Source organism: Finegoldia sp. BIOML-A2, from assembly GCF_009678315.1.
Taxonomy (GTDB): Bacteria; Bacillota; Clostridia; order Tissierellales; family Peptoniphilaceae; genus Finegoldia; species Finegoldia magna.
Genome location: NZ_WKZE01000003.1, coordinates 1 through 115,343 on the forward strand (window position 1 = coordinate 1; position 115,343 = coordinate 115,343).

A 115,343-nucleotide genomic window follows, 5' to 3' on the forward strand; every position below is an offset into this window, starting at 1 on the left:
AGTTTAATGAATAATAGACCTAGGAAATGTATAAAATATAAAACACCTAAAGAAGAACTTTTTGGTTTCTTACCATAAGTGTTGCATTTGATTTGACAATTCGTTGATGCAAAAAAATAGGCGAAACACTCGCCTATTAAAAGAACAAATAATTCAAAATATACATCGTAACGACCGACAACAAAAATCCAAGCTCCGTAATTCTCGTCTTCGTTTTCTTATAAAAATCGGACGAAATCACAAACGTTGGGCCAATCGCAGTGTACATAATTATAGATTTAATCAACAGCTGATTGTTCGTCACAGCACTCACTACGACGTATGTAAACACTGGAATTATCAGCAAATTCACAACAGCAAGCATGATGGATGTCAAATCCAATAAGCTTTTCAAATCAATACTTGAAATTGCAAGTGCAAATGCGATTATAATCACAACTGAACTTGTTGATTGAATAATTTTCAGAGGAGTTAGTACGTATGAGAACTTGTAAATCGCACAAATACAAAAAGCTACAGAAAAACCCATCGCCATCAAAAAGTCTGTCACATTGAAAATTCTCTTGTAAAGCATGTACACAAGATAAATCACGCAAGAAATTATAACCAGATTGTTCAGAATATTCTTGTCCATAACATTTTGCAAAAAAGGCCTCATCACGATAATATTTGAGAAAATAAACGCAGGTTCCAACGAATCCTTGTCCTTCGTGTTGATTTGGAAAATCATCATCATAATCTTAGACAATATCCACAAATACACAAAAAACACACCCAGTTTGATGTTGAAATTCTTGTACGTAAGTTCACTCAAACTAATCGCAATATTTGCCGGAATAATTACAACGTAGATTAATTTCGAAAAAAACGCGACAATTTGCTTTTCATTTGAAATCGTTCTGGCGAACAAAAATATAATTGCAAACACCACTAGAACGCTTGTCCAGTAATTAAAATAATTCATACTATCCTCCAACTTTATTATACCATAGCAAAATAGAAATCTTGAAATAAGCACGCGTATTATTTATAAATAAACTTGTTGTAATTTGTTTGACACATCGTTGACATTTTGTAAACATTTTCCACGTTACAAATCAATAAAAGGGGTATAATAGATTTAAGGAGGATAATATCATGAAGAGGAAATTATTGGTAGTATTGTTGGCATGTGTAATGCTAAGTTCTTGTGGAGTGAAAAACGTTGGAAATACTGGCGTGAAAACTTCTGGAGAAAATGGCATACATATCAAAAACGGTGACTCAGAAGTAAGTATCGGAAAAGACGGAATCGACGCTAAGAATGGCGACTCCGAAGCAAAAATCGGAAAAGATGGAATAGTCGCAAAAAACGGCGACTCCGAAGCTAATGTCAGCAAAGATGGAGTAAAAGTGCAAAACGGACTCGACCTTGAAGGAGAAGACCCAGAAACAAAAGAAAAAAGAAAGAATAATGTATTCTTGGACGAAGACAAAATAAAAGAAATGGAACTAAAAGAAAATTATCTTGAAAAAGATGACATAAAAGATTGGGAAATCAAATTGGACAAACAATCCCAAACATACACAATAAAATACAACGCACTACATCAAAAACACGAAAATGAAAGAGACGCCGTCACAGGTCAATTGTTAAAAGGAATGACAGCAGCTGTTTCAAGATAGCGCATAAATAGTAAAACAGGGATCGACTGATTCCTGTTTTTTTAACTTAGATAATCAAGTGCAAATTGCACACAAATTGCAACAGTTTTGTACAATTCACCTTCATCAATATCAAATTTTGGGTGATGATTTGGGTAAGTTTTTCCGTTTTTATCCATTTTTAAGTTACTTAACATAAAGTATGCTCCAGGAACTTTTTCAAGATAATATGCCATATCATCTCCAGCCATAGTTTCAGATTCAATATCGTATATTATATCTTCCGAAAATATCTTTTTGGTTGATTTTTTTAATAACTTAATAATATTATCATTGTTTGAAAGATGTGGATACTTCCATGCATAATCATAACTTACACTACATCTATTACCTTGTGAATAATATTCAGAAATTTCCCCTATTCTCTTTCTTATATATTTTCTAACATCATCATTAAATGTTCTTACTGTTCCTTCAATTTCAGCATCTGAAGGTATTATATTTTGATTAATTCCAGAATTTACTTTACATACAGAAATTACACATTTTTCAGAAGAACTAATTTCTCTTGATTTAATTCTGTTTATAGCTTGAACAATATCTACTAAACATACAATAGGGTCAACTGTATCTTCTGGCATAGATCCGTGTCCACCGCTTCCTTCAATTCGAATTACAAATTTATCCATAGAAGCCATAAGATTACCACTTTTAAAACCAATGCTTCCATGAGGTACACTCGCAAAAAGCCCGCCAACATGATGTCCTATTATGCAGTCTACTTTAGGATTATCTAATGCACCTTCTTTTATCATCAACTCAGCTCCACCAGGATACTCTTCTCCAGGTTGAAAAATAAATTTCACAACTCCTGAAAATTCTTTTTTAATAGAATTCAAAACTAATAATGTAGTAAGAGCATCTGCCATGTGACAATCATGTCCACATGCATGCATAAATCCATTGTGTGATTTGAAATCCAAATCAGTTTCTTCCTTTATTTCAAGTGCATCCATATCTGCTCTTATAGCTAGGCATTTTCCAGGCTTACCTGAATCAACCAATGCTATAATTCCTCTTGATCCAAGAACTTTTCTGTAGGGTATTTTGTGCTCAATTAATACTTTCTCCAGTTCTTCACAAGTTTGATAAGTATCTAATCCTATTTCTGGTATCTGATGAAGAATTCTTCTTTCTTTAATCAGAAAACTTTCATACTCTTTAACTTTTTCAATAATATTCATACTAATCTCTCATAAGGTATTCCAACAATACCTCAGCTGCTATTTTCATTTCGTCAACCTCAAGATACTCATCAGTAGTATGAACTTTTTGCATTCCTACACCGATAATAATTGCATTGAAGCCTTGTTCAGCATAAAAATTCGCATCAGATCCTCCGCCAATTACTTGTAACTCGCTATCTACTCCTATTTTCTTGTAACAGTCTTGGAATAACTTTGCAAATTTTAAATCATCTGTTGATCTTAATAGTGGATAAGCTTGAATGTAATCAAAGTCATAAGATGCATCAAATCTTTCACAGACCTCTTTACATATACTTTCGTATGAATTCAAAACGCTTTGAATTTTTTCATATGAGTGAGATCTTAGTTCACCTTTACAAATTGTTTTATCCGGAACTACGTTAGTTGGAAAATCTGAGTTAATGTAAGAAATATTTGCGGTAGTAAGCTCATCTATTCTCAAAATATCCATTTTGGAGATAATTTCAGAAATTACCTGTATAGAGCTTATTCCCTTTTCAGGCTCTATTCCTGCATGTGCTTTCTTGCCATGGACTGTTATTTCAAAGTTATTGCACGCTGGCGCTTGATAAGCAATATATTTGGATTTTCCTGCATTATCTAGCACAATTGTATTCTTTGCAGGATTAATATGCTTATAAACTTCTTCCCAATCAATATTTCTCGCTCCTAACATTCCAGCTTCTTCTCCCGGAGTTATCATACAATAAATATCTTCATGCTCTATTTTATTTTTTACTAGATATTCTAATGCATAAAGTATGACAGCGACTCCAGCCTTGTCATCTCCACCTAATGTTGTGCTACCATCTGTTTTTATAATATTTCCCTCTTCTATTATCTTGACACCTTTGTTAGGTTCCACGACGTCAATGTGAGCAGAAAGTGTCACAGCACCATTTTTGTTTCCTCTTAGTACAGAAAATATCGTAGGACAATTACCACCATATTTATGTTGTGATTCGTCAAGATAAATCTCACAACCTAAATTTTTCAAGTAATTTACAACATAATCGCATGCTTCTTTTTCATTTTTTGATGGAGAGTATATGTTAACTAACTCCTTGAATATATTCTTTAGTTTTTCTAAGTCTACCATAAATCGCTCCTAACTGTTCTTCTTTATAGTTTCAAGTTGAGTTTTGGCAAATGCAATTGATGAAAATACTGTTGTCAACGTGATTACGAATGATAAGTTTTTCAAGTTTAAAAATGCCATTAAATTTGTCATAATAAATGAAACAACTAGAGCAAATATTCCAGTTTTATAGGATTTTACCGAAAATTGAGCAAATATACCACCATATAAGGCAGGAATTATTAATGTCAAAACATTTTTAATTGAGTCTGGAATGTTTGATATAACTCCTTGACCTAACGCTGTTGCTAATATAACGAAGAATACTGCTACATAAACTGAAACCGCTACTCCCATAGTTCCCATTAATTGACCTTCTTCTGTACCCGCTTTATATCCTGATGCTTCAATTGATGTTGCTGCAGCTGGAATTTTCATATTAACGCTGTTTCCAGACAATGTTGAAACGTATAAACCTGTAGATCCAAGGATTGGATAATAGCTTATAGGCTCACTGATGTAGAATGCCCCTGAAACTGAAATTTGACTTATTGTTCCCGCAATAATAGCCGTTGCAGGTGGCAAAATTTTAAAGTAAAAAGCCATAAACAAAGCTGGCAATAAAACAGCTATCATTCCTAGAATCATAGTCATTCTTCCAAACTTTTGTACATCTTTTGTGTATTTTTCATAAGTATTCATAATTTACCTCCTACATAAAAAAGCTTGCAACAATTGCGCCACCAAACATAGCAAATGTTAGTGACCATTGTTTAACCCAGTTCGCTTTTTTGCCAATCAATTGACAAATAACCATAATTATAAACCCTGTTATTGTAGAAATTGCTAGTTGAGGTTTAACTGTAATTTTCATTAAGTTGTCAATATTAAAATATGCAAATGCTCCTAGCATTGCTCCAACACTTACTGCTGGTAGAAGAGCTTCTCTTCCACCTGTTAATAAATTATTTATTTTATCCATTCTATGACCAAAAATGAACATAATAATCAACCAACCCATTACACCTAGAGCTGGAACCCATAAAGCGTTTGCAAAAACAACTGGATCCATTTTTGTAGAAAGTTCTGAACCTAACGCTTTAGCTCCAAAATTAGCTGCCATTGTTTCGTAATTTGTTCCACCAATTACACTCATCCTAAGAGCAGTAACAGGTGCACCTAATGAAACAATTAAGGCCAAGATACTTCCGACAATTCCTAGAGCAGGTCCTATACTAGATATTGCACTAGTAGTAATTCCTTTTTTTATCTTCTTTTCATCCATGCCTTTTTCTTTAGCACATTTTATAGTTTTTTTCAAAACTACAGTTGCTTGAAATAATACCAACAATATTCCCACTGAACACGCTATGTACATTAGTGGGTGATTTGCATAAAAAAATTGATTGTCCATAAAATACTTCCTTTCTTTTTCATTTTTGTTTTATGTCTTTTTTATGTCTTTAATTATATTATTATGTCTTTTTATATTTTTGTCAAGTGTTTTTGCAATTTATTTTAAAATTTTTTTATTTTGATATAATATACATAAGATGAATTTTATTGAGGAGAGTAAAATGGTGAAATTAGCAATTATAGGCACTCAGGAAAGTGTTAGTTTAATAAATAAAATTATTGATAAAGACTTTGAAGATATCTCCTATTGTAATTTAGTTTTGGACAAAGTTAAAAAAATAAAAGACATAATAGTTAATATTACCGAAGATATTGATGGTATTTTTGTAACTGGAATGGGCGTTTACTTTGAATTATTAAAATACGACATTAATGTTCCTATTTCATTCGCAAAACATGGTTCAATATCTTTGATAAAATGCTTGGAAAAAATGAAAGCTGATAATTGCTTGAAATCTCAAACAAGATTATCATTTGATATTATTTCTGACACAACTATTGAAGATATTATCAACGATTTCAACTATTCAATCAGTAACTTCTACATAGAAGAATCGAAACCTGAAAAAAACGAAGATTATTATATAACAAAACACTTAAAACTATTTCATGATAAAAAAATAGATTATGTAGTTACCTCATATGGATATATTTATTCTCTTTTCAAAAGCTTAGATCTTCCAGTCTATAGAATGTTTCCCTCAATTATAGATTTAAAAAATAATATTGAAGACTTGTTGCTTGAAATAAAAATATCAAAATTAGATAAATCGAAAATTATGGTTTATAGGTTTCAACCGATTAATCAGATTAATGTCTTAGATTATAAAAAGCCGTTTGTAAAATTTTCAAAATCCATAGATGCTTTTGTTGATTTTAATGAGGATAATAGCATCACGATAATTTCAACAAAAAATTACTATAATAACAGATTCAACATGGCACTAGTTTCAAATTTTTTACAAGAATATGAATTAACTAATTTTATAGCAGGTATTGGATCTGATATCTCAGTAAAAAAGGCATTAAAAAATTCCCAAAAAGCTCTTAATGATGATTCTAATAATATCACTTATTTTGATGGAATAGCATTTCATTATTATAATGATAATGAAAAACTACATCCTATAAATTTAATCACCGATGAGGAAATTTTAGAAATATCAGAAGATACCGGTGTTATTCCAAAAAGAATTCATCAGTTGTATGATGCTATGATCAATTTAAATAAGTATGAATTTTCCAGTTATGAAATATCGGAAATATTAGAACTCAGCGTTAGAAGTGCTAATAGAATAATCAACAGCTTAGTAGAAAATGGTTACGGCGAATTTATCGATAAAAATACACAGAATAATATTGGGAGGCCAAAAAGATTCGTAAAGATAAACTTTTTCAATTAGTTTATTAATTCCTTATTCTTTCACACAGCACCCCACTAAAAAAGACGTATCACACGATACGCCTTTATTGTTGTCTATTATTTTTTGCTTTTTACTGCTTTTAATATTTCTCCTGCTGCGAATGGCAACAATGCACATGGAAGGATTACTTTGTAGTGTTCAAGGTGAAGTGGTATTGTTTCGAATACATCATTTACTCCAGGAATGTAGATTACTGCTAGCATTAAGAATAGTGATAGTGATGTTCCCATTACTAATGCTTTGTTAGAGAATAATCCGATTTGGAATACTGATTTGTGTTCACTTCTTACTGAATAACTTCTTAGTAATTCTGATAATATCAATGTTGCAAATGCAACTGTTCTTGCAGATTCGATGTGGCCATCGAAGTGGTTCAATCCGTAGTTGTACGCAAATAATGTCGCAACTGTGATTGCCAATGATTGAACGATGATGCTTAGTCTCATGTTCTTGTCGATGATTGGTTCTTTTGGTGAACGAGGAGCTCTGTTCATGATGTCAGCTTCTCCTTTTTCAACTCCAAGAGCCATTGCTGGGAATGAGTCTGTCACTAAGTTTAACCATAATAATTGAATTGGGATAAATGGTGTGTCCCATTTAAACATTATCGCCAAGAATACGATAAGAATTTCTGCGATGTTACAGCTTAGTAAGAACGATACGAATTTTTTGATATTCGAGTAAATTATTCTTCCTTCTTCTACTGCATGAACAATTGTCGCAAAGTTGTCGTCTGTAAGGATAACTTCTGAAGTGTTCTTCGCAACGTCTGTTCCAGTGATTCCCATCGCAATTCCGATGTCTGCTTTTTTGATTGCAGGTGCATCGTTGACTCCGTCACCTGTCATTGCTGCAATGTGTCCGTTTTCTTTCAATGCTGTTACGATTTGTACTTTGTTTTGTGGAGAAACTCTCGCATAAACTCTCTTTTCTTTGACGATTTCACGGATTTCATCGTCTGTCATGTTGTTAAGTTCAGCTCCCATGATTGCTTGTGAGTCGTCTGTACAAATCCCCAAATCTTTCGCGATTGCTACTGCTGTTTCCAAATAGTCCCCAGTAATCATAACTGGTGTGATTCCCGCTGTTTTACATTCTTCGATTGCATCTTTTACTTCTAGTCTTGGTGGGTCTATCATTCCTGATAATCCTACAAATACCATGTTTTTTTCGATGTTTTCAGATGTAATTTCATTTGGCAAATCATCGTGTTCACGAAGTGCATAAGCCAGTACACGAAGTGCTTGTTTTGCGTATTCGCTGTTTTTATTCAACAATTTTTGTTTTAATTCTTCTGTTAGTGGTTTTATTTCGTTGTCGATTAAAATCTTGCTACATTTTTCAATAATTATATCTGGTGCACCTTTTGTGAAGGAAATAATCTTGTCAGATAAGAATTTATCGTGGAATGTAGTCATCATCTTTCTTTCGGAATCGAATGGAATTTCTTCTATTCTAGGATAATTTTGATTGGATTCTTCTTTTGTGATGTTTTGTTTTCCGGCTGCTGTGTGAAGCGCTCCTTCTGTAGGATCTCCCACAATCTTGTACGTTCCGTCTTCTTCGATTAATTTCGAATCATTTGTAAGACTCATTATGTGAAGCAAAGTGTTAAGAGATTTGATGTCATCTTCTTGCATTTTACGGTCTTCAATCAAATAATCGCCTTCAGGTTTGTATCCTGTTCCTGTGACATCGACATCAGTTCCATCGACGTAGATTTTCTTCACAGTCATTTCGTTTTGAGTCAATGTACCAGTCTTGTCGGAACAAATTACAGTAGTTGTTCCCAATGTTTCAACAGCCAAAAGTTTCTTTACGATGGCGTTTTTCTCTGCCATTCTTCCCATTCCCAAACTAAGCACGATTGTAACGATAGCTGGAAGTCCTTCTGGAATCGCTGCAACTGCAAGTGATACCGCAGTCATCAACATGTTCAACGCACCAAAATCATACAAGAAATATCCAACTGCAAATACAATTGCACACACAACAACAGTTATGATACCCAATTGCTTAGATAATTGTGCCAATTTTCTTTGAAGAGGAGTTTCTTCGTCTTCAACTTGTGACAAACTCGTTGCAATTTTACCGATTTCTGTATTTTGTGCAGTTTCTACAACGACACCCTTCGCTCTACCGTAGCTTACGATAGAAGAACTGTATGCCATGTTTGTTCTGTCGCCAATTCCTGCATCTGTTGTGATTTCATCCTTTGCATTTTTTTCTACAGCAACTGATTCACCAGTCAACGATGACTCGTCGATTTTCAAGTTAGTAGATTCCAACAATCTCAAATCCGCAGGAATAATATCTCCCGTTTCCAATTCAACGATATCTCCTGGAACCAAGTTTTGTGAATCCACTTCCATAATCTTGCCATTTCTGATGACCTTGGCTTTAGGACTTGCCATTTTTTGCAAAGCTTCTATTGCTTGTTCCGCTTTACCTTCTTGATAAATCGAAAGCACCGCATTCACAATAACGATAGCGATGATAATAATACTATCTGTGACTTCCCCAATAGCCATGGATAAAATAGATGCCAATAGCAAAATAATTATCATCGGATCCAAAAATTGATCCTTTAATTTGGCTGCCATGGACTTTTTCTTCTTTTCTTTTAATACGTTCTTGCCGTATTTTTCTAATAAACTAGCTACCTTACTGTCGGATAGACCATTGTTTTCGTCAGTATCCAAACTTTTGATAACACTGTCATTAGATTCCTTGTACCAATCCAATCTCTTACCTCCTGTTAATTTACATAATAAAAAAAACTTTCACCATTTCTGGCAAAAGTCTTGCTAACCAAAGTGGCCTTGTGCCGGGTTTCAACCGTAATGACGACACAATATTTTTAAGCTACTCCCTTTTGTAATATTAATTTTACCAAAAATATTATATTAAATCAATTATTTTATTATAACTTGAAACGTATCGTGTTCTTTTTTCATATTCACAATCTTGCAATCCTCGTAATCGTGAGTGTCGATAAATTTGTCCACAATCGTTGGATCTTTTGTGAAATGCATTGGGAACAAAACTTTCGGATTGCATTTGTCGACAAATTCATTCACACCCAAATCGTATCTTTCCTTTAATCTAGGATCCACCGGGAAAAATCCAATGTCAACGTGTCCAATCTTGTCGATTTCCTTGGAGAAATCTTGTTGCATCTTTTGTTTTTCTTCTTCGGTGTCTTCTTCCCACACCCAATTGTTCAAATCTCCTGCGAAGAAAAATTTCAAATGGTTCGCTTCAAAATACACGCTAATTCCCATATCAGTCGAACCAAGCGCTGTAAAATCAACTCCGTAGACAGATGTCGATTCACCAACTTCAAGTTTGATAACCTTCTTGTCGAAATGCTTCTTCAATTCTTCGATATTATCTTGTCCCAAAAACACAACATTGTCTTTCGTATCATAATCAAAAACCTCTTCGTAAACATCCTCTGAGACAATGTATGTAATGTCACTCGCATTTTCATAATCAAAAATACTCTCGTTGTAGTGATCCGCATGTGAATGAGTCACCACGAAAATCACCTTCTTATCGTTCACATTTTTTGGCAAAGTTCCTTGAAAATAATCGAAAATAATAATCTTGTCTTCAAATTCCAAAGAAAATGAACTGTGGTATATATATCTAATGTTTAATTTGTGTTCCATTAAAATTCCTCCTCGTATATATTTACCCATAAACAGACAATTTACGCAAGTAAATATTCGATAAATTTTATAAAACAACAAATATTTTCACTTGTAGTATAATATTAATAATGAAAGGATGAGTTTATGAAAAAAACTAACGCAATGAGAATACTCGACAAACAAAAAATTGGGTATAAATATATAGAATACTCCGTAGGAGACGATGTGAGTGGCGAAAATGTCGCAAGCAAATTAAACGAAGATGAAGCTTACGTGTTCAAAACACTTGTCACAATTTCCAATACGAACGAAAATTTCGTGTTCGTTGTAGCTGTAAAAGACGAGCTTGATCTGAAAAAGTGTGCGAAAATAGCCGGAGTGAAAAAACTCGAAATGATTCATGTAAAAGATTTATTAAAAACTACCGGCTACATTAGAGGTGGTTGTTCTCCCATCGGAATGAAAACAAAATTTAAGACTTTTATCGACGAGAGTTGTGAAAATAAAGAATATATCTATGTGTCTGGCGGCAAAATCGGAGCACAAATCAAAATCGCTCCCGAAGATTTGATAAAAATTTGCGATATTATTGTGGCGGACCTTAAAAAGGAGTAAAAATGGATTACGAAAAACAGCTTGAAGCTGTAATTAACTACATCAAAAGCGGAGAAAAACTAAAAGAAGATTTCACTATTGGAATGGAAATGGAACATTTCATCATAGACAAGGATAGTTTGAAAACTGTGTCGTACTGGGGAGAAAAAGGCGTCGGCGAAACTCTCAGAGAACTTCACAATCATGGATGTGCAGCTTACAAAGAAGGAGATTACATTCTTGGACTTGAAAATGATGATTTGGCAGTGTCGACAGAACCTGGAAGTCAGTTTGAGGTTGCATTGTCATCGAAGTGGAACATTGATGAGTTAAAAGATATTTACATCAAAAATATGAGAAATCTTGTTGAAATTTTCGATAAGAAAAACCAAGCCATGGTGACTTTGGGATATCATCCTGTGACTAAAATCGACGAGATTAAAATCTTGCCTAAAAAAAGATACGATTTTATGTACAAATATTTCAACGAAAGAGGAGATATGGCTCACAACATGATGAAGGGAACTTGTTCGTTGCAAGCAAGCATCGACTATTCATCAGAAAAAGATTTCTGTAAGAAATACAAAATCGCAAACTGTTTGTCGCCTGTTTTCTACACATTGTTCGACAATGCATATATTTTCGAAGGGAAACCAGCAAAAAGTCGTAACATGAGAGAAATCATTTGGGAAAACACAGACACTGACAGATCTGGTATGTATAAGTTTAGCTTCGATGATGATTTGAGCTACAAAAAATACGCCGAACATATTTTGAACACGCCATTAATTTTCTCAATTGATGAAAACCACGAACCTTATTATGTCGGAAAGACAACTTTCAAGGAAGTATTTGAAGATGTGAAGGACACTGGTTTGATTTTCCACGCATTATCAATAGTATTTCCAGATGTAAGGGCGAAACGATACATCGAAATCAGAATGATGGACGAAATCAAATATCCACTTAATTTCTCAGCAGTCGCTCTAATCAAAGGATTGTTCTACGACGAGACTAATTTGGACAAATTATCAGAGCTTTTCAAAAACATGACGTATGAAAATTGCATGAAAGCAAAACTAGATGCACGCAGAAAAGGACTGGATGCTACATTCATGAATGTAAACATGTTAGAGTTTTGCAAAATGCTTGTGGATATGGCAAAAAACGGACTTCCTGCAAATGAAATCGGATATTTAATTCCACTAGAAGAAATGTTGGAAAAAGGAATGAATCCAAGAGATCAGTTCGAGAAAATTTACAAGGAAAAAGGGCTTCGTGAAGCTGTAGTTGCAAATGAATTAAAATTGGAGGATTTAGATGTATAATGACGAATATTCATTAGAATTATATAAAATAGTAAGAGAAGACGAGGACATGTATTACAGGGATTTCGTGGATTTTATCGCCAAAACAAAAGTGTCAAAGGCGATTTATCACGGAGAACCAATCCCTATGACCTACCAAGGACTTTTCTACAACAAAAAGAACCGCTCAGATTTTGTATACATTTCAAATATTTTGATGAGCATTACAGACAAAATCACAAAAGAATTTGTGAAAAATCCTGAATATCGTAAACTGTTCCAATTAGATCCAACAATTGAAGAGCTAGTGCTTCACGATCCAGGATACGATGTTCCAGTTCCGATTTGTCGCTACGACGTGTTCTACGACGGAGTAAACTACATGCTTTGTGAACTCAACACAGACGGATCATCTGCGATGAACGAAGACAACACACTAGGACAACTTCTTCTTCAAACAAAAGCTATGCAAAAATTTATGGAAAAACACTCAGTCGAAAACATCGACATGTTCAATCCATGGGTTTGGGAAACAGCTGATATGTACAAGAAATACGTATCCGATAAGAAACCAAACATTGCAATCGTGGATAATTTGGAAGTGGGAACTCCAAACGAATTTGACGAATTCAAAAGAGTCTACGAAGAAAATGGATTCAACTGCGAAATCATCGACATCAGAGATTTGGAATACAAAAACGGCAAATTGTGCCACGGAGATTATGTGATAGATTTGGTTTACAGAAGAATCGTGACATTAGAATTGTTGAAAATAAAAGATCAAATCAAACCATTCTTGGATGCGTACATGGACAATGCATTCTTCATGGTAGGATCATTCAGATCACAATTGATGCACTCCAAGCTAATATTCGAAATCTTCAGAGACGAACAAACACAAGCGCTACTTAACACTGAAGAAAAGAAATTCATCGACGAACACGTTCCATTTACGAAAAAAATCGAAGAACGTGATGCCTACGAAATCATAATGAACAAGGATAAATACATCTTCAAGCCAATCGACGGCTACGCTTCACTTGGAATATACGTTGGCCGTGAAATGAGAGAAGATGATTTGAAAGAAAAACTTCCAGAATTTATCCGCACAGGCTACGTATTCCAAGAATATTACGATATGAATAAGTGCGAGTTCTTGGAATTCGAAGAAAAATCTCCCGTACTCAACAAATTCACACAAGTCGTGGGACTGTTCATCTACAACAAACACTTGATCGCCCCTTACACACGAATCGGAAAAGATAACGTCGTAAGTGGCGCCAGAAAATATTATACAGCACCAAACTTGTTCATAAATGAGTAATTAAAAGCCACATTGTGTGGCTTTTTTTGGTGTGTGTAAAAGTTTTGAGATTTGCAAATAAAAAAGTTATTTGTAGAATTAAAGCTCGTACTACAAATAACTTTTTTCAACATTTATATATATTTTTCCTATGATCGACTTCTACAACGCAGATTATTAATTTATCGTCATCAATCTCGCAAATAATTCTGTAGTTCGACACTCTGTATCGCCAAAATCCTCTCAAATTGGCTGACAATGCCTTACCTCTTGCACGTGGCTCTTCTAATTGACCTACTTTCTCCATATAATGAATAATCATTTTTTGAATAGGCTTATCGAGTTTTTTCAAGGATTTTAGTGATTTTTCTGAATAAATAACCCTCATATACCCAACTCTTTTTTTACCTCATCATTACTGTAAAATTTCATTTGGTCTTTGTTTAACAGATACTCATTAATTATTTTTTCATCATACTCTTGTTCGATTTTTTCCAATAATGATTCTCTTGCCCAGTCGGATAAAGTTTTGTTTTTTTCTTTTGAAACATTTGTGAAAAGTTCCTTATCCGATTCGCTCAATCTAATCGTTATAGTAGCCATAAAATCACTCCTTTTATTGTGTTACATCGTAACATAATTGTATTATAAATTCTTTACTTAGTCAAGCATACAACTTACGACACCATAATTTTTAGTTGTAACTTTTAGGTGTTCATTTGATTTTATTAATTCATCAATCATTTCGGATAAATTATCTCTGAAATTTTCTGCAGTTGTACTTTTCATTGCCTCAACTCTTTCTATTTTTTATTATATCCTATATTATTCTAATACAGTGCTGGACTTTTATGCGCATTATGCGTATTATTAAAGCATAAGGAGGTTAGACGATGTTAAAATCATATCCTGCTATTTTTCATAAAGAAGAAGATTCATATTGGGTAGAGTTCCCAGAGTTTGGCGGTGGAACTGAAGGAGATAATATCGAAGAAGCAATGGTAAACGCACATCAAATGTTAGAAAGCGTGCTGGCTACTTTCATTGATGAAGATATTCCACTTCCTAAACCAAGTGATATTACTAAAATAAAAGTCGAAGATGGATTTACTTCTATGATTCAAGTTGATCCCACACCATTTATCAAAAACAACAAAACCATCAGAAAAAATGTTACAGTTCCTGAATGGTTGGTTAGACTTTGTGATCGTCAAAATATCAATTATTCTGAAGTTTTGACCACAGCTCTTGAAAAGAAAATCAACGCATAATTTTGTAAATATTTTTATTTCACTAAGCCACATTGTGTGGCTTTTTTTGTGTGTGCTTTTGTAGCTTTTCAGTTTTTCTTTTTTTGCTTTTATGATAATATTAAAGGTAAAGAAATTTTTTAATGATGATGAGAGGTCAATATGAGAAAATCTTGGAATGAATATTTTATGGATTTGGCATTGAATGTTGCGACACGAAGCACTTGTGACAGGGCGTTTGTTGGTTGTGTGTTGGTGAATTCTGACAACAGGATTGTATCGACAGGTTACAATGGTGCTATTAGTGGCAATCCTCACTGTGACGAGGTTGGTCACACTTTGCGTGACGGACATTGTATTGCTACGATTCACGCGGAGATGAATGCTTTGTTGTATTGTGCGAAAGAAGGAATTGCTGTGAAGGGTTGTATTTGTTATGTGACTCATTTTCCTTGTTTGAACTGCACGAAATCTTTAATTCAAGCTGGAATTAGCAAGATTTATTATCACGAGGCTTATCGTGTGGATGAGTATGCGATTGAATTGTTAGACCGAAATAATATTGAATATGTCCAAATTTAAAGAGGTGTAATATGGATAAAATAAAAAAACTTCTAGTGGCAAACCGTGGCGAGATTGCTATTAGAATTTTCAGAGCTTGTAGTGAGCTTGGAATAAGAAGCGTTGCGATTTATAGCGAAGAGGACAAGACTTCCCTTTTCAGAACAAAGGCTGACGAATCGTATTTGATAAAAGATGCGGCATCTCCTTTGTCGAGTTATTTAGATATCGAAAAAATCATTGCGATTGCAAAATCCAAACACTGCGATGCCATTCATCCTGGTTATGGATTTTTGAGTGAAAATGCAGAATTTGCTAGACGTTGCAAGGAAAACGGAATAATTTTCGTGGGTCCTGACGAATCAGTTCTACATAGTTTAGGTGACAAGGTCCAATCGAAGTTAGTTGCCAAAAAAGCTGGCGTACAAACTATTGAAGGCGTGGAAACTCCTATCAGAAATAAAAATGAAGCATTGGAAATCGCAAACCAAATCGGCTATCCAGTTATGGTAAAAGCATGTGCTGGTGGTGGCGGACGTGGAATGAGAATTGTCGAAAAAGAATCCGATTTGATGAGTTCTTTCGTCAGCGCACAAAACGAATCCAAGAAAGCTTTCGGATCAGACGATATGTTTATCGAAAAATACATCCGCAATCCAAAACACATTGAAGTGCAAATTATAGCCGACAATCACGGAAATATTCTTCACTTATACGAGAGAGATTGTTCCATTCAAAGACGTCACCAAAAGGTTGTGGAATTTGCTCCTGCATTTTCGATTTCAGACAAAACGAAGGACGAACTTCACAACGATGCCATCAAAATCTGCAAGGAAGTTGGCTACACAAATGCCGGTACTGTGGAGTTTTTGGTTGACGAAGACGAAAACCACTATTTTATCGAAGTAAACCCAAGAGTTCAAGTAGAACACACAGTTAGTGAACTTATCACTGGAATAGATATCGTTCAAACTCAAATTCTGATAGCAGACGGCAAAAGTTTTGATTCAGATGAGATAGGAATTTATTCACAAGACGATGTTCACTGCAACGGTTATGCAATTCAATGCCGTATCACGACAGAAGATCCTGCGAATAATTTCATGCCTGATACTGGTAAGATTGATTTGTATCGTACAAGTTCCGGATTCGGCGTGAGACTTGACGGTGGAAATGGATTCACAGGCTCAGTAATCACACCATATTACGATTCGCTTTTGGTTAAAATCACTGCTTTCTCCAGAACATTCAACGACACAATAAACAAAGCAATCCGTGCTTTGAGAGAAACTAAAATCAGCGGCGTGAAGACAAATATCGGCTTCATCATCAACGTTCTAAACACAGAAGAATTCCACAAGGGAGTGTGTGACACTGGATTTATTTCCAAAAACCCTGAACTTTTCGACATCAAACCATCAACTGATAAGGAATTAAAGGTGTTGAATTTCATCAGCGAACGCTCCATTCGAGGTGAGAAAAAAGAATACAACATTCCACAAATTCCAGAATTTACCAAGACAAATTCTACAGGAACCAAAGATATTTTCGAAGAAAAAGGCACTAAGGGACTTAGCGATTGGATTTTGAACCAAGATAAACTTCTAATTACAGACACAACACTAAGAGATGCGCACCAATCATTGATGGCGACACGAATGAGAACAAGAGATATGCTTCCTATCGCAGAAGCTACCAATGAATTGATGAAGGACTTGTTCAGTTTGGAAATGTGGGGTGGCGCAACATTTGATGTAAGCTACAGATTTTTGAAGGAAGATCCTTGGATTAGACTACAAGAACTTCGCAAAAGAATTCCGAACATTTTATTCCAAATGCTACTTCGTGGAAACAACACCGTAGGATACAAAAATTATCCAGATAATGTCGTGGTAAAATTCGTACAAAAAGCCGCTGAAAATGGAATCGACGTGTTCAGAGTGTTCGACTCATTAAACTACATCGACGGAATTAGACTTGCGTGTGACAGCGTACTTGAACAAGGAAAAATCTTGGAAGCAACGCTTTGCTACACAGGTGACATCTTGGACGAAACAAGAGACAAATACTCACTAGAATATTACGTAAAAAAAGCGAAGGAACTAGAATCAATCGGCGCAAATATTATAGCAATCAAAGACATGAGCGCACTGTTAAAACCATACGCAGCAACGAAGCTAATCTCAGCATTGAAAAACGAAGTCTCTGTTCCAATTCATTTGCACACACACGACACCACAGGAAACGGAGTCGCTACGATAATAAACGCTTGTGAATCCGGAGTTGACATAGTGGACACTTGCTTCAACTCAATGAGTTCACTCACAAGCCAACCTGCACTCAACTCAGTCGTAGCAGCTCTTGAAAACACTCCACGTCAAACAGGAATCAGCCTTTCAAACTGCGACAAAATCAGCAACTACTACAAAGACGTTCGCTCATACTACTCACAATTTGAGAGCGATTTGAAAAGTGGTACAACAGAAATTTATCGCTACGAAATTCCTGGAGGACAATATTCCAACCTCAAACCACAAGTAGAATCGTTCGGACTTGGAGAAAAATTCGACGAAGTAAAATTAATGTACAAAAAAGTCAACGACATGCTAGGTGACATCATCAAAGTTACACCATCATCCAAAATGGTCGGAGACATGGCTATATTCATGGTGGCCAATGGGCTCACTCCTGAAAATATCTACGAAAAAGGCAAAAATCTGGACTACCCAGACTCAGTAATATCATTCTTCAAAGGAATGATGGGACAACCTGAAGGTGGATTTAACGAAAAATTACAAAAAATCGTATTAAAAGATGAAAAGCCAATCACAAAAAGAGCGGGACTTTACATCGACCCATTTGATTTCGACAAAGACACAAAAGATTTAGAAGACAAATACAAAATGGAATTCGACGAAAAAGACATCGTATCACACGCACTTTATCCAAAAGTATTTGAAGATTACCTAGACTACAGAAAAACAAAGGGCAACTTCACTTACATGGACACCCCAACATTCTTCCAAGGAATAAATGAAAAAGAAACAGTCGAAGTTCCAATAGAAGAAGGCAAAATCCTTATCATCAAACTAATAGAAAAAGGAAGATTGGAAAAAGACGGCTATCGTAACTTCACTTATGAAGTCAACGGAAACAGACGTGAAGTAAAAGTGTTCGATGAATCTGCAAAAATCACAGAACGTGAAGAAGACAACCTATCAGTAGCAGATCCTAACAACGACAAAGAAATCGGGGCATCAATTCCAGGAAGAGTCGTAAAAGTCCTAGTCAAAGAAAACGACAAAGTATCAGTCAACGACCCATTGGTAGTAGTGGAAGCCATGAAAATGGAAACCAACATACTATCCAAATCAGAAGGAATTGTAAAATCAATCCTAATCAAAGAAAATGACACCATCGACACAGACCAACTTTTAATAGTTTTGGAATAAAAAAATGGATTGTAGAGTTAAATCTACAATCCATTTTTATTTTTTGAAATTAATTTAATTACATCTTACTTTTTATTATATTCATAATTTTATTTGGAGTATCAAATTCTTCTCTTGTATATTCTGAAGGTTCTATTTTTACTCCAAATTCATCTTCTATTGCTACAATAAGTTCAATAAAGTCTAATGAGTCAATCAGACCCTCTTCAACCATATTAATATCCAAGTCTTCTCTTACTACTTCATCTCCGCAAATATCTTCTAAAATATCTAAAAATTTTTCTTCCATATTCTCTCCTAAAACTCAAATAATTAAATAATTCTTCCTGAAAAAATTAAAAATCCTAACATTACTAAATTAAATGTTATTCCCCAACTTACAAACTTATACCATACATTTGATTTGTATTTCTTGTGAAATTTGGATTTTTTTTGGTAAACTTCCGTAACTGCTAAAAGCATTCCATGATACAATCCATAGATTATATAATTTAGGCTAAGCCCATGCCACAATCCCATTATAAGCATATTAATAACAAATGCAATAGACGCTCTTGTCAATTTATTTTTTATTCTTTTATTTCTTATCATTCTTCTGATAACTCTTGAAAAAACAAAATCTCTAAACCAATATGACAACGAAATATGCCACCTATCCCAGAATTCTTTGATATCCTTGCTTATAAAAGGTTTATTAAAGTTGTCTGGTAGTCTAACTCCGAAAATATTACCTGTTCCTATTGCCATTAATGAATATCCCGCAAAATCAAAGAAAAGATAAAACCCATATAAGTACATATAAGCTACAATAGTTTTGATTCCATTTCCTTGACTATAATTTTGCATGTATGGATAAATTAATTGAGAAACTACAAATTTATAGACTGCACCTATCAGGATTTTTTGCAACCCTGATGTTAATAACTCAATATATTCCGATTTGCTTTTTAATTTATTTACATCATCATCAAATCTCCTAGATCTATCAATTGGTCCAGAAATTAATGAGGGAAAAAACAAATTCAAATAAAAGAAGTTACTAGCAGAAACCTCTTTTATAAGACCATCTTTGATTTCCATGACATATTGTATACACTTAAATGTCATGTACGATATACCAATAAATCCAAATATAGAATAACCCACTAATGAAGAAAACTTGTATATTAATAATGGCAATATTGATAGTATCAAGAAAACAAAATAAACAGACTCAGATTGTTCTTTGATTCTCGTAAGTTTTAAAAATAAATTTACTATAATATACTCAAATATTAAAAAACTCACAATATACAAAAGCTGTTTTGGTTTATCATATAATGCTGCAATTACAAAAAATAGAGTTGCTAAAATTCCGTATCCTTTAATTTTTTTGCCCATTAAACCTAAGCAAATAGCAGGGATACTTGAAATGGCAAGCGCTACAAAAAATACCGAATTCTCAAAAAGTTCCATTAAACCATCTCCATTAGTTTTCTTCTATCTATTTTACCATTATTTGTAATCGGCATTTTTTCGATAAATTGAATTTTCTTAGGCACCATATAATCTGGTAAAAGTTCTTTGAGTTGATTACGCAAACTCTTCCTAGTTTCGTAGTCATTGTCTAGTTTGTTAGATACCACAAAAGCTATTAGATATTTAACAACATCTTGTTTGCTATAAGGTAAAACACAGACATTATCAACTCCGTCTAGTTTGAGCATGTTTTTTTCTATATCTCCTAACTCAATCCTGTACCCATGCATTTTTATCTGAAAATCTATTCTTCCATTGTAATACAACATTTCTGAATGAAGATATCCAGCATCTCCTGTTCGATAAAATCTCTTTCCGTCTTTTTGTCCAAAAACTTCATCTGTTTTGGATTTATCTTGGAAATATCCACTACTTACAGTATCTCCTAAAATTACTATTTCACCAATTTCATCATCATTTAATACTTTACCATCTTCATTCCATATTTCGATTTCAGTTCCTTCTTTTGCAATACCTATAGGTAAGTAATCTGAATTTTGAGCAATATCTTTTGTTATTTCAACACCTGTAACGGCTACAGTAGATTCAGTAGGCCCATAAGTATTGATTACAGATGCTTTTGGAAATCTGTTTTTTAAACTCAAAGCTGTTTTCGGACTAAGTTTTTCTCCACAGAACAAGAAAATTTCCATATTAGGGATTAGGTCTTCATTGAATTTACTATCAGCAAGACATAATTCGACAAATGATGGTGTAGATACCCAGATATCAACATTATAATCTTCTAATCTTTTCATAAGTAGTGTTGAATCTTTTTGTACTTCTTTATTTAATATGCAAAGCCTTCCTCCTGAAGCTAAAGAAGTATATAAATCCATAACTGAAAGATCAAAAGAAAAAGGAGCTTGATTCAAGAAACTTTTCTTCTTCTTAAAATTTTCTTCAGAACCTAAATTCATAGACCAATTTACAAAATTAGTTAAATTTTCTGAACTTATTTGAACGCCTTTTGGTTTGCCAGTACTTCCAGATGTAAAAATTATATAAAAAGTGTCATTTGGATTTACCCAATTATCCTCTGTTACTTCTACTGTATTGGTCTCTATATTAAAATCGTCATAAAACAAATCTTCACCAGAAAAAATATCAGTTTTAACCGTTGATAAGATGAAATCATTATCGACTAAATCTTTTATTTCCTGTACACGGTCATTCGCCATGGATATGTCCAACGGAACATACGCATGGCCGCTTTTAACACAAGCTAAGAAGCATACAATCATATTTACAGATTTATGACCATAAACTCTATAATAGGCTTTTTGTTTTCCATATTTTCTGAAATAAATCCTGCAAGTCTATCAGATTTATCCCATAATTCTTTATAAGTTATAGAGCTATCACCAGATAACAATGCTACTTGTTCTGGCAATTCATCAACTCTTTCTTTTATTAAATCTAAAATCATATATTCTCCTAAAACTGACTATAAATAAATTCAGGTGCTTGAATTTTAACACTATAAACTCTCATAGCAAATAACGCAAGCATTAAAATATAAAACACAAGCATCCATACTAAAAAGTATAAAAATGGATTACTATTAATTTTCTTTATAAAATTTGTAAACAGCTTCATCCAGATAAACCCATCCTTTCCATCCTAAATGCATTTTATCTTTTAAGAAATATTTTTCATATTCTTTATCTGAAAAATCAGCTACCTTTTGATCATATTTCTTTACTAAATTATTGATACTAGCATAACATTTTTCTCGTTCTTCTTTTGGAAAACCTGCATAATCATACCATGCACCATTAACAGGAACATTTACAACCATTGCATCGATTTTCAAATCTTTACAAAGTTTCAAAAATAATACTAACTCTTCAAATTCATCGATATTGTCAAGTTTTTTATTATTATCAGCGTTTTTAAATGCCTTAAAATCCTTCTTTATATATTTTTCAAAATATTTATTTTCTATTCCAAACTCATTATTGTTGGATTCTTTTGCCCCAGATGTTTGAGCAACATTTAATAATTCATCAAAATCAATATTTTCTACTTTTACTTTTTCACCATTTGGCGATTTTTTAATCTTATTTGCTTTGTAAAAATCAACTTCGCTTCTTAAGTTTAGTAAATATGATTCAAAGAATCCATTTACCTTGTCAAATAAGCTTTTGTTCATTAAAGATTTATATTCATTCTCAATGTACTTTCTACATCCACTTCCGTCTTTTGTTTTGTTTAATGATTGTTTTATAATTTCATCCTTTAATTCCGGTGAAATATTCTTATTTTCTAAAAAAGCTTTAAAAAGTGGTTGAGAAAACACACTTTCGAATGATGCTTTATCATCTGATGAAGATTGAAACCATTGTGGAGAAACTATGAGAACGACTTTATTATTTTTAATCAAATCGGAATATGCCCCAAGTTTAATTGTTTGGATTAAAGATTGCATATGACCTTTTCCCGATAAAATCATATTAAAATCCGACTTTCCGCTTTTCAAAAGATGTGTAGGATAAGCTATCTTGTCATAAGAAAAAAGCTCAGAAGATCCCAATACTAGAACACTATTTTTTTGAAGTTTTTGGTCCATCGCCAATAGGGAATCATTAACTTCATCTTGATTTATGTACATATACCCCATTGCAATCTCTGGATTTTTTATTTTTTTCTTTAAGTATGCGTTAAATCCAAAAACACTAACTAGTAACAATAAAAATGCTACTACGAAAGCTATTAATTTAATCTTATATTTTTTTGTTTTATTTTCCATTAAAATACCTTCCATTCTGATATGAATCATCAATAAATAAAGTATATCATTTGAAGCTCTCTTGTCAAGAAAAATAGACTTAAATTTATGATTTTATGCTGTTTTTTCGTACCAAAATATTTTAATATTATTATTAAAAATTGTAGTTGAAAAAATCACAAAAATCCGTATACTATATATTAATAATTTAACGTTTGGGGGGAATTATGAAAACCAAATTATATAGGTGTGAAGATTCTCATTTGTTGCAAATTCCAAGGTCGATTTTGGATGTTTTAAATTGGAAAGATGATGATATTTTGAATTTAAAAATTAAGGATAACAAACTAATAATCGAAAATTCATCTGATGATGAGATAAATATTGAAGATTTGTTTGAAGATTTTAATGGCAAATATTCAAAAGAAGAAATTGATTGGGGAGAAATGACAGGAAAAGAAGTATGGTAGTAACCGTACTGATAAATACAACAAGCCATAACTAACGTTATGGCTTTGACTTATTTCTTATCAAAAAACTTTTGTAGTTCTTCTGATGTAGTCCCCACTTTGTCGTCGATGTTCATTCTGTCGGTGATTTTTCCGTCTTTAACTCGAAACACTGCTGGGACTGTTTTGAGATCGTTGTCAGTTCTGAATTTCTTCAAATCTTCTGGAGATTTCTTGATTCCAGCGACGCTATCTATGTAGTAGATTTCATATTTGGATACGAATGGTTTGAATATTTTTGAAAATTTTTGGCAATCTGGGCATGTTTTTCTTCCGAGATACACTGTGATTTCCTTGCCATCACTCGCTTCATCAAGTTCAGCTACTTTGATTTCCTTGACGCCTTTGATGTTGTGTTCGTATTCTTCGATGGCTTTTTGTTTGTCTTCTTCTGTGGTTACGTTTTTGGATTCAACTCCTGTGGGTTTTTTTGCTTGTTGGTCTTGCTTTTGGTTGCAATTTGCAAATAATACCAACATAAGAGTTAAGCAAACGATTAATTTGAATTTGTTTTTCATATATTCCCTCCTGTTTTTTATTTTATAAAAAATGAAAGCAGAAGATTTATTAATCAATCTTCTACTTTCATTCTATTTCAAATATTCTAGTATATCTGAAGGTAATACAGAATCATTTATGTCCATTTTGCTTGTTACTTGATTGTCCTTACACTTAAATAAAGATGGTACAGTTTTCAAATTATTCTTTTCTCTAAATTTCTTTAAATCATTAGGAGAATCATTTAAATTTGTAATACTATCTATATAATATATAGTGTAGGATTTCGAAAATAATTTTAGCTTTTCTGTAAATAAAATACAATGTGGACATGTTTTTCTTCCCATATATACTATAATTTCTTCATTTCTACTAATTTTTGACAAATCAGATAATTCTATTTTTTTAAATTCTTTTATGTTTTCGTCATACTTTGAATAAGTTACTGAATCATCATATCCAATAACATAATTTTTATTATATGTTCTTCTACTAAAAATTAAGCTCACAAGAATAAGAGTAACAAAAATCACTGATATTATCAATAAATTATCTCTTTTTTTCATTTCTTATACTTAAGATATATACTTAAGATAATAGAAATCAAAGTGATAATCATTAATAAAAATGTTCCAATTAATAGTAAATTACTTAGAAATTCATTTCCTTCAAAGGTTCCATCTCGAAGTATAGTTATCGTAATGTTCATCATTATACTTGCATAAATCATAGCAACGCTAAGTACAATTAAATTTAATATTGATTTTTTATTATTATTTTTTGTCATAAAAATCAGATTTATTACGCTAGCTATTAAAAAAAAACCTATTGCACTAACGTAATTTCTAGTTAATTCATAAAATCTAAATTCGCTCATAAAAGTTTACCCCTAGTTACATGTGAAAGAGTTTATTGAAGTTTTCCATGGTTCTAAGTTCCATTCATCTTCATATGCCGCATATCCTAACCTAGCATGACAATAAAATTGTTTCTTCATCATACTAGTATTGCGCCAATAAGAGCTTCCATGAAACATTGCATATGTTGCATTCCATCCGTTATTTTTGTCATCTGCTGTCCAGTAACTCTTTTTATTTTTTAATGCTAATGAAATTCCATCACTTCTATTTTTCCAGTAACCAGTATAGAAGAATCTGTTAAACATAGCCTTATATTTATCTCCAATTGTATCACCATAAATACCAGCACTATGATGATAAGGAATCATAGTTTCCGGTTGTTTACTGTTATAGAGTATTTCATCTTCTAGCTGTTTATCTGCTATCTTTTCTAATCTTTTCATCTCTTTTGTATCACCTTTTTCTATAGCTTCTTCATAGGCTATCTTTAATTGATTAAAATTATCAAACTCACCATAGTTAGAAGCTGCAAAGCTAGGCTTTCCAAATAATGCAACCATTAAACAACATATTATTAAAAAACGTTTTTTCATAAAATCCCTCCATTTATCTGATTTGTTATATTTATTATATCATGTTTCTATATTTATTACAATTAATTATTATTTATCAATTATGTTGTTATATTATTATAAGTAAATTAAAAAAATATCAGAGATTATCTTTGATAGAAACTCTGATATTTTTTATTATACACACAACTTAAAACATATTGTCGTAGTTGTTCATTTGAACCATTGCTAGTCTGTATATTGTTTCGTTGACTGGAGCTTCTAGTCCAAGTTTTTTCGCTTGTCTTACGATGGCTCCGTTCAAGAATTCTGCTTCTGTTTTTCTGTGTTTTTGTGTATCTTGTGCTGCAGATGGTAGTATGTCTCCGTATTCTTCGACTGCATCTGTGACGTATTTTCTGAAAAGTTTGTCGCCGTCGAAGTTGTAGCCTAATTTGTCGGTAACGGCTATGAATTCGTCTGAGATTTTCTTCAAAATGGCTACGGAATTTTCGTCAGTTCTAGTGTATTTTGTGGACAAATGCATTACTGCGCAAGGTAGGTTGTAGATTGCGTTGATGTATAATTTTCTCCACATAATTCTGTCTACATCTGGGTTTAGTTCTGTTTTGATGTCGTTCATGCTGAATGTTTTTTCGATTTCGTGGAACAATTCATCGTCGTGGTTTTCATTGATAGCGCCAAATATTACGTTGGTTTTGTCGCTGTCGTATCCTGCACTGATAACTCCTGGTTCTTCGATAGATGCAGAGATGAACATAATTCCTTGTGCGATGTTTTCTTCTTTGATGTACTTTTTCAAAATATCGACATTGCCGATGCCATTTTGAAGTGTCATTACGACTGTTTTGTCGCCTACGATGTTCATATTTTCAGTCAAAATCTTTTCTGTGTCGTATCCTTTTACAAGAATTACAACGACATCTTGAACTTCCAAATTTTCTGAAGATGTGTTTGCAGATGTTACTTTTACTGTGCTTTCGCCGCCAGTTCTGTCGATAATTCTGATTCCATCTTTTCTAATTTTTTCCATGTGAGCTTCGTATGGATCTACTAAATTGACTTCGTTACCAGGAGATTCGATTGCTTTTGCAAGCATACAACCCATTGCTCCTGCCCCTAAAATTGTAATTTTCAATTTATCTCTCCCTTTCAAATTAATTCTCTTGGATATATTTTAACACAGCTTGGTTAAGTTTTGGGATCATTTGTTTTTTTCTTGAAAGAAGTCCCTTAGCCAAGAATGAATTGTTGTCGATTTTAGTATCGAAGGCCCCTGCTAATTGTTCTTGGAACATTCCAGAAACCAAAACTTCGCTTTCTTCTCTGAAGATATCTGTAAGAATTAGTACAAATGTAGCTTCTTTCTTGTCGTTTCTGATTTTGTTCATTTCTTCAAGTAAACTGTCTTTGATTTTGCCAAGATTATCCAAATCCATTGAGAAGATTTGTGCGACTCTACAAGTGTATGATTCGATGTTGAATGTCTTCACATCAGTGTTTAACAAATCTGCTGGTGATTTTCCTTCTAAAGATGTTCCAGCTTTGAACATTTCCATCGCAAATTCTTCTGGGTTGATGTTGGCGATTTTTGCCATTCTATCCAAAATCATTCTATCTGTTTCAGTTGCAGTTGGTGATCTGAACAATAACGTGTCGGAAATTATCGCTGAACACAACAATCCCGCAGTTTGTCTTGTAGGAACAATTCCTTTTTCCAAGAACATCTTGGAAAGAATTGTACAAGTTGATCCAACAGGTTCATTTCTGAAATAAACTGGGTTTTGTGTAGCTACATTTGCAACTCTGTGGTGGTCGATGATTTCTGTGATGTCGCAGCATTCCATATCATCAACTGATTGGTTTCTTTCGTTGTGATCCACCAAGATTAGCTTCTTCTTTTCTTCATTGATAACGTGATATCTGGAAATATTTCCCACGACTTTGTTTTGATTGTCAACTACTGGATATGATCTGTATCTTGTCTTGGACATTGTGTTTTTAACATCTTCAACAGTGTCAGTCAATGTGAAGTTAACCACATCATCTCTTGTCATAACGTAGTTTACAGGCACAGATTGCGGTAGAAGACGTGCTGCCATGTATGTTTGAAATTCCGTAGAAATTACTATTATGTCCTTTTGTTTTGCTTTTTCTATCAATTCATCTGATAATTTGTTGCCACCAGTAAGTATAATCATGGACACATTTTTTTCTATCGCATCTATTTGTGAGTCTTCTCTGTTACCTAAAATCACGATGTCATCTTCTTCCAAATATTTTGCCATTTGTTTTGGGTCCATCGCTCCTACGACCATTTTCCCGGATAACGCTCTGTCTTCTGCAGGAATATTCAAAACATTCGCACTCAAAACATCGATGATGTTTTCCACAGGAGTTTCTGAATGGTGAAGGATTTGATCGTCCCACACTTCCATGTAACATTTTGTGATGTCGGAAATTGACACAACCCCAAGAAGTCTTTCTTCGATGTCGATTACTGGCAAACTAGCGACCTTTTTTTCTTGCATAATATTAGTCGCTTTGTAAAGGCTCGCGTTTTGTGACACGCATGTTGCCACATCAATGCTCAAATCTTTGACTTGTGGCTTCATTGAGTCCTTGAATGTCGGTGCATCCACTCCAAAATAATCCAACACGAATTGAGTTTCCCTGTTGACATCGCCAAGTCTTATCGCTTCGACGTTCTCTTCTCCAGTTCTTTTCTTCAATTCTTGATAAGATAACGCCGCACAGATAGAATCTGTATCAGGGTTTTTGTGACCAGTTATATATATTTTATCCATATTTTCTCCTTCATAAAAATCAACCAAACATTATTTTTCTGCCGATTGGCTGTTTAATTTTATTTTCCTAACCTTTATGATTATATACCAATCTTTTGATAATTTAAACACTTATTGTAAAAAATTTTGTATTTGAGATATAATGATTTAAAGGAGTGACATAAATGGATAAACTTTTAATCGTAGTAGATTTTCAAAATGATTTCGTAGATGGAGCTTTGGGATTCGACGATGCAAACAAACTTGAAGATGGAATCTGTGACAGAATCAAAAAAGCAAGAGAAGACAATGAACAAATCATCTTCACATTCGATACTCACGAAGAAAATTATTTGAACACACAAGAAGGCAAATTTCTTCCAGTAGAACACTGTATCAAAGGAAGTAACGGACACAAATTGTACGGAAAAGTTGCAGAATTAGTAGAAAAAGACGACATATTAATCGAAAAACCAACATTTGGTAGCATTGAACTTTGTGATTACTTAAAAGAACACCAATTCTCAGAAATAGAATTGTGCGGACTCGTATCCAACATTTGCGTACTTTCAAACGCAATACTCGCCAAAACATTCAACCCAGAAGCAACTGTAATAGTCGACAAAAACTTGACTGATAGCTTCGATGAAAAACTAAACAAAGAAACATTCGACATACTCAAAGGAGTACAAGTCGTAGTAAAGTAAAATAGCAGCCGTGAGCTGCTATTTTTGTTTGTTATTCTAATAACTCATTTTTCTTTTGTTCGAATTCTTCTTTTGTTATAATATCCATATCTAATAATTCTTTAAATTTTTTTATTTCTTCAAATTTGTCTTCAGAAGTATGTATAGTTTCATAATTACCACTATTGTTCTTACTTATTAACTCTCTTATTCTTTTTACAACTTCTGATGCAAGACTTATATCGCCGAAAGATACCATATTTTCCATCCTTGAAGGATTCTTATCTTTATCAGATGACCAATATGATAAGTCTTTTTGATTCTGCATTCCAATACCTACTATTTCAATATATCCTGTTCCACCAAAATTTTTATGTAATTGAACAGAAGAAATATTGGCATGATCTAACTGAAATAAGGAATATCCAAAAGTTCGTCCAGTCATAAATCCTTTTTTATAAATATATATACTCCTATCTGTTACAAAAATGTACTCTTTAAATGCTCCTTTAATTGCTAAAAATACAGTTTCATCAGATTGAAAATTCTCTTGTGCTATAGAAAATAAAACATTTTGAATTTTTGGATCAGCCATTATATATATATTTTCACTAAAAACCATGATTTTCCTCCTTAATTATGCTATTCTTTTATATTATTATATCATTTTATATCATTCTGTTGTATTTATTTTTATCAAAGATAAGTCGTAGTAAAGTAAAATAGCAGCCGTAGCTGCTATTTTTGTTTGTTATTTTATATTGTCATCTGAATAACCGATTGATATGTTTTCATTGAGGACGTATTCTTTGGCTGCTTTGTAGTCTTGGTTTTTGTTGAATTCCAACAGCTTATCTTCGTGTTTTTTGGTTACGTCTTTGCCATCTTGAGTCAATACCAAATGTTCTTCGTCCTTGGCAAACTTTTCTAATGTAGCTTTAATTAAGGTATCGTCTTCTTTTTCGGGATTTTCCTTAACGTATCTTTCAATTATTCTATGAGTGTCAGCATCGTCAGCCTTTGTCATGTTAGTTAGAAAATACGCATTGCACACAAGTGATATTGCAAAAAGTATTGCCACAATTGTAAATTTTTTATCATTTTTCATGATACTCCTCCTTTTCGTGAAAACCTTTTTATAAACTGTTACGATAGCTTTATCGTTAACTTAATTATATATTTTTTTTTTTTTGAAAAATCAACAATAAAACCAAACTTTGACATTTTGTAACTATCAATCATAACCCGATGAGCATCGTTATCATACATTTCTTCTTTTACAATTTATTGTATTCTTTTGTTAAGCTATCTCTCAACATTTCAATATTTTCCAAATATTCATACGTTGAATCATACACTTGGTTGATTTCTTTTCTAATTCTCCAATCTGTAAATGGGTTGTCGAACACAATGTCTAGCATAAAATCTCTCATTGAATACAAATCCCCGAAGTCTTCCAACTCCATGTGAATATCCGACAATTCTTTTTGCAATCTAAGTGAAAGATTTTCGATTAAGTGAAGTTTGCTTTGCGCTTTTTCCATTTTGCTTCTCTTGAAAAAACCAATCATACCATCGCCAAATATAAAATCTGCCATCGCCCAGTTTTTCGCCGATTTCAAATCGTTAAGTACATCTTCAAGTTTTATCACCAAATCATCGCACACATCAATAGCTTCTTTTATTTCTTCTTTTTGCATAGTCTACTCTCCTTCTTATACAATATTTACCACAAATATCGTCAATTTATTCACTATTTGACATTTTGTAATAATTGGAGGTTATTTGTCACGATAATGCGACCCACATTGAACTATTTTTACCACATCATTCTCAATTCTATTACAATCATCGATTCTTCTACTCCAGTATTTTGATAAATCTCCAGTTAATGGTTCAGGTTTTCCGATTCCATCATATCCATTGCGGTCAATATCTTTTAGAAGTTTCAGTATTCTTTTCAAAGTTTTCTTGTCTTGCTTCATCCAGTATTCAAAATCTTCCCATGCTGCGTCACTCCATGCCTTAATCATCCAAATTTACCTCATGAATAGTCCCGACTGTTTTTTCCATTTGTTCTATAGATTTTTTTAATCTTTCAATGTTTTCAGCGCTGTAAAATGGATCTTTTTCTGTAGATATTTCAAAAGGAATTTTTCTTTGTCTGACAACTGTTCTTGCGAAGATATTAAAAGCTGTGGACATACTCATTCCAACTTCTGAACAAAATGAATCAAATTGTTTTTTTAGATTTTCATCCATTCTTATATTAATATTTGTTTGTGCCATAATACCATCTCCTTCAACATTATTTTATCATAAATAACATACAAATAACATACATTTTAAATATTTTCGTTCAAAAAAATCCACCAGATTTTACAACCTAGTGGACTGTTTTAAACCATTAATTTTTATTTTCAATTTAATTTGAATTTGTTTTTATTCTATATAGAACTATTAACGAAATGATGAACATACTTACGCCGATAAATGACGTGATAGAACTTAATTGAAACTTTTCAGTCACTATTCCTGCACTAAGCAAACCCAAAGGCACAGCTATATTTGAAACCAACATAATAGTAGACATGCTTCGTCCTAAAACTTCCAGTGAAACAACTCTTTGAATATATGTCTGAAGATTAATTCCAATGACACCCATGCTAAAGCCTAGAAGTATAATACATATCAAGTTATATACATAATTTGAAAATTTTGCAAACATAAACATAGTTATAGCTTCTCCGAAAAACCCTAAGACTATAATCTTTTTTTCATCTACTTCCTTCTTAAAATTACTTAAAAACAAAGAAGAAAGTAGTGTTCCTAGTGCGATTGCCGATGTTAGCATACCAAATAATATACCTTGACTAATATTTTGATTTAATATATATTTTGATATATATATTGTTGTAGGTGATATAAAAAAATTAATTATTCCTCCTCCAAAAATACAAAAAGTTCTTAAATTTGAATCTCTAAATATTTCTTTAAATCCTTGTAAATAATCAGACTTTTGTTTAGATAATCCTTCCACTCCCAAACTTTCGTTTTTTTTGTTAATAAAAGTATACTTTATCATCTTCATAAAAATGCAAGCAACAAAAAAAGAAACTCCATTAAACAAAAATAAATATTTAGCACCCATTAGTGCGTATAATAACCCTGCTAATCCAGGTCCAACTATAGATACCATACTTTCAGTACCATTCATGAATGAATTAGCTCTTAGAAGATTATCTTCATTAATCAATTCAGGCAAGAAAGACATTTCAGAAGTTTGAGTGATAATATCCAAGCTACTCATTATAAAAGTAATTATGAGTATATATGGTATCGCTAAGTTTTCTATTACACTAATCATCAATAATATACAAAAGATCCCATTTAGTATATCTGCTTTAATTATAATATTCTTTTTGTTTTTGCTATCTGCTAATACTCCAGCATATGTACCAAAAATTATCTTAGGCAAAAAATTCAAAACTAAACTCAATGATGCCCAAATTGTGCTATTTGTTCTGTTTAATACATACCACATTATCGCAAAATCTTGAAACACATCTCCTGCACTTGATATTATATTTGCTATAAATAGATTTTTAAAATTTTTATCCTTTATCATATTTCTCTCCAGCACTGACTATCTCTCATGTTAACTGCATTACATGTCGCACAACAACCTCTACATATTAAAAACAACTTGCATGATTTACACCCTTCGTAATATTCTCTTTTTAATACCCCACTATCTTCTTGATTAATAAGAATATCATGCAAGCTATCTCTGTAAATATTCCCCAATAAAATATTTCTGACTTTTGCACATTTATATACATTAGCATCGTAATTAATAACAAAGCAGTATGGATTCAGCATGCTACAACCAGAAATCGTATGAATATCATTTATTATCCCCATTTCGTAGAATAAAAGATTCCACAAGTGATCTCTAAATAATAATCTCATTTTACTACCTGTTTTTAATAATTGTATGTAATAACTTAAAATATTTGATAGTAGGTTTTTATATTCTGTTGGCGATATATAAAATTCACTACTTTGATCTAATGGAGCAAGTCTAGCAAAATCAAAATATTCAACACCCTTTTCACTCATTAATTTCATAGAATTAAATATATCTACATAATTTTTTTTACTGAGTGTATATTTAATTAAGACTGGAATATTTTCCTGATGTAATGTATCTATTGCATTTAGTGTTGTCTTGAAACTTCCGTTACTTCTTATTGAGTCATGTATATTTTCCAATCCATCTAGGCTTAAATGGTATTTAGCAATATTTAATTTTTTTAGATTTTTTACTAGATTACCGTTAATTAATGTTGGATTTCCTTTAATCGAAACATTTATACCTTTCGCTGAATATTCACTAATAATTGACTCAAATTTAGGATAAAGTAATGGGTCCCCGCCTGTAAACGAAATATATAGTTTCCTATTATTTTTTTGTGATATTTTCACAAATTGATTAATAAAATTTGAAATTTCTGTATATTTAATATCTAGGTTTCTATATTTATCCTTTAAGTAACAATGCTCGCATGATTCTTCACATCTAGATGTTAAATGAACTTGCAAGTACGATATTGTTTTAAATGCTTCTGATTGGTTAATAAACTGATTTTTTATTTCGTCAATTAATTTCATATATTAATACCCCTTTGTAAAACAAATAGAATAATAAACATACCATACTATCATTAATATGTTTGTTTTGATTTATCCTATGTATAAGTTCTAATATACTAATTTTAAAATGAGCAATTAATCCATCTTCATTATCAAAAATTTTATATGTACCATTTACTTTCTCTTCTTTTATACCTTCATTCAATTTTATTGTGCCGTGTTTCAATTTTATATTGAAATTATTTTGCCAACTGCTAAGTAGCTCATAACAATCATTTATATCTTCATATGATGAATCTTCTAATGGACACTTTTTGCACCTATTAGAGAAGATACAAGATGAACAGTAGCAATTCTTGTAATTTTTTATTGGTTTACTTTCTAATAATTTAAGTCTATATTTATCTAAACTCTCACTTAAAATTTCCATATTTTTCTCTTTAAATAATTTATCTAGTTTCTCCCAATCAGTACACAAAAATGACTTCCCATCATTTCTAATATAGAGTATGTCTCTGTTTTCATATATAGGACAAATAGAAACGTATTTATTCATATTGATATTATATTTATTGTTTAAATAGTCTATTATTAATGGGGTAGTATTTATTTGAATATTAATGTGTTCATATTTTAATGATTCTTCGGAAATTTTGTAAATACTTTCTATCCATTGCTTATTACTTAATGAATAATCTTTATCATTTCCGCTTACTCTATTAAACGTAACTGACGTTAACTTAAGTTTATTGTAGGTACTGAATAGCGACCTAATCTCATTATAATTATAATTTGATATAACTGTATTCACTATTATTTTTGTTCCATAACAATAAGTGTTCAACTTCTTAATATTTTCATAATATTTATCTGTATTTCTTATGTTTCTTAGTAAACGATTAGAAGTAGAATCAAAACCATCAATACTTACAATTACGTAGTTAACATTATTTCCTTTTAATAATTCTAATAACTTGTCATTAATATTTGTTGCATTAGTTACCAAAGAAATCTCGTTTCTGTTTTGATTCAACTTAGTTAATATGTAATCAAAATTGTTAGCAAGAGTGGGCTCTCCACCTAAAAGATGTACATGTGAATTAGGTTTTATATTTTCTATTATTTTATTAATACTATCGATAGAGTCTGACGCATTTTTAAAATGCTTTATTTTAATGTTATAACAATATTTACAGTTTAAATTGCATTTATTTGTTAAATCCCAGAAATAAATCATTTTCACACCTCAAAAAGTCAGTGGAAAGTTTTAACACTATCCACTGACTATCTTCTTTAACACAAAACATTTATAATAGTTCCACCTGGTCCATTTACCTCATTAGATACTTGAGGATCAATAGATTCATTCATTATTTCTCCAAAAATATCTTCATAATCAAGTTCTGAAAAATTCAAAATATTTTTTTCGTTTACAGTAACTTCCATAATTGCCTCCTTGTTAATTTGTAATTAAATTATAACACACTAAAACGTTTTTGTAAATTTTTTCTTCTGAATTAAAATTGAAATTAAACTGTCTTCAATTTTTTAATATAATTTCCCTTCAAAATTTTATAAATCTTGAACTATTAAATAAAATTTTTTCCACAAAAAAATCCACCAGATTTTACAACCTAGTGGACTTGCTTATACCATTAATTTTTTATCTCCATTGTACACTTCATCTATTATCGCAGAGCCGATGCACACTTCGCCGTCGTAGAACACTGCTGCTTGTCCTGGTGTTACGGCTTTCGTGTCATCATAAGTGACTTCCACATGAGTGTCGTCGATGAATTTTACGTGCGCTTTGATGTCTTTTTGTCTGTATCTGAATTTGGCTGTACAGTCGAACTCATTTCTGTCCAAATGATTAAGCGATGTTTCAAATTGACTGGCGTATAATTTGTTGGAGTACAATAGCGGATTGTCTTCTCCTTGGCATACGATTAGTTCATTTTTCTCCAAATTTTTCCCGCACACAAACCACGCTGCTCCGTCTCCGCCAATTCCAAGCCCTCTTCGTTGACCGATTGTGTGATACATCAGCCCATTGTGTTTGCCCATTATATTTCCATCGACATCTACGATGTTTCCTTGTTTCGCTGGTAAATAATGCGACAAAAATTCATTGAAGTTTCTCTCTCCGATGAAGCAAATTCCCGTAGAATCTTTCTTGTCAGCCGTAGCCAAGTTATATTTCTTCGCTATCTCACGCACTTCTTTTTTTTGAAGTTCTCCAACTGGAAACATTACGTTTTTGATTTGGTCTTGCGTAAGTTGGCTTAGAAAATACGTCTGATCCTTGTTATTATCAAGCCCACGAAGTAGCTTCACTCCGTCATCACATCGTTCAATTCTAGCATAGTGACCCGTCGCCACATAATCTGCGCCTAGCTTCATCGCAAAATCCAAGAACGCTTTGAATTTGATTTCCTTGTTGCACATTATGTCGGGATTGGGAGTTCTTCCTTTTTTGTATTCGTCCAAGAAATAAGTGAACACTCTGTCGTAGTATTCCTTCTCGAAATTAATCGAATAATAATCTATGCCGATTTCATTCGCAACAGCGACCGCATCCTTGTAATCTTCTTCTGCCGTGCAGACGCCATCATCATCTGTCTCGTCCCAATTTTTCATGAAAATTCCCACGACATCATAGCCTTGTTGTTTCAACAAAAGTGCCGCCACTGACGAATCCACGCCCCCACTTATTCCTACTACTACTTTTATTTTCGAATTATCCATTGTATTTTCCTTTTTCGTACAAATCATTTAACACATTCACTGCCTTCAATATTTCTTCTTCTGTATTTTTAAACCCAAAGCTAAACCTCACCGAATGTTCTGCCCTTTGTCCGTCGTACATATTTTCAATCACATGTGAATTCGTGATGCTACCCGCAGAACAAGCAGACCCTGCTGACACGCACACCCCATGCATATCCAAATAAGTCAACAAGAAATCATTCTTCTCAAACGGAATGTACAAGTTCAAAATATGAGATGCAGAATTATCCACGTTACCATTAATTTCGTATTTGAATTTGATGTTTTCAATGAAAATCTTCTTCAAATTTGCAATATACTCACGTTCTTCGACAGATTTTAAAAGAGATTTCTCCAAAGTAAATGCCCCCATCACAAAAGAAGTGCCACCTCTTCTGTAATTTTCTTGCTCACCTGCATAAATCAGATTATCCAAATCCTTCCTTATATACAACACCCCGAATCCGTTGAGTCCTCCTAGTTTGTGTCCCGAAAACGACAACGAATCGCAGTGCAAATCCTCAACATCGACATCAACATGACCCACCGATTGAGTCGCATCGATATGATACCAAATGTCCGTATCCTTCAAATATTCTCCAAGTTTTTTCACAGGTTGAATAACTCCCGTTTCATTGTTTACATGTTGAAGAATAATTAGCTTTGTATTAGGTGTGATGTTTCGAATAATTTCATCGCAATCAACCACACCGTTTTGTTGTGCATCTATCAAAATTACATTAGATTTGTTGTGATCTAGTGGATTCAAAATAGATGGATGTTCAATTTGTGATGTGATAATATCGTAATTCTCATCAGAAAAATTATTGATAATATAATTGTTGGATTCGCTCGCACCACTTGTGAACACAATCCTATCATCCGTAGTATTCAAAAACTTCGCAATCTCATGACGGGAATTCTCCAAAGTCTTCTTCGCAAGTCTTCCCATTTTGTGAATACTATCAGCATTCGCATCAAAATCCATCATATTATTCATAATATATTCAATAAGCTCCACCCTTTTCAAAGATGTCGCCGCATAATCCAAATAAATCATAATCTAACCTCTCTTACATGCTATTATACTATAGTTTTTCAACAAAAAAATCAACATCTGATTACAATAAACAAAAAACCTCAATGCGTATTTACACATCGAGGTCTGTCGATAATTTCAAATTTATTCTTTTAAATCTTCGTAATTCAAATGTCTGAGTTCTCTCTTCTTTTTGAAATCCTTTAAGAAAACAAACATCAAAATCATGCACACAAGCATTACAATTCCAAAAATCGAAGCAAAACTTTGAACCACAGCCTCATTCGAAGAAATAACCACGCTGAAAGTGTTGTTAATCATGTGAAGAAGAATGGAAGCGTAAATGCTTTCTGTGTAATAATACACCGCACAAATCACAATTCCTCCGATTAATGCATACGCTCCTTGGAACAAATTAAAATGGAACACTCCGAACACAATCCCATTCAGAATAATCGCCCATTTATAAGGAAGAAGTCGTTCGTTTTCTGTGAACAAAGTCCCACGCAACATCAACTCCTCTGAAATCGGAGCGAAAATCGTAATAGCAAGAACCGACAACATCATATTGCCCTTCATCAATTGTTCAGATGCCTTGTTATAAACTTCAAGGCTTGACACAATTTGTGGGAAGAATTTGCCCAAATACATCATCAAAGCAACAGTAATATTGATAAGACCCATAAGACCAATTCCCACCACGAAAAGCTTCAAAACTTCTGAAAAAGTAATCTTTCTTTTCTTTAAGTAATCCCTATTGTATTTCGTTTGAAAAATCTTCGTTCTAAATTTAATGATTAAAAGGAAAATAATAATCCTTAGGATTTGTCCACATAGAAGAAAAGCCGCCCCGTTTTTCGCATAAAAATCTTGGAAATTACCATCAAATCCTACAAATTGGGCAACAATTCCTCCAATCACTCCAACAATAAGCTCTGGAATTACGAACAAAAGCAAAAGGATAACTCCTTGTAAAATCGCAATCAAAAGATTAGAAAATTTTAGTTTTTTTGTATTCTCCATAAATACCTCCAGTTAATTATATATACCCAAGTTTTCTTGCAATTAAAAATCAAGCACAAGGCTTGATTCAAAATTATTCTTCATTTTTGTGAAACTTTCCATCTTCCAGTTCATATTCCGCAAAATCTTGTTTTTTCAAATTATCAGTCAAATACTTGTCGTGACTGACAACTACGATAGTTTTTGATTTTCTTTTCAGAACTTCGATATATTCTATCAGCTTGTCCTTCATTCTAAGATTAAGTGTGTTCGAGGGCTCATCCATTAGAATAACTGAAGGGTCATTCACCAAAGCTCTTGCAATGGTCACTTTTTGTCTTTCCCCTCCTGATAGATACTTCACTTTTTTGTTCAAAATCTCCGTTATTTCAAATTCTTCGCTAATCTCTTGAATTCTTTGTTTCCTGTCAGCTCTCTTGTATTTCGATGAATAGATTAATGGTATGAGAACATTATCGTAGGTAGTCTCTGATTCTATCAAATTGTATTCCTGAAAAATAAACCCAAACACTTCATTCCTATATTTAGACATATCTTTTTCGGTAAAATCCCCAACTGATTTGGAATCCAGAATATAATCTCCTGAATATTTCTTATCCAATAAACCCACAATCTTCAAAAAAGTAGTCTTACCTGCTCCGTTTTCTCCTGAGATAATGATATTGTCCCCATCATTTATATTCATTTCAGCATTATCTAATACAAGGAGTTCTTCGCCATTTGTGTTGAATTTTTTGGTCAAATTTTTTATTTCTATCATAATCAATCACCTATCAAATCAATCAGATCGCTTTTTTTCAAAATCAAATACATAATTATTTCTAATATCAATATACATAAAATCATGTAAATAAACGCCACTACCGAAAAAGTATTAATTGCAAATCCATTTAATACGAAAAGCAAACAAAATGCTGCAACATTTACTAAAACTACAAAAACGGAGTTTCGTGTCATAATATCCTTGGTTCTAGCTCCTGATAAAATGTGGATTTTGTACTCTTTTTGTAGGCTTTTTAGCATATATTTGAAGAAAATCACAAAACTCAATATCGTTATACCCATCGTAATCAGACAATATGGAACAATGTATTTGAAGATGTATGTATTTTCATCGTCGTCGTATTTTTTATTTGTGTTATTAATGACCATTAGCTTGTTGCCATCGAAAATCTTCTCAAATTCTCTGTCAACACCTTTATTTATCTCATCTTCTGAAAACTTTGCATTCTCAATTAAATCAAGTATATCTGCATCACGAAACTTGTAGCCACTAACATTTTTATATTTATCAGATTTTATTTCCAATAATACTCTTTTATCGTAATCAATATAGCTTTTGATTTCTTGATTCATCATATCATAGTTCATCGCATCATGAGAAACCACTTCAAATTCCGCCTCATTCTTCAAATCAGTCACATTTTTATTACCAACTAACCAAAAAACTCTGCTCTTAGTGTTTTTGTTGAATTTTCCATACAACACAATTATATCTGTATCGCAATTTCTACAAAGTGATGAATTCGTGGTATAAGTGTGCCCGTTTTTTGAAAATATATCGTCCAGTTTTTTTCCATAAGTATTCGAATAATCGTATCCCTTGTCATCAGTTGTCTGTAACACAACAGCGCTATATGAAGGCTGTTCACTTAATTGAAACTCCTTAAACTTATTTCTCAAATAAGAATCTGTTGCAGATTCCACAATTGTTCCCAATGAGAAAATTAAAAGCAACATCAAACAAAACACAACTTTATTTCTGAAAACATCTATTAGCCCTAGTTTAATATTATCTTTTATCATACAAGACCTCTTTTTCAAACTCATCGTAGCTGAGTTTAGCTCTTAAAGCACTCAAAATCACAGTCAATATTATTAAAATAATCTGCAATTGCAATATAAGAAAAATCGTGATTTTGTTTTCATTAATAATTGCAAGATATCCATACGTCAACACTGTTGATATTGCACATGTTATAAAACTATATCCCAAGGCTTTTTCAATGAACATCTTCATGATGTCTTTTCGTTTTGCACCAAAATTCGCGCTAATAATTACGAATTTCTTGTATTTGTTCAAAAACATCCACAATGCAATTGCATACATTGCCAAAGCCATAACTGTGCTATTAGTAATAAACTGAGCATACACCTTGTATTCTGGATATGATTTTATTAAATCCCTTAGAGTAAGCTTGTCGTACATTTTGATTTCTTTTCTCTTGTATCCGATTTTTTCAAGAGATTCTGCAACCGATTTCAATGACTTATCATCACTAGAGTCTATGTAAAGTGTTGAAATGTTTTCTGGTTTAATTGTGAATAGATTTCTCACTACATCGACTTTTCCATCATTAGCAATGAAAGATTGAACATCAAACATATTAATTATCTCAGTATGATAATTATCTTCTACTTCTTTTTTATCGTAATATGATATTTTCCCTTCTACAAAATAAGTCACTGGATATATCAAAATAGACACGTTGTTTTTGTTTTTGTAATCTTCTTTTGAGAAATATCTAAATGTAGTTGGATCAATTATTTTTGTAGAACCCATATAGTATTTCATCACTGGATCATATATTGCAACATCTTTGGAGTTTTTTATTTCAGCTACAACTGATATGTTTTCATTCATATTAAGAAAGTCAAGGCTATGATTATTATTGTTTGATTCAAAAGCTATAAATTTGTCACTCATAAAATAAGGAGAAGGTTTTCTGTTGTTACCATATAAATAATTAAATCCAAATATCAGTATCGAACTAGTCAGAAATATCAATAGGATTATTATTTTATTGTCTTTAAGTCTCATATCTCCCTCCTTTGATTTTGCGCACCGTTTTCTTAACCCGATTATATATCTTATTATTGTATTTGTAAATCATTTGATATATTATTTTAAAATTTGGGGTAATAATCTATTAACAGAAAAATAAATTGAGGAGATTATTATGAAACAAAAATACGAATACAAATACGTTGAAGTGAGAACTTGTGGATTAGCATCAGATGATTATAAAAAAATCATAGATGATTATGCCAAGGAAGGTTTTAGGTTTGTGACTACTATCAATAAAACTAAAATCGGTATTGGAAACAATCCTAAAATTGATTTGGTGTTTGAAAGAGAATGTAAGCAATAAAAAAATCAAGCACAAGGCTTGATTGATTTAAGCTTTTGATACGGCTTGATTTGCCATTTTGATTTCTGAATTTGGAAGTTCCACTTCGAATTGTCCTATCAAAAATGATGATATTACAGTTGTCAAAAGTGAGAACATAATTCTGTCGACTGGAATGTATAAAAGTGACAGTGCCAACACTGTTATATCCGAGAACAAATACGCTAATGATATTTTGAGTCCCGATTTAGTGGATATCGTCATTGCTAAGGCGTCATCGCCACCTGCTGCTCCACCTTCACTTACTACAAGTCCGCATCCTAATCCGATACAGATTCCTCCGACAATACTTGCTAACAATGGCATATCGTACATACTTGGCAACACCGGCCCTATAATATTGAAAAATTTCGCAAATACGGCAAATGATATTGTGGCTACGAAAGCTTTCTTCACAAAATCAAATCCCATTATTGAAAATCCAAGAACGTAGCAGCTCACATCCAATACTACTGATGTTATTGATTGGTCAAATCCGAAGATTTTGTTCAAGAACAACATCATTCCAAGCACTCCGCCCTCAGTTACGCCTGATTGTTTATGTACGTTCACTACTGCGAACGCCATTATTGCACATCCTAAGATTATTTTTAATAATCCTTTTTTACTTAATCCGAAAAATTTTAGCATTCTACTAAGCATATTATCTTCCCCCGTTTAGAAATTAGGAAGTTAAAATTGACCACGAAAAAAAGACTGCGGTTCAAGTTTAACTTGCCTTTGCAATCTCTGGTTTTGATGCTTTTTTGTTTGCTGATTTTTTCTTGTAAAAACTCTGAACCTTATTGTTCTTTTTAGCCTATAAGAGTATCACATCAGATGCTTTCCAGGCTCTTTATCGAGCAATAGTCATCAGATAAAAACTACCAAATAATTGTATTTGGTACCCATAGATAAATAATTACAATGAAATTATATACTATTTTTAGCTAATTGTCAATGTTTTGGGTAAAATGTTGGAAAATTGTGTGTAAAATTTTGGTATGATTTGTGTGTTGTTTACACTTTCGCTTTAATATTGTATAATTAAAGCGAAAGTGACGGTGAGATATATGAATGCATTGAAAAATCATCTAGAAAATAATTCAATAATTACAAATGAAGATGCGATGAAACTTGGCTATCACAGACAATTTTTGTCAGATTTATCAAATGTTGGCAAATTGGAAAGGCTACGACCTGGAGTTTACCAAGTTAATGGAGAATTGACTGATGATTTCGTTCTGATTTCTTCTAAAAGCAAGAGGATCGTTTTTTCACATCAAACAGCGTTATATCTTCATGATTTATCAGACAGGACGACAAATATTTTTCATATATCCGTTCCACAGGGTTATAATGCCAGTCATATTAAAAAAAGATATAAGAATTTGAAGTTGCATTATATTCAAAAAGAATTTTTTGATGTGGGAATTTCAGAAATTGAAACTCCATTGGGAAATAACGTTGCTGTCTACGATATAGATAGGACGATTTGCGATATTGTAATGAACAGGAAAAAAATTGATACTCAAATTTTCACGGATGGAATTACAAGATATTTTAAATCAAATAACAAAAATCTTAGAAGACTTATTAAATACAGTAGGATGTTTAATATTGAAGAGGATGTAAGAAAATATATAGAGGTATTATCGTGATTAATATAGAAAGCATCAAAGCAAAGATAAGAAATTTAGCGAAGAATATTATTTGCGAAAAAACTAGTAATATTTAAGACAAAAAGTCCTCAGAGGTTTAAAAGTAACCTTTGAGGACTTTGATTTTACTAATATTGTCTGATTTTAATAAGTTTCTTTGAAGATTTCAAAGAATCCTTGTGGGTGATCACATGCTGGGCATTTCTTAGGTGCTGTTTTACCTTCGTGAATGTAGCCACAGTTATTGCATTTCCATAAGTATACTTCTTCTCTTTCGAATACTCTATCTTTTTCGATGTTTTCTAATAATTTTCTGTATCTTTTTTCGTGAGCTTCTTCAACTTCTCCGATTTCAGTGAATACGCGTGCGATTTCCTTGAATCCTTCTTCTTCAGCGATTTTTGAGAATTCTGGATACATTTCAGAATTTTCGAAGTGTTCTCCTTCTGCTGCTGATTTTAGGTTACTCTTAGTGTCTCCTAAGTGAACTGGGAATCCTGCTTCGATTTCTATTTCAGCGTCTTGTAAATCTTCAGCCAAGAATTTCATGAATCTTTTTGCGTGAGCCATTTCATTTCTTGCTGTTTCTTCAAAAATCATAGAAATTTGAACGTAGCCTTCTTTTTTTGCTGTGTTAGCAAAATATGTATAACGCATATTTGCTTGACTTTCCCCTGCAAATGCTGCCATTAAATTAGTAGCTGTTTTTGTACCTTTTAAGCTTGCCATAATATTTCCCCCTTGTAAATTTGAATGAATTCAACAATTCATTTCTACTATAACTATACCACAAACCAAGAATTTTATCACATTATATATCTGATTTTGTGACATCCAAATCGTTGACTATCCCTTTTGTTCCGACTTTTATCACAGTTGGAGAGCCTTCTTCGATTATTTCTTCTTTTTTAATTGTAGGTTGTCCGTTGATATTTTCGTAGTACAATTTCTTGATCGTAGGCGTTCCTTTTTTTATTACGATTTCCTCTCCTTGACGCATATTATTGTCGTAAATTTTCGTAGGTTTGGGATTTTCCTCTACAATTGCCACGTCTTCTCCGTATTTTTTCACAAATATCACCTCTTTCATTATTATACCGTAGATTTCATTTATTTACTCAGCTTATAAATAGTATGTTATTTATTAGATTTTGCAATAAATGAAGTGATGAAACTATGATAAAATATAGATATAATATTAATGAGGAAACAAATAACAATAAACAATTTTTAAGAAAAGAGATGACTTTAATGAAGAAATTCAAAATTTTGGCATTATTATTAATGGCAAGTTTAATGTTCGCAGGATGTTCTAAGGAAGATAATAAACAAACTTCTTCTACAGAACAAAAGACAGAAGAAAAAACTGAACAAAAGAAAGAAGAAAAAACTGAAGAAAAGACTGAAGAAAAGAAGGAAGAAGCACAAGAACCAACTGCTGATAATCCTATGATTGTTGACGAAGCTAACAAACAAATCAAAGTTTACGCTGAAGTTAACGATAAATTCAAAAAAGAAAGCACAATGCATGCTATTGTAGCAAAATCAGGTAAGAACAACGAACAATCAATGTTTGTATCTTATTCTAACCAAAATGATTTGTACGATGCATTAGAAAAAATCGGTGCAAAACCAGGCAACAACGTTACAATGGATAACATGGGAAAAGAAGCCGTTAAAGGTGACAAGATCGATATTTCATTCAAATTCCAAGGTTCTGATAACGAATTAGGAATCAACGATGTAATCAAAGATTCTTCAGGAAAAGAAATCGACATCAGATTTGGTGGTAACCAAAAACCAGCAAAAGATATGAATACAGGTTGCATGACATGCTTACAAAGTTGTCCTTTGGGAATAACTTCAAACGCATCACAATTAATTGGCGCTGACGAAAAAGACGGAGTAAAATACACTTTGGCTGATTCAGTTCCAGCTGATAAAACACCTGTTGTTATCACTTATAAATTAGCTAACTAACCATTTCATTTAAAATTCTCTATTTAAAAAGGTAGGCTTTGAGGCTTACCTTTTTAATTTTTGTATGTATTTGCATTCAAAAAACGCCCACAGTTGTGAGCGCTTGTGTTATAAGAAAACAATGTTTGTAGTTTCTATCCAATTTATCACTATGTTGTAAATGAAAAGTCTAACAAATCTCAACCCAATATACAAAGACATGAATGTGATAATGACGTAAGGTATTTTCTCAAATTTGAAGTTTTTGATGTTAAGTCCCAAGAAAAACAACAATATAACGAAAGCTTCTGCAATAACAATGTAAACTCCCAGTGGATAAAGTGCCATTGACATCGCTGCTTGAAACATAACTAATAGCAATATGCTGTAGTTTTCGTCTTCTCGCCAATCATCTTTTACGAAAAACTTGTTAGCTACTCTGTAAATTATTTTGAATTTAAAAATAGCAAACGCAAATATGAACACGCATCTTAGCGCAAAATAAATGTATCCTACAAGATAGTTTCTTCTGATAAATGCAATTGTGTCAAAGCTTGAATAATATTCCAAAATAGCTGTGATGATAAAAGCTAATAATCCCATTTTAAACAAGCCGTGTTTTTTATTTTTGAATCGATTTTTCGGAAGTTCCAGTGTTTCTCCCATGAACTCGAAAATCTCGTATACATTATCGTAAAGCTCAGATTGTTTGCTATTCATTTCACCTATTTTTTTAAACTTATTCATAAGCAAACCCTCCCTTTTTCGCTTATCATATATATATTATACATCATTTCAAAGTAGAGTTTCAATCATTCCATCGATTATTTGTAATAACTACCCGCAAACTCGTATTTTTTACTCGTGTATATTGTTTTGTCTTCTGTAAATTTTATGTCGACCTCTTTCGTTGATAAATACTCTCCATTTACTTTGTAGTTATCTTCGTTGGAATTTTTGAGTATCAATATTCCATTAACCGTAATTTCAGGAGTTTTTTGAACTTTTTCATTTTTCACATAATAAACATTACACTTATCGATGAACACTCCATCTATTGTAACATCGTTAAGTATCGTGATATCTTCTGAATCAATTAGAATGTTTTTCTCTTTTCTGGAAAATTGTACTAATTTAGTCAGAAATTCATCATCTATTTCTATTTTTTTATCTCCTTCATTTTCTTCAGAGCCATTTTCCTTTTCATCTTCCGAAACTTCTTCGTTGTTTTGATTTGTCTTTTCGGCTACGAATTCATTGTATTTTTCATCAGCAATCTTTTTGTCCACGAAATACGTTTCATCATTCAATGAAAATATTAAACAATCTTTTATTCCGATGCTTTTCTTTCCTTCAATGATTTCCGGCAACAGTTCATTGATTTTTTCTTCTGATATAATTCTTTTTTCAAAAGGATTTTTCCTATTATACACCATTCTAGTCGTTACTCTGGATCCTTTATTGTCTGGATATTTGCTTGTAAATGAGAAGATTTTTGTTGCTCCATCTTTCTCTTCGTAATAATCGACCTTAGTCTTACTACTTAGTTCTGGGATATCTGTGATTTGAATGTAAAATGTGTCACTTTTAGAATTTTTCTTCAATTCTTCATCAAAAAGTTTCCTTTGATTGATGATTCGAACCTTTGAATAAGCAATCGCCTTGGCTTGAATGTAGTTGTATTTGTAGGCGTTCACAGTTCTGATGTTTTTCACTTGAACTATCAAAAACGCAATGACAATCATCAACACGAATATCATGTAGAGAGCGTAAATTGTGATGTAGCCTTTGGATTTTCGTTTCATTTTACCTTATCTCCGATGTAGACTACCAGTTTCTTCCCATTTTCTTTTAAATAAATATAGTTGTCGTCATGACTAAATGTGAAATCATCGGCGTTGTCCTTGAGTTTGTTCTGAGTTATCCTACCGTTGGGCCCGTGTTCTTTTAAATCATCAAAGCTACTGGGATCTGTAAAAGCGTATCGTATGATTTTGCCGTTTTCTTTTGTAAAATACACATAGTTTTGCTTATCATCAATATATTTTACTAGTACAAATCCCATTGATTGGTCGAAATGAGTCCAATTAGGCTTTTCTGTAATTACAGACCTCGACCTTTCGATTTCGTTTTTTATGTAATATGCGCAGTGGTCGACATCGTCCACGTTGTTTTTCAGATTTGCACTTGACTGCATAATTTTAAAATTAGTCTTAAACGATAGGAAAATCACACCCAACACTACGGAGAATATGAACAAACTCACCATAACTTCAAGCAACGTAAATCCCCTACTTTTCTTTGTAAAATGACACATCTTTCGTGATATCTCCATTAGTTACACTGACATTTACCTTAACCAAATCTCCCACATCATCCTTTGTTACAACGACTTTTGAATTCTCATCAACAATTGAATCATCCACATCATCGTGCGCTTTCAAATATTCTACAGAATTGTCCAAATCACGTAGCACAACATTTTCAGTGTAGGATTTATCCTGCATCGTAATCACATTTTTAAGCTGTGGATAGTACACTACGACACAAAGACTCACCAAAAACAACGCAAACAAAACCTCAAGCAGTGTAAATCCCTTATTTTTTCGTCTCATCCACATCCACTCTCCCTGTCGCTATGTAACAATTAATCTTGTATGTTTTGTTTTTGTTTTTGGTTTCGTAATAAATAGTCGGAAAATGTGTCGCTGCAGATGATTTGGATATATTTGCGCCAATATTTCCAAGGTCTATAGTATTTGCTCCATCTTTATTTAATCGAAATGTCCCATTTTTCAATTCTCTTTCAAAAAGATTCTTCATTTTATTAGAATCGTAAAAATAATAGTAATTTGTGTCGAATCGAAATTGAATACTTCTTCCCGAATTCATCGCAACACTTCTGGCACTTTTCAAATCGCTAACAAGCGTATTAATCTCTTTTCTACTTGCAACATCAGTTTTGAAGTCGTATTTTAAAACGCAAGTCATAATCACAACAGAAATAATGAACAGACTCACCATCACCTCTATTAAACTGAATGCCTTAGCTTTCATTTTTAATCTAGAAAACATTTCCCATCACCACATACAACAAAAAAGAAGACCAAATCACAGGAATGAATGCAATCTCCTCATTCTCTTCTTTTCTTAGAATATAAATCAAAGCCCTGATTCCACTAATAATCCCAAGATAAAACACAAAACTCACCAAATCAGTGAAACTTTTGCTCATGCCAAGTCCTAGAATAATCAAACAATCCACATTACCCATAAACTTTTCCTTAGTGAAAAAATTAAGCATCAAAATAACCAATAATAGCAGAAAACTCGTCAGGAAAAATCTCGAAAACACAGAAACAATAATACTACAAATGATGAAAAACAAAGCATTAATCCAGTACACCTCATTAGTTTTGAAATCATCAACCATCATGTCGCTACAGCCAAGTAATAAAGCAAAGTCGTAGTTTGATGTAGTATTCGTAATGCGGAAAATCGCATACAAAAACACCGAAATCAACGCAAACACTCCAACGTTTTTGATGGACAATCTCTTCAAATATAAATCCATCAAACACTTAGCTATCAACATCAAAACTATTATGGTTTCCATATTTTCCTCCATAACAATATTATATTATATTTTTAGCTAAAATAAACATTTTTTGTAAAGTATTGGTTGATTTCAGTCGATAAAGCTAGTCAATCATTTTTCGTAAATAATCGCGCTCTATCACAATTATATCCATCCCTTCAATATAAATCGCCTTGTCTTCAGCGAACTTCTTCAATTCTTGATTCAAGCTTGGTCTGTTGACGCGAAGAATATCTGCAAGCATAGTTTGTGAGGTTGGAAGTTTCAAATAATCCACTTCTTGCAAATGGAGTATCCAATAAGCTAGCCTCTGTGATACTTTTGAATATTGAGTCGCTCTGATTACAAGCTTGTTAAAACAAGTGTATTCGGCTACAAATTTCAGTATATTTTTCGTTAGGACGATGTCTGTATCCATGATTTTCTCAAACTCTTTTAGTGGCAAGAAGTACACTTTTGTTTTCTTGGTAGCATATACATCGTATGGAAACTTTTTAGTGTGTCCAAAATACAAGTAAAAGGGAAAAGCGTCCCCAGCAAAATAGTATGAAGACACTATTTCCTTTCCATTTATGGTGTATTCACACGCTTTTAAGCAACCTTTGTCAATAAACATTGCATGCTTCAAATCTTCTTCCTTGCTAAGAACCTTTTCACCAGATTCATAGTTTTTCGAAAAAACATCTAATTTAAGTAGCTCTCTCTTTGATCTGTCCGATATATTATTGAATAGTTTAAAGTCTAATATTTTCATTTAAAACCCTCTTCTCTTACTTAAATTCTAACAAAAAAATTTTTTAGTGTAAATCATTTAACTAATATTTTACACATCAAAATACCAGAATTAGAATGATATCTAACTCTGGTATTTTATATAAGAGATATGAAATTGTTTTACTAGAATATTCCTAGTCCTTTAAGGAATATTATTATCAATACAAATGGTAAAACATATGATACGTATTTCATAAACTTAGGCACTTTTATAGAATTTGCTCCGTTATTTACATCTTCTCTAAATACATCGAATTTCCATTTGAATAAAGTGTAAAGTATCAACGCTATAGCGCCAAGTGGCATTAATATATTTCCTGATAAGAAGTCTGCAAAGTCAAACAAGTTTTTGTCCATTATTGTGACTGACTTTAGTATGTTTTGTCCAAATATAGTTAACAATCCCACAACAAATATTGATGTTAGTGCGTAGATTACGCCTTTTTTCCTGTCAATATTAAGTAATTCAGTAAATGATGAACTTACAGGTTCCAAATATCCTAATGCGGATGATAACGCTGCAAAGAACATCAATAAGAAGAACAATACTCCGAAAAATCTTCCGAATGGCAAATTCATAAACACGTTACTCATAGTTACGAATAATAGGTTTGATCCTGAATCTGGTTGTAATCCTAGTGCAAATACTGCTGGAAATATTGCAAATCCAGCGATAAGAGCTGCTAGTGTGTCAAATCCTATAACCATTAATCCATCTGTTGGTATGTCTGAGTCTTTGTTAAGATAAGATCCGTATACAAATGCACCACCACTTGCGATTCCTACTGAGAAGAAGCATTGTCCTAGTGCTGCGAGTATAGATTCTGCATTTATTTTCGAGAAATCAACGTTCATATACCATTTAACACCTTCCACTGCATTTGGAAGAGTTATTGATCTAATTACAACTGCTATTAGCATTATAAATAATGCTGGCATCATAAATTTACAAGCTTTTTCCAATCCGTCGTTTAAGTTTTTAGCTGAAATGACACCAATTATGATTGTACAAATCAATGTAAATATTAGAAGCGTCATTGGAGAATCCAACATTTTACCAAAGTTTTCAGTGTACTGTGCTGCTGTAAATCCTGTCATTTCACCTGTAAGCATCTTTACAAGATAGTTTAATATCCAACCCATTATTTGAATGTAGTAAGTTAGAATGAAAAACGCACTCAATACTCCAAGCCAACCGAAACTTACCCAAGGGCTGCCTTTTTTAGTTAGATTTCTCATTCCTGCAATTGGACTCGCTTGCGCTTTTCTACCAAGTGTAACTTCCATATAGAATAGAGGTATCCCTATGAACACACATATTAGAATATAAACTAATACGAACGCTCCCCCTCCATTTGTACCAACTAGATATGGAAATCTCCACACATTTCCCAATCCAATGGAAAATCCAGCTGCCGCCATGATATAACCAAATCTACTATTCCAATTACCTCTATTGTCGCTCATAATTACACCCCCATTAAGACTTAAATATAGTCGGTTTGTCGACTTTTGTTTCTAATGCCTTGATTGCACTTTCGACCAATTCTTCTCTTAAACCATCTTCACGAGATTTCAATTCTGGATTACCGACTGGGTATGGAATTGCGACTGTAGGTACAATTCTGTTTGCTCCTACTGATTGTGAAATTGTAGTTATAGTAGCCATATGAACTATAGGGATACCATATCTTTCGATTTCTTTTACCATCGTTGCACCGCAACGCGTACAAGTACCTCAGGTACTAGTCATTATAACGCCGTCAACTTTAGCATCTTTCAATTCTTGTCCAATTTCCTTACCAAATCTCTTAGCATTGGCAACAGATGTTCCTGTTCCTGTTGTAGTGTAGAAATATTTGAACACATTTCCTATTACGCCTTCTTTTTTGAGTCTTGTAAGCTGATCCAAAGGTGCAACTCTGTCTGCTTTTGCATTACAATATACAGGGTCAAATCCACCGTGGATTGTTATGAATTTACCTTTTAATTCATCCAAATCACTTACATCGTATTTTGCCCATTTTTGAGCTGATGCTGATTGAACTTTGTCAGGGTTTCCTTCAGGAACAACACCACCTGTTGTGATAAGTGCTATAGTAGCCTTACTCATGTCAGCTATTGGAGCTGCTGGTTCAACTTCGTCAAATTCTGGCATTGGAAGTTCTGTTTCAAATTCTTCATCGTTAAATCTCTTAAGAAGCATTTCCACTGCACGACGTGCACCGATTTTGTCAGAAAATTCTGTCAAACGTCTACCTTGTGAAAGGTAATTATCTTCTTTTGGAGAAAGTTTCTTTCCTTCAATAATTTTATTTGTCAAAGTAACCATTTCTTTTATGGCTTGTCTCATTTTTGCTGCAGAATCCGCAGTTTCAATGATGTAGCTGTGAAGTCTACACATATCTACAGCTGGGTTTTCAATGTACATTCCAGTTACAAGTGGGATGTCTTTGTCTTTTAATAAATTGATAACTCCAGAACACGCCATACCATATCTACCAGCGTTAAATGCAGGTCCTGCTACGACAATATCAGGTTTTATTTTTTCAAATACATCCAATATAAATTTGTCTGATTCTTCTTTATGTTCGTTGTAATAGTTGTCACCACAAACGATAGTTCCAACAACTTGACCATCTACCAAAGCCTTATCAAAAGCTTGCGCACAACCGATCGGTTTGTCTTCAAAATGAGGCTTATAATCAGCTTTGTCTTCTCCTCCTATTTGTCCAAAAAACTGATTTACATAATATAATATTTTTTTCATAAAAACCTCCTAGTAAAGCTTAACTGTAAGATTGTGGAATCCTATTTCAGATGTAGAACCAGTAACGGCGTTAAGTTCGCATACGATAGTTCCTTTTTCCTCATCCAAGCATCCATCCCATCCACCAGCCAAGTTCTTAATGGCTTCTACATTACCAATAATTTTATCCGGCTTATCCAAATGAACAAGATGAGATACATTTCCCGTAGATACTACAGCACACGCTTCCTTCTTAGCATCTGCCAAAGGTTGAGAATCTCCTGCCCATCCAGCACATTCATCAGTAATAAGTACCGATTTTATTCCGGCTTTTTCTAATCCTGAAGATATCATAACCAAGTCAGAGTCTGGATTACCATAACCTTCTTCAGAAATTACTACACCATCTGCTGCTAACATCTTGCAAAGCTTAACAGTGTAATCGCAAGTTCTAAATTTACCATCCAATGTAGTAAGTTCTGGAACCATAATTTCTCCTACAAAATTAATATTTTTGCCATGTTCCTTGTACAATTCCTTAATTACTGAGTTGTTTTGGTGTTGATAAGTTGTGATTTTATCGCAAGCAGCTACACAGTTACCGCTTACAACTGCACCGTCTAGCTCTTCATTAGGATGAAGAAGTGTAGGTAAAATCTTCTTAACATCTACTCCGTAAATGTACACATCGTGAAGTAAACCTTGTGCAATCATCATTTGTGCATACACGACTCTTGGAAGATCTTTAAGTCTTTCTGCTTCTGTTTTAATATCTTGAATTTCGAAGACTTCTGAATTATCACACTCTACATTTTCAAGAGCATATCCCAAGTATTCGGCTGACTTCAAACCTACAAGTCTAGCACAAGTTTCGTGTTCGTGAGGTTCGATATCTTTTTGAACTTTAATATCCACAACCACATTCAAAGTCTTGGAAAATGGAGTGTAGTCTGCTCCTTCTCCCCACATATCTATAATTCCTTCTTGGAAACCAACCACATCTCCTACAGTAACCACAGCGACATTTTTCATGATTTTAGTAATACCGTCCCCAAGTTGTTCGATTTCACCTGTAACACCTGGGAACTTATTAGTTCTACCAACTCTAAATCTAGGTTCAATACAGTCTTTAACTGGAATAATCCTAGTTTTTTCGCCAGGTTTAGCCAAGTCAATGCTAATTTCTGTTACAAAATCGACATCCTTTAAAAAATCGATCATTTCATCTTTGTTGATAAAAAGAGTCTTATTTTCTACCTTGGTAGTATCAGAAAATTTAACATCTTCAATCAGACAGTTTTGATATTCTAATTTCATAACCCCAACTCCTTCATTAATTCTCTATACCTTCTTTTAGAAGAACCGCATCGAGAGTACAATAATCTTCACCATTTCTGTAATCTGGCTTTCGAACTCCCATAGTGTTGATATATTTTTCGATAGAGTTTTCAATAATTTCAATTGACCTTTCCGAAAAACCTTTTCTCATAACTACACTTCTAACCGGCGAATAAAACATCCTAATCGATGCAGCTAGAGGATGAGTAACCAAAGAATACCCCAAATGTGTGAGATCTCTTACCTTATAAAGCACATCCAAATATTCCCCGTCGATATTAATAGTGTTGTCGTATTCGTTAATTACATAACTATTATTAGTAACAATTACTATATCCTTTTCCATAACCATCCTCCTTGTACTATTATTAAACCATATTTCTTGATAAAAAAAAGTTAGCACACTAACACTAATTAAAGTAATTGTTAGTGTGCTAACACAAAACAAAAAAATTTAGTTATAAATTTCATTTTTTAAATTTTAAGTATCAGGTAACGGTTAAAATATTTTATCCTATACTCTCAAATCAATATTTTAAATTAACTATTTTTAACTTTTTCAATTAATTTCAAAAATTTCTTTTCATTCTGTTGATCATTGGTAATCCATTTTCCATCATAAAACAACGCATAAGTTGTGCATGGAGTGGGAGCTATTTGTGCTTGTTCTTTGGAATGGATGTGAATTGTTTTGAAGGAAATGTTGTTTTCTTGTGCAATTTTCTCTATAATAGGCACGTATTTGGCATTAAATGGGCATTGATTGGTATAATACAAGACAAATCCTTTTTCTTCGATGTGTGGATTTTTGGCTTGTGTTTTAAATTTCGGGATTGAATTATTTTCATCAAATGGCAAATACATTAGATTTATTCCACAGTCAGACTCATCAGCTACACGAAATCCTTTTTTTGATAAATATTTTGGATCAGATAGGAATGGCTTTTTCTTTTTAGAAGAAAGTATACACAGGCCAATTTTACCTTGTGATTTTGCGTCTTGGATACATTGATTGAGCAAATCATTTGAATATCCGTGGCCTTTTAAAGCTCCTGAAACCCAAAAACAATCAATATACATATAATCATCTGCTTCAATTGGTATCCACGCATTTTCAGCTGGTATGTATTCAATGAAACATTTACCCCTTTTTTCTGATTTGATGAATACAAGACCATCGTCAAAGCAGCTTTTCATCCATTCTTTCTTCGAACAAACTTGAATATCTTTGTTGTTTGATAATGCACAACATATATGTTCATTTTCTATATTGTCTTTTGTTACGCGTATATATTCCATGAATTTTCACCCCATTTTTATTTTATTATATACTATTTTAAAGGTTATATACTCTTTGTTGTGTATGTATAATTTATCGATTTAGTTATTCTCTTAATTTCTATAAATGAAAATATTGCAAATTTGTTCAAATTATTATATCATACAGTATACTCAAAATTTAAGGAGGACAAATGGACATAAATAAAAGATTTGAACACGATAAATTAAAAAAATTTCAGATATTTAACGCAGCTCAGCTAAAATACATTGCGTTTACATCGATGCTGATAGATCATGTTAACAACTCGATTGTAACGCATTTTTTAAATGGAAAAGGAGCATTGTTGTATATCTCTAACTTTTTATCGATATTAGGAAGAATTGCATTTCCTATTTTTATATTTTTCATTGTGGAAGGATTTTTCAAGACGCACAACAGAGCAAAATATCTTCGAAACTTGTTGGTTTTTGGGATAATTTCAGAAGTTCCATTCGATATTTTCACATCGAAGGTATTATTCGATCCGTACTGGAACAATATGATGTTCACGTTGGCATTGTGTCTTGTAACTGTGTGGATAATCGATCATATTAAAGATAAGTTTAAAAACAGGATACTTTGGTATATCGCATCTGTTGCAATCGTCGCTGTTTTCGGATTCTTGGCAATGTATTTAAGCTTGGACTACGATTATCACGCGATAATTCTAGCTTACTTGTTCTACATTTTCTACGACAAGCCTGTTATTTCCGCGGGTCTTAGATATTTGTCGATTATCAAAGAATTGTATTCCTTCTTGGGATTCGCCTTTACTGTGACATACAACGGAGAACGCGGAAAACAAAACAAATTGGTAAATTATCTATTCTATCCAGTTCATATATTGATACTTGGACTTATTAGAATGTATTTTAATTTTTAATTGAGAACTTGCGATTTGCAAGTCCTTTTTTTACTGAAAATACCCTCATTACTGGTTATTCCAATAATGAGGGTACATTTTTTTACATCTATCAACAATTTTTAATATTCACCTTCTGATATCTACGCTCTATTCTCATATCCTATAGAGAAAAATAGAATTGATATAGCTACTAATACAATTGATAACGGTAGCGCTTTGGCTGCTATGAATTCTGCAATATAATCACTAAATATACATATTTTTATTACATATAAAGTGATTAATGCAAAACTTACTCCCAAACACCATTTACAAATATATTCAATATTTTTCATAGTCACACATCTCCTTTTGATTAATTTAATTTTATCATAATATTTTCTTTTTATCACTAGTTTTAGTTAGATTTTTGTATTATTGAACACCCTATTACCTATATAATCAGCCAAAAAATTTCCACTAATTTATTTCCAACACCTTTTACAAACGCACTAAAAGGTGTATAATTAGTACCTTGGAGGCCAAAATGTTCGTAGCAAATACTTATGAAGAACTTATAAATATGGAAAATATAATATTTGTCGATGTTAGAAGCGAGTACGAGTTTCAGAAAGAAACCATACCAGGATCTATTAATATTCCGATACTAAATAACGAGGAAAGAGTGGAAATCTCAACGATTTATGATGCAGGAGATCACGAATGTGCAAAGAAATTGGCGATAAGATATGCATCTGTAAAACTAGAAGACATTTACGTGAAGTTGTTGGATTTGAGCGAAAATCACAACGTGTGCTTGTTTTGCTACAGAGGTTCCATGAGAAGTACTGTGCTTTTTAACATAATGAAATCAATGGGACTTGACATTTACAGGCTAAAAGGAGGATACAAAGCGTATCGTAAATATATTATTGAAAACTTAGATAAGCTTATTAATTCACACGAATACGTAAATATCAAAGGCTACACTGGTGTTGGCAAGACAGAAATTCTGAATATTTTAGAAAATTCTCGCAAAAACGTCCTCAACTTGGAACAACTTGCAAACCACAGAGGCTCCATCCTTGGAAATGCCGGATTGAAAAATCAACCATCGCAAAAAATGTTCGAAAGTTTGTTGTTTGATAAGCTCAAAAGTTTTGATAATGAACCTGTTTTTGTGGAATGTGAAAGTAGCAAAATAGGAAGAATTAATGTTCCCAAATCTTTGAGACAAAAATACAACGGTTCACATCATCAAGTTATGATAAATTCAAGCCTTCAAGATAGAATAGATAGAATAAAAACAGATTATTTGAAAAATTCTAATGCTTTGGAGGATATCAAAAAAGGGATAAATCATTTGTCCAAATACATTGGCAAGAATAACTCCTCCATTTTGATTAATAAACTAGAGGACGAAGACTACGATTATGTGATAGAAAGCTTAATTACAAAGTACTACGACATCAATTACGCAGTCAAATCAAAAGATTTTGAGCTGGAAATAAATAATGAAAATAGCGAAAAGTGTGCTGAAGAAATAATGAAATTTTATGCAAAATAATTCTGTATAAATATGTGTTTTGGATACAGCAAAAGCAGATGCCGTATAAGACATCTGCTTATTTTTATTTTTTGTAAGTTATATCGTTTCTCTTTGCAACTCTTTGTATGTTTTTTTGGTGAGTTTGTAATCTTTTAAGCCTTTTATCGTAAACTTTGTCGATTCTATCGTGGATTAGATCGATCTTTTCAGCGCTTTCAACTCTTTCATCCAACAAAGTTTTTAGCTTTTCTTTGAGGTTGGTTTCTCTTTCAATTCTGTCTTCTAATATTTTGGCGCTGTTTTCGATGAAGGATTTCTTGATTTCCACTTGTTCTATCCTGTCACGAAGTGCACTTTTAAGTCCCGACAAATCAGCTTCAAGCGTTTGTGATCCTTCCAACGCTTTGAGCTTGACATCTTTTCTGATTTCTTTCAAGTAGGATTCCATTTTTTCTTGATATTCAATTATATATCTAAATCCATAAGCTTGTTTTACTGAAATCACAACATCTACAGCAAATATCGCGATAAGAATGTAAATCACGAAGTTGTAGTTGCTGTTTTTGATTTTTTCAGTGAGTTCAAGTATGTATTTGTTGGAATAATTCATCATGAATATGGACATTACTCCGAAAAACAGTGATGATCTGAGGCATATTAGCCCTTTGATGTTCATAAATCTTTCTGTGTAATCCCAATATCTTACTTTGAATATTTTTTCAATCAAATATCCTGTTACGAACTCCAGTGCCGTAGCGATTATAAGTCCTGAGAAAAATATTACGATGTAGGAGTCGTTGAATCTTGCTATTGCGTGGTCCACAAAAAGCGTGATGAACACTGCTCCAAATCCATATATCGGAAGTAATGGTCCGTACAAGAACCCCCTGTTTGTGAGTTTCTTTTGTCCAGCGCTTACCCAGATTACTTCCCAAATATATCCGATTACTGCATAAAAGAAGAACATATATATGAAATTAATTAACTCCATTTTATCTCCTTATAGACAAAGATAGGCTTTCACCTATCTTTGTGTTTTTGATTTATTTTTGTATATTATTGTATAAACTAGATGTATGATTATTGCAAACGCAAATGGCATATATATTCTACTCAATGAAAATTCTTTCAAATATTTGACTATTGCCATTATGGAAACCACTGCACTTGCAACCAAATACAATCTCAATTCCTTCAAAGATGATATGTCCTCATCTCTTCTGTCGTAAATCATTTTAGTCACGACTAATAACGATGCTACGAAAACTACTAGCATAATTCTTGTGAAATTCTTACCTGATACTGCGATTTCTACTAAAAATCCAGAAAACAGCAAGAATATGACATATGTTATTAGCGTGAACAGTCTATTATTTTTCACTTTATAATGCTTGAGCAGCTGTTATTATAGCTAGCTTGTACACGTCTTCTTCGTTGCAACCACGAGACAAATCGTTAACTGGTTTTGCCATTCCTTGCAAGATTGGTCCTATTGCTTCAAATTTTCCTAATCTTTGAGCAATTTTGTATCCGATGTTACCTGCTTGTAAATCTGGGAATACGAACACATTTGCATTACCTGCTACGTTTGAACCTGGAGCTTTTTGTTTTCCTACAGATTCAACGATACTAGCGTCAAATTGTAATTCTCCATCGATTGGAAGTTCTGGTGCCATTTCTTGGGCAAGTTTAGTAGCGTTGGCAACTTTTTCTGCAAATGGGTGTTTTGCAGAACCTTTTGTAGAGAATGAAAGGAATGCAACTTTTGGATCGATATCGTATAGTTTTGCAGTTTCAGCACTTACAACCCCAACTTCTGCTAATTGTTCTTCGGACAATTCGATGTTGATGGCGATGTCTGAGAATACGTATCTTTCGCCGTTTGGTCCAATCATAACCATTGCTCCTGATACAAGTTTTGTACCTGGTTTTGTTTTGATGATTTGAAGTGCTGGTTTTACAGTGTCTCCAGTTGAGTGAACTGCGCCTGATACAAGTCCGTCTACTTCGTCACAATAAAGCATCATTGTTCCGTAGTAGTTTACATCTTTAAGCATAGTTCTTGCTTGTTCTTCAGTGTTTTTGCCTTTACGTCTTTCAACAAATTTGTCTACTTTTTCATCGAAATCAGAAGCATTTAGTGGATTGATGATTTTAACCCCTTCAATGTTCAAGTTTTCTTGGTTTGCTAATTCTTTGATTTTTTCTTCATCACCTAAAATTACAGGAGTAATGATTTTTTCTTCGTTCAATCTCGCTACTGCTTTTAAAATTCTTAATTCTTCTCCTTCAGGAAATACTATCTTTAAGTTTTTGCCTGAGATTTTTGATTTCAATGATTCAAATATATCCATTTTCTTCTCCTTTATAATAATGTTCTATTTTAAAGCTTTCTTCAAAGCTTCATTTTCTTCTTCGCTTAGTTTTTCGCTACATTTAGCGTTTGTTATGATTTTGATGTAGCTTGTAGATTGTTCTCTTCCGAAAATCGATGTGATTATAAGCCCGTTGTCATTGGCATCCAACAAACATAGTGAATATGAAAGTTTGTTAGTCAAATACTCAAACGCATCATAGTTAACAAGTCCGATTTTTTGAAGTGATATTGCTTGTAAAGTTTCCACAGATTCCAATGTTTTGGACAATTCTTCGATTCTTTTTTGATTTGCCACGATATCTGTAGAATTTTGATTCAAAATATCTTCAATGTCACCATCTTGTGCTCTGAAAAGCGCATCGTATCTTCTTTTGACCCTGTTGACTTTTTTGTTGACGATGTTGATTTTACGGAAATTTATCACGGAAACTAATACCACAAACACCATAAGAATTATCAATATTGTGTTCATAGCACTAGATAGCCCCATCTTTGTCTCCTCTGTTGATTTCTTTCAACGCTTCAATCGCCTTGTCCACTTCTTCTTCAGTGTTGAAATGGCCAAATGAGAACCTAACTGCACCGATGTCTTGTGTATGAATCGTCTTGTGTGCAAGTGGCGCACAGTGAATTCCAGCTCTTGTTGCGATATCGTATTTGTCATCTAGGATGTATGCCAATTGGCTAGAGCCTATTCCTTCAACATTCACAGGCACTACTGGTCCTTGGTGTTCATCCAAACTTCCGTATAATGTGATACCTTTTTCGTCTTTCAAACCATTTATAAATCTGTCTTTAAGACTATTTTCATGATCTCTAATGTTTTTCAAACCTTCTTGTTTGATGAAATCAACTCCTGCAGAAAGTGCATAAATCGCAGGTCCGTTGATAGTTCCAGCTTCTAATCTGTCAGGATATTCGTCAGGTTGTTCCAAATCTTGTGAATGCGAGCCAGTTCCGCCTTGTTTTAAGCTTTTGACATCAATTCCTTCTTTTATATACATAGCTCCCGTTCCCATTGGTCCAAACAACGATTTGTGTCCAGGAAAACACAACACATCTATCGGCATATTTTTCATATCAAAATCCAAATATCCCATAGCTTGTGCAGCATCCACAATGTACAAAATATCGTGAGCGTGCATAATTTCGCCGATCTTGCAGAAATCAACGATGGTTCCTGTCAAGTTACTCATAGCAGTTGTCACGCAAACTCTGGTCTTGTCAGTGATTGCTTCTTCGATTTTGTTGACATCCAAAATCCCACGTTCGTCCGCATAAACAACCGTCAAATCGATAAATCCATCTTCTTGCATTTTGTGAAGAGGTCGAAGAACTGAGTTGTGTTCCAAAGATGTCGTGATAACGTGGTCGCCTTTTTTAACAAGCCCTTTGATTGCCATGTTCAAGCTATCTGTACAGTTCAATGTGAAAATCAAATTTAGAGGATTCGTTCCGCCGACAAATTCTGTGATGTTCATTCTAGAATTAAAAATCGCCCTATCCATTTTAAGTGACAATTTATGTCCACTTCTTCCCGGATTTGCGGCAAATTCTCTCATTGCTTCATCGAGTTTTTCATAAACTATCTCAGGTTTTGGAAAACTCGTCGCAGCATTATCAAAATAAGTCATTATACCTCACCTATTTTTTTGTATGAAACTTCTTCAATTTCTCTCAATAAAACTTCTGATTTGTCTTCTAATGCTGTGATTTCATCAGCTACTTTCTTACTATCTCCAAGTTGTTTCATGTTGATTTTAGCGTTCAACATTACTGATTTCATGCTAGAATGTAATAAATATGCACTTGCTAAAAGGTCTGTTATTGCATATTTATCGATATATTTTGCAATTTGTTTTACAAGTTCCATTGCTTCCATCATAATTCTAGCAGAAGACATTGGAGATTCTGTAGCGATGATGTATCCATCGGCTATCATTTTCTTTCTGTAAGCTTTTTCTTCGTCTGTTTCCTTAGGTAGTTTGTATGCTTGAAGAACAGAGTCAAAGCTTTTAGTATCTTCAACCATTTTTTCCTTTAATTCTTCAATAATTTCAGTAAGTCTGTCAACATGACTTCTGATTTCTTGTTGAGTTTCATCGTCTAATGCTTTGAAAGATTTCTTGTCTTCAGTTAGATAGAAACTCATGTTTCCAATACCTACTCCCAAAAGTGCAGTCAATGCACTGATAGAACCTCCACCTGGAAGTTCCTTTGAGTTTACATTTTTAATAAATTCTTCTAAAGTTTGATCCATAAACATCATAGCTCTAATATCTCCATAATCCTTTCTAAATCTTCATTAGATAGATATTCTATCTCTATACTTCCGCCTTTTCTTCTTGGCTTAATTCTAACCTTTGTAGAGAATTTCTCCAAAAACCTGTTTTGCAAATCCAACAAAAACGGGTCTGTTTCCTTGGACACTTTTTCTATTTCTCTGACATTTGTCTTCTTGGATAATAGCTTGTCCAATAACGCTTTTCTCTTTTTCATATCGTCAATTGCAAGTAAACTTCTAGCTTGTGATGATGTGATGTCGCCCTTTTTTAAGTGTTCCAATGACAACTCATCTAAGTTAAGAAGTCTCAATGTATTTGCAATATATGATCTTGATTTGGACAATTTGTCTGCCAATTCTTTTTGAGTTAAATTGTAGTTTTCCATCAAGTTTTTGTAAGCGACGGCCTCTTCAACAGCATTCAAATCCTCACGTTGAATGTTTTCGATAAGCGACACCTCTGCCACTTCACTATCTTCCATTTCCTTAACAATTGCAGGAATCTCAGATAAACCAGCCTCTAAGCTTGCCAAAAACCTTCTTTCTCCGGCGATAATCTCGTATTTTTCGTCCTTTTTTCGAACGATAATCGGAGATATTACTCCGTACTCTTTGATAGAATTTGCTAACTCACGTATTTTATCTTTTTCAAAATGTGTTCTTGGTTGATCTTCTCTTCTAATTATTTTTGATAATTCGATATTAACAATCGAGTCAGAACTTGTCGTTTCTATAATATTTTGTGGTATTAAAGCGTCTAAGCCTCTTCCTAATCCCTTTTTCCTAACCATTATAAAAATTCCTCCGCTAGTCTCGTATAAGCAATAGATCCTTTGGAATTTTTGTCGTAAGATAACGCACTCATTCCATAGCTTGGAGCTTCTGCTAACCTTATATTACGCGGTATCATAGTCGTAAACACCTTATCTTTGAAGTATTTCTTGACCTCTTCCACCACTTCCAAACTAAGATTATTTCTACCATCAAACATACTCATAACAATACCTTCTATTTCTAAGTTTTCATTAAGTGAACTTCTCACCAAATTAATAGTATTCATAAGTTGACTTACGCCTTCAAGCGCATAAAACTCACATTGGATAGGTATAAGGACAGAATCTGCCGCCACCAATGCGTTTATAGACAACGTCCCCAATGAAGGAGGGCAATCTATAAAACAAAAATCATATCCACTTACATTAGAAAGTATATTAGATAACACTTTTTCTTTATCATCAGTGTTTATAAGTTCCACCTCAACCCCTGACAAATCAGACGTTGCTGGGATTATATCCACGTTTTTTTCTTCAGTTTTGATGATAAAATCCTCATCAAAATCGTCATGAACCATCAAATCGTAAATGCTTTTTTGAAGCTCAAACTTATTAATTCCAAAGCCTGAAGTCGTGTTACCTTGCGGATCCAAATCCACTACAAGTACTTTTTTTCCTTTCAAACCAAGAGCTGCTGACAAATTAACGACGGTAGTAGTTTTGCCCACTCCACCTTTTTGATTAAATACACATATTGTTTTCAAATTTACAGCTCCTTTCATATTTATTATAGCACAAATAAAGTTCTAATTTGTTTTAAAATGTTTCACGTGAAACATTTTCTAAAATCATTAGTCTCAGCTCTGCCAAAGCACGATTTGAAACTCTATTTCTAATTTTATTGCGTTCCCCATGAAGCTGTAATTTTAGCGTTTTTATCACATTTTTGTATCCCAAGCCAACATAAACAAGCCCAGCGTTTTCTCCTGAAGCGTAACCCGTCGTAGATATTGCACAGTCAACATTAAATTTTTCAAACATCCTCTCAACCATCTCAAACGCAACATTCTCACTAACAACACCGTATGTGTCAATAGTTTCAGCGTTAACGCCAAGCAGATCTATCTTTGCCTCATTAGAATACACCACCAATGAACTTTTCAAATAATCGCTAACTCCAGACACATTCACAAGCTTAGATGCAATCATACCACCTGTAATGGATTCTGATGTCATAATCGACAAATCGTATTCTTTCAACACCTTGTAGACCGATTCTTCGATTGTTTCATCATTTTCTCCAAAAATATACATGCCAAGTCTATCTCGAAGTTCTTTTTTCTTTTCATCAATCATAGAAAGAGCAGTTTGTCTATCAGATGCTTTTGCAGTTATTCTAAGTATCCTTTTATCCTTTTTAAAATACGGAGCGACCGTTGGATTATTTGACGATTCAATGATATCCTTGACCCTTTCATTAATGTCCCATTCTCCAAGAATAGAGATATTCAAAGTTTCAGAAATAATGCAGTCTGTCGCAAATTGTTCCAGAACTTTTTGCACTTGTTGTTCATAAATAGGCTTCATCTCAGCTGGTGGACCTGGAAGAAATAATATTCTCTTTCCATTGTGTTCAATCATTGCACAATCTGCTGTTCCATTGAAGTTTTCAAAAACAATCGCATCTTCTGGAAACATACATTGTTTTATGTTGCCTTGGATTGCCTTCTCGTCTTCGTTAAAATACTTTCTCAATTTCTCATAACTTTTTTCGTTCAGAACCATTTTTTTGCCAAGACAATCACAGCAGCATTTTTTTGTAATGTCATCTTCAGTCGGTCCCAAACCACCTGTAGTTACAATCAAATCATTTTGTTTCAATCCTTCTTCGATTTCCTTGAACAATCTATCATAATTATCGCCAACCACAACCCTCTTGTACACATCAAACCCCAACTCCCTCATTTTAATAGAAAGGTAGTTAGAATTCGTGTCCAAAGTTTCACCAAGCAATAATTCCGTCCCAACGGCTATTATTTGAACTTTCATCTTCCCTCCATATAATTTTACCTATATTTTATTTTACCTACCTTAAAACGCCTCTCAGAGCGTCGTTTTTCTTTCCATTTACAATTAAATTATATCACTAATGAAATTTTCATTAAAATGTTTCACGTGAAACATTTGTAGTTTAAAAATAGAAAAACATTCTTCCCTCTCCCAACGCAATCAAAATCTCACGAGAAATTTATCTTTTCTTTTTCTCTTTAATCTAGCGAAACAAAAAAGTAGAATACATTTCCACTCTCTAGTAGCAATGAAAAACCCTCGAACAATATATTTTTCCCTTTCCCTTTTAATTTCAAGCAAACAAAAAAGCAGATTACCGCGATTGACGGAAAATATCATCTGGAGAAAACAACCTCAAATTCAAGCGAAGTGAATCGTTAAGAAATTGCACTGTCTGAGCGTTAGCGAGTTTGCAATTTCAGATTCACAAGCTTAGAATTTGTTTATTTTCGTAAGCTAGATATTTGAGCCAATCCGGTTTTCTGCTTATTATTGTGAAATATTCTTTCCTCTCTAGTAGCAATCAAATTTCCATAAATACGACTACTTTTTCCTTTTTCTTCGTAAATCTAGCGAAACAAAAAAGTAGAATACACTTTCGCTAAGAATATCATACGTAATAAATTGTTGTGATTTTACATCGAAGAACCACGTCAAAAATCCAACTGTTTGAGAGCTTTAGCTCGAGTTTTGGATTTTAGTGGTTTGAGATTAACAAATCACCAATTTATGGAGTCAGATATTCGTGCAAAAATGTTCTTCTACTTTTAGCAATTACTATAATATTGTCCCTCTTAATTGTCAATTCGGCTTTCTGGTTATTATTGTGAAGTATTTTCTTCCCTCTCTAGTAGCAATCAAAATCCCATGAACAATTCTATTTCTTACTTTTTCAAGCAAAATCCACACAAACAAAAAAGAAGATTACCGCGATTGACGGAAAATATCATCTAACGAAACAAAAAAGTAGACTACATTTTTGCTAAGAATATCATACGAAGAAAATAAGCATAAATCCAAGTGAAATAAGCCGTCAAAAATCGCACTGTTTGAGCGATAGCGAGTTTGCGATTTTAGGCTTATGAGCTTTGGATTTATTTATTTTCGTAGTCTAGATATTCGTGCAAAAATGTTCTTCTACTTTTAGCATTTGCTATAATATTGTCCCTGTTAATAGTCAATTCGGCTCTCTGCTTTTTATTGTGAAGTATTTTGTTGTCAAAATCCCATTATTTATAGTGGGTTTTTCTTAGGTTTGCCGCCACCTCGTGGGTATTTCTTCGGAGTTTCTTTAATTTTCTTGATTACAACCAAGCTTCTGTCTTCGTCATCTATTTTGTAATCAATAGTTTGTTCTATTTTCCCGCCGAGGATTTTGATTGCGTTCTCTCCTACGTCTGTTTCGTCGGATTTGCCCTTCATGGCTATCATATATCCTCCGACTTTTACAAATGGTAAACAGAACTCAGCTAACGTGTCAAGTTTTGACACTGCACGTGATATACAATAATCGTATCGTTCTCTGTATTCAGCAGTTCTCGTGCATTCCTCTGCTCTTTCGTGGACTGCTTTGATATCTGTAAGTTGTAGTTCATCTATAACATCCTTTAAGAAATCAACTCTTTTTCTTAAACTGTCGAGCAATGTGAACTTCAAATCATTTCGAGCGATTTTTATTGGAATAGCTGGAAATCCTGCACCAGTTCCCACGTCAATTATAGTTTTGTTTTCTTCAAAATCGAACAAATTCAATACGTACAAGGAATCCACAAAATGTTTCACGTGAAACATTTCTTCTTCAGTGATTGCTGTCAAGTTCATTACCTTGTTCTTATCCAACACCAAATTCATGTATTTTAACAGCAAATCTATTTGATTGTCATCCAATTGTATTTCGTAATCGTTCAATGTTTCTTTTAGTGACATTATTTCTTCCTCGTTTCCATATAAATCAATAAAGCGTTGATGTCAGAAGGGCTCACACCACTGATTCTGCTCGCTTGACCCAACGATTCTGGTTTGATGTCATTAAGTTTTTGTACAGCTTCATTGGAAAGGCCCATAACTTCCTTGTAATCCTCGATCATATCCAGTTTTCTGTTTTCGAGCTTTTTAAATTGCTTGATTTGGCTCATTTGTTTTGCAATGTATCCCTCGTATTTGATGTGTGTTTCCACTTGTAGTCTCAAATATCTAGGCAGTTCTGGTCTATCAACGTCAAATTCTTCTGTTTTATCGTAAGTTAATTCTGGTCTTTTGATTAAATCCAACAAAGTTATGCCTGTTTTAAGTTCAGATGACCCAAGTTTTCTAAGTTTTTCGTTGGTTTCTTCTGTTGGAGTCACCATGATTGACTTCAATCTTTCGATTTCTTCGTCAATCGTCTTCTTCTTGTGAAGCATTTTTTCGTATCTTTCATCTGTCGCAAGTCCAATCTCGTGTGCTCTTTCAGTAAGTCTCAAATCAGCATTGTCTTGTCTCAAAGTCAAACGGTACTCGCATCTGCTTGTCATCATTCTGTAAGGTTCGTTAGTTCCTTTGGTTACCAAATCGTCTATCAATACGCCAATGTAAGCATCGGATCTGTCCAATACGAATGGCTCCTTGCCAAGCAAATTCATAGCCGCATTAATTCCTGCGATAATTCCTTGACCGGCGGCTTCCTCGTATCCACTGGATCCATTGATTTGTCCTGCAAAGAACAAATTATTGATTCCCAAATGTTCCAAAGTCCTCTTTAATATAGTAGGATCGATGCAATCATATTCGATTCCGTACGCACTTCTCATAAATCTCACGTTTTCGAAACCAATGATTGTCTTGTACATTTCCTTTTGCACTTCTTCTGGAAGAGTCGATGACACGCCTTGAATATACATTTCCTTAGTTGATAAACCTTCAGGTTCCACGAATACTTGATGCTCATCACGGTCTGGAAATCTCACGATTTTATCTTCAATCGAAGGACAATAACGTGGACCCACACCTTTCACAATACCCGCATACATCGGAGATCTCTCCAAATTATCCTCAATAATTTGTTTTGTTTTAAGTGTAGTGTACGTCAAATAGCAGTTTTCTTGCTTCTTTGAAATATCTTTTCCGTCATTCAAAAACGAAAAAGGAATAACATCGTCATCACCAGGTTGCACAGTCATCACTTCGTAGTTCAAACTGTCCTTGTGAACTCTCGCAGGAGTTCCAGTCTTAAATCTTCTAAGTTCAATCCCCAAATTTTTCAAAGAGTCTGACAATTTCTTAGATGATTTCATACCGTGAGGGCCAGATTCATAAGTGTATTCACCCATCATCACAAGTCCTTTGAGATATGTCCCAGTCGCAAGAATCACAGCTCTTGTTGGGAAAATCGCTCCCTGTGCAGTAGTTACGGATTTTATTTTGTTGTCTTCAACTCCAATATCCACGACTTCCGCTTCAATCAAATCCAAGTTTTCTGTGTTTTCCAACACGCTTTTCATCTCATCGTGGTATTTTCTCTTGTCCGCTTGAACCCTCAATGAGTGAACCGCAGGACCTTTGGAAGTGTTCAACATTCTCGATTGAATGTAAGTCTTGTCAATGATAAGACCCATCTCGCCACCTAATGCGTCAACTTCCTTAACCAAGTGACCCTTTCCAGTGCCACCAATGTTCGGATTACATGGCAAATCAGCCACAGAATCCAAACTAATACTCATAATCGCAGTCTTTAATCCCAACCTCGCTGTAGCCAACGCAGCCTCACAACCGGCGTGACCTGCACCTACAACCACAACATCGTAGGGATTTTCATAATATAATCTATCCATTTTATTTACCTATACAAAAATCGCTAAAAATCTTATTCAACACATCGTCATCCACAGTTTCTCCAGTGATTTCGCCCAAGATTTCCCAAGCATTTCTCAAATCAACCTCGAAACAATCAATAGGAACTCCAGCTTCCATATCGTGTAGAGAACTCTCCAAAGATTTAATAGCTTTGTTAATAATATCTCTATGTCTAATGTTTGTAATAATATTGTCGTTATTTGCTTCAATATATCCATCATTAAACATCTCTATAATCTTGTTTTCTAAATCCTCGATACCCTCGTTGTTTTTGATTGAAGTGTGAATAACCTCGATTCCTTCCAAGTTCTCATCGAAATCAAATCCACCATCCAAATCAATCTTGTTTAACAAAACAATCGACTTTTTATCTCTAATAAGATCCAAAATCTTCCTATCTTCATCGTCAAACTCTCTCGAAGAATCAAAAATCGCAATAATCAAATCCGAATCAGAAATAAAAGACACAGATTTTTCAACACCGATTTTCTCCACGATATCCTCAGTATCTCTAATACCAGCAGTATCGTTAATCTTCAGACTTATCCCGTCCAAATCGATGTATTCCTCGATGACATCACGAGTAGTTCCTGGAATATCCGTCACAATAGCCCTGTTTTCCTTCAACAAAGCATTCAACAAAGAAGATTTGCCTACATTTGGCTTACCAATTATCGTAGTATTGATACCATCTCTGATAATTCTACCTCTGTTTGCACTCTCAGAAAGCTTTTTAAGCTTATCCAAAACTTCCTTGCCCTCGTTCAAAACAGGAGTGTTGTCCAATTCGTCCTGCATATCTTCAGTAAAATTAATAGAATACTCCACATGAGATAGCATATCCAACAGCTTGTCTCTCAACTGTTTGATATTTCTGTTAACACTACCCTCCAACTGTTTCATACTCACAGAATACGCCTTGTCAGTCTTCGCCTTAATCATATCGATAATCGCCTCAGCTTGAGACAAATCAATCCTACCGTTCAAGAAAGCCCTCTTAGTGAACTCACCTGCCTCAGCAAGCCTTGCACCGTTGTTTAACAGAACTTCCAACACCTTTCTCACAGCGACAACCCCACCGTGAGTATAAATCTCCACGACATCCTCACGCGTGTATGTGTGAGGAGCCTTCATATAACAAACCAAGACCTCATCGACGATCTCATTATCGTCAACAATGTGGCCATAAGTCATTTTTCTATTTATTAAATCAGCATTATCATTAGCCCTTTTGAACACAGAATCAAGCACATCCACACAACCTTCTCCAGTCATTCGAACAATGCCAATTCCCGCTTCACCAGTAGCAGAGCTAATAGCTGCAATACAATCGTCCATATTTAGTCTATCCTTTCATTCTTTATAGCAATATTATATTATATCATACAAAAAGATTACAAATAAATAAGAGCTTACAACTTCACTATATTGAAGTCATAAGCCCGTTATTTACCTCATATCTATAACTTTATCGTATTTTTTTAAAGTTTCGTCACCGTATTGATGAATTACTTCTATTACTGTATTTTTTGAAGAGAATATAATATCATCTATTATTTCTCTATTTTTCTTATCCAAATTAGACTTTATTTCATCTGCTAAAATTAATTTTCTGTCGTGGTACATTGCTCTTGCAATTTCTACCCTTTGTCTTTCTCCTCCTGACAAACTATCATTGGATAAAACTTTGGATTTAAGATGATTTATCTGTAACTTATCAATTATTCCATTTAATTTTTCTAAATTAATATCATTATCTCCTAAAGTAATGTTATCTTCTAAATTAAGATTAAAAACATAACTACCTTGTGATATAAAGCTGGTAAAACTCCTAATCTCAGCGGTTGATAATTCCTTTTTATTAAACATAATCCTTCCTTTAGATGCTGTTAAATTATTAAATATTAAATTCAATAACGTACTTTTACCACAACCACTTTCTCCTATAATTGCGACCTTGTCACCCTTTTCTATCTTAAAATTAAAATCTTTAATAATATCTTTATCATCATACGAAAAACTCAAATTATCAAAAGTAATTGGAAAAACTTCATCATTAAGATTTATTTCTACATTATCAATATCTTGATAAATGTAGTCGTACTTTTTTAAGAGATACTTTGATGATGAACGTGTATTATTAAAATATGCAAGTTCTTGGAACTGATATCCTATATTATAACTAACTAAGTAAACACTGATGAATACGCTTGACGATATTTTACCATTAAAACTCAAATACCCTCCAAGAATAAGAGGAATCATAGAGCATACTATATCAACCAAATTAATCACAATGTTGTTTTTTGTTCGTATAATTTCATATCCCTTATAAGTATCCACATCCTGCTTTAAATATTTGTGATACAAATTAATGAAAAAGTCGGATACATTATAAATTTTGATGATGCTTCTTCCATTTTTGATGTCTTGTATTTTATTCATAAAAGCATCATCAGCTTTTGATAATTCTTCAGATTTATTATCTAATCTATTACTCCCGTAATTACTCATAAGAGCTGGAATACTGTAGAATACTATAAAAAGCATTCCCAAAAGAAAATTTCTTGTTAGTGCATAAATGATGGAAACACTTGTAAAACCAATCGACGATATAATGATTACCGTTGGTTCAATGTAGTTGTTTTCAATTTGACTTGAATCCTTTTCTATACTGCTGACAATATCATTATCGATATGATTTTCACTTTTTAAAAAATGATTGAACACTTTTAACTTAAAAGATTCTCTAAAATCAGCTATTACATACGAATAGTAAAGTCTCTTTCCACTATCACCTATAAGCATTATAATTCCACACAAAATCCCAAACACAAGTGCTTTCATCAAAAATACTGTGTCTTTATTCTCAAATGATTTTATAATCAATGATACTATTACAGGATTCACCAAAGCCTCTGTCCATGTGAGAACTATCGCAACAAAATATAAAATAAGATTTTTCTTCTTAACATTGTTTTTTATCATATTACCCTCTGAAATTTATATAACATTCTTAAAACTTGTACTTGACTAATAATATTTGATTATATTTAGCCTATTTTCTTCAAATAATTTTCGTTAACGATTTCAGAGATTATTTTTTTCTCTAAAATCTATTTATAAATTGTCATGATAATCACCACTTTCCTTTTCTTAGGATAAATCATAAAAAATTTGTTGTCAACTTTATTTCTTGTCATCCCACAAAAAAAGACCACATACCAAAGATATGTAGTCTTGTAATTTATTTTCTCTTAATAATAACTCTTCTATTAGGCTCATTGCCTTGAGAGAATGTATTCACTTTTTCATCGTTTTGAAGATAAGTGTGAATGATTCTTCTTTCGTATGGATTCATAGGTTCAAGCTTGATATCTCTTCCTGTTTGAACAGCCTTATCAGCTAATCTTCTAGCTAATTTTTGAAGAGATCTCTCTCTTTTGGATCTGTATTGGTTGCAATCCAAAATAACTCTGATGTAAGTATCACTGTTTCTATTAGTAACCAAGTTTACGATATATTGAAGAGAATCTAATGTTTCTCCCCTTTTTCCTATGATAATTCCGATATCAGATTCTTCTGAACACATAATATTGAACTTAATCATATTTCCTTCAGTTCTAGATTCGATATCGCAATCAATTCCCATATCTTCAATCATTTGTTTCAAGAAATTCTTGCTTGTGATGAAAAGTTCGTCGTTTCTATCAATAGTAACATCAGATTCAGTGTCTTGTTCTTCTTCAGTTTCTTCAGATTTTACAGCTTCTTCAGCTTCTGCAACTTCTGTAACTTCTTCAGATTCTACTGTTTCTACTGATTCTTCTACGATTTCTTCATTATCAGCTTCTGTAGGTTCTGTTTCTTCAACTTCCTCTACAATTTTCTTATCTTCTATAACTTTAGTATCTTCTTTTTGTTCTGTTTCAACTGAGTTAGAGTCAGAGTTTAGGATATTCTTCACAAAATCGCCTGTTCCCTTTTCTTTAACATCGTCTTTTAATGACACTCTAACGACAGCGTCCTTTGCTCCAAACAAGCCCAAAAAACCTTGTTTAGCTTCATTTATAACTTCGATGTTAACTTCGTTTCGATTAGCTTGAAGCTTATCCAAAGCTTTATTGACACATTCTTCAACAGTCTTCGCACTAACTACTGTGCTTCTCATCTAACTTCCTCCGCAACATCTTTTTTGTCTTTATTCTTAATTATTAACCTTATTATAACTTCTAAAACGTTAGAAAATCCCCAATAAAGAATCAAACCTGAAGCGTATTTGCTTGAAATGAAGAACATAAATATAGGCATGAAATAAATCATTGATTTGTTCATCATTTCCATTTGATCAGGTTCATTTGATTTCTTATCCTTGTTATTAGTAGGCATACTGATCTTTGCTACTAAAAATTGAGTGAAAGCATTTATTAAAGGCAATCCAAACAATACTGGATCTGGTTTAGTCAAATCAGGTATCCAGAAGAAATTACGAGCGATCTCATTAATCTTAGACACATTATCAAACATGTACTTTCCTGGTTCTCTCATTACTCTAAATAATGCCAAAACCAAAACCATTTGTAAGATAATTGGCAAACAACCACTTAAAGGATTGAAATTATACTTCTTGTATAATTCTTGCATCTTTAATTGTTGAGTTTGTGGGTCGTTCTTGTATTTTCTTTGAATTTCCTTCATTTCCGGTTGCATCAAAGCATTTTGTTCTTGAGTTTTTTGCGTATGAATAGTTACCGGAAGAGTTATAAGCTTATAAATAAGTGTTAATAAAAGAATTGATATCGCAAAATACGATATACTTTTAGGTTCAGCCATCACATGTGAGATGTTTTCATATATGAACCTAAGAATAGTTCCAAATACATTTGCAATTATTTGCAATTCTACAACTCCTTTTTATTTTAGTGGGTCATATCCGCCTTTTGAAAATGGATTACATCGTAAAATTCGCCAAATAGTCAGCCCTAACGCCTTGAAAAACGGCTTTTTCTTGAAAGCCTCCAATGCATATTGAGAACAAGTTGGATAGTATTTGCACTTCCCATGCCCCAAATACGGCGATATAGCTTTTTGGTAGAATTTGATTAAAAATATCATCACTTTTGACATTTTTTATTCGATGCCTTTCTACAAACGTGCAATAATGCAGATTCTAGCTGTTTGTAAGTTAAGTCTTCAGTGTTTTTCTTCGGGATAATAACCATATCCAAGCCCTTGTCAAACTCAGAGAAATTAAGCCTTACAATCTCTCTAAGTTTCCTCTTGATTCTGTTTCTTTCAACGGCATTGCCGTACTTTTTAGTAACAGAGAATCCGATTCGAGTTCCTTTTTTTGAATTGTACACTACCAAAGAGAAGTTTCTATTATAATAAGTCTTTCCCCTCTTGTAGACAACATTGTATTCCCTGTTATCTCTTAACCTTACACTTTTATCCATAATAAATTAAAGGCCACAATGAATGTGACCTAAGCTGATAATACTTTTCTACCTTTTCTTCTTCTAGCCTTTAAAACAGCTCTTCCACCTCTAGTAGCCATTCTATTTCTAAATCCGTGGTCTTTTTTTCTTTTTCTGTTATTTGGTTGATAAGTTCTTTTCATCAATCGCACCTCCTAGTATAAAATATAAGGACTTTTGCCTATAAAAACACTACTCCAATTATACTTATAACAATAACAATTGTCAAGCTTTTTTGTTGACAAATACCAATTAATTGAGAAAATTTATAAAATATTTTTCGAGAATAAAAAATCAAAAACCAGAGAAAAATTTTTAAAAATTTCCACAAAACAGTAAAAATTGTGGATAACTTTTATCCACAATTCATTCTAAATTTAAAATATTAAACTCCTTTTGGGGATAAGTTATCGCAAACACAAAACCATTTATCAAAATTTTCAATAAATTTGTAATAAAAGATATGATTTGCTATAATTAAAGTATCAAAAAGTATGAAAAGTACGCATTTATTAACAAATTGTGGATAAGTTGTGGATACTATGTGAATTCTTGTTTTAAAACTACACGAATTTGCTGTATATTCTAATTTAATATCCACAATTATTTTTCTATAAATTGATGTGGATAAGTTGTGCAAATGTGAATAAATTATATATTTTTTTTGTTTAAATTGGAAAATAGCTATTTATTCAATGTGGATAACTCATCATTTTGTGGATAAACTTGTTGATAAGTAAAAAAACGAGGTGAAAAATGACCGACAAAGATGAACTCTGGTTAAAAATATCTAACACATTTAAACAGGAAATGTCTGATTTGAACTTCAACACATGGATTGCTCCATTAAAACCTCTTTATTTAACAAATACTGAATTTATTTTGCTTTCTCCAAATAGATTTACCAAAAAAACAATCTATAATAAATACTACGACGATATCCAAAAATATTTGGATTTCATCAGTAATGTCAAGAGAAAAGTAGTCATCATCGACCGTTACGAAATGGATAACTACAAAGAAGAAAATATAATTCAAAACCAAAACATAGATGGGCAACGATCCATCCTTGTAAATGAAGATGTATCACAAGAAAATTACACCGTTGAAGACAAACAAACACCTGTAATACAACAACCAGAACCAAAAGATGATTACCTTTACGGAAAGAATTTGATCAGCAAATACAAGTTTGATACATTTGTAAAAGGGAAAAACAACGAACTAGCACTAGCAGCAGCTCTTGCAGTCGCACAAAATCCTGCTACAGCTTACAATCCATTGTTTATTCATGGAAAGGCGGGGTTGGGTAAGACTCACTTGATGCATGCTATTGCTCATGAAATACTTAAAAATAACCCAAAAGCAAGAGTTATTTACACTACAAGTGAATCATTTACCAACGAGCTTATATCTTCAATAGGAGATAAGTCTACGAAAAAGAATTCACAATTTAGAGAAAAATACAGAAACATCGATGTGCTTCTAATCGACGATATCCAATTCATAGCTGGAAAACAAGGTACACAAGAGGAGTTTTTCCACACATTCAACGAATTGTATAACCACAACAAGCAAATCATACTTTCCAGTGATAGACCTCCAAAAGAGATAAAAACATTGGAAGAGAGGTTAGTATCGCGTTTTGAGTGGGGATTAATGGCAGACATTCAACCACCAGATTATGAAACACGTGTGGCTATTATAAACGAGTATTTAGATAGAAATAATACATCACTTACCCCAGAAATAATCGATTATATTGCTATGAATGTCAAAAGCAATATACGTGAGTTGGAAGGGGCAGTAATGAATGTCGTAGGTCAAAAGACTCTGATAGGAGATGGCAACATCACATTAGATTTGGCAAAAAATGTTCTAAAACAACTTATCGCAGACACTCAATTAAGACCTGTAACTATAGATTTAATCATTGAGAGTGTGTGTGATAGGTACAATGTAAGTCAAGATGATTTGCTTTCAAAAAAGAGATCCAAACAAATCGCATATCCAAGGCAAATAGCAATGTATGTGTCCAGAAAATTGTTGGATATTTCTTTGGTTAGTATTGCTTCAAGTTTTGGCAAAGATCACTCAACAGTAATGCATGGAATCAAGAAAATTGAGAATGATATCAAAAAAAGTTCAGAATTTGATGAAGAAATTGATAACCTAATCAGCTACATTCAAAATTCTTAATTTATTAAACTTTATGATTGTGGATAAGTTTATTTTAGAGTTTTCTATCCACAATTTAATATTAATAACTATGTGGATAAGTTGTTGATAACTTTAAAGTGATAAACTAAAATTGTAAAAAGTTGATAATGTTGATAATCGCACAGCTTGTGCCAATTATATACACATCGTTATCAATATATAAAACACCACAAATTACAAACAAACTAGAGTTATCCACAATACAAACAGCCCTACTACTACTATTACTAACTATTATTATTATTTGTATAAACGAAAGGTAAAATATGAAATTAAAAATATCGCAAAAAGAATTACTTAAACATATCAATATTGCGCAAAAAGCGGTGTCATCTAGAACGACTATTCAGATATTAGAAGGAATTTTGTTCATCGCAGAAGAAAATTGTCTTAGACTTGTTGCTACGGATTTGGAACTTATTGTGGATACTAGAGCAAATTGTGAAATCTACGAAAAAGGTCAAATTGTAATTAACTCATCAATGATAGGAAATATCATTAGAAAGCTTCCTGACGATGATATTTATATTGAAGTGGACGATAATAATATCAATATTAAATGTTTGTCTACGGAATTCAACATTCAAGGTCAAGATTCAAACGAATTTCCATCTCTTCCTTATATAGATAAGGATGTTAAATTGACTTTGGAACAATCTGAACTTAGAGATTCCATCAGAAAAACATCATTTGCTACAAGTATGGACCAAACAAGACCAGATTTGACAGGTGTTTTGTTCAATATTATGAACGATAGGATTGAATTTGTGGCCTTAGATGGTTACAGAGTTTCACTTGATTGTATGAGTAATGTGAGTGAGTTTGAAATGAAGGCTATTGTTCCAGCGAGAGCTTTGAATGAAGTTTACAAGATTTTGGAAGAAGGGGAAATAACTCTTAACATTATTACTGGAAATATTATTTTCAAATTGGAAAACACTGATGTTTATTCTAGATTAATCGATGGTCAATATATCGACTACAATCAAGTTATGAAACAAGATTTCTCAACTGTTGTTACTATAGAAAAGAGAGCTTTACAAATGGCTTTGGAAAGAGCATCTCTTATGGCAAAAGAAGACAAGGCAAACTTGGTTAAGCTTGATTTTTCTGGAAATGAATTGCATATTTCATCTAATACTGATATTGGTAAGGTCGATGAGTATGTGAAGTGCGAAATCGGTGGAGAAGATTTGAAGATTGCTTTTAATGCTAAGTATTTGTTAGATGGCTTGAAGGTTATTGATGATGACGATATTACTTTGAATATGAGTGGAAGTCTAAGACCGATGGTGTTTAAGCCATTGAACGATACCAATTACACTTATCTTGTCCTTCCGGTAAAACTTGCAGGAGGTAATAATGATTAGTGTTAAAATTGAATCTGAATTTATAAAATTGGAACAGTTTCTAAAATTCGCATCCATCGCACAAACTGGTGGCATGGCGAAAGAACTTATTAAAGAATCCATGGTTAAGGTTAATGACGAGGTGGAGATAAGACGCGGCAAGAAGCTTTATCCAGGAGATGTAGTGGAATTTGAAGGAGAGAAATACGTAGTCGAATAATGATCGTTCAAAAATTAAAATTATATAATTACAGGAATTTCTGTGAAATAGAATTGGATTTTTGTGATGGTCTGAATCTGATTGTAGGCAGAAATGCCTCGGGTAAGACTAATATTTTGGAAGCTATTAATGTAGCTTTGAAGGGAAAAAGTTTCAAAACCAACACCAATTCTCACTTGATTAAATTCGGTGAAGATGAGGCTCGCATTGTAATGGATGTCTACGATGATGGTTTTGAGGATAAGATAGATATTACTATTAAAAATAACGAAAAGATACTCAATGTGAATGAAGCTTTTGTGAATACTATTAAAGAATACAATGAGTATTTTGAGTGTATTGTTTTTAAGCCAGATGATTTGAAGATAGTAAAAGAATCGAAATCTTTGAGAAGAAAATTCTTGGATGAGTCCATAAGTGGTGTGGACAAATACTACAGGACTGTTTTGAAACAGTACAATCAAGTGTTGGATGAGAGAAATAAGCTCATCAAAAACCACAGGTACAATTCGTATTTTAATGAGCAGTTGAAGGCTTTGAATATTCAATTGGCAGACACGGGCTCATATATTATGCACAAGAGAAAAAGCTATGTCGAAAGGCTACATCTTATCGCAAAAAACGTGTGCTCAAATTTGAGTGATGAGAATGATAAGCTGGACATGGAAAATAATTTTTCGATAGAATATGTAGAGGATATGACTAATCAAAAGAATACTTATTACAAGAGTTTGGTAGATATTTTGGATAAGGATTTGGAAAATAAGCAAACTAATTTAGGTATCCATCGTGATGATTTGGATATTTTAATCAACGACAAATCGGCTAAGTTTTTTGCATCTCAAGCTCAGGTGAGAACTGCTATTTTATCGATGAAGCTTGCGCAATTGGATTTGAGTAGATTTTATAATGATAGATTGCCAATTATTTTGTTGGATGATGTGTTCAGTGAACTTGACGATTACAGAATCAACTACATCATCAGATATATCAAGGATTTTCAAGCTTTTCTGACGACTTCAGAAAGAGCGCCTGTTGGGTTGTACACGATAAAAATAGGTGAATGATATGTATTTGGATATTGGCAACAACACATTAATTGATGAAAATGAGATTATAGCAGTAGTTAATGTCTCGGACAAATTCTTCACAGATTTCAAGAAGGATGATTTGGATTATACGAAAAACGTAGAATTTGTGAATGAAGATGAGGACATTACTATAAGGTCTATAGTCATAACTAATAGAGGAGTTTACAAGTCAAATATTAGTGGGAATTATTTGATGAATAACTTTATGAAAGGAATATAATGAAAAAAAACAGAGAATATACTGCAGATCAGATTACAGTATTAGAAGGATTGGAACCGGTTCGTGTAAGACCAGGGATGTATATCGGTTCTACTGATGAAAAAGGTCTACACCATTTGGTGTACGAAGTAGTCGACAACTCAATTGATGAGGCGTTGGCTGGCGTGTGTGATTTGATTAAGGTTACTATAAAAAAAGACAATTCAGTTATTGTAGAAGATGATGGTTCTGGTATTCCGGTTGAAACACACCCAAAAACAGGCAAATCAACGCTTGAAACTGTACTTACAGTGCTTCATGCGGGTGGTAAATTTTCAAACGACGCTTATCAATACTCAGGTGGTCTTCACGGAGTTGGTGTAAGTTGTGTTAATGCTTTAAGTACATATCTTATTGCCAGAGTCAAAAGAGACGGCAAAATGTACGAACAAAGATTTGAAAAAGGAAAAACTGTTACAGAACTTACTGTTATAAAAGAAAATGTCAGAGGAACTGGAACAACAATTGAATTTATGCCGGACAATACGATTTTTGAAACTTTGAATTTCGACAAAAATGTTCTTGCAAAAAGATTCAGAGAAATGGCGTTTTTGAATAAGGGCGTGAAGATAGAATTTGCTGATGAAAGAGAAGGCTACAAGGAATTGTTCCACTACGAAGGTGGTATCAAATCATTTGTAGAATACATCAACAAATCCAAAAAGCCTTTGGATCACGAAGTTATGTATATCGAAGGAGAAAAAGAAACTACTAAAGTGGAAATAGCTATGCAATACACTGAAAGCTATAACGAAACTATTGTTTCATTTACTAATAACATTAAAACAGTTGACGGTGGAACACATGTTGTAGGATTTAAATCTGCACTTACTCGTGCTCTTAACGATTATGCAAGAAACAAAAACATATTAAAAGAAAAAGACGATAACTTATCTGGTGATGATGTCAGAGAAGGTATCACTGCTGTTGTTTCAGTAAAACTTAACAACCCACAATTTGAAGGACAAACAAAAGGAAAATTGGGTAACTCCGAAGCTAGAACTGTTGTGGACAGCGTTGTATATGAACATTTGAGTTTTTATTTTGAAGAAAATCCAAAAATCGTCAAGACAATTATACAAAAAGCATTGGCATCACAAAAAGCAAGACTTGCCGCAAGACGTGCAAGGGATTTGGTTCGTAAGAAATCGGTGCTTGACAATACTACACTTCCAGGAAAACTTGCTGACTGCCAAAGCTCAGACATCGAACACAACGAAATCTTCCTTGTAGAAGGGGATTCTGCCGGTGGTTCTGCAAAAGGTGGCAGGGACAACAAATTCCAAGCTATTTTGCCATTGAGAGGTAAAATCTTGAATGTAGAAAAAGCTCACCTTGAAAGAGTTTTAAATTCAAACGAAATCAAAGCTATGATTACTGCATTTGGAACTGGAATAGGAAAAAACTTTGATATCAGCAAACTTCGTTACGGTAAAATCGTAATAATGACCGATGCCGATGTCGATGGAGCTCACATTAGAACACTTCTACTTACATTCTTGTACAGATTTATGAAGCCATTAGTGGAAAAAGGTCACGTGTACATCGCACAACCACCACTTTACGGAATCATCAAAGGTGTTAAGGTAATGGAATATTGCTACACAGAAAAAGAATTAGAAGAAGCTTTGGAAAAATACGGCGAAAGAAGTAACATCAAAGTTCAAAGATACAAAGGTCTTGGTGAAATGAACGCAGAACAATTGTGGGATACTACAATGAATCCTGAACACAGAATCCTAATCAAAGTTGAAATCGACGGAGAAGACGAAAACGAACTCGACAACACATTCGACGTTTTGATGGGAGACGATGTTGAACCAAGAAGAGAATTTATAGAACAAAATGCTGTTTATGCACAAAACATTGACGCTTAGGAGAATAATATGACAGAAAGAAAACTCAATATAAAACCAGCTGATTTGAAAAAAGAAATGGAAAGTGCATATTTGGATTATTCTATGAGTGTAATTGTATCACGTGCACTTCCAGATGTAAGAGACGGGCTAAAACCTGTTCACAGACGTATAATTTACGGAATGCAACAACAAGGGTTGTTCCCAGATAGAAAATACTCCAAGTCCGCAAGACTTGTAGGGGAAGTAATGGGTAAGTATCACCCTCATGGTGACAGCGCAATCTACGATGCAGTTGTAAGACTTGCACAAGATTTCAACATGAGATATCCACTTGTAGATGGTCAAGGTAACTTCGGTTCTATCGACGGTGACGGAGCTGCCGCACCTCGTTATACGGAGTTACGTATGGCAAAACTATCACTTGAAATGTTGCGTGACATCAACAAAGATACTGTTGATTTCCAAGACAACTACGACGGTGAAGAACAAGAACCAGTTGTACTTCCATCCAGATTTCCTAACTTAATCGTAAATGGATCCAGTGGTATCGCCGTTGGTATGGCGACAAATATGGCTCCACACAACTTAGGTGAAACTATAGATGCATTAATCGCATCAATCGACAATCCAAATATTACAATAGAAGAATTGATGAAACACATCAAGGCTCCTGATTTTCCAACGGGTGGAAACATCATGGGACTTGAAGAAGTCAAAAATGCATACACAACAGGACGTGGAAAAGTCAAACTAAGAGCAGAAGCTAGGATTGAGGAATCAAAGGGAAGATACAAAATAATCGTCACAGAAATTCCTTACCAAGTTAACAAATCCAACTTAATCAAAAAAATCGCAGACCTTGTAAAACAAAAGAAATTAGAAGGTATCAGTGATTTGAGAGATGAATCGGACAGAAAAGGTATGAGAATTGTCATCGAAACAAAAAGAGATGCCAATCCAAATATCGTGCTTAATAACTTGTACAAATACACTCAAATGCAAACTACATTCGGGATAATTAACCTTGCACTTGTAAATGGCGTTCCAAAAGTTTTGACATTGAAACAACTAATCGACCATTATCTTGTTCACCAAGAAATAGTCGTTAGAAGAAGAACGCAATTTGATTTGAACAAGGCGAAGGCGAGAATTCACATAGTTGAAGGATTGTTGAAAGCAATCGACAATATCGATGAAATTATTCACATTATCAGAACAAGTTACGATGATGCGCTTGAAAAATTGATGCAAAGATTTGGTTTTTCAGAAATTCAAGCCCAAGCAATTTTGGATATGAGACTTAAAAGATTGCAAGGTTTGGAAAAAGAAAAACTACAAAATGAATTTGACGAATTGAGCGCATTGATTGAACAATTGACAGAAATTTTGAATAACAGACACATGTTATTAGAAATCATCAAAGACGAATTGACAGAAATTAAAACAAAATATTCAGACGACAGAAGAACTAAAATTCTAAGAGATGACGGTGATTTTGAAGATATGGAACTTCTAGAAGAAGAAGACATGTTTATTACTATCACTAACAAAGGCTACATTAAACGAATTTCAACCGATGCATACAAAGTTCAACACAGAGGTGGACGTGGTGTTAATGCAATGGGAATGAAAGATGGAGATTTCATCAAAGATATGTTCGCAACTACAACTCATCAAGATTTGTTGTTCTTCACTAATAAAGGAAAAGTTTACTCACTAAAAGCTTACGAAGTGCCAGAAGCAAGCCGTACTGCTAGAGGATCCAACATCATTAACCTAATCCAAATCGATGCCGATGAAAGTGTTACACAAGTATTGGCATTGGATAAGGACAAAGAAGACGACCAATTTATAATATTTATCACTAAAAATGGTAAAGTGAAGAAGACTTCGTTGGATTTGTACGAAAATATTAGAAAAACTGGTATCATAGCTATCAAATTTGACGAAGGTGACGAGCTAATCGATGTAAAACTTGTCGAAAAAAATGAAAATGTAATTATCGTCACTAAAAAAGGAATGAGTTTGCAATTTAATGTGGATCAATTGAGAGATTTATCCAGAAATGCTATCGGAGTAAAGGCTATAACGCTTAACAAAGACGATGAAGTTATTTCATTTGATTTGGTAAAAGACAATGAATTCTTGGCAGTTATCAGTGAAAATGGTTACGGTAAGAAGACTGAATTATCCAACTACACTACACAAAACAGAGGTGGAAAGGGAATCAGAACTTACAAAATCGCCAAGAAAACAGGAGATGTAGCGTGTGCTAAGGCATTGAAAAACGAAGATGAGATACTTTTGATTAGCAAAAAAGCTGAGGTTATCAGAATTAAAGCGGAAGGAATATCTACACTTTCAAGATCAACATCTGGTGTATTATTGAAAAATACAGATAAGGGCGAAGATGCGATAGTAGCTGTAGCTAAGTATTTTGAAGAATAAGGAGAAAATTATGCAATTAAACTACGATATAGTCACAAAAGACGAAATAATTGTAAGAATCCAAGGTGATTTGGACATTAACACTTGCGACGAATTCAGAGATGATTTATTGGAAGAATACAAGAAAAATCCAAATGACATCAGAATTGATGCGACAGATCTTTCATTTATAGATTCAACAGGACTTGGTGCTTTGATAAAAGTGTACAACGAACTAAGAGACAATAACCACAAAATCTACATCGACAATATCAAAAAACACGTCAATAAAGTGTTCACGATAACAGAAATGGACAAGATTTTCGTAATAAAGGAGATATAATGGAAGAATTCAGATTAAGTTTTCAAAATGAAAAAGAAAATGTATCTCTTATAAGACTTTCAGCATCTTTCATTGCGATGAAGTGTGGATTTTCAGTAGACGATATTGAAGATATCAAATTGTGCGCGAGTGAATGTTTGAATTTACAAAGAAACAGATCCAAAATCATCGACTGTACAATGACTATTGACGATGAATCTTTAACACTAATCTTCAAATTAGACGGATTTAATCCACGTGAAAACAACGAAAAGGATAAAATATCGGAAATGATTATCCAATCTTTAATGGATGAATACGAAATCAATGGAAGTGAGATAAAAGTAATCAAGAATAGGAAATAATATTATGGCGAATAAATCAATTAGTAAAGAAGAACAGGAGAATATTAAAGAATTATTCTTGAAATTCCAAGAAACACGAGACAAGAAAACAAGGGATACTCTCGTTGAAAAAAACCTGTATATCGCTGAAATATTAGCTAAAAAATACACAGGAAGGGGAATCGAATACGATGATTTGTACCAAGTCGCATGTATCGGACTGATCTATGCGATTGACCGCTACGATCCATCAAAAGGCTACGAATTCTCCTCCTATGCAACTCCTACAATAGTCGGAGAAATCAAGAAATATTTCAGAGACAAAGGCTGGGTCATCAGAGTTCCACGCAGAATTCAGGAACTCAACAAAAAAGTTGCCAACGCCAAGATTCACCTTGCACAAACCATGCAAAAATCTCCAACAGTTGAAGACATCGCAGATTACTTGTCGATATCCAACGAAGAAGTTTTGGAAGTGTTGGAAGGGGCGAAGGTGTATGCTCCACAATCATTGGATCAATCGATCGATCAATCAAGTGATGACAGGGACACTAATCTTAGCGATTTGATTGGAGAAGAAGACAAGGACATGCTGAAGTTTGAAAACAGGGATTTGATCAACAGATGCATGGAGGATTTGAACGAAGTTGAAAAGAAAATTCTTCTTGGAAGATATTTTGATAAGAAAACACAAATCGTGATTGCAGAGGAATTGGATATTTCCCAAATGACTGTCAGCAGAATGGAGAAGAAAATTCTCAAAAAATTCAAGGCGTCACTCAAGGAACAGCTGGAATTTTAAATGGAAATTTTGAGATTTGAAAATATTAAATTCATCAAAGAGTACGATGATTTTGCTATAGATAAAAACGAAGTAGTTTTCGTTGTGGGTAAGAGTGGAAGTGGCAAATCCACTCTTCTCAAACTTATCAACAACACATTACAAATGAAATCGGGCAGAATTTTCTACAAAGATAAAAATATTTTGAATATCAAACCTGTTGAATTGAGAAGAAACATCATAATGACTTCCCAGGAAAATTTCTTGTTTGATATGACTATAAGAGAGAATTTCCATGAGTTTTACAAGCTACGCGATTTAGAAGAATTAACTGACGAAGAAATCACGAAGTTTTTGAAAATCACTAATTTCGATGTCGATTTGAACCTCAATGTTGAGAAACTTTCCGGAGGAGAAAAGCAAAGGGTATTCTTGGCTATTGCTCTTAGCTTAGATCCTGAGGTTTTGTTATTGGATGAGCCGACAAGTGCGTTGGACAATAAGACTGCATTTGATATGATGAAAAATATCGTGGATTATTGCAAACACAACGACATTACACTTGTAGTTGTGAGTCACGCTAGACAATTAGTCGACGAATTTGCAGATAAAATAATCGATTTGGGAGAATAAAATGGGAATAATTAAAATACCATGGACTAGGTTCGTTCTGATTTATTTGCTTTTGTTAGTTGTGTTATTCGTAATGAAGAAATGTCGTATCAACAAAACAAAAATGCTAGTTGTAGCAAGTGTTCGTATGACTGTACAACTTATAATCGCAGGGTTCATTCTAACTTATGTGATAAATTCGAACAACAATTTATTTGTAATAATTTACATATTGATAATGGCGGCATTCAGCAGTTTAAAAGTTTTCAAAGGAAATCATTTATCTGACAAATTCAAAGCGATTATAGGATTTAGCATATTATTTTCAGGATTACTTGTGGAGTGCTTCTACGTAGGATTTGTAATCAGAAAACCTATCTTCGATGCACAATATGCGATTCCAATTTCTGGGATGCTTTTCGGAAACACGATGACGGCTGTGAATTTGGGAGTAAATTACTTAAACGAAAATCTGAAACTAAACAAAAATAAAATCACAACGTTAATTAATTTGGGAGTAAGTGCAGACACAGCACTCATTCCTATTGTCAATCGATCCGTAGAAATGGCGATACTACCGAATTTGAACAGCATGATTGCTATGGGAATTATAAGTCTTCCTGGAATGATGACAGGACAAATCCTATCCGGAGTTAGCCCAAACACTGCAATAATTTATCAGATATCTGTGATGATAGCCATCTGCGCGAGCGTTAACATTGCAAGTTTCTTGTCGCTTTATTTGGGATACAAAAGTTTGATTAATAATAGAGAGCAAATAAATTTTGAATTATAATTGGAGGAAAAAAATGAGAATTGAAAAGGATTCTATCGGTGAAATCGAAGTAAGTGACGATGTTTTGTGGGGAGCACAAACTCAAAGAAGTTTCAACAATTTTAAAATTGGAACAGAAAAAATGCCACTTGAAGTCATCAAAGCGCTCACAAGATTAAAAAAAGCGTGTGCGATTTCTAATAACAAATTGGGAAAACTTACAGACGAAAAGAAGGATTTGATTGTGGGTGCATGTGATGAAATCTTGGATCACAAACATGACAGCGAATTTCCACTAGCTGTGTGGCAAACTGGATCTGGAACGCAATCCAACATGAATGTGAACGAAGTCATCGCACACATCGCAAACCAAAAGATTGGGGAGAACATCATTCATCCGAACGATGATGTGAACAAATCCCAAAGCTCCAACGATACATTTCCATCTGCAATCCACATTGCACTTAAACATATGATTGATTCAGAACTAATCGAAGAATTAGAAAACACTGAAAAAGTCTTCGAAAAATTGATGGAAGAAAATAAAGATATCATCAAAATCGGACGTACACATTTACAAGATGCAGTGCCTCTAAGATTGTCACAAGAAATATCGGGATGGCTTTTCATGATTAGAAAAGGCAAACAACACATCATTGAAGCAAGCAAAGCGTTAAACGAACTTGCAATTGGAGCTACAGCCGTTGGAACAGGACTCAACGCAGTTAAAGGATTCGACCAAATGGTAGTAGATGAAATAAATGCCCAAACAAAAGGAGAATTCGTCACTGCAGAAAACAAATTCCACGCACTTACATCAAAAGATGCAATAAGCTATACTCATGGAGCAATCACAGCCCTTGCTAATAATTTGATGAAAATTGCAAATGATGTGAGATTTTTGGCAAGTGGTCCAAGGTGTGGAATCGGAGAATTATCAATTCCAGCAAATGAACCGGGCTCATCAATCATGCCTGGCAAAGTAAATCCAACACAAGCAGAAGCATTGACTATGGTTTGTGTACAAATAATGGGCAACAACACGACAATTCAAGTCGCAGCAAGCCAAGGAAATTACGAACTAAACGTGTATATGCCTGTGATTATTTATAACGCGTTGCAATCAGTAAGACTAATAAAAGATGCTACAAAATCTTTTACAGATAATTGTCTAAGAGGACTCAAAGCAAACAGAGAAGTCATCGATTATTATTTGAACAATTCGTTGATGCTAGTCACTGCCCTTAACACCAAAATTGGCTACGACAAAGCTAGTACAATCGCAAAATACGCACACAAAAACAACACAACACTTAAACAAGCTTCCCTTGATTTGGAAATTCTAACAGAAGAAGAATTTGACGAATACGTCGACCCTACAAAAATGTGCTAGTTAAAAAAATATTTTATATTGAAAAATAATAATATAAAATATATAATAAGTGTGAGGGTAATGGGGGGAGAATATGAAAAAGAAATTAACGATATATGTGGTAGTAGTGATGACATTTCTGATGCATATTGGATATGACATAAGCTACGGTCAAAAAGAAAGTAACATAATGAAAATGTTGGCTAGTACACAAACTTTGCCAAAAGCAGGCATAGACAACGAGCATATTTTAATAAGCATCGCTTGTTTAATAATAATTACTGGTGCATTTTTTGTGTTTTTTAAAAAAAGAGAAAAGAAGTAAGTTATTGATTTACTTAGATAGGAAAACTCACGCAGTTAAGCATATTGCACATATGCTTAGCTGTTTTTTTTGTTTATCTACAAATGTAGTTTCAGTGTGTAAAACAAAAAATCATCAAGCACGATTGCTTTGCTAACATAGGTAAACTCACGCAGTTAAGCATATTGCACGAATATCTAGACTACGAAAATTTGTTATTTCTAAATCTCGAAACCCTAAAATTTGAAGCTCACTTCGTTCGGCGGTCAAATTTTGGCCGGGTTTCTTCGATTTGTAATCAACAAAATTTTCTCCGTATGATATTCTTAGCAATAAGGCTTAACTGCTTTTTTGTTGCTTATTAAAATACTTTATAGGGAAGAATAAAGATGTGTAGAAAACCAAAATTACTTGTAATAATCTACTAGGTATTTTTTGATGAAATCTGTTGAATTTGATGGGGAAAATCTGTATGTAATTTTGGTAATCTACTTTTTGTAATTTATCAACATACTTGGTTTTGAAATGGGGGATTTTGTGTAGAAGAAGTTTGTTGTTTGAATATTTATTGCTTAGATAGGTAAATTCACGCAGATTAAGCATATTGCACGAATATCTAGACTACGAAAATTTGTGATTTCTAAATCTCGAAACCCTAAAATTTGAAGCTCACTACGTTCGGCGGTCAAATTTTAGCCGGGTTTCTTCGATTTGAAACAACTTGAATTTTCTCCGTATGATATTCTTAGCAATAAGGCTTAACTGCTTTTTTATTTTATCAACAAAAAAAATCTTAGATTTAATTGTCTAAGATTTTTACAAATAATCTATTAAATTTTCTTCTGATATATCTATTGGGTCGTCATGGTAGTATACTTTGACTATCATGTCTTCTGTGATTTCCCAGATGTTTCCTTGGACTGCGAAGATGTTCCATTCATCGATGTCGAAGATTCGTTTGTAGCTTTGATATATTTTTTTATATTCTTCAGGATACAAATATCTATAGTCTTCGGAGCCTATTAGAAACGGGTTGGGCATTTTGTTATCTTTTAAATATTTGTAGTATTGTTTCAAATCGTCTTCATTTAATGGTACGTAGTGGTTGTTGAGGACGTAGTCCCATTTTGCTCCATCTAGATAGACGATTTTTTCTGAGGGTACTTTGAGGCAATACGCTACGGAGTTTTCGTCTGGTTTCATGCAGTTTTTGTTACTGACTGAGCACCAAATCGGTAGTTTTACATCATCAGGTTTTGAGACGATTTGTTCTGCTTGTTTGACAAAATAGGTGTATTTTTCTCTGAAAAACTCATAGATGTCTCCCAAATGTTCACTTGCGTATTCCAATTTGTTGATGAATCTTTTTTCTTTTTTTAATACGTCTAGTGATCTTTTATCTTGCATTGTGTAAAGCATTACGTATCCATTTGTTTCATTTGGGTTTTTCATTTGTTTCATTTTTTGTTCCTTTCTGTTTCGTGCATTATGATGAATGCGATGAGTATTATGACAGGAAGTACGAGTATTGATTTTGTTGAGTAGACAATTGATGTTAGTGTTCCGATTATACAACCTAGTATGAATATCAAGATTGCAGAATATGTCGTAAATGATGCTTTGAGTAGGTTGTTATCTTTTGTGTAGAAGTAGTCGATGAGTCTGTCGGTTGCTTTTTTCAAATTTCCTGTGCACATTGTCGTCATTAAATCTACTCCATTGAATCTTCGAAACGCTTCGATTTGCATTGCGCACACGAATGATATGAGAAGACATGCTAATTTGTTCAAATTTTCTGGGATAAATCCAACTAATGCGAGGATTATTCCTTCAAAAACTATTATAACTTGTCTCCAATGTACGATTTTCATGTATTTGTGCTTTTTCTCAAATATTCTAACCAAAGTTGTCCCCAAAATGAATGCAATAATCGGCATAACGTAGCGCACTATTTTGTCCAAATTCCCGTAGCAAATATTAATCGAGAGTAGTACAAGATTTCCTGTTTGTGCGAATGCGAAAACTCCACCACGGGTTACGTAGCTGTAGCTATCCAAGAATCCTCCGATTAGTGTTAGTATGAACATAATTTGTAAACTTTCAGATTTCTGTGTCATTAAATCACCTGCTTATTTGATTACATTATACCATTTTTTCATTTATAGAAAAAACCAACTGGATTACAACGTAGCAATCATCCTATCGGCAATGGTTGCGCTACTACAATTTATAAAAACAACAAGCTCATCTTATTAGGTGAGCTTGTTTATTTTGTATGCAAAAAAATAATATAAAACTAATCCGTAATATTGACACGTGTTTTATACGTGCTAAAATTAAATTGCATAGGAGATTTTACAACAAAAACTTTAAAGAGCATATACAAACAGGATGGTTGGTAAACCAGCCGCTATCTCTCGAAATTTAGGAGTGTGATATTATGAAAAATGATATTTTGTATCCAGTTGTAATGAGCAAGGAAGATGGTGGATATTTTGCTCAATGCTATGATTACGAAGAAATATATGCCGAAGGGAATACAATCGAAGAAGCATTGAAAAATATCAAGGAAGTTTTTGGATTAATTTTTTATGATCTTGAAGAAGATGAATACAAGAAAGCTTCTAAGATTGAAGATATAATGAAAGAACTCAAAGAAGGAGAATTTGTCGTTTATGTCAACGTGTGGTTACCTTACGAATTTTCTAAGGTAAAAGTTGTGAATACTAAAAAAACACTTACTATTCCGAATCACTTGAACATGCTAGGACAATACAAAAACATTAATTTCTCCAAAATTCTCACCGAAGCACTAGAAAAAGAATTGAATGTGAAATAATACTACATCAATCTAAATACAATTTATAAAAACAACAAGCTCATCTTATTAGATGAGCTTTTGTTTTGTGTAGAATTATTTCCAAGTGTTTAGACATTTTTGATACTTAATATAATCAGCAAACGGCTTTCTTGCAAGGTAGTTGTGATTGTCTATCATATTTTTTTCTTTTTCTAATTTTTTATCATAAGCAAAACAAAACATCTTGTTGTAGTTATTTTTTCTAGGATTCAAATAAACATTTGAGTACAAGAAATAACGATACTCATATTGTGTATTGGGATCATCTTTGAAATATATCGTAAAACATGTAGTGTTCTTACTTGCATAATTATATTGTTCTATTGATTTGATGTTGGATCTGTCGGTTCCTTGTAAAGCTAGGACTTGATCGAGTTTTTTGTTTGCGAAATGGTTTTGAATTGGATGATCAACAACCCACCACACAACATTGTAAATCACGAAAATACAGATCACTATTTTGATAAATTTGAATAATTTATTTTTCATATTTACCTCCTAATACCATCCATCAGTGTATTTCATGTATTTTGCCTTTTTAAAATAAGTGTTACCAATTGGACTTCCAGTAGCGTATTCGTAAATATAAACACTGATTTTGTTGGTATCTTCAAACAAATGCGGCAAATTAGACAATCTAAAACTAGTCAAATGATAACTATAATTATATTCAACCAATGGATCATCCTTGAAAATCACATAAAAATCATAATCTCCATTTTTATAATTATATCCCGATGAAATCTTCAAAATATTATCTTTGCTTGTTCCTTGCTTTTCCATAAAAGAATACAGCTTGTGTTTGCCACAAAAATATTGAACTGGATGATTGTAAGTCCAGCCAACAACTAAGTAGACGATTACAATCGTAAGTAAAATCTTTAATAACCTTTTCATAAATTTCACAACCTTTCTTGTGTTAATTACATTATACCCAAATTTTTCAAATCAGAATAGTAATAATTCTCCCCGGAATGTATGTATAAATGAAAGGGGGAGTGAAAATGAAAAAATTAAAAATCACTTCAGTAAATGATGTAAACGGAACACAAAAGAAAAGTTCCAAGACATTCAGTAATTTATCATCAACAGTTACTAACGAAAATTTGAAAAGTGCAGCGTATGCAATCAATTCATTAGTAGATTCTGATGAAAAACATGCGTATGTAGTAGAAGAAACAGAACTTTAGGAGGTATTTAAATGCAAGAATATTTACAAATCAAAATAGGCAATGATTCAAATGAAACAATGACCATCAATTTAACTAACTATGACCGTGCGAAAACTGAACAAGAAATCAGCACAATAATGGACAAAATCTTAGAAGCAAAAACATTCACTGGCAAAAAAGATATCTACAACAAAAAAGTCTCAGCAGATGTAATAACTGTAGATAAAAAACCAATGAACATACAATAAGGATAACCAATGGACGAATTCTTAAGTTTTGTCGGTAACGTCGGCTTTCCCATTTCAGTGACAGCATTTCTTCTAATCAGAGTTGAATCCAGATTAGAAGATATCAAAATCTCCATTGAAAAGCTGAACGCCATCCTCACTAACTTAAACAGATAACCTTAATTTCATATATCATTTCCTAAAATTAAATCAACAAACCGGTAAGTCTCTTGTAAGATTTACCGGTTTTTTACGTAATTATATCTTGTATCCAATTATTTTTTCATCTACTTCTCTGATTATATCATCTGATAAATTATTAACATCAAAACGATAGGCAGTGTTTTTTCGTGGATTAAAAACCCCCAAATATTTAATATTTTTAAAAGTTTCGTAATCGCTACGCAAACCCATTCTCCAATATATTAATATTTGAAGAGTGTGATTTTTATTAAATTTGTTCTTCAACACCTTTAAATCCCACAACGTATCATTAGTCAAATAATCACCATCACCAGTTGATATCACATCAGTATATCCACCTTCAAATGTAAAACCGTCTGATACAATAGGGCCGTAAATATCGAAAAACTTCAACGTGCGTTCAACCAAAATTCTTGTCGCAGCTATTGATTGTTTGTTTGGGTTAATACTTTCAACAGGAACATAATTTTGAACACCTGCTCGAAGCACAACATCAAAACCAGTCAATTTAATAGCGTTGAAAATCGATGTATCATCAAGACCTGTCACATTATTTAACAAAATAGCAGCATCTTCTTCTTTTTTTATATTTATCGCACCAAATATCGAAATCTTAAAAGATTCAACCAAGTCTTTGCTAATCATAAACCTTGACAAATAATCTACCGACATCCCAATCAAACTCGCATGAACATTGATACAATCGAAAATACTCTCATCACAATCTCCAAGCACATTTTCTTCGAAATCACTTGGTTTTATGTATCCACCACGGGGTTGTTCTACAGATTTTACTCTTTGAGTGACAGATATTCCGCCTAAATTTTTAAATTCCACAACGATTCCTTCTTTACTAATTAGTTATAAGATTTATACCCTATTTTAATCAACAAAAAATCGACTCATTAAGAGCCGATTTTCTTACTTAAATTTACAATTTATTTTGCTTCTTCAAATTTGATGTTGTATTCAAAATCTGCTGGGTTGTAATAATCAAGAGCTTTTCCTTCTACTTCTGCGTATGGATAACCGAAGTTATTAAGTGGGTTGTCATCTTGTTTTGGTTCAAGAGTAAGATCACGTCCTGTAGTTAATTGAAATAAAATAATCCTTTTCCTCGTTATATTACTGTTGTAAAAAAAATTATATTTGATATAATTAGTATATATTATTTGATTTTATGATTAAAAAAAGGAGGGTTTATGATAAATTTAAGTCAATTAAATCGTGAAGAGCTCATGGATTACTTTGCCAGTGCTCACAACCAGCTTCTAATTGCAGAAGATTTAACCAAAGAATACAATAATTTGAAATCGCAAATTAGGAGTACTATCGAGCAAAATGATATTTTAAAAAGTCAAATATCGGAAAGTTTAGCAGTGGCAAAAAAGTATGCTAACAGAACAGGCCACTCTTATGCAACAGATTTGGATAGTTTTTTGAATAATGCAGCTACGACCCTAGGATTTGCAGGAGGTTACTCTTTATTTGATAATTTTAAGGGAATTTTTGGTGGTTTTAAAAATTGGCTAAAAGATGGCTGTCTTACTTATATAATACTTGGTGTTATCTTTTTTTCAATAATACCAAAAATTTTACCAAATATGTCAGAAAAAGCATTTTTAACTTCACTTTTAAGTATAATGATTTTCAGCCTAGTTATCTATCCAATAATAAAGGCTTTAAAAAGGCAGAAAGTTGCCATAAATAAGATTAACCAAGAGATTTTAGAAAACAATGCCTATTTAGAAGAAGAGGCTAATAAGCTTGATGCTGAGATAGAAAAAGAAGTTGAAAAATGGAATAATATGTTCCCAGAATTTCCAATGCAATATGCCTATACTTATGCAACCTACTATTTTTACCAAGCCTTGAAAACATATAGGGCTGATAATATTAAGGAAGTGATTAATTCTTTTGAAGAATATTTGTATAGGGAGAGGATGATTGATGCACAAAACGAAATTATACAAGAGCAGAGAGCGAATAATATAATTGCGGAACAAAACCTCTATGTAAACTTAGCTAACCTAAATGAACTAAGGAACCAAACTCAAGTAATCCAAAATGAGTCCCGTAATATCAGAAATACAATTTCAAATGAGGCTAATAGTACAAGGAGTTTCCTTGGTTCTTTGTTAAAAAAATAAAACCAAATTTAATAAAGGGGAAAAATATGAATAGAAAATTAGTAGGATTAATTAGTCTTAGCCTTTCTTTGTCATTTACTCTTACTGCTTGTTCAGTTAAAACAGATAAAAGCTCAGAAGATGGTGCAAAAACCAATCGTGTTGAAGTGGCGACCGATAAAGAAGACAAGAAAAAAGAAGATAAGAAATCTAATGAAAATAATCAAAAATTATCACACTTATATAATAAGATATTAGATAATATAGACTCTTATGAATTTTCTGATGTTGAAGAAGGTAAATATACTTATTCTTATGCCCTCGTAAAGACAGATAAATCTGATTATCCTGGGCTATTAGTAGGTAAAGATATGGATTATGGCCTATCTTATCTAAAGCTATTCACAGCCAATGATGATTTTACTGGGGAATATATTACTGATGAGTTACTAACTATAGGTGTAGCAGCTGCTGGTGGTTTTAGGGGAAGGCTCTCACAAAATGCTGATTATGACGCCCTAATTTATACAACATTCATGTCAGGCACCGGAGAAGGTGAACAAGAGAAAATTACCACATCAATTACAAATGATGCCCTTAAATTTGGTAGAGAAGTTATTTGGGAAGGAAAAATTGATGCCCTAGGTCCAGATGATTCAAAAGAAATAGAATTTTTTAGGATTGAAGATAGGGATAAGATTAATGACTTGGCCAGCATTAAAGATGGCGAATATATAAAATTCTTAAACCAAGCAAAGGATAAAAAAGAAGAAAGCAAGGAAAATACAGCCGGGTCTTTAGAAGGTAAAATCAAGGCCGAACGTGATGCCGGAAATATGGTTGCTACAGGAAAAGTAAAAGTTTTTAACCATGATGAAATGATTGCTTACCAGAACCAACATCCGGAAATGTTTCCAGACATGGGCGAAAATTACACAGTCCTTATCTTAGATAAGCCTATGGATTTCACTTTGCAATCAGGTGGAGGTGGAGGAAATTTTACAAGAAGCGCTAATCTTATAAGTCTGCCTAAGGATATGATGTCTTATAAGGGTAAGAGAATTACAATAAGTTTCGCTCCTAGTGATGGTCATTGGCAATCTGATGTCAGCCTACCAATGGATGCTCCAAGAATGCACCAGGTGAAAGTTTTAGAATAATATTTTTATTAACAAACAAAATGTACCAAGTTTAGACGTTTAATTAAACTTGGTACATTTTTTTATGTCCACTTAAGTGAGTTGAGCGAACGAAAGAGAGCGAAACAAAAATCCACCTGCTATGCAGGTGGAGGAATTTAGCTTTAGCTTCAAGCACCAAGAAAACCTCCTTAAAGTATAATTGTGATAATCATATGCACAACTAAACAAGGAGGTTAAAACTTTGATAAGAAAGTTTATCATATATAAAGTGGAGATGCAAATACCATATAGTCTTTGCACCAAAATATAGAAGATAAGTAATATACAGACAACTAAGAAAAGCTATAGGCAGCATACTTCGAGAATTGTGTTCAAGAAAAGGAATAAAAATAATAGAAGCAGAACTATGTCCAGACCATGTACACATGCTTGTAGAAATACCACCAAAATATTCAATATCACAAATAATGGGATATTTAAAAGGAAAAAGCTCGCTGATAATATTCGATAGACATGCCAACTTAAAATATAAATATGGAAACAGACACTTTTGGTGCAGAGGATATTATGTAGATACGGTGGGAAGAAATGAAAAGAAAATAAAAGAATATATACAAAATCAATTAAAAGAAGACTATTATGCTGACCAAATAAGTATAGTGAGAGTCTTAGAAAAAACTGTAGCATAAATGATACAATTTAACAACATAGAATGTGGCTGTTTCAAGCCTTTCTAAAGCAATTGGTTTTTACAGGCCATTAAGAATAGGTCTTTTTTTTATTACTCATTTTACTAATTTCCTATCTATGCACACTCCTAGAAAAATAAAAGTTTATACTTTTTAATTTTTTTAGTTAAGTGGGTGCAAGAACAAATGAACTAATGTTATCTAAATATGTTAGATGGGGTATAATTAATATACATCATATAATTGCAATATAGTAAGAATTATAAGTCAATTACATTTCACTAAGTGAATGTGTATGCTTGTTAAAAGCCGTAGCAAAAAGGTTATTATAACAGATGAATTTTAGTATATAATAATATTAACCTAGAAAAATAAAAAAGGAGAAAAAAAGTATGAACAAGAAAATCTTGAAATCGGTTTTAGCTTTAACATTGGCAATGTCTATGTTGGCACCAGCAAATGTTTTAGCTAGTAGTGAACACAGAATCTCAGGTCAATCTAGATTTGACACAGCTGTTGAATTAGCGAAATTAACAAAAAGTGATACAGCCGTAGTAATGAATTATCAAAAATTCCCAGACGCAATCACTGCAACAAAAGTAGCGGCAGCTCACAGCCCAATCTATTTCACAGCAAAAGATAGAATGGATGGTAAAACTTTATACACTATTCTAAACAAACATAAAAAAGTTGTAATAGTTGGTGGTGAAGGATCTGTTAGCAAAACTGTTGAAAATCAATTATCAGGTCTTGACATTAAAAGAGTTGATGGAGCTAATAGATACGATACAAACGCAAAAGGTTTGACTAATACCGAAAAGTTAATAGTAGTTAGTGGTGAACAATTTGCAGATGCTTTGGTAACATCATCAATATCCAAAAAAATTCGCGCTGATGTAGCATTAACTCAAAAAAACAAAGTACCTAACGGTTTGAAAAATTACTTAAAGAATAACAAAGGTATAAAAAAAATATTTATCATAGGTGGTAAAGCATCAGTTAGTCCAAAAGTTGAAAACGAGTTACAATCTTACACTAATGCGGACGTTAGTAGAGTTAGTGGCTATGATAGATATGAAACATCTGAAAGATTAGCCGACCTAGTTAAAAACCCTAAATACACTATTGTAAACGGTGAACAATTTGCAGATAACTTATTAGCTTCTCCATTCTCTCAAAGAGAAAACAGAAGTATTATCTTGACAAAAAGAACAAACCATTCAAAATATGTTATGAACATATTTAAGAACAAAGATTACGTTGTAATAGGTGGTAAATCTCAAGTAGAAATACCTACATTTGGCAAATCAACTGAAGGTAAAACTAAACCTACTGAAGAAAAGCCAAATGAAAAGCCAAATGAAAAGCCAAATAGAAAACCAGCAGAACCAAAACCAGAGGAAAAACCAACAGAGCCAGAAAAACCTGCTGAAGATAAATTATTAGACGTTGATGCCCCAGAATTATCAGCAAAAGAAAAAGAGTTAATCAAACTTGTAAATGATTACAGACAACAACATGGTAAAAAAAGACTAAAAGTTAGTAAATCATTGATGAAAGTCGCTAGAACTCATATCAACGACTTAAATATGAATTTTGATTGGCACAACCCTCCATTCGATGCTAGAGGAATAGAAGGAAATATGCACTCATGGTCTAATAAAGGTAACTGGACTCCAGTAATTTATACTAGAGATCATGAATATAGTCCCCTAATGTGGAATAAACCTAAAGAAATTGCTGGTTATAACCAATCTGGATATGAAATAGCTGCAGGGACATCTATACCTCAATATGCATTAGAATTATGGCAAAACTCTCCAGGACATAACGATGTAATCTTATCTCAAAATGGTTGGAAAGATCCAGCCCCAGAACTAGTTGAAGATGGTTTGACAGGACTAGCTAATATGGGTGTAGCTATTAATGGTGACTACGCTTGTATTTGGTTTTCACGTGACAACAACGGAATACTAGACCCTATGGGATACTATGAGTTCAACTAAAAACAACAAAAGAGTAGACAATGTTGTCTACTCTTTTTTAATGCTTATTTTGCTTCTTCAAATTTGATGTTATATTCAAAATCTGCTGGATTGTAGTAATCAAGTGCTTTGCCTTCTACTTCAGCGTATGGATAACCGAAGTTATTAAGTGGTTTGTCGTCTTGTTTTGGTTCAAGAGTAAGATCACGACCTGTAGTTAATGCTACACGAAGTGAATCCATTCCGCCCCAATAATAATCAGCAAGTTCTTTTGTTTTTTCATCAGATTTGTCTAGTTTTTGTTTCAAAACAGCTTTCAAAACATCGCCTGGATCTGCCTTAACCCAACCTTGACCTTGAAGGTAGAATTCAGACCAGCAGTGTTGACCTTTAGTTTCATCATCAGATGCTTTTTTGCTCATTCTTACACCGAAGATTTCACGTGCAGGAACACCACTTGCTCTACACAAAGCTACGAAAACTGAGTGAATGTCAGTACATTTACCTTGTGGCATATCCAATAATTTTTCAACTTCACCAGTACCGCAACCTTTTACAGATTCGTCACGGTTCATATTAGCGATAGTCCAATCGTAAATTGCTTTTACTTTGTCCAAATCAGTAGTCTTACCTTCAGTGATTTTGTCGGCAAGTTCTTTTACTTTACCATCAACAGGCATCATGCTGTTTGGTTGTAAGAATTCTTTAAGTTCGTCTTTTTTAGCTTGGTCTTCTTTTTCAGTAAGTTCTCCTCTTTTGATTTCCTTACGTTCAGCATCAAATGATAGTGAAACCTTACGATCAGTTGCTTCATTGTCCCATTCAACATAAAGCATCTTATTACCTAACTTGTCAGTAGTTTGTTGTTGTTTAGCGTGAGCTTCATCCAAATCCACCTTAACGTTAGAAATCTTTTGGTATTCTGAATCTTGTGGAATTGGTAACCACAATTTTACAGATTTGCCTTTATCGTATTTTGACAAATCAACATTTGTTGTCAAAGTTCCTTTTCTTTCTGCGAAGTTTTCTTCCTTCTTTTCTTCGTCTTTCTTTACTTCTACTTTATTAGTTTCTTCCTTTGCAGTTTCTTCCTTCTTAGTTTCAGTAGTTTCTTGTGTGTTATTCTTAGCACATGCTGACAAGCTAACCACAAATACCAATAAAAGTAAAATTTTTAATGCTTTTTTCAAAAAACATCCCCCTTTATATATTTTTACATAAAATTAGGCAATACATGAAGTATTGCCCAATTAAATATCTTATTTTGCTGCAGAACCTTCGATTTTATATCCTGCATCCACCCAAGCAACAATTCCGCCTGGGTGACGATATACATTTGTAAATCCAGCTTCTTTTGCGATAATTGCGCCGACATCACTTCTAGCACAACCAACAAAACCACAGTATACAACAACAGTTTTATTTTTGTCATCTCCCAAAGCTTTCAAGAAAGCTTCTTTTTGTTCTGGTTTTAATTCGTCTGCTTTCATAGGCAATTCAGCATTTACAGCGCCAGGAATTCTGTTTTTGTCAAAAGATTTAGCTGGCATAGTATCCACTATAACCATGTCTTTCTTTTGGTCAATCCATGAATTCAAATCTTCTGTAGATACAAGTTCATATCCACCCTTGTTGACAGCATTTACAAGTTTCATACTTGCAGTTTCAATTTTTTGTTCGTTACCATCTTTTGCAGTTCCAGGACCTTTGTTATCAGCTCCAGGAGCAGCTTTTTGGCAACCAGTTGCCAATACTAAAATCATGGCAAACAATGTCAAAGCTTTAATGAATTTCTTCATTATGTAATCCCTCCTAAAATATTCTATATACTTATTATATCGTAAAATTTTGGAAAATTTGAGTTTTATTTATTGAAATAATTTATAAATGGGCTGTTTTCAGGGTAAATTTGTGTCATTTTCTATAAGTGGCATACAATTAATAGATTTTTTATACAAATAATCAATTTACGATTATGATATACTATAGTTAATTGACATTTAGTTATTAATTTATTCATCGATTTCCCAAGGAGGATTTATGTATATTTTAATCGTGGCAGTTGTGCTTTTGTTGGCGCTTTTGGCTGTTAAATTTTCAAATAGATATGGTATTCCGTCGTTTCTATTGTTTATTATTTTAGGAATATCGTTTAATTTTTTCGCAAAAGATTTCAATAATTACAGGTTTGTGGACGAATTTTCAAGCGTTGCGCTTTTGATTATTATGTTTTACGGTGGTTTTGGTACGAATTTGCAAATGGCAAAACCAGTGACAACGCAGGGAGTTATCATGGCAAGTGCAGGTGTTGTGTTAACGTCTGTTCTTACGGGAGCTTTTTGTTATTTTGTACTTAAAATCAGTTTCGTGGAATCCATGCTTTTGGGTTCTGTCGTAGGTTCCACGGATTTTGCTTCGGTGAGTTCTATTTTACGAAGCAAGAATTTGAACCTTAAATACTCCACTGCATCAATGCTTGAAATCGAAAGTGGTTCTAACGACCCGACAGCTTACACTATGACTATGATTTTCTTGTCTATTTTGATGGGGTCTAAGACTTCTGTGTTCAAACTTATTTTGCTTCAAGTTGGAATTGGGCTGTTGGTAGGATTTTTGATGGCGAAATTGACCGAAAAATTGATTTTCAAGATAGATTTCTCACAAGATGGTTTATTCACTGTTCTGATTATTTCCTGCGCACTTTTAACTTTTGCGATTAGCAAGAATTTGGGAGGAAATGCGTTCTTGTCAGTGTATGTACTGGGAATTATGATTGGGAATTTGGAATATTATAGGAAGAAAGAGATTGTGTTCTTCTTCGATGGTTTTTCGGGAATAATGCAGATTGGTTTGTTCTTTTTGCTGGGACTTTTGGCAGATCCTAAAAGCATCGTGAAGGCTGTTCCTGTGGCTTTTTTGGTGATGGTTTTTATCACAATTATTGCAAGACCATTGGCAAGTATACTGCTTTTGAAACCTTTTGGCTACAAGAAGAATCAACTTATTGTAATTTCTGCGGCGGGTTTCAGAGGTGCGGCTGCGATTGCGTTTGCGATTATGGTTATAAATAGTAACGCAAAGTTATCTGTGGATTTGTTCCACATAATTTTCGTGATTTGTCTGTTGTCTTGTTTAATTCAAGGATCCCTTTTCCCGATTATTTGTAGGAAAACCGATATGATTGACCCTGACGATACTGTGCTTAAAACTTTCAACTACTACAGCACTAAAAGCGATGTTGGTTTTATCGAAACGAAAATAAATGAGCACAGTGAACTTGTAGGAAAAAAGGTTAGTGAGATTGGGCTTCACTTCGATATAATTGTTGCAAAAATTATAAGAGATAACAAACTTGTAGTTCCACGTGGTGATACTGTGATTTGTGCAGATGACACTGTTATAATTGGCGGCAAATCTTATTTTGATCCGACAGGTTACGGTTTGGTTGAAATCACAATCAGCGACAAAAACAACTGGAATGGCAAGAAGTTAAAGGATATCGACATGATTGATTCTGAACTTGTGGTTATGATTCAATCAAAGAACGGCGAAATCATCGTTCCTTCGGGCAATGTTACGCTTAATGTTGGGGATAAGTTGATTATTCTAAAAGAAACAGTAAGATTGTAAATATTTTGTTAATTGTGAACATTTGATATAAACTCTGATATAATAATAAAATAATTACATTTTAAGGAAGGATTTTATGATAGATTTTTTGATTCAAAAATTTGTTAAAAATTACGAGGACACGCAAAGCTTCACTACGCGTAGATCATACGGGAATTTGAGCAGCGCTGTGGGATTGTTCATTAACTTATTTTTGTTTTCTACTAAACTAATAATAGGATTACTCACTAATTCCATAGCGATAATGGCTGATGCTATCAACAATTTATCGGATTGTTTCAGTATTATTCTGATGGTTCTAAGCTTTAGTATGAGCACGAAACCCGCCGATGAAAAACATCCGTACGGTCATTCACGATTGGAGTACATCTTCTCGTCATTGATTACGATTTTGGTCATTTACATCGGGGTGAAATTGGTCGTTGCATCATTTAAGAAGATTATTCATCCGGAAGTCATCACATTCAACATTTACTCGTTGATCGTTCTAATCGTAGCGATTGTGGCGAAGTTTTGGCTTAGCAAATTCTACTACAAAATTTCCAAGAAAATCGACTCTGATTTGTTGATGGCAACATCTGTGGATTCAAAAAGCGACTGTATATCCACATCAATCGTACTTATATCTGTTGTAGTGTTCAAGTTGACAGGACTTAATATCGACGCATACATCGGACTTTTGGGTGGTGTTATCATCATCAAAAACGGATTTGAAATGATAACTGACACTGTGGACAAACTTTTGGGAACGGGTGCATCTAGAAAATTCGAGCGTGAAATCACTGATTTCATCACATCTTATGACGGTATTTACGGTGCACACGATTTGAGAGTTCACGATTACGGCCCAGGTCACATCTTCATAACTGTGGATGTCGAAGTGAACAGCTCCGAAGAATTCATCAAACTTCACTCGTTGGCAGACCAAATCGAGAGAGATTTGATAGAAAAAAAGGGCGTGTATTCGACGATTCACATGGATCCGTTGGCAGTAAACAATCCGAAAGTTCAAAACTTGCACGAAATTGTCGAGAAAATCATCGACGATGTCAACGAAGATTGGATATTGAACGATTTTAGGATTTGTCCGAAAAAAGAAGGCGACGAGATGATATTCGACATAAGAGTAGATATAGATGAGAAAATGGAAGACAAGCAAATAGTCGATATTGTGAAAGGCAAAATCCTATCGCAAATCACTGACTACAAGCCAATCATAGCGATTACAAGAGGATATCAAAGAAGAAACTTTTATTAAAATGAAAAACATTAAACGAATTTATGACAAAAACCCACTCAAATTCATACTAGAAGTCTACGCAGTGTATTTGGTGTGGTTTTTTGCAATGGAAAAAATACCCAATAGAAATTATCACATAGTATATTCGAAACTAGACGACTACATTCCTTTTTATAAACCAGCGATACTTATGTACTCATCGTGGTTTCTGATGCTAGTGATACCATTTGTCTACCTTTTAAAGAGAAAATCATACGATAATATGTACAACATAATTATCCCGATGTTTTCTGTGATGTTCATATCACTGATAATTTATATGATATATCCTACAGCACTTGACATCAGAGTAACTGATATCACTGGAAATGATATTTGTGCGTGGATAATAAAGGGAATTCACAAGATAGACCCACCAAATAACGTGTGTCCAAGCATTCACGTATCTACAACCGTGATAATTGACAATCAGTTTCGAAGAATATTGAAAAATAAAGGAAAATCGAAGGTTTTATTATTATTGTGGGATGTGGGAATTTGCATAAGCACAATGCTTGTAAAACAACATAGCATTATAGATGTAGTGTGTGGAATTATTCTAGCTCATGCTATACTTTTCGTATTCAATAGAAAACAAAACACAGCTTATCACTATTAGTGACAGGCTGTGTTTTTTGGTTTGTAGAATAATTTATTTGTTTGAAACTGGGAAAACAAATGATAATATCATTAAAATCGCAAACGCGAAAATTGATATAACATTGATTATAACATGCAATAATCTGAGATTTTTGTTGGATATTTGATTTCGTAGCGCCAAATTCAAAATAGCGAACGGAATCAAATACAACAAAACAAAACCTTGTTGACCGAATCCATCAAAAAATATCAGTCCGATTAATACAATAATTTGTGCTAAATAAGACAAAGGTATTAATAATTTCTTCATAAAATACTCCCTAGTCTTTCAATATAGATTTAGTTATTTTCAAAAATCTCTTCCAAATAAGCGCGAAAATAATGAAGTTCACAGCGGCTTGGACTGAGTTTGGAAGAATTGTAGCGATTGCCGTTTTGTTTCCGTAAAGAATTACAGATGTGAAGTAATATCCCACGACCATCACCAATTCGCAAATAATTCCAGCAATTAGAACGGTGGATGTTTTTTGATTGTTGACTTTCTTCAAGAACAATCCCATTACAAGAGCCATCAAACCCTTGACAACGAATGTAAAAGGTGCAAACGCTGCATAACCAAGCAACAAATCCGCTAAACTTGAGCCAAACGCAGCGGAAATCATTCCTATAACTGGTCCAAATGCGACAGTGGATAATAATATAATGAAGTCTCCAAGATTAACATAGCCCATCGCAGGTGACACTGGGATTTTGATTACCATCGTGAAAAAAGCCGTAAGCGCGATGAAAATCGCAGTTGTAGTAATTTTTCTAGTATTCATTTAATCCTCCTCATATATATTATAGAGTATTTGTGTGGTGGTTGATAGTAACAAATTATGAAAAAATTATGGTAACAGATTTCATAATAAAATTTGTTTGAAAAAATATTTTTGAAAAATAATGTAACAAAAAGGCACGTTTTACACATTATTATTCAATTAAATAATAAAAAAACAATGAACAATAAATATTATCAGTAATTTGTCCAAACAAAACAAGGAAATTTACAAACTAAATAAATCGTAACAAAAAAATGAATGAAAACGATAGAAGTATATTTATAAAATAAGAAATTCAAAAATAGATTGACATTTACTATGTAGTTAAGTAAAATTATGTTATGAGCAAAAAGCAAATAATTTTGCCGTTTTTGCGTATAAAAAAGTAGGAGGGAAATATGAAACCATATTCCAAAAAGTTTTTAGCTGGTGTGTTATTGTTTTCATTGGTATTGCCGAGTGCAACGACATTCGCAACTAATCAAACAGACAGCACTACATATGCTAAACTTCAAGAACAAGGCGTAAAGGCAGACGAAGAAGTCAAAGTTATCGTAGAAACTAGTGACAAGGCTGCTATCGAAAGAGAACCAAACGTAAAGAGCGCGAGATTCTCAAAAGCTGTGAAGGCATCTGAAGCAGATGTAAAGAAAACTTCAGAAAACATCAAAACTAAACTTAACAAAGAAAACGTTAAAGTTGACAAAGAAGATGAATTTTCTGCAGTTATCACAGGTTTCTCAGCTAAAGTTAAAGCAAAAGACATCGACAAATTGAGAAAACAACCAGGAGTTAAAAAAGTCACAACTCAAATGAAGGCTGAAAGACCAAAAGGAGGAGCGTCTTCAAACTTGGCTTCAGCTCCAGGAATGATTAAGGCTGATACTTTGTGGGATCAATACGATTTCTCAGGACAAGGAATGTTAATTAGTATTATAGATACTGGTGTAGATCCATCTCACAAAGATATGAAATTATCTCCTGATGTTAATTCAAAGTATAACAGCGAAGACGAAGTTAATAAAGTAATTAAAGAAAATAGATTAAAAGGTAAATGGTACAGCAATAAAGTACCTTATGGATACAACTACGCTGACGAATCACAAGAAATTAGAGATTCTGGTATCGGTGGATACCACGGAATGCACGTAGCTGGTATAGTTGCTGCAAATGGTGATGCAGAAAATGAAGGAGTAAGGGGTGTAGCACCAAACGCACAATTATTAGCGATGAAGGTATTCAGCAACGATGCATTAGTATCTACAGTTTACGAAGAAGTATGGTTGAAAGCGATTGACGATTCAGTAAAACTTGGTGCAGATGTATTGAACATGAGTTTGGGAATGGGATCAGGTTATAGTAGAGATGGCGTGTCTCCAACAAACGAAGCATTCAATAAAGCTAAAGCTGCCGGAGTTGTATGCGCAGTTGCCATGGGTAATGACCGTGTTACAAACTGGGGTGGCGAAGGCAAGACTAACTTAGCGATAAACCCTGACTTTGGTACTACAGGACACCCTGCAGTTGCAGATCCATCTTATGCAGTAGCATCAATGGAAAACATAAAAATGAGAGGAAGAGTTGTAGAAGTTGAAGGACAACCTGACATCTCAGCAGGTACCGCAGAAGGCGAAAACGAAAAGACAACAACAGGAAAGAAACCATACGTTTATGTTGGATTAGGAAATTCTGATAAAGATTACCAAAAAAATAATGTAAAAGACGAAGATGTAAAAGATAAAATCGTTCTTGCAATGAGGGGAGACGGATCCTTTAATGATAAAGCTCAATTAGCAAAAACAAAAGGTGCAGCTGGTATTATAATTTACAACTCTCCAGAAGGCAACAACTTGTCATTTATGTCTGGAATGGAAAATAAGGAATTTCCTTCAGTATTCATTAGTAACAAAGATGGAGAATATTTAAAAAAACTATTAATAGATAACCCACAACAACAAATCAACATCACTCCAGTACATTCTATTAAGAATCCAAAAGGCGAACAAATGAGTGAGTTCTCATCTTGGGGAATTACTCCTGATTTGAGATTAAAACCAGATATCGCAGGTGTTGGTGGACAAATCTACTCAACAATAAATGAAGATAAATACACTATGATGAGTGGTACATCAATGGCAACTCCACAAGTTGCAGGTGCAAGTGCATTAGTAATGCAAAGATTGTACAAAGATGGTTGGTTAAAGAGAACTGCTGATGGAAAACCAGACCCAATCCAAGAATACTTGACAGTTTTGGTTATGATGAACACAGCAACTCCTATAGAAGACAAAGAAGTAAAAGGTGCTTCAGCTTCATTGTACACACCAAAACAACAAGGTGCAGGTCTTGTTAACCTTGAAAATGTAGTTAAGACAAATGCAACTGTTACAGCTACAGGTGGAAAAGACGACAAAGAAGACGGTAAACTAGAACTTGGAGAAGTTGGAGAACAATTTAATGCAACATTCAAATTGAAAAACTACTCTAAAAATGACATCACATTTACACCAAGATACATCTCATTAAAAGATGAAGTTAAAGATGGAAGATACACAGAACATTCATCTGTTGCAGAAGAAAAAGAATTACCACAAGTTACAGTAAAAGCTAACAGTGAATTTGAATACAAAGCAACAATATCTACAAAAGGAATTGACAAGAATCAATTTGCACAAGGATATGTAATGTTTGAATCCAAAACTAACCCTACACTTTCAGTTCCTTACACTGGATTCAAGGGCGATTGGTCAGAACCACAATTCTTGGACAACATGCCTGATTTCAGCGACGATGTCAACTACAAACCACTAGTATATGATAATGGTGGAATAGATAAATCAGGATTTATGAGAAGAGGAAAAGAAGGCGGATGGAACTACTGGAATGCTTGGAATGTCGATGGCAAACCAACTGTATTCGTTAATTCACGTGATGACGAAAAATTAAACTCAGAAGTTGCACCAGTAATCACAATTATGAGAAACGCTCTTGATGTAAAATACGACATCTTAGACAAAGATGGCAACACATTGAGAAACTTATTCATCGACCCAATTCTTCTAAAAGTAAATGGATTGTACAAAGACAATGGTAAATGGAACTTCGAATACGTTCCTGGAGGAGCAGCTTGGGATTTCAAAGATCAAAACGGAAAACCTGTTGATGAAGGACAATACATCTATAAAATCACAGGACACGTTGATTACAAAGATGCTAAGGAACAAAAATATCAATACAACATATTGTTAGACAATACAGCACCGAAATTAAGCTACAAATACAATGCAGATAACAGAACTATAACTGTAACTGCAAAAGATAACTTAGCAGGTGTATTTAGCGTAGGATACGAAAACACTAAAACTGGTCAATGGTACGAACAAGAAGTTAGAAGAGATGATCAATTCAAAGACGTTGGAATAGTAAGAGATTACTCTTATACATTCGAAATAGCTGAAGGATTTGACTTGGCTAACCTAAGCATTTACGCTTGGGATAACTCAAGAAATGTCGCTGGAGAAAATGTTGACACGGGTGTGACTGATCATGATATCAAAACAACAGATATGACATTGAGAGTAAATGACCCAATGCCTACAGTAGAAGAAGTTAAGAAACATCTAGTTGGATTACCAGAAGGTGCGAAGGTTGAAATAAAAGAACCTGAATATATTGAAAACACTCTTAAATCCACTGAAAAAGCTGGAGAATTTACGATTACAGCGGCAGTTACTGTTGATGGAGTTGAAACTTATTACTATATTAAAGTTAAAGTTGAAGCAATCAAACCAATTGAATTAAAAGTTGGGGATAAGACTCTTAAAACAGAACAAATAAAAGAACACCTTGACTTCTTACCAGAAGACGCAAAAGTTAGAATAATTAAGAATGTTGATACAAAAGAACCTGGTCAATATGAAATAAAAGTAAAGGTTAAAATTGGCGACAAGGAAATTTACTACACAATTCCAGTTATTGTAAAAGGTGAAGAAAAACCAGATGATAAGCCAACTCAACCAGAAGAAAAACCAGAAAAACCAGTTTACACAATGCCTGTAATCACTGTTCAAAACCCTGATTACTATGCAGCATTTGGTAAATACGAAGACAAAGAAAACCCAGAATCTTACAAGAAGATTCACGTACAAGGTAATGTTACTCACATTGACCAATTAGACAAGTTAACATTAACTATCACTAAAGATGGTAAACAAGTTGAAGGAACTGAAGTTCAAGAAATCAAAGTTAACAAAGATAAAGATGGCAATTTCGTATTTGATCACGAATTAGACATTTCTGGATTGGAAGATGGATTTGTTTACGAATTGCAACTAAAAGTTACAGGACAAAACATCGAAGGACGTAAACTTGAAGATACTATTATCAGAAGAATCAGAAAAGACTACGTTGCTCCAACAGTTGAATACACTGTAGAACGCGAAGATGAAAAAGCTCCAACAGCTAAAATCAAAGTAAAAGGTCATGAAAACATGACTTATTTGGAAATGTATCTTAACGAATCAATGCTTTCAAGAATAGACAAAACTTGGGATGCCTTCGAACTTGAAGAAGGCGTTGACGGAGAATTCGAAATAGAAGTTCCATTGGAAATCGGCGAAAACAAATTCCAAATCAAAGCATACGACGATGCAGGAAACGAAACAATCGAAGAAGTTGTAATCAACAGAAAAGATCCTAACGTAAAAGATCCAGTTGATACAACAGACTTATTGAACAACTTATTAAAAGCACATTCAATAGTAGAAGTTCCTGAAAAATACGAAGTGACTGATGAACAATTAGCTGAACTTAAAGATTTGATTGAACAAGCAAGAAAAGCTATTGCTGAACAACAACCACAAGACAAGGTTGATGAAATCAACAACAAATTAAAAGAAGCTTTAGCTAACATTAAAGAAAAAGAAGCTAAGAAAGTTGATAAGAAAAAACTTGTCGGTCAAAAAGAAGATGCAGAAGAATTGTTGAAGAAGAAAGATGATTATAAACTTAACGAACAACAAGAAAAAGCATTACAAGATTTGATACAAAAAGCTGAAGATTTAGTTAAGAAAGAAGATGCAACTCAAGAAGAAGTTGACAAATTAGCTAAAGAAATCGAAGCTGAAATAGCTAAGATAAAAGAAGCTGGAAAACCAGGAAAAGAAGATCCAACAACACCAGATAAACCTGGCAAAGAAGATCCAACAAAACCAGATAAACCTGGCAAAGAAGATCCAACAACACCAGATAAACCTGGCAAGGAAGATCCAAAAGATCCAGGCAAAGATAACCCAGGAACAACACCAGATCAACCTGGTACAGTAACACCAACACCAAGCGTACCTGGAACAACAACTCCAAGCACACCAGCTGAACAACAAAAAACTACAACAAGAGTTGCAGGAGCTGACAGAATTCAAACATCAGTAGAAGTATCCAAGAAATACTACGAATCTGCTGAAACAGTAATCATAGCAAACTACGAACAATTCGCAGACAGCTTATCAGCATCAGCATTATCAAAACAATTAAAAGCACCAATCCTACTTGTACAAAAAGATCAATTAGATTCAGTAGTAGCACAAGAAATCAAGAGATTAGGAGCTAAGAATGTAATCGTAATAGGTGGAGAAAAATCAGTAGATAAAACAAAAGACAGCCTATCACAATACAACGTTAGAACAATAGCAGGAGCTAATCGTTATGAAACAAGTGCAAAGATTGCACAAGAAGTAATCAAGCTTACAGGAACTAAAAAAGCTGTAATAGCAAGCGGAGAAGTATTCGCAGACGCATTAACAGTAGCGCCACTAGCTAACAAAAACAACATGCCAATACTACTTGTACAACCAAACAACATACCAAAAGCAACACAAGAAGTATTGAAACAAATTGAAGAAGTAATAATTGTAGGTGGAGAAAAGACAATCTCTAAAGAAGTAGAAAACAAACTTCCAAACCCTACAAGAATAGCAGGAGCAAACCGTTACGAAACAGCGAAGAAGATTTACGAATATGGCTTCAAAGATAGAGTAGAAGTTAACATCGCAAACGGAACAGTTCCAGCAGACAGCTTAGTAATAGGCTCTATTGATTGCCCAATATTATTAGCAGAAGCAAATGAAATTCCAGAAGCTACAAAACAAGCTTTCCAAGAATCAAAATTTGAAAAAGTTAATGTATTTGGTGGAGAAAACTCAATAAGTGAATCAGTTGTAAAAGAATTGATCAAATAGAGTAAGAAAAGTCGCACGATATTTCGTGTGACTTTTTTTGTCTAAAATTGGGAAAAAACGCTTCTTTTATGATATATTATTAAATAGGAGAAGTGTTATGAAAATTTTGAAAAAACTACTATTTGTTTTAGTGGTGATAATTATGATACCTCAAATCGCCACAGCATCAGAAATAGATAAAATAGACAATATAATCAATCCAAATAGAGGACAAAATGATAGTGTCAGCAAGAAAATTATGCAAAACTTTAAAACTAACTTATCATTTGCAGTAAAACAAGCGATGGACGAAGATAATGCTATATTAAAAATTACCGTATTGGACAAAAAAAGCAAACCAATACCGAAAGTTGAGATAATAGTAACTGATCTTCAGACTGGCAAATCTCGAGAAAATCAGACAGATGAAAAAGGAGAAGCACAATTTTATAAGCTTGCACCATCAGAACATTCCGTGAAGGTAGTGTCTGCTCCGTCGGGATATTTCTTCGATGAACAAAAAGTATTACTTGAAAATAACACCGATAATTCCAAAACTTTGATTGCCAAGACAAGAGAGGACAAGGACAAGAAATACAAAATAACTTATAGAATAACAGACAAATACGCTGTTGCCCTGAAAGAAATAGATGTCAGATTGCAATCGGATACAAAAGAATACTTGTCAAAAACCGATATGTTTGGTTATGCGTATTTTGAAGTAGAAGATCCTGGAAAATATCAGGTGTACGTGGACAAAATGAGTGAATATTTTGAAAAACATGACAATTTCAAAATCAATGACATTGAGATTAATCCAAATTCAGAAGAATCTATTTATAGTTCACAAATAGACGAACAAATCAAAAAAGAGTTCGAATCAGCACTTATAATCAACGTGAAAAAAGCCGACAAACCACAAGAAAAAGTTCTGGTTTCATTAAAAGACAGAAGAACAGATATGTATGCATTCCAGTACACAAATAAAGAAGGAAAAGTAGTATTCGACAATTTGTTTCCGGGAAACTACGTTCTTACTGTAAATAACGAAGATAGATTGACAGAAAACGGAGTCGGAGGAGTTATATTAAAAGAAGGACAAGTGCGTGAGTTCGATGTAGTATTGTCACAAAGTGATTTGTCTAAGAAATCCCTTGTGGTAGAAAAGAAAGAACACGTCGATGAAAAACTCCCAGAATCGGGAAATAAAGACGAAAGAATGATGATTTTATTCTCGGTGGGAATAATAGTGTTGGCGTATTTGTATTTGAACAAACAAAAAGAACAGAATTAGAAATTGCCTAGAATAAAAGTGAACCACAAAATTTTGGTTGGTGGTTCACTTCAAAATCTAGGTAATTTTTATTTATTATTTGTTAACTTATCTTCCCAATCAAAAGGCAAAGGAGGGTATTTGAATTTTTTTCTTTCATTGACATCTAATGACTTATATTTGCCATTTAAATTATATTCTATTGAATACACCATGATTTCTTTATAATGAGTATAAATATAGTTAATTGAGTATCCTTCAGGATCCTTTAATTTAACTTTGTAATTATAAGAACCATCCAGATAGTTTTTAAAAGATGTTATCTCTTTTATGTTATCTTTTTTTATCCCTTGAACTTCCATGTATTTGTACAACTTTTTGTATCCATAATGTCTTTGAACGGGAACAGCTATAATCCATTTTCCAGCTATAAATACCACAAGACATAGTAGTAGTATTTTAACTATTGAAAACTTTTTCTTTTTCATTTGCAGCACACCTCTCTTTGATATTATTATACCCCAAAACAAAAAAAGGTGTGAGATTTCACACCTTACTTAATTACATTTAACACACCCATTGTTGAAAGCATCACGATAGTTCCTGCTGTGATGACTCCAAGTGTTATGGGAAGCATACTTTTTTTGGGAGTTAATCCCAAGAATGATGCCACCAATGCGCCAGTCCAAGCGCCTGTTCCAGGAAGTGGAATCGCCACCAAAATGTAGAGTCCTAGTCTTCCGTACTTGTCGATTGTCTTGCTTTTTTCTTGTGCTTTTTTGTTAATCCAATCCACAAATGGTTTGAAAGTGTCGATTGTATCCAACCATTGTAGGACTTTTTGTGTCAACAAAATCAAAAATGGTATTGGCAATATGTTGCCAATCACAGACAAGAAGAACGCTAATGCAGGGTTAATGTTATTTGCAAGTGCGTAAATCATCGACCCTCTGATTTCCAAAACAGGAAGCATGGACAATATGAACATATAAATTATTTTATTCATACAAACTCCTATTTAAACAAATCGTAGTCCAAATCATCGTATGATTCGATGTATTGGTCCACTTTTTCATCAATTATATCATAATCATTAACAGTGGACTCGTCAGTTATTCCCACGATTTTAAATCCCATTTTGTCCACAGTGTCGATGCAGTAAAGCGCATCTTCAAACACAATCGTGTTGTCAACATTAGAGCCCAATTTTTCCAAAGCACTATTCCAATATTCGTCTTCGTATTTGTGGTAGCCTACCGATTTACAAGTTTGTACGAATTCAAAATAATCAAGTATTCCTTGTTTTTCAAGAGCGGGAATTGCCAAGTGGTCTTCTGTGGCTGTTGCAACACACATTTTAATTCCCATTGATTTTAGCTTTTCGAGCATATCCAAAACGCCCGGTTTCAAATCAAATTCATTCATATATCCGTTTCTAATTGTGTAATATATAAAGTTCAAACCATCGTCTGTGGTTTTTTTGATGTCAAAAGTTTCGTGAATGTAATCAATAGATGTCAAAAGTGTTTTGGTTTTGATTTTCTTGATAAAATCATCGTCTGGTGTTATTCCCAAATTTTTCATGTAATCTAGTATAACTCTGTTCCATTTGTACATGGAATTAATCAAAGTACCATCCATATCAAAAATTGCGTATTTAATCATAAATTCATCCTTTCATTTATATTTAGATTTTAGTATATGGGGTATGTAAAGTCAATCAAAATCCAGTATTTTTACTTATTTTACAAATATTTTAATTTTATAAAATTGAAAAATAATCGGGAAAACCATATAATATTATTAGTGATACGAGGAGGAATAATATGGAAAATTTTGACAAAAAACTAAACAATTACGCAAGACTAATTATCGAAAAAGGAATCAATGCAAACGATAGACCACTTGTAATTCGTTGTGCGGTTGAAAGAGCTGATTTTGCTAGACTTTTGGTAAAATACGCTTACGAAAAAGGCTGCAGTGAAGTTATCATGGAATGGAATGACGATGAAATCAACAGAATGTACTACGAAAACGCATCAGAAGAAGCGTTGAAGGACGTTCCGGCTTTTTTAGTTGAAAAATCCAAATACTATTTTGAAAAAAAGGCAGGGGTGATATCTGTATCTTGCCAAGACCCTGAAAACTTAAAGGGAGTGGATCCCGACAGAGTTCAAATGAGATCCAAGGTTTTTGCTGAAAAGATGAAACCAATTCAAAAATACACAATGAATGACATCAACAGCTGGTGTGTTGTAGCAGCTCCAAGTGTTGGCTGGGCGAAGAGAGTGTTCCCAGAACTTTCAGAAAAAGAAGCTGTAGAAAAATTGTGGGATCAAATCTTCAAGGCGACACGTTCTGACACCGAAGATCCTATCAAAGCTTGGGATGAACATTTGGACACAATGGACAAACACGCAGAGTTTATGAACAAGCACCAATTCGTGAAGCTTCACTACACAAATTCATTGGGAACTGATTTGACAATCGAACTTCCAAAAGGACACGTGTGGATAGCTGCACAATCCACAGATAATTACGGGAATGATTTCGTGCCAAACATTCCAACAGAAGAAGTGTTCACAGCTCCTCACAAAGACAAGGTAAACGGCGTTGTTTACAGCACTAAGCCTTTGAATTACGGTGGCAACACTATCGACAAGATGAGATTTGAATTTAAAGATGGAAAAGTTGTGGATTTCGATGCAGAAATTGGCAAGGAAACTTTGAAGAATATGTTCGATACTGATGAAAACGGAAAATACTTGGGAGAAGTGGCTCTTGTTCCTTACGAATCTCCAATTTCC

Annotated in this window: 124 protein-coding genes and 1 pseudogene (1 of these 125 running past the window's edge); 43 read left to right on the plus strand and 82 right to left on the minus strand. The window is 33.4% G+C overall.

The genetic code is table 11. The features are described 5' to 3' along the window. Positions 1-136: 136 nt before the first annotated feature. Complete coding sequence (locus GKF99_RS04030) at positions 137-964, minus strand: hypothetical protein (protein ID WP_154272708.1); 828 nt, start codon at positions 962-964, stop codon at positions 137-139. A gap of 173 nt (positions 965-1,137) precedes the next feature. Here GKF99_RS04030 and GKF99_RS04035 point away from each other — a divergent pair, with 173 nt between their 5' ends. Continuing rightward, positions 1,138-1,665, plus strand: coding sequence for a hypothetical protein (locus GKF99_RS04035; RefSeq protein WP_154272709.1), 528 nt, complete (start codon positions 1,138-1,140; stop codon positions 1,663-1,665). Between the two features lie 41 nt (positions 1,666-1,706). Here the strand turns inward: GKF99_RS04035 and GKF99_RS04040 are convergent, their stop codons facing one another. Genes GKF99_RS04040 through GKF99_RS04055 form a run of 4 tightly spaced genes read right to left on the minus strand, consistent with a single transcriptional unit; the run spans position 1,707 to position 5,404 of the window. After that, complete coding sequence (locus GKF99_RS04040; protein WP_154272710.1) at positions 1,707-2,888, minus strand: M20 family metallopeptidase; 1,182 nt, start codon at positions 2,886-2,888, stop codon at positions 1,707-1,709. A 1-nt stretch (position 2,889) separates the two neighbouring features. Further along, complete coding sequence (locus tag GKF99_RS04045) at positions 2,890-4,011, minus strand: M20/M25/M40 family metallo-hydrolase (RefSeq protein WP_154272711.1); 1,122 nt, start codon at positions 4,009-4,011, stop codon at positions 2,890-2,892. Positions 4,012-4,020: 9 nt separating this feature from the next. Next, the gene (locus tag GKF99_RS04050; RefSeq protein WP_094206424.1) at positions 4,021-4,692 is read right to left on the minus strand and encodes a hypothetical protein; all 672 of its coding nucleotides are present in this window, start codon (positions 4,690-4,692) and stop codon (positions 4,021-4,023) included. A gap of 10 nt (positions 4,693-4,702) precedes the next feature. Further along, positions 4,703-5,404 (minus strand): DUF5058 family protein, encoded by a 702-nt coding sequence (locus tag GKF99_RS04055; RefSeq protein WP_154272712.1) that lies wholly within the window; start codon positions 5,402-5,404, stop codon positions 4,703-4,705. A gap of 163 nt (positions 5,405-5,567) precedes the next feature. Between GKF99_RS04055 and GKF99_RS04060 the strand changes: the two genes are divergently transcribed. After that, on the plus strand, positions 5,568-6,809 hold the full coding sequence (locus GKF99_RS04060; RefSeq protein WP_154272713.1) for a hypothetical protein: 1,242 nt from the start codon (positions 5,568-5,570) through the stop codon (positions 6,807-6,809). A 77-nt stretch (positions 6,810-6,886) separates the two neighbouring features. Here the strand turns inward: GKF99_RS04060 and GKF99_RS04065 are convergent, their stop codons facing one another. Together GKF99_RS04065 and GKF99_RS04070 are read right to left on the minus strand one after the other, a co-directional pair. Then, the gene (locus GKF99_RS04065) at positions 6,887-9,574 is read right to left on the minus strand and encodes a calcium-translocating P-type ATPase, SERCA-type (RefSeq protein WP_154272714.1); all 2,688 of its coding nucleotides are present in this window, start codon (positions 9,572-9,574) and stop codon (positions 6,887-6,889) included. 171 nt (positions 9,575-9,745) lie between these two features. Beyond that, a complete protein-coding gene (locus GKF99_RS04070) occupies positions 9,746-10,504 on the minus strand; it encodes an MBL fold metallo-hydrolase (protein WP_002838696.1) in 759 nt (252 codons plus the stop codon). Positions 10,505-10,630: 126 nt separating this feature from the next. Between GKF99_RS04070 and ybaK the strand changes: the two genes are divergently transcribed. The 3 genes from ybaK to GKF99_RS04085 are packed head-to-tail and all read left to right on the plus strand — an operon-like array spanning position 10,631 to position 13,711. Then, complete coding sequence (ybaK, locus tag GKF99_RS04075) at positions 10,631-11,101, plus strand: Cys-tRNA(Pro) deacylase (RefSeq protein WP_154272715.1); 471 nt, start codon at positions 10,631-10,633, stop codon at positions 11,099-11,101. Between the two features lie 2 nt (positions 11,102-11,103). Further along, the gene (locus GKF99_RS04080) at positions 11,104-12,408 is read left to right on the plus strand and encodes a glutamate-cysteine ligase family protein (RefSeq protein ID WP_154272716.1); all 1,305 of its coding nucleotides are present in this window, start codon (positions 11,104-11,106) and stop codon (positions 12,406-12,408) included. Further along, complete coding sequence (locus tag GKF99_RS04085) at positions 12,401-13,711, plus strand: glutathionylspermidine synthase (RefSeq protein WP_154272717.1); 1,311 nt, start codon at positions 12,401-12,403, stop codon at positions 13,709-13,711. Before GKF99_RS04080 ends, GKF99_RS04085 begins: the two co-directional genes overlap by 8 nt. A gap of 106 nt (positions 13,712-13,817) precedes the next feature. Here the strand turns inward: GKF99_RS04085 and GKF99_RS04090 are convergent, their stop codons facing one another. The 3 genes from GKF99_RS04090 to GKF99_RS08805 are packed head-to-tail and all read right to left on the minus strand — an operon-like array spanning position 13,818 to position 14,479. Further along, positions 13,818-14,078 carry a type II toxin-antitoxin system RelE/ParE family toxin gene (locus GKF99_RS04090; protein ID WP_002838725.1) on the minus strand — a complete coding sequence of 87 codons (261 nt, stop codon included), beginning with the start codon at positions 14,076-14,078 and terminating at the stop codon, positions 13,818-13,820. Next, positions 14,075-14,293, minus strand: a complete 219-nt coding sequence (locus tag GKF99_RS04095; protein ID WP_002838701.1) for a DUF6290 family protein — start codon at positions 14,291-14,293, stop codon at positions 14,075-14,077. Before GKF99_RS04095 ends, GKF99_RS04090 begins: the two co-directional genes overlap by 4 nt. Before the next feature lie 57 nt (positions 14,294-14,350). Continuing rightward, positions 14,351-14,479, minus strand: coding sequence for a hypothetical protein (locus GKF99_RS08805; RefSeq protein ID WP_277752386.1), 129 nt, complete (start codon positions 14,477-14,479; stop codon positions 14,351-14,353). A 104-nt stretch (positions 14,480-14,583) separates the two neighbouring features. Here GKF99_RS08805 and GKF99_RS04100 point away from each other — a divergent pair, with 104 nt between their 5' ends. From GKF99_RS04100 to GKF99_RS04110, 3 genes are all read left to right on the plus strand, one after another. Continuing rightward, positions 14,584-14,961, plus strand: a complete 378-nt coding sequence (locus GKF99_RS04100; RefSeq protein WP_094207779.1) for a type II toxin-antitoxin system HicB family antitoxin — start codon at positions 14,584-14,586, stop codon at positions 14,959-14,961. Between the two features lie 141 nt (positions 14,962-15,102). Beyond that, positions 15,103-15,522, plus strand: coding sequence for a cytidine/deoxycytidylate deaminase family protein (locus GKF99_RS04105; protein ID WP_002838677.1), 420 nt, complete (start codon positions 15,103-15,105; stop codon positions 15,520-15,522). Between the two features lie 11 nt (positions 15,523-15,533). Next, positions 15,534-18,953: a pyruvate carboxylase gene (locus GKF99_RS04110; protein ID WP_154272718.1), complete on the plus strand. Its 3,420-nt coding sequence runs from the start codon at positions 15,534-15,536 to the stop codon at positions 18,951-18,953. A gap of 58 nt (positions 18,954-19,011) precedes the next feature. Here the strand turns inward: GKF99_RS04110 and dltC are convergent, their stop codons facing one another. From dltC to dltD, 5 genes are all read right to left on the minus strand, one after another. Then, positions 19,012-19,242, minus strand: a complete 231-nt coding sequence (dltC, locus tag GKF99_RS04115) for a D-alanine--poly(phosphoribitol) ligase subunit DltC (protein ID WP_002840398.1) — start codon at positions 19,240-19,242, stop codon at positions 19,012-19,014. A gap of 23 nt (positions 19,243-19,265) precedes the next feature. Then, entirely contained in the window at positions 19,266-20,408 is a 1,143-nt protein-coding gene (gene dltB, locus GKF99_RS04120) for a D-alanyl-lipoteichoic acid biosynthesis protein DltB (protein WP_154272719.1), read from the minus strand. Next, the gene (dltA, locus tag GKF99_RS04125; RefSeq protein WP_154272720.1) at positions 20,408-21,715 is read right to left on the minus strand and encodes a D-alanine--poly(phosphoribitol) ligase subunit DltA; all 1,308 of its coding nucleotides are present in this window, start codon (positions 21,713-21,715) and stop codon (positions 20,408-20,410) included. Before dltA ends, dltB begins: the two co-directional genes overlap by 1 nt. 2 nt (positions 21,716-21,717) lie before the next feature. Beyond that, entirely contained in the window at positions 21,718-21,900 is a 183-nt protein-coding gene (locus GKF99_RS04130) for a hypothetical protein (protein WP_154272721.1), read from the minus strand. Positions 21,901-22,035: 135 nt separating this feature from the next. Continuing rightward, the gene (dltD, locus tag GKF99_RS04135) at positions 22,036-23,223 is read right to left on the minus strand and encodes a D-alanyl-lipoteichoic acid biosynthesis protein DltD (RefSeq protein WP_172976419.1); all 1,188 of its coding nucleotides are present in this window, start codon (positions 23,221-23,223) and stop codon (positions 22,036-22,038) included. A 206-nt stretch (positions 23,224-23,429) separates the two neighbouring features. On the opposite strand from dltD, the gene GKF99_RS04140 reads away from it, so the two are divergent. Further along, the gene (locus tag GKF99_RS04140; protein ID WP_154272723.1) at positions 23,430-23,672 is read left to right on the plus strand and encodes a cell division protein FtsW; all 243 of its coding nucleotides are present in this window, start codon (positions 23,430-23,432) and stop codon (positions 23,670-23,672) included. A gap of 50 nt (positions 23,673-23,722) precedes the next feature. Here GKF99_RS04140 and GKF99_RS04145 read toward each other — a convergent pair whose 3' ends face one another. The 6 genes from GKF99_RS04145 to GKF99_RS04170 all read right to left on the minus strand — a co-directional run bounded on the left by GKF99_RS04145 (position 23,723) and on the right by GKF99_RS04170 (position 28,448). Beyond that, positions 23,723-24,229, minus strand: a complete 507-nt coding sequence (locus GKF99_RS04145) for a DUF6568 family protein (protein ID WP_154272724.1) — start codon at positions 24,227-24,229, stop codon at positions 23,723-23,725. Between the two features lie 72 nt (positions 24,230-24,301). Next, positions 24,302-24,775 (minus strand): thiol reductase thioredoxin, encoded by a 474-nt coding sequence (locus GKF99_RS04150; RefSeq protein WP_154275593.1) that lies wholly within the window; start codon positions 24,773-24,775, stop codon positions 24,302-24,304. Continuing rightward, complete coding sequence (locus GKF99_RS04155) at positions 24,772-25,086, minus strand: hypothetical protein (protein ID WP_154272726.1); 315 nt, start codon at positions 25,084-25,086, stop codon at positions 24,772-24,774. The genes GKF99_RS04150 and GKF99_RS04155 overlap by 4 nt, the downstream gene beginning before the upstream one ends. Positions 25,087-25,098: 12 nt before the next feature. Further along, on the minus strand, positions 25,099-25,662 hold the full coding sequence (locus tag GKF99_RS04160; RefSeq protein ID WP_154272727.1) for a DUF2599 domain-containing protein: 564 nt from the start codon (positions 25,660-25,662) through the stop codon (positions 25,099-25,101). 169 nt (positions 25,663-25,831) lie between these two features. Further along, entirely contained in the window at positions 25,832-26,779 is a 948-nt protein-coding gene (locus tag GKF99_RS04165; protein WP_154272728.1) for a ketopantoate reductase family protein, read from the minus strand. A 19-nt stretch (positions 26,780-26,798) separates the two neighbouring features. Beyond that, positions 26,799-28,448 carry a putative manganese-dependent inorganic diphosphatase gene (locus tag GKF99_RS04170; protein WP_154254711.1) on the minus strand — a complete coding sequence of 550 codons (1,650 nt, stop codon included), beginning with the start codon at positions 28,446-28,448 and terminating at the stop codon, positions 26,799-26,801. Positions 28,449-28,612: 164 nt separating this feature from the next. On the opposite strand from GKF99_RS04170, the gene GKF99_RS04175 reads away from it, so the two are divergent. Continuing rightward, positions 28,613-29,134 carry an isochorismatase family cysteine hydrolase gene (locus tag GKF99_RS04175; protein ID WP_154272729.1) on the plus strand — a complete coding sequence of 174 codons (522 nt, stop codon included), beginning with the start codon at positions 28,613-28,615 and terminating at the stop codon, positions 29,132-29,134. 31 nt (positions 29,135-29,165) lie between these two features. Here the strand turns inward: GKF99_RS04175 and GKF99_RS04180 are convergent, their stop codons facing one another. From GKF99_RS04180 to GKF99_RS04250, 15 genes are all read right to left on the minus strand, one after another. Then, positions 29,166-29,735 (minus strand): SHOCT domain-containing protein, encoded by a 570-nt coding sequence (locus GKF99_RS04180; protein WP_154272730.1) that lies wholly within the window; start codon positions 29,733-29,735, stop codon positions 29,166-29,168. 129 nt (positions 29,736-29,864) lie between these two features. After that, a complete protein-coding gene (locus GKF99_RS04185) occupies positions 29,865-30,221 on the minus strand; it encodes a hypothetical protein (protein WP_154272731.1) in 357 nt (118 codons plus the stop codon). Positions 30,222-30,390: 169 nt separating this feature from the next. Beyond that, the gene (locus tag GKF99_RS04190) at positions 30,391-30,813 is read right to left on the minus strand and encodes a hypothetical protein (RefSeq protein WP_154271719.1); all 423 of its coding nucleotides are present in this window, start codon (positions 30,811-30,813) and stop codon (positions 30,391-30,393) included. An 81-nt stretch (positions 30,814-30,894) separates the two neighbouring features. After that, positions 30,895-31,146 (minus strand): Txe/YoeB family addiction module toxin, encoded by a 252-nt coding sequence (locus tag GKF99_RS04195; RefSeq protein WP_094209214.1) that lies wholly within the window; start codon positions 31,144-31,146, stop codon positions 30,895-30,897. Next, on the minus strand, positions 31,139-31,402 hold the full coding sequence (locus GKF99_RS04200; RefSeq protein WP_154272732.1) for a type II toxin-antitoxin system RelB/DinJ family antitoxin: 264 nt from the start codon (positions 31,400-31,402) through the stop codon (positions 31,139-31,141). The genes GKF99_RS04195 and GKF99_RS04200 overlap by 8 nt, the downstream gene beginning before the upstream one ends. 136 nt (positions 31,403-31,538) lie before the next feature. Continuing rightward, positions 31,539-32,741, minus strand: a complete 1,203-nt coding sequence (locus GKF99_RS04205) for an MFS transporter (protein ID WP_154272733.1) — start codon at positions 32,739-32,741, stop codon at positions 31,539-31,541. Beyond that, positions 32,738-33,787: a radical SAM protein gene (locus GKF99_RS04210; RefSeq protein ID WP_154272734.1), complete on the minus strand. Its 1,050-nt coding sequence runs from the start codon at positions 33,785-33,787 to the stop codon at positions 32,738-32,740. The genes GKF99_RS04205 and GKF99_RS04210 overlap by 4 nt, the downstream gene beginning before the upstream one ends. Next, the gene (locus GKF99_RS04215; RefSeq protein WP_154272735.1) at positions 33,774-35,006 is read right to left on the minus strand and encodes a radical SAM protein; all 1,233 of its coding nucleotides are present in this window, start codon (positions 35,004-35,006) and stop codon (positions 33,774-33,776) included. The genes GKF99_RS04210 and GKF99_RS04215 overlap by 14 nt, the downstream gene beginning before the upstream one ends. A gap of 56 nt (positions 35,007-35,062) precedes the next feature. Then, complete coding sequence (locus tag GKF99_RS04220; RefSeq protein ID WP_154272736.1) at positions 35,063-35,215, minus strand: hypothetical protein; 153 nt, start codon at positions 35,213-35,215, stop codon at positions 35,063-35,065. A gap of 201 nt (positions 35,216-35,416) precedes the next feature. After that, positions 35,417-36,517, minus strand: a complete 1,101-nt coding sequence (gene mnmA, locus GKF99_RS04225; RefSeq protein WP_154272737.1) for a tRNA 2-thiouridine(34) synthase MnmA — start codon at positions 36,515-36,517, stop codon at positions 35,417-35,419. Continuing rightward, complete coding sequence (locus tag GKF99_RS04230; RefSeq protein ID WP_154272738.1) at positions 36,510-37,598, minus strand: cysteine desulfurase family protein; 1,089 nt, start codon at positions 37,596-37,598, stop codon at positions 36,510-36,512. The genes mnmA and GKF99_RS04230 overlap by 8 nt, the downstream gene beginning before the upstream one ends. Positions 37,599-37,721: 123 nt before the next feature. Next, complete coding sequence (locus GKF99_RS04235) at positions 37,722-38,600, minus strand: CPBP family intramembrane glutamic endopeptidase (protein WP_154272739.1); 879 nt, start codon at positions 38,598-38,600, stop codon at positions 37,722-37,724. 73 nt (positions 38,601-38,673) lie between these two features. Then, on the minus strand, positions 38,674-39,360 hold the full coding sequence (locus GKF99_RS04240; RefSeq protein WP_154272740.1) for an ATP-binding cassette domain-containing protein: 687 nt from the start codon (positions 39,358-39,360) through the stop codon (positions 38,674-38,676). 2 nt (positions 39,361-39,362) lie between these two features. Then, a complete protein-coding gene (locus tag GKF99_RS04245; protein ID WP_154272741.1) occupies positions 39,363-40,406 on the minus strand; it encodes a hypothetical protein in 1,044 nt (347 codons plus the stop codon). Continuing rightward, positions 40,393-41,421, minus strand: a complete 1,029-nt coding sequence (locus GKF99_RS04250; RefSeq protein WP_154272742.1) for an FtsX-like permease family protein — start codon at positions 41,419-41,421, stop codon at positions 40,393-40,395. The genes GKF99_RS04245 and GKF99_RS04250 overlap by 14 nt, the downstream gene beginning before the upstream one ends. Positions 41,422-41,560: 139 nt before the next feature. Between GKF99_RS04250 and GKF99_RS04255 the strand changes: the two genes are divergently transcribed. Then, on the plus strand, positions 41,561-41,752 hold the full coding sequence (locus GKF99_RS04255; protein WP_154272743.1) for a DUF4177 domain-containing protein: 192 nt from the start codon (positions 41,561-41,563) through the stop codon (positions 41,750-41,752). Between the two features lie 27 nt (positions 41,753-41,779). On the opposite strand, the gene GKF99_RS04260 is transcribed toward GKF99_RS04255, so the two are convergent. Further along, positions 41,780-42,433, minus strand: coding sequence for a YitT family protein (locus GKF99_RS04260; RefSeq protein ID WP_154272744.1), 654 nt, complete (start codon positions 42,431-42,433; stop codon positions 41,780-41,782). 410 nt (positions 42,434-42,843) lie between these two features. Between GKF99_RS04260 and GKF99_RS04265 the strand changes: the two genes are divergently transcribed. Then, positions 42,844-43,431, plus strand: a complete 588-nt coding sequence (locus tag GKF99_RS04265) for a type IV toxin-antitoxin system AbiEi family antitoxin domain-containing protein (protein ID WP_094207802.1) — start codon at positions 42,844-42,846, stop codon at positions 43,429-43,431. Between the two features lie 144 nt (positions 43,432-43,575). Here the strand turns inward: GKF99_RS04265 and rbr are convergent, their stop codons facing one another. Both rbr and GKF99_RS04275 read right to left on the minus strand, forming a co-directional pair. After that, entirely contained in the window at positions 43,576-44,160 is a 585-nt protein-coding gene (rbr, locus tag GKF99_RS04270; RefSeq protein WP_094207803.1) for a rubrerythrin, read from the minus strand. An 82-nt stretch (positions 44,161-44,242) separates the two neighbouring features. Next, on the minus strand, positions 44,243-44,503 hold the full coding sequence (locus GKF99_RS04275; RefSeq protein WP_094207804.1) for a G5 domain-containing protein: 261 nt from the start codon (positions 44,501-44,503) through the stop codon (positions 44,243-44,245). A 104-nt stretch (positions 44,504-44,607) separates the two neighbouring features. On the opposite strand from GKF99_RS04275, the gene GKF99_RS04280 reads away from it, so the two are divergent. Further along, positions 44,608-45,411 (plus strand): YdjY domain-containing protein, encoded by an 804-nt coding sequence (locus tag GKF99_RS04280; protein ID WP_241673567.1) that lies wholly within the window; start codon positions 44,608-44,610, stop codon positions 45,409-45,411. Between the two features lie 108 nt (positions 45,412-45,519). Here GKF99_RS04280 and GKF99_RS04285 read toward each other — a convergent pair whose 3' ends face one another. The 12 genes from GKF99_RS04285 to GKF99_RS04340 form a co-directional block, all read right to left on the minus strand. After that, positions 45,520-46,137 (minus strand): hypothetical protein, encoded by a 618-nt coding sequence (locus GKF99_RS04285; RefSeq protein WP_094206549.1) that lies wholly within the window; start codon positions 46,135-46,137, stop codon positions 45,520-45,522. Positions 46,138-46,214: 77 nt separating this feature from the next. After that, positions 46,215-47,195 carry a hypothetical protein gene (locus GKF99_RS04290; RefSeq protein WP_094206550.1) on the minus strand — a complete coding sequence of 327 codons (981 nt, stop codon included), beginning with the start codon at positions 47,193-47,195 and terminating at the stop codon, positions 46,215-46,217. Then, on the minus strand, positions 47,192-47,707 hold the full coding sequence (locus GKF99_RS04295) for a prepilin-type N-terminal cleavage/methylation domain-containing protein (protein WP_094206551.1): 516 nt from the start codon (positions 47,705-47,707) through the stop codon (positions 47,192-47,194). The genes GKF99_RS04290 and GKF99_RS04295 overlap by 4 nt, the downstream gene beginning before the upstream one ends. Then, positions 47,682-48,005: a prepilin-type N-terminal cleavage/methylation domain-containing protein gene (locus tag GKF99_RS04300; protein ID WP_094206590.1), complete on the minus strand. Its 324-nt coding sequence runs from the start codon at positions 48,003-48,005 to the stop codon at positions 47,682-47,684. Before GKF99_RS04300 ends, GKF99_RS04295 begins: the two co-directional genes overlap by 26 nt. Continuing rightward, positions 47,989-48,465, minus strand: coding sequence for a prepilin-type N-terminal cleavage/methylation domain-containing protein (locus tag GKF99_RS04305; protein WP_094206552.1), 477 nt, complete (start codon positions 48,463-48,465; stop codon positions 47,989-47,991). Before GKF99_RS04305 ends, GKF99_RS04300 begins: the two co-directional genes overlap by 17 nt. Continuing rightward, a complete protein-coding gene (locus GKF99_RS04310) occupies positions 48,455-49,006 on the minus strand; it encodes a hypothetical protein (RefSeq protein ID WP_094206553.1) in 552 nt (183 codons plus the stop codon). Before GKF99_RS04310 ends, GKF99_RS04305 begins: the two co-directional genes overlap by 11 nt. Positions 49,007-49,091: 85 nt before the next feature. Continuing rightward, positions 49,092-49,742, minus strand: a complete 651-nt coding sequence (locus GKF99_RS04315) for a Crp/Fnr family transcriptional regulator (RefSeq protein WP_154272746.1) — start codon at positions 49,740-49,742, stop codon at positions 49,092-49,094. 143 nt (positions 49,743-49,885) lie between these two features. Further along, positions 49,886-51,229 carry a sodium-dependent transporter gene (locus GKF99_RS04320; RefSeq protein WP_094206555.1) on the minus strand — a complete coding sequence of 448 codons (1,344 nt, stop codon included), beginning with the start codon at positions 51,227-51,229 and terminating at the stop codon, positions 49,886-49,888. 13 nt (positions 51,230-51,242) lie between these two features. Beyond that, positions 51,243-52,532, minus strand: a complete 1,290-nt coding sequence (locus GKF99_RS04325) for a glycine/betaine/sarcosine/D-proline family reductase selenoprotein B (protein WP_094206556.1) — start codon at positions 52,530-52,532, stop codon at positions 51,243-51,245. Positions 52,533-52,541: 9 nt separating this feature from the next. After that, complete coding sequence (locus GKF99_RS04330) at positions 52,542-53,828, minus strand: glycine/sarcosine/betaine reductase component B subunit (RefSeq protein WP_094206557.1); 1,287 nt, start codon at positions 53,826-53,828, stop codon at positions 52,542-52,544. 16 nt (positions 53,829-53,844) lie between these two features. Beyond that, positions 53,845-54,195 carry a GrdX family protein gene (locus GKF99_RS04335; RefSeq protein WP_094206558.1) on the minus strand — a complete coding sequence of 117 codons (351 nt, stop codon included), beginning with the start codon at positions 54,193-54,195 and terminating at the stop codon, positions 53,845-53,847. Between the two features lie 194 nt (positions 54,196-54,389). Next, positions 54,390-55,148, minus strand: a complete 759-nt coding sequence (locus tag GKF99_RS04340; RefSeq protein WP_154272747.1) for a YoaP domain-containing protein — start codon at positions 55,146-55,148, stop codon at positions 54,390-54,392. A 173-nt stretch (positions 55,149-55,321) separates the two neighbouring features. Here GKF99_RS04340 and GKF99_RS04345 point away from each other — a divergent pair, with 173 nt between their 5' ends. Beyond that, positions 55,322-56,053: a TraX family protein gene (locus GKF99_RS04345; RefSeq protein WP_154272748.1), complete on the plus strand. Its 732-nt coding sequence runs from the start codon at positions 55,322-55,324 to the stop codon at positions 56,051-56,053. Between the two features lie 122 nt (positions 56,054-56,175). On the opposite strand, the gene GKF99_RS04350 is transcribed toward GKF99_RS04345, so the two are convergent. Continuing rightward, the gene (locus GKF99_RS04350; protein WP_094206464.1) at positions 56,176-56,370 is read right to left on the minus strand and encodes a hypothetical protein; all 195 of its coding nucleotides are present in this window, start codon (positions 56,368-56,370) and stop codon (positions 56,176-56,178) included. 191 nt (positions 56,371-56,561) lie between these two features. Between GKF99_RS04350 and mnmH the strand changes: the two genes are divergently transcribed. Then, on the plus strand, positions 56,562-57,581 hold the full coding sequence (gene mnmH / locus GKF99_RS04355; protein WP_154272749.1) for a tRNA 2-selenouridine(34) synthase MnmH: 1,020 nt from the start codon (positions 56,562-56,564) through the stop codon (positions 57,579-57,581). A 64-nt stretch (positions 57,582-57,645) separates the two neighbouring features. Here mnmH and GKF99_RS04360 read toward each other — a convergent pair whose 3' ends face one another. From GKF99_RS04360 to rpmH, 18 genes are all read right to left on the minus strand, one after another. After that, on the minus strand, positions 57,646-58,554 hold the full coding sequence (locus GKF99_RS04360; protein ID WP_154272750.1) for a hypothetical protein: 909 nt from the start codon (positions 58,552-58,554) through the stop codon (positions 57,646-57,648). A 33-nt stretch (positions 58,555-58,587) separates the two neighbouring features. Further along, complete coding sequence (locus GKF99_RS04365; RefSeq protein ID WP_316515872.1) at positions 58,588-58,944, minus strand: hypothetical protein; 357 nt, start codon at positions 58,942-58,944, stop codon at positions 58,588-58,590. Between the two features lies 1 nt (position 58,945). Continuing rightward, positions 58,946-59,917, minus strand: coding sequence for a phosphate acetyltransferase (gene pta, locus GKF99_RS04370; RefSeq protein WP_154254677.1), 972 nt, complete (start codon positions 59,915-59,917; stop codon positions 58,946-58,948). A gap of 24 nt (positions 59,918-59,941) precedes the next feature. Then, entirely contained in the window at positions 59,942-60,430 is a 489-nt protein-coding gene (locus tag GKF99_RS04375; protein ID WP_094204537.1) for a DUF4446 family protein, read from the minus strand. Next, positions 60,417-61,574 carry an aminotransferase class V-fold PLP-dependent enzyme gene (locus tag GKF99_RS04380; protein ID WP_154254675.1) on the minus strand — a complete coding sequence of 386 codons (1,158 nt, stop codon included), beginning with the start codon at positions 61,572-61,574 and terminating at the stop codon, positions 60,417-60,419. The genes GKF99_RS04375 and GKF99_RS04380 overlap by 14 nt, the downstream gene beginning before the upstream one ends. Beyond that, complete coding sequence (locus tag GKF99_RS04385; protein ID WP_094206565.1) at positions 61,574-62,209, minus strand: cyclodeaminase/cyclohydrolase family protein; 636 nt, start codon at positions 62,207-62,209, stop codon at positions 61,574-61,576. The genes GKF99_RS04380 and GKF99_RS04385 overlap by 1 nt, the downstream gene beginning before the upstream one ends. Further along, positions 62,206-63,015: a ParB/RepB/Spo0J family partition protein gene (locus tag GKF99_RS04390; protein WP_094225266.1), complete on the minus strand. Its 810-nt coding sequence runs from the start codon at positions 63,013-63,015 to the stop codon at positions 62,206-62,208. The genes GKF99_RS04385 and GKF99_RS04390 overlap by 4 nt, the downstream gene beginning before the upstream one ends. Continuing rightward, positions 63,015-63,761 (minus strand): AAA family ATPase, encoded by a 747-nt coding sequence (locus GKF99_RS04395; protein WP_094206503.1) that lies wholly within the window; start codon positions 63,759-63,761, stop codon positions 63,015-63,017. The genes GKF99_RS04390 and GKF99_RS04395 overlap by 1 nt, the downstream gene beginning before the upstream one ends. 52 nt (positions 63,762-63,813) lie before the next feature. Further along, a complete protein-coding gene (locus GKF99_RS04400) occupies positions 63,814-65,046 on the minus strand; it encodes a competence/damage-inducible protein A (RefSeq protein ID WP_154254673.1) in 1,233 nt (410 codons plus the stop codon). Between the two features lie 1,254 nt (positions 65,047-66,300). Then, positions 66,301-66,993 (minus strand): 16S rRNA (guanine(527)-N(7))-methyltransferase RsmG, encoded by a 693-nt coding sequence (gene rsmG, locus GKF99_RS04405; protein WP_154254671.1) that lies wholly within the window; start codon positions 66,991-66,993, stop codon positions 66,301-66,303. Further along, on the minus strand, positions 66,993-68,876 hold the full coding sequence (gene mnmG, locus GKF99_RS04410; RefSeq protein WP_154254669.1) for a tRNA uridine-5-carboxymethylaminomethyl(34) synthesis enzyme MnmG: 1,884 nt from the start codon (positions 68,874-68,876) through the stop codon (positions 66,993-66,995). The genes rsmG and mnmG overlap by 1 nt, the downstream gene beginning before the upstream one ends. Before the next feature lies 1 nt (position 68,877). Beyond that, positions 68,878-70,236 carry a tRNA uridine-5-carboxymethylaminomethyl(34) synthesis GTPase MnmE gene (mnmE, locus tag GKF99_RS04415; protein ID WP_154254667.1) on the minus strand — a complete coding sequence of 453 codons (1,359 nt, stop codon included), beginning with the start codon at positions 70,234-70,236 and terminating at the stop codon, positions 68,878-68,880. 111 nt (positions 70,237-70,347) lie between these two features. Continuing rightward, complete coding sequence (locus GKF99_RS04420; protein ID WP_154254666.1) at positions 70,348-71,886, minus strand: ABC transporter ATP-binding protein; 1,539 nt, start codon at positions 71,884-71,886, stop codon at positions 70,348-70,350. Between the two features lie 259 nt (positions 71,887-72,145). Beyond that, on the minus strand, positions 72,146-73,069 hold the full coding sequence (gene jag / locus GKF99_RS04425; protein ID WP_154254664.1) for an RNA-binding cell elongation regulator Jag/EloR: 924 nt from the start codon (positions 73,067-73,069) through the stop codon (positions 72,146-72,148). Next, complete coding sequence (locus GKF99_RS04430; RefSeq protein ID WP_094207867.1) at positions 73,066-73,797, minus strand: YidC/Oxa1 family membrane protein insertase; 732 nt, start codon at positions 73,795-73,797, stop codon at positions 73,066-73,068. Before GKF99_RS04430 ends, jag begins: the two co-directional genes overlap by 4 nt. A 15-nt stretch (positions 73,798-73,812) precedes the next feature. Beyond that, positions 73,813-74,025, minus strand: a complete 213-nt coding sequence (yidD, locus tag GKF99_RS04435; RefSeq protein WP_080565301.1) for a membrane protein insertion efficiency factor YidD — start codon at positions 74,023-74,025, stop codon at positions 73,813-73,815. Further along, the gene (rnpA, locus tag GKF99_RS04440; protein ID WP_002837620.1) at positions 74,013-74,354 is read right to left on the minus strand and encodes a ribonuclease P protein component; all 342 of its coding nucleotides are present in this window, start codon (positions 74,352-74,354) and stop codon (positions 74,013-74,015) included. The genes yidD and rnpA overlap by 13 nt, the downstream gene beginning before the upstream one ends. 29 nt (positions 74,355-74,383) lie before the next feature. Continuing rightward, positions 74,384-74,518 carry a 50S ribosomal protein L34 gene (gene rpmH / locus GKF99_RS04445; RefSeq protein ID WP_002835948.1) on the minus strand — a complete coding sequence of 45 codons (135 nt, stop codon included), beginning with the start codon at positions 74,516-74,518 and terminating at the stop codon, positions 74,384-74,386. A gap of 613 nt (positions 74,519-75,131) precedes the next feature. Here rpmH and dnaA point away from each other — a divergent pair. The 14 genes from dnaA to GKF99_RS04515 all read left to right on the plus strand — a co-directional run bounded on the left by dnaA (position 75,132) and on the right by GKF99_RS04515 (position 88,331). After that, entirely contained in the window at positions 75,132-76,574 is a 1,443-nt protein-coding gene (gene dnaA / locus GKF99_RS04450; protein ID WP_154254663.1) for a chromosomal replication initiator protein DnaA, read from the plus strand. A 287-nt stretch (positions 76,575-76,861) separates the two neighbouring features. Continuing rightward, positions 76,862-77,965 (plus strand): DNA polymerase III subunit beta, encoded by a 1,104-nt coding sequence (gene dnaN, locus GKF99_RS04455; RefSeq protein WP_002835942.1) that lies wholly within the window; start codon positions 76,862-76,864, stop codon positions 77,963-77,965. Further along, positions 77,958-78,164 carry a S4 domain-containing protein YaaA gene (yaaA, locus tag GKF99_RS04460; RefSeq protein WP_094206577.1) on the plus strand — a complete coding sequence of 69 codons (207 nt, stop codon included), beginning with the start codon at positions 77,958-77,960 and terminating at the stop codon, positions 78,162-78,164. Before dnaN ends, yaaA begins: the two co-directional genes overlap by 8 nt. Then, positions 78,164-79,231: a DNA replication and repair protein RecF gene (gene recF, locus GKF99_RS04465; RefSeq protein ID WP_154254661.1), complete on the plus strand. Its 1,068-nt coding sequence runs from the start codon at positions 78,164-78,166 to the stop codon at positions 79,229-79,231. Before yaaA ends, recF begins: the two co-directional genes overlap by 1 nt. A 1-nt stretch (position 79,232) precedes the next feature. Further along, positions 79,233-79,475 carry a DUF370 domain-containing protein gene (locus tag GKF99_RS04470; protein ID WP_094206481.1) on the plus strand — a complete coding sequence of 81 codons (243 nt, stop codon included), beginning with the start codon at positions 79,233-79,235 and terminating at the stop codon, positions 79,473-79,475. Beyond that, positions 79,475-81,391, plus strand: coding sequence for a DNA topoisomerase (ATP-hydrolyzing) subunit B (gene gyrB / locus GKF99_RS04475; RefSeq protein ID WP_154254660.1), 1,917 nt, complete (start codon positions 79,475-79,477; stop codon positions 81,389-81,391). The genes GKF99_RS04470 and gyrB overlap by 1 nt, the downstream gene beginning before the upstream one ends. 9 nt (positions 81,392-81,400) lie before the next feature. After that, positions 81,401-83,821, plus strand: coding sequence for a DNA gyrase subunit A (gyrA, locus tag GKF99_RS04480; RefSeq protein WP_002835936.1), 2,421 nt, complete (start codon positions 81,401-81,403; stop codon positions 83,819-83,821). Positions 83,822-83,831: 10 nt separating this feature from the next. Continuing rightward, positions 83,832-84,143, plus strand: a complete 312-nt coding sequence (locus GKF99_RS04485) for an STAS domain-containing protein (protein WP_094204592.1) — start codon at positions 83,832-83,834, stop codon at positions 84,141-84,143. After that, positions 84,143-84,487, plus strand: a complete 345-nt coding sequence (locus tag GKF99_RS04490) for an ATP-binding protein (protein ID WP_002835934.1) — start codon at positions 84,143-84,145, stop codon at positions 84,485-84,487. Before GKF99_RS04485 ends, GKF99_RS04490 begins: the two co-directional genes overlap by 1 nt. A 4-nt stretch (positions 84,488-84,491) precedes the next feature. After that, on the plus strand, positions 84,492-85,268 hold the full coding sequence (locus tag GKF99_RS04495) for a SigB/SigF/SigG family RNA polymerase sigma factor (RefSeq protein WP_002835933.1): 777 nt from the start codon (positions 84,492-84,494) through the stop codon (positions 85,266-85,268). Continuing rightward, positions 85,269-85,880: an ABC transporter ATP-binding protein gene (locus GKF99_RS04500; protein ID WP_154254659.1), complete on the plus strand. Its 612-nt coding sequence runs from the start codon at positions 85,269-85,271 to the stop codon at positions 85,878-85,880. It abuts the gene before it with no gap. A gap of 1 nt (position 85,881) precedes the next feature. Continuing rightward, the gene (locus GKF99_RS04505; protein ID WP_094207876.1) at positions 85,882-86,655 is read left to right on the plus strand and encodes an ABC transporter permease; all 774 of its coding nucleotides are present in this window, start codon (positions 85,882-85,884) and stop codon (positions 86,653-86,655) included. Between the two features lie 13 nt (positions 86,656-86,668). Further along, positions 86,669-88,027, plus strand: a complete 1,359-nt coding sequence (gene fumC / locus GKF99_RS04510; RefSeq protein ID WP_154254658.1) for a class II fumarate hydratase — start codon at positions 86,669-86,671, stop codon at positions 88,025-88,027. A gap of 73 nt (positions 88,028-88,100) precedes the next feature. Next, positions 88,101-88,331 carry an LPXTG cell wall anchor domain-containing protein gene (locus tag GKF99_RS04515; RefSeq protein ID WP_241673568.1) on the plus strand — a complete coding sequence of 77 codons (231 nt, stop codon included), beginning with the start codon at positions 88,101-88,103 and terminating at the stop codon, positions 88,329-88,331. 795 nt (positions 88,332-89,126) lie between these two features. Here GKF99_RS04515 and GKF99_RS04520 read toward each other — a convergent pair. Together GKF99_RS04520 and GKF99_RS04525 are read right to left on the minus strand one after the other, a co-directional pair. After that, the gene (locus GKF99_RS04520) at positions 89,127-89,771 is read right to left on the minus strand and encodes a DUF3841 domain-containing protein (RefSeq protein WP_154254657.1); all 645 of its coding nucleotides are present in this window, start codon (positions 89,769-89,771) and stop codon (positions 89,127-89,129) included. After that, entirely contained in the window at positions 89,768-90,427 is a 660-nt protein-coding gene (locus GKF99_RS04525; RefSeq protein WP_154254656.1) for a YoaK family protein, read from the minus strand. Before GKF99_RS04525 ends, GKF99_RS04520 begins: the two co-directional genes overlap by 4 nt. Before the next feature lie 323 nt (positions 90,428-90,750). Between GKF99_RS04525 and GKF99_RS04530 the strand changes: the two genes are divergently transcribed. Continuing rightward, positions 90,751-91,149, plus strand: coding sequence for a type II toxin-antitoxin system HicB family antitoxin (locus tag GKF99_RS04530; protein ID WP_094206494.1), 399 nt, complete (start codon positions 90,751-90,753; stop codon positions 91,147-91,149). 75 nt (positions 91,150-91,224) lie between these two features. Here GKF99_RS04530 and GKF99_RS04535 read toward each other — a convergent pair whose 3' ends face one another. After that, on the minus strand, positions 91,225-91,659 hold the full coding sequence (locus tag GKF99_RS04535) for a DUF3139 domain-containing protein (protein ID WP_154272751.1): 435 nt from the start codon (positions 91,657-91,659) through the stop codon (positions 91,225-91,227). A 9-nt stretch (positions 91,660-91,668) separates the two neighbouring features. Continuing rightward, complete coding sequence (locus tag GKF99_RS04540) at positions 91,669-92,067, minus strand: DUF3139 domain-containing protein (RefSeq protein ID WP_154272752.1); 399 nt, start codon at positions 92,065-92,067, stop codon at positions 91,669-91,671. A 107-nt stretch (positions 92,068-92,174) separates the two neighbouring features. On the opposite strand from GKF99_RS04540, the gene GKF99_RS04545 reads away from it, so the two are divergent. The 3 genes from GKF99_RS04545 to GKF99_RS04555 are packed head-to-tail and all read left to right on the plus strand — an operon-like array spanning position 92,175 to position 92,746. Further along, positions 92,175-92,360, plus strand: a complete 186-nt coding sequence (locus GKF99_RS04545) for a hypothetical protein (protein WP_094206588.1) — start codon at positions 92,175-92,177, stop codon at positions 92,358-92,360. 11 nt (positions 92,361-92,371) lie between these two features. Continuing rightward, positions 92,372-92,590 carry a DUF2922 family protein gene (locus GKF99_RS04550; protein WP_094206589.1) on the plus strand — a complete coding sequence of 73 codons (219 nt, stop codon included), beginning with the start codon at positions 92,372-92,374 and terminating at the stop codon, positions 92,588-92,590. Positions 92,591-92,599: 9 nt separating this feature from the next. Continuing rightward, positions 92,600-92,746 carry a YvrJ family protein gene (locus tag GKF99_RS04555; protein WP_002835918.1) on the plus strand — a complete coding sequence of 49 codons (147 nt, stop codon included), beginning with the start codon at positions 92,600-92,602 and terminating at the stop codon, positions 92,744-92,746. 81 nt (positions 92,747-92,827) lie between these two features. On the opposite strand, the gene GKF99_RS04560 is transcribed toward GKF99_RS04555, so the two are convergent. Then, the gene (locus GKF99_RS04560; RefSeq protein WP_172976421.1) at positions 92,828-93,610 is read right to left on the minus strand and encodes a hypothetical protein; all 783 of its coding nucleotides are present in this window, start codon (positions 93,608-93,610) and stop codon (positions 92,828-92,830) included. Between the two features lie 365 nt (positions 93,611-93,975). Here GKF99_RS04560 and GKF99_RS04570 point away from each other — a divergent pair, with 365 nt between their 5' ends. The 4 genes and pseudogenes from GKF99_RS04570 to GKF99_RS04585 all read left to right on the plus strand — a co-directional run bounded on the left by GKF99_RS04570 (position 93,976) and on the right by GKF99_RS04585 (position 98,739). Next, positions 93,976-94,923 (plus strand): hypothetical protein, encoded by a 948-nt coding sequence (locus tag GKF99_RS04570; protein ID WP_154272753.1) that lies wholly within the window; start codon positions 93,976-93,978, stop codon positions 94,921-94,923. 26 nt (positions 94,924-94,949) lie between these two features. Further along, positions 94,950-96,062, plus strand: coding sequence for a hypothetical protein (locus tag GKF99_RS04575; RefSeq protein WP_154272754.1), 1,113 nt, complete (start codon positions 94,950-94,952; stop codon positions 96,060-96,062). 245 nt (positions 96,063-96,307) lie between these two features. After that, positions 96,308-96,733: pseudogene (tnpA, locus tag GKF99_RS04580) on the plus strand (IS200/IS605 family transposase). A 392-nt stretch (positions 96,734-97,125) separates the two neighbouring features. Then, on the plus strand, positions 97,126-98,739 hold the full coding sequence (locus tag GKF99_RS04585; protein ID WP_154272755.1) for a cell wall-binding repeat-containing protein: 1,614 nt from the start codon (positions 97,126-97,128) through the stop codon (positions 98,737-98,739). A gap of 44 nt (positions 98,740-98,783) precedes the next feature. Here the strand turns inward: GKF99_RS04585 and GKF99_RS04590 are convergent, their stop codons facing one another. After that, entirely contained in the window at positions 98,784-99,908 is a 1,125-nt protein-coding gene (locus GKF99_RS04590; protein WP_154272756.1) for a transglutaminase domain-containing protein, read from the minus strand. Between the two features lie 69 nt (positions 99,909-99,977). After that, positions 99,978-100,517, minus strand: coding sequence for a rhodanese-like domain-containing protein (locus GKF99_RS04595; RefSeq protein WP_154272757.1), 540 nt, complete (start codon positions 100,515-100,517; stop codon positions 99,978-99,980). A 241-nt stretch (positions 100,518-100,758) separates the two neighbouring features. On the opposite strand from GKF99_RS04595, the gene GKF99_RS04600 reads away from it, so the two are divergent. The 3 genes from GKF99_RS04600 (at position 100,759) to GKF99_RS04610 (ending at position 104,246) form a co-directional block, all read left to right on the plus strand. Then, positions 100,759-102,348 carry a potassium/proton antiporter gene (locus GKF99_RS04600; protein WP_154272758.1) on the plus strand — a complete coding sequence of 530 codons (1,590 nt, stop codon included), beginning with the start codon at positions 100,759-100,761 and terminating at the stop codon, positions 102,346-102,348. Between the two features lie 76 nt (positions 102,349-102,424). After that, positions 102,425-103,606, plus strand: coding sequence for a cation diffusion facilitator family transporter (locus GKF99_RS04605; protein WP_154272759.1), 1,182 nt, complete (start codon positions 102,425-102,427; stop codon positions 103,604-103,606). Between the two features lies 1 nt (position 103,607). Then, on the plus strand, positions 103,608-104,246 hold the full coding sequence (locus GKF99_RS04610; RefSeq protein WP_154272760.1) for a phosphatase PAP2 family protein: 639 nt from the start codon (positions 103,608-103,610) through the stop codon (positions 104,244-104,246). Positions 104,247-104,279: 33 nt separating this feature from the next. On the opposite strand, the gene GKF99_RS04615 is transcribed toward GKF99_RS04610, so the two are convergent. Continuing rightward, positions 104,280-104,537, minus strand: coding sequence for a hypothetical protein (locus GKF99_RS04615; RefSeq protein ID WP_154272761.1), 258 nt, complete (start codon positions 104,535-104,537; stop codon positions 104,280-104,282). Positions 104,538-104,547: 10 nt separating this feature from the next. After that, a complete protein-coding gene (locus tag GKF99_RS04620) occupies positions 104,548-105,048 on the minus strand; it encodes an ECF transporter S component (RefSeq protein WP_154272762.1) in 501 nt (166 codons plus the stop codon). 398 nt (positions 105,049-105,446) lie between these two features. On the opposite strand from GKF99_RS04620, the gene GKF99_RS04625 reads away from it, so the two are divergent. After that, positions 105,447-111,284 carry a cell wall-binding repeat-containing protein gene (locus GKF99_RS04625; RefSeq protein WP_154272763.1) on the plus strand — a complete coding sequence of 1,946 codons (5,838 nt, stop codon included), beginning with the start codon at positions 105,447-105,449 and terminating at the stop codon, positions 111,282-111,284. 97 nt (positions 111,285-111,381) lie between these two features. Further along, positions 111,382-112,557, plus strand: a complete 1,176-nt coding sequence (locus GKF99_RS04630; protein WP_154271766.1) for a carboxypeptidase-like regulatory domain-containing protein — start codon at positions 111,382-111,384, stop codon at positions 112,555-112,557. A 68-nt stretch (positions 112,558-112,625) separates the two neighbouring features. On the opposite strand, the gene GKF99_RS04635 is transcribed toward GKF99_RS04630, so the two are convergent. The 3 genes from GKF99_RS04635 to GKF99_RS04645 all read right to left on the minus strand — a co-directional run bounded on the left by GKF99_RS04635 (position 112,626) and on the right by GKF99_RS04645 (position 114,201). Next, positions 112,626-113,024: a DUF3139 domain-containing protein gene (locus tag GKF99_RS04635; protein WP_094206601.1), complete on the minus strand. Its 399-nt coding sequence runs from the start codon at positions 113,022-113,024 to the stop codon at positions 112,626-112,628. 65 nt (positions 113,025-113,089) lie between these two features. Beyond that, on the minus strand, positions 113,090-113,542 hold the full coding sequence (locus GKF99_RS04640; RefSeq protein WP_094206602.1) for a small multi-drug export protein: 453 nt from the start codon (positions 113,540-113,542) through the stop codon (positions 113,090-113,092). A gap of 8 nt (positions 113,543-113,550) precedes the next feature. Then, positions 113,551-114,201 (minus strand): HAD family phosphatase, encoded by a 651-nt coding sequence (locus GKF99_RS04645; RefSeq protein WP_154272764.1) that lies wholly within the window; start codon positions 114,199-114,201, stop codon positions 113,551-113,553. A gap of 161 nt (positions 114,202-114,362) precedes the next feature. Here GKF99_RS04645 and GKF99_RS04650 point away from each other — a divergent pair, with 161 nt between their 5' ends. Further along, positions 114,363-115,343, plus strand: the 5' portion of a protein-coding gene (locus GKF99_RS04650; RefSeq protein ID WP_154271768.1) for an aminopeptidase. The gene runs 252 nt beyond the window's last position; 981 of the gene's 1,233 nt are visible here — the first part of the coding sequence; the start codon lies at positions 114,363-114,365; its stop codon lies beyond the right edge, outside the window.

What these genes read in the sequence shown, in the direction of transcription:
- GKF99_RS04030 (WP_154272708.1), bottom strand. Translation starts at nt 964, where the DNA reads ATGAATTATTTTAATTACTGGACAAGCGTTCTAGTGGTGTTTGCAATT.
- GKF99_RS04035 (WP_154272709.1), top strand. Translation starts at nt 1,138, where the DNA reads ATGAAGAGGAAATTATTGGTAGTATTGTTGGCATGTGTAATGCTAAGT.
- GKF99_RS04040 (WP_154272710.1), bottom strand. Translation starts at nt 2,888, where the DNA reads ATGAATATTATTGAAAAAGTTAAAGAGTATGAAAGTTTTCTGATTAAA.
- GKF99_RS04045 (WP_154272711.1), bottom strand. Translation starts at nt 4,011, where the DNA reads ATGGTAGACTTAGAAAAACTAAAGAATATATTCAAGGAGTTAGTTAAC.
- GKF99_RS04050 (WP_094206424.1), bottom strand. Translation starts at nt 4,692, where the DNA reads ATGAATACTTATGAAAAATACACAAAAGATGTACAAAAGTTTGGAAGA.
- GKF99_RS04055 (WP_154272712.1), bottom strand. Translation starts at nt 5,404, where the DNA reads ATGGACAATCAATTTTTTTATGCAAATCACCCACTAATGTACATAGCG.
- GKF99_RS04060 (WP_154272713.1), top strand. Translation starts at nt 5,568, where the DNA reads ATGGTGAAATTAGCAATTATAGGCACTCAGGAAAGTGTTAGTTTAATA.
- GKF99_RS04070 (WP_002838696.1), bottom strand. Translation starts at nt 10,504, where the DNA reads ATGGAACACAAATTAAACATTAGATATATATACCACAGTTCATTTTCT.
- ybaK (WP_154272715.1), top strand. Translation starts at nt 10,631, where the DNA reads ATGAAAAAAACTAACGCAATGAGAATACTCGACAAACAAAAAATTGGG.
- GKF99_RS04080 (WP_154272716.1), top strand. Translation starts at nt 11,104, where the DNA reads ATGGATTACGAAAAACAGCTTGAAGCTGTAATTAACTACATCAAAAGC.
- GKF99_RS04085 (WP_154272717.1), top strand. Translation starts at nt 12,401, where the DNA reads ATGTATAATGACGAATATTCATTAGAATTATATAAAATAGTAAGAGAA.
- GKF99_RS04090 (WP_002838725.1), bottom strand. Translation starts at nt 14,078, where the DNA reads ATGAGGGTTATTTATTCAGAAAAATCACTAAAATCCTTGAAAAAACTC.
- GKF99_RS04095 (WP_002838701.1), bottom strand. Translation starts at nt 14,293, where the DNA reads ATGGCTACTATAACGATTAGATTGAGCGAATCGGATAAGGAACTTTTC.
- GKF99_RS08805 (WP_277752386.1), bottom strand. Translation starts at nt 14,479, where the DNA reads ATGAAAAGTACAACTGCAGAAAATTTCAGAGATAATTTATCCGAAATG.
- GKF99_RS04100 (WP_094207779.1), top strand. Translation starts at nt 14,584, where the DNA reads ATGTTAAAATCATATCCTGCTATTTTTCATAAAGAAGAAGATTCATAT.
- GKF99_RS04105 (WP_002838677.1), top strand. Translation starts at nt 15,103, where the DNA reads ATGAGAAAATCTTGGAATGAATATTTTATGGATTTGGCATTGAATGTT.
- GKF99_RS04110 (WP_154272718.1), top strand. Translation starts at nt 15,534, where the DNA reads ATGGATAAAATAAAAAAACTTCTAGTGGCAAACCGTGGCGAGATTGCT.
- dltC (WP_002840398.1), bottom strand. Translation starts at nt 19,242, where the DNA reads ATGGAAGAAAAATTTTTAGATATTTTAGAAGATATTTGCGGAGATGAA.
- dltB (WP_154272719.1), bottom strand. Translation starts at nt 20,408, where the DNA reads ATGGAACTTTTTGAGAATTCGGTATTTTTTGTAGCGCTTGCCATTTCA.
- dltA (WP_154272720.1), bottom strand. Translation starts at nt 21,715, where the DNA reads ATGATTGTATGCTTCTTAGCTTGTGTTAAAAGCGGCCATGCGTATGTT.
- GKF99_RS04130 (WP_154272721.1), bottom strand. Translation starts at nt 21,900, where the DNA reads ATGATTTTAGATTTAATAAAAGAAAGAGTTGATGAATTGCCAGAACAA.
- dltD (WP_172976419.1), bottom strand. Translation starts at nt 23,223, where the DNA reads ATGGAAAATAAAACAAAAAAATATAAGATTAAATTAATAGCTTTCGTA.
- GKF99_RS04140 (WP_154272723.1), top strand. Translation starts at nt 23,430, where the DNA reads ATGAAAACCAAATTATATAGGTGTGAAGATTCTCATTTGTTGCAAATT.
- GKF99_RS04145 (WP_154272724.1), bottom strand. Translation starts at nt 24,229, where the DNA reads ATGAAAAACAAATTCAAATTAATCGTTTGCTTAACTCTTATGTTGGTA.
- GKF99_RS04150 (WP_154275593.1), bottom strand. Translation starts at nt 24,775, where the DNA reads ATGAAAAAAAGAGATAATTTATTGATAATATCAGTGATTTTTGTTACT.
- GKF99_RS04155 (WP_154272726.1), bottom strand. Translation starts at nt 25,086, where the DNA reads ATGAGCGAATTTAGATTTTATGAATTAACTAGAAATTACGTTAGTGCA.
- GKF99_RS04160 (WP_154272727.1), bottom strand. Translation starts at nt 25,662, where the DNA reads ATGAAAAAACGTTTTTTAATAATATGTTGTTTAATGGTTGCATTATTT.
- GKF99_RS04170 (WP_154254711.1), bottom strand. Translation starts at nt 28,448, where the DNA reads ATGGATAAAATATATATAACTGGTCACAAAAACCCTGATACAGATTCT.
- GKF99_RS04175 (WP_154272729.1), top strand. Translation starts at nt 28,613, where the DNA reads ATGGATAAACTTTTAATCGTAGTAGATTTTCAAAATGATTTCGTAGAT.
- GKF99_RS04180 (WP_154272730.1), bottom strand. Translation starts at nt 29,735, where the DNA reads ATGGTTTTTAGTGAAAATATATATATAATGGCTGATCCAAAAATTCAA.
- GKF99_RS04185 (WP_154272731.1), bottom strand. Translation starts at nt 30,221, where the DNA reads ATGAAAAATGATAAAAAATTTACAATTGTGGCAATACTTTTTGCAATA.
- GKF99_RS04190 (WP_154271719.1), bottom strand. Translation starts at nt 30,813, where the DNA reads ATGCAAAAAGAAGAAATAAAAGAAGCTATTGATGTGTGCGATGATTTG.
- GKF99_RS04195 (WP_094209214.1), bottom strand. Translation starts at nt 31,146, where the DNA reads ATGATTAAGGCATGGAGTGACGCAGCATGGGAAGATTTTGAATACTGG.
- GKF99_RS04200 (WP_154272732.1), bottom strand. Translation starts at nt 31,402, where the DNA reads ATGGCACAAACAAATATTAATATAAGAATGGATGAAAATCTAAAAAAA.
- GKF99_RS04205 (WP_154272733.1), bottom strand. Translation starts at nt 32,741, where the DNA reads ATGATAAAGGATAAAAATTTTAAAAATCTATTTATAGCAAATATAATA.
- GKF99_RS04210 (WP_154272734.1), bottom strand. Translation starts at nt 33,787, where the DNA reads ATGAAATTAATTGACGAAATAAAAAATCAGTTTATTAACCAATCAGAA.
- GKF99_RS04215 (WP_154272735.1), bottom strand. Translation starts at nt 35,006, where the DNA reads ATGATTTATTTCTGGGATTTAACAAATAAATGCAATTTAAACTGTAAA.
- GKF99_RS04220 (WP_154272736.1), bottom strand. Translation starts at nt 35,215, where the DNA reads ATGGAAGTTACTGTAAACGAAAAAAATATTTTGAATTTTTCAGAACTT.
- mnmA (WP_154272737.1), bottom strand. Translation starts at nt 36,517, where the DNA reads ATGGATAATTCGAAAATAAAAGTAGTAGTAGGAATAAGTGGGGGCGTG.
- GKF99_RS04230 (WP_154272738.1), bottom strand. Translation starts at nt 37,598, where the DNA reads ATGATTTATTTGGATTATGCGGCGACATCTTTGAAAAGGGTGGAGCTT.
- GKF99_RS04235 (WP_154272739.1), bottom strand. Translation starts at nt 38,600, where the DNA reads ATGGAGAATACAAAAAAACTAAAATTTTCTAATCTTTTGATTGCGATT.
- GKF99_RS04240 (WP_154272740.1), bottom strand. Translation starts at nt 39,360, where the DNA reads ATGATAGAAATAAAAAATTTGACCAAAAAATTCAACACAAATGGCGAA.
- GKF99_RS04245 (WP_154272741.1), bottom strand. Translation starts at nt 40,406, where the DNA reads ATGATAAAAGATAATATTAAACTAGGGCTAATAGATGTTTTCAGAAAT.
- GKF99_RS04250 (WP_154272742.1), bottom strand. Translation starts at nt 41,421, where the DNA reads ATGAGACTTAAAGACAATAAAATAATAATCCTATTGATATTTCTGACT.
- GKF99_RS04255 (WP_154272743.1), top strand. Translation starts at nt 41,561, where the DNA reads ATGAAACAAAAATACGAATACAAATACGTTGAAGTGAGAACTTGTGGA.
- GKF99_RS04260 (WP_154272744.1), bottom strand. Translation starts at nt 42,433, where the DNA reads ATGCTTAGTAGAATGCTAAAATTTTTCGGATTAAGTAAAAAAGGATTA.
- GKF99_RS04265 (WP_094207802.1), top strand. Translation starts at nt 42,844, where the DNA reads ATGAATGCATTGAAAAATCATCTAGAAAATAATTCAATAATTACAAAT.
- rbr (WP_094207803.1), bottom strand. Translation starts at nt 44,160, where the DNA reads ATGGCAAGCTTAAAAGGTACAAAAACAGCTACTAATTTAATGGCAGCA.
- GKF99_RS04280 (WP_241673567.1), top strand. Translation starts at nt 44,608, where the DNA reads ATGATAAAATATAGATATAATATTAATGAGGAAACAAATAACAATAAA.
- GKF99_RS04285 (WP_094206549.1), bottom strand. Translation starts at nt 46,137, where the DNA reads ATGAATAAGTTTAAAAAAATAGGTGAAATGAATAGCAAACAATCTGAG.
- GKF99_RS04290 (WP_094206550.1), bottom strand. Translation starts at nt 47,195, where the DNA reads ATGAAACGAAAATCCAAAGGCTACATCACAATTTACGCTCTCTACATG.
- GKF99_RS04295 (WP_094206551.1), bottom strand. Translation starts at nt 47,707, where the DNA reads ATGTGTCATTTTACAAAGAAAAGTAGGGGATTTACGTTGCTTGAAGTT.
- GKF99_RS04300 (WP_094206590.1), bottom strand. Translation starts at nt 48,005, where the DNA reads ATGAGACGAAAAAATAAGGGATTTACACTGCTTGAGGTTTTGTTTGCG.
- GKF99_RS04305 (WP_094206552.1), bottom strand. Translation starts at nt 48,465, where the DNA reads ATGTTTTCTAGATTAAAAATGAAAGCTAAGGCATTCAGTTTAATAGAG.
- GKF99_RS04310 (WP_094206553.1), bottom strand. Translation starts at nt 49,006, where the DNA reads ATGGAAACCATAATAGTTTTGATGTTGATAGCTAAGTGTTTGATGGAT.
- GKF99_RS04315 (WP_154272746.1), bottom strand. Translation starts at nt 49,742, where the DNA reads ATGAAAATATTAGACTTTAAACTATTCAATAATATATCGGACAGATCA.
- GKF99_RS04320 (WP_094206555.1), bottom strand. Translation starts at nt 51,229, where the DNA reads ATGAGCGACAATAGAGGTAATTGGAATAGTAGATTTGGTTATATCATG.
- GKF99_RS04330 (WP_094206557.1), bottom strand. Translation starts at nt 53,828, where the DNA reads ATGAAATTAGAATATCAAAACTGTCTGATTGAAGATGTTAAATTTTCT.
- GKF99_RS04335 (WP_094206558.1), bottom strand. Translation starts at nt 54,195, where the DNA reads ATGGAAAAGGATATAGTAATTGTTACTAATAATAGTTATGTAATTAAC.
- GKF99_RS04340 (WP_154272747.1), bottom strand. Translation starts at nt 55,148, where the DNA reads ATGGAATATATACGCGTAACAAAAGACAATATAGAAAATGAACATATA.
- GKF99_RS04345 (WP_154272748.1), top strand. Translation starts at nt 55,322, where the DNA reads ATGGACATAAATAAAAGATTTGAACACGATAAATTAAAAAAATTTCAG.
- GKF99_RS04350 (WP_094206464.1), bottom strand. Translation starts at nt 56,370, where the DNA reads ATGAAAAATATTGAATATATTTGTAAATGGTGTTTGGGAGTAAGTTTT.
- mnmH (WP_154272749.1), top strand. Translation starts at nt 56,562, where the DNA reads ATGTTCGTAGCAAATACTTATGAAGAACTTATAAATATGGAAAATATA.
- GKF99_RS04360 (WP_154272750.1), bottom strand. Translation starts at nt 58,554, where the DNA reads ATGGAGTTAATTAATTTCATATATATGTTCTTCTTTTATGCAGTAATC.
- pta (WP_154254677.1), bottom strand. Translation starts at nt 59,917, where the DNA reads ATGGATATATTTGAATCATTGAAATCAAAAATCTCAGGCAAAAACTTA.
- GKF99_RS04375 (WP_094204537.1), bottom strand. Translation starts at nt 60,430, where the DNA reads ATGGGGCTATCTAGTGCTATGAACACAATATTGATAATTCTTATGGTG.
- GKF99_RS04380 (WP_154254675.1), bottom strand. Translation starts at nt 61,574, where the DNA reads ATGACTTATTTTGATAATGCTGCGACGAGTTTTCCAAAACCTGAGATA.
- GKF99_RS04385 (WP_094206565.1), bottom strand. Translation starts at nt 62,209, where the DNA reads ATGATGTTTATGGATCAAACTTTAGAAGAATTTATTAAAAATGTAAAC.
- GKF99_RS04390 (WP_094225266.1), bottom strand. Translation starts at nt 63,015, where the DNA reads ATGGTTAGGAAAAAGGGATTAGGAAGAGGCTTAGACGCTTTAATACCA.
- GKF99_RS04400 (WP_154254673.1), bottom strand. Translation starts at nt 65,046, where the DNA reads ATGAAAGTTCAAATAATAGCCGTTGGGACGGAATTATTGCTTGGTGAA.
- rsmG (WP_154254671.1), bottom strand. Translation starts at nt 66,993, where the DNA reads ATGTCACTAAAAGAAACATTGAACGATTACGAAATACAATTGGATGAC.
- mnmG (WP_154254669.1), bottom strand. Translation starts at nt 68,876, where the DNA reads ATGGATAGATTATATTATGAAAATCCCTACGATGTTGTGGTTGTAGGT.
- mnmE (WP_154254667.1), bottom strand. Translation starts at nt 70,236, where the DNA reads ATGGACGATTGTATTGCAGCTATTAGCTCTGCTACTGGTGAAGCGGGA.
- GKF99_RS04420 (WP_154254666.1), bottom strand. Translation starts at nt 71,886, where the DNA reads ATGATAAAAAACAATGTTAAGAAGAAAAATCTTATTTTATATTTTGTT.
- jag (WP_154254664.1), bottom strand. Translation starts at nt 73,069, where the DNA reads ATGAGAAGCACAGTAGTTAGTGCGAAGACTGTTGAAGAATGTGTCAAT.
- yidD (WP_080565301.1), bottom strand. Translation starts at nt 74,025, where the DNA reads ATGTCAAAAGTGATGATATTTTTAATCAAATTCTACCAAAAAGCTATA.
- rnpA (WP_002837620.1), bottom strand. Translation starts at nt 74,354, where the DNA reads ATGGATAAAAGTGTAAGGTTAAGAGATAACAGGGAATACAATGTTGTC.
- rpmH (WP_002835948.1), bottom strand. Translation starts at nt 74,518, where the DNA reads ATGAAAAGAACTTATCAACCAAATAACAGAAAAAGAAAAAAAGACCAC.
- dnaA (WP_154254663.1), top strand. Translation starts at nt 75,132, where the DNA reads ATGACCGACAAAGATGAACTCTGGTTAAAAATATCTAACACATTTAAA.
- dnaN (WP_002835942.1), top strand. Translation starts at nt 76,862, where the DNA reads ATGAAATTAAAAATATCGCAAAAAGAATTACTTAAACATATCAATATT.
- yaaA (WP_094206577.1), top strand. Translation starts at nt 77,958, where the DNA reads ATGATTAGTGTTAAAATTGAATCTGAATTTATAAAATTGGAACAGTTT.
- recF (WP_154254661.1), top strand. Translation starts at nt 78,164, where the DNA reads ATGATCGTTCAAAAATTAAAATTATATAATTACAGGAATTTCTGTGAA.
- GKF99_RS04470 (WP_094206481.1), top strand. Translation starts at nt 79,233, where the DNA reads ATGTATTTGGATATTGGCAACAACACATTAATTGATGAAAATGAGATT.
- gyrB (WP_154254660.1), top strand. Translation starts at nt 79,475, where the DNA reads ATGAAAAAAAACAGAGAATATACTGCAGATCAGATTACAGTATTAGAA.
- gyrA (WP_002835936.1), top strand. Translation starts at nt 81,401, where the DNA reads ATGACAGAAAGAAAACTCAATATAAAACCAGCTGATTTGAAAAAAGAA.
- GKF99_RS04485 (WP_094204592.1), top strand. Translation starts at nt 83,832, where the DNA reads ATGCAATTAAACTACGATATAGTCACAAAAGACGAAATAATTGTAAGA.
- GKF99_RS04490 (WP_002835934.1), top strand. Translation starts at nt 84,143, where the DNA reads ATGGAAGAATTCAGATTAAGTTTTCAAAATGAAAAAGAAAATGTATCT.
- GKF99_RS04495 (WP_002835933.1), top strand. Translation starts at nt 84,492, where the DNA reads ATGGCGAATAAATCAATTAGTAAAGAAGAACAGGAGAATATTAAAGAA.
- GKF99_RS04500 (WP_154254659.1), top strand. Translation starts at nt 85,269, where the DNA reads ATGGAAATTTTGAGATTTGAAAATATTAAATTCATCAAAGAGTACGAT.
- GKF99_RS04505 (WP_094207876.1), top strand. Translation starts at nt 85,882, where the DNA reads ATGGGAATAATTAAAATACCATGGACTAGGTTCGTTCTGATTTATTTG.
- fumC (WP_154254658.1), top strand. Translation starts at nt 86,669, where the DNA reads ATGAGAATTGAAAAGGATTCTATCGGTGAAATCGAAGTAAGTGACGAT.
- GKF99_RS04515 (WP_241673568.1), top strand. Translation starts at nt 88,101, where the DNA reads ATGAAAAAGAAATTAACGATATATGTGGTAGTAGTGATGACATTTCTG.
- GKF99_RS04520 (WP_154254657.1), bottom strand. Translation starts at nt 89,771, where the DNA reads ATGAAACAAATGAAAAACCCAAATGAAACAAATGGATACGTAATGCTT.
- GKF99_RS04525 (WP_154254656.1), bottom strand. Translation starts at nt 90,427, where the DNA reads ATGACACAGAAATCTGAAAGTTTACAAATTATGTTCATACTAACACTA.
- GKF99_RS04530 (WP_094206494.1), top strand. Translation starts at nt 90,751, where the DNA reads ATGAAAAATGATATTTTGTATCCAGTTGTAATGAGCAAGGAAGATGGT.
- GKF99_RS04535 (WP_154272751.1), bottom strand. Translation starts at nt 91,659, where the DNA reads ATGAAAAATAAATTATTCAAATTTATCAAAATAGTGATCTGTATTTTC.
- GKF99_RS04540 (WP_154272752.1), bottom strand. Translation starts at nt 92,067, where the DNA reads ATGAAAAGGTTATTAAAGATTTTACTTACGATTGTAATCGTCTACTTA.
- GKF99_RS04545 (WP_094206588.1), top strand. Translation starts at nt 92,175, where the DNA reads ATGAAAAAATTAAAAATCACTTCAGTAAATGATGTAAACGGAACACAA.
- GKF99_RS04550 (WP_094206589.1), top strand. Translation starts at nt 92,372, where the DNA reads ATGCAAGAATATTTACAAATCAAAATAGGCAATGATTCAAATGAAACA.
- GKF99_RS04555 (WP_002835918.1), top strand. Translation starts at nt 92,600, where the DNA reads ATGGACGAATTCTTAAGTTTTGTCGGTAACGTCGGCTTTCCCATTTCA.
- GKF99_RS04570 (WP_154272753.1), top strand. Translation starts at nt 93,976, where the DNA reads ATGATAAATTTAAGTCAATTAAATCGTGAAGAGCTCATGGATTACTTT.
- GKF99_RS04575 (WP_154272754.1), top strand. Translation starts at nt 94,950, where the DNA reads ATGAATAGAAAATTAGTAGGATTAATTAGTCTTAGCCTTTCTTTGTCA.
- GKF99_RS04585 (WP_154272755.1), top strand. Translation starts at nt 97,126, where the DNA reads ATGAACAAGAAAATCTTGAAATCGGTTTTAGCTTTAACATTGGCAATG.
- GKF99_RS04595 (WP_154272757.1), bottom strand. Translation starts at nt 100,517, where the DNA reads ATGAAGAAATTCATTAAAGCTTTGACATTGTTTGCCATGATTTTAGTA.
- GKF99_RS04600 (WP_154272758.1), top strand. Translation starts at nt 100,759, where the DNA reads ATGTATATTTTAATCGTGGCAGTTGTGCTTTTGTTGGCGCTTTTGGCT.
- GKF99_RS04605 (WP_154272759.1), top strand. Translation starts at nt 102,425, where the DNA reads ATGATAGATTTTTTGATTCAAAAATTTGTTAAAAATTACGAGGACACG.
- GKF99_RS04610 (WP_154272760.1), top strand. Translation starts at nt 103,608, where the DNA reads ATGAAAAACATTAAACGAATTTATGACAAAAACCCACTCAAATTCATA.
- GKF99_RS04615 (WP_154272761.1), bottom strand. Translation starts at nt 104,537, where the DNA reads ATGAAGAAATTATTAATACCTTTGTCTTATTTAGCACAAATTATTGTA.
- GKF99_RS04620 (WP_154272762.1), bottom strand. Translation starts at nt 105,048, where the DNA reads ATGAATACTAGAAAAATTACTACAACTGCGATTTTCATCGCGCTTACG.
- GKF99_RS04625 (WP_154272763.1), top strand. Translation starts at nt 105,447, where the DNA reads ATGAAACCATATTCCAAAAAGTTTTTAGCTGGTGTGTTATTGTTTTCA.
- GKF99_RS04630 (WP_154271766.1), top strand. Translation starts at nt 111,382, where the DNA reads ATGAAAATTTTGAAAAAACTACTATTTGTTTTAGTGGTGATAATTATG.
- GKF99_RS04635 (WP_094206601.1), bottom strand. Translation starts at nt 113,024, where the DNA reads ATGAAAAAGAAAAAGTTTTCAATAGTTAAAATACTACTACTATGTCTT.
- GKF99_RS04640 (WP_094206602.1), bottom strand. Translation starts at nt 113,542, where the DNA reads ATGAATAAAATAATTTATATGTTCATATTGTCCATGCTTCCTGTTTTG.
- GKF99_RS04645 (WP_154272764.1), bottom strand. Translation starts at nt 114,201, where the DNA reads ATGATTAAATACGCAATTTTTGATATGGATGGTACTTTGATTAATTCC.